The sequence below is a fragment of the Streptococcus marimammalium DSM 18627 genome, from assembly GCF_000380045.1.
Classification (GTDB): Bacteria; Bacillota; Bacilli; order Lactobacillales; family Streptococcaceae; genus Streptococcus; species Streptococcus marimammalium.
Map to the genome: position 1 here is coordinate 57,672 of NZ_KB904340.1, position 115,343 is coordinate 173,014.

A 115,343-nucleotide genomic window follows, 5' to 3' on the forward strand; every position below is an offset into this window, starting at 1 on the left:
TAATTACTCTGGTTACTTGTACTGATGCTGAGGCAACTTATCGTACCATTGTTTATGGTGAGCTAACAGAGGAAATAGCATTTGATAAGGCTGATAAATCAATTTTAAAAGCATTTGAAAAACAGTACAATCAAATCTCGTTATAAATTAAAGAGGGGTGCTTAGCATCCCTCTTTAAATTTATTTGCTAAAACTTCTTACCAATAGTATAATATTTTTAGAATTAAATAATGGGGGTATTATTATGCAATGTAAAAGAATTAAATCTTTTTTATACATTTTATCAATAATTTCTATAGTCATTTTTGCACCATCTGTTATGGCTGATGACACTACAAATGGTAGTGAAATAAACACAGAATCGCAAGTAGAATTATCTGATGGATTATCAGGTACTCAACAAAAAGTTTTTGATAATAATACCAATCAAGATGAAAAAGTTATAGAGAATATAGAAACTAAATCTCATAAGAATAACGACGAAGAAAGTGAAGAATCTTCCATTGTAATTAATGAAAATTCTATTTCAAATAATTCCACTCTTGATGAAATCCATTCTAATTCTGAAGTTATTGAAGAAAATTTTGATAACTCTGACAATCAAACAACAAAAGAACAAAATGAAGATTCTTATAAAAGAGATAGTGTTTTTAGAGCTAGCAATCAACCTCCTAAAATTAATGAAATGACAGATGTAACCATTGGTGCTAAAGGCTTAAGAATTCAGTACCAACCTCAAATACCAGTTAATACAGTAATTAAGTTTGCAGTTTGGTCTGATAACAAAGGTCAAGATGATTTGGTGTGGTACACTGCTAGAGATGGTGGTGTTTCTTATGTTGATTTTTCTAATCATCGTTCTTATGGCCTTTATCATATTCATACTTATTCTAATACAAATGGTGTGATAAAAGGTTTAAATGTAAGTACCATTACAATTGACTTTCCAAAAGTTGATGCTGTTATTGAATCAGTCAATGATCGTCAATATAAAATTAATGTATCAAATGTTTCACAACAACTGACAGAAATTATCATTCCTGTCTGGTCTAATCATAATGGCCAAGATGATTTGAAATGGTATAAGGCCTCTAAGTTATCACCTTCTACATACAGCCTTGTGGTTGATTTAGCCGATCATCAATTCATAACGGGACATTATAGCGTTCATTTATATGGATACAGTCAAGTGACAAAATCAATGATCGGTTTAAAAACAACTGATGGATTTGTTTTTCAACCTAAAACACTTTATAACGCGAAAATTAAAATCGAAAATTATGATAAGTACAAGCCTACTTTTGATGTTGTTATTGACTCCAGTGAGTCTATAAAAAACGTTAACCAAGTACGTATCGCTGTTTGGTCAGCAAATAAAGGTCAAGATGATTTGAAATGGTACAAAACTACAAAACTTTCTGATACAAAATACCAAGTCATAGTACCAATCAAAAATCATAATTTTGATTTGGGTCACTATAATGTTCATATTTACGCAAAAAGTCAACTGGAACAAAATCGTTTGATTGGTATTGCTGATGCAAAGGGTTTTAATACTGGAGTTATTTCACTTTCTAATCCAATCGTTGCTATAAAAAATCATAAACCTAATCAGGCATCTCTTGATGTTTTGATTACTACACCAGAAAATTCTTATGATGTGACGATAATTAAAGTAGCAGCTTGGTCTGAAAAAAAACAAGAAAATATTCATTGGTATGTTTTAAAACCAACTAGTTCAAAAAAAGTTACCATCTCAGTGAATGGCAAATTCCATCATAATGTAGTTGGTGATTATACGGTCCATACTTATTTGACATTAAGTAACGGTAAAGTAATTGGTTACGATTTAGGAAAACATTATTTTGAAAAAGGAACTAATCCAAGTAAGGCAAGAGTAAACTATTTTGGCACTGGTGTTCATCAACTCAAAGTGGATAATCTTTATTCTGATGGTGATGTTGTTTATGCTGTTTGGTCCGAAAAAAATGGCCAGGATGATTTAAAATGGTACAAAGCCTCTAAAGAAAATCTTCAAGCTCAGGGCATGTTTAATGTTGTTAATCATACTAATGCTGGTACTTATCATATCCATGTTTATCAAAAACAAAATGGTAAAATGTATTTTGTCACCACCACCACAAAAACTGTTAAACATACAAACTACAATAATATGCCTCATTATTTGCAATGGGATTCTAGATGGAGTGGTAGAAACTATGGTAGTCAAACTTTTGGTGTAACAGGTTGTGTTCCTACGGCATTAAGTATGGTTTACACTGCTCTTAGTGGTAAGGATATCAAACCAACAAATGTTGGAGATTATCTTTATCATCACACAAACGAATTTAATCGTAAATTTGCAGGAACCTCAGCTTTAGGAATTTTACAAGCAAATAAGGCATATGGCTTTAAATCAACAGTTTTATCTTCACAAAAACAATTAGAAGATAACCTTAAAGTTGGCCACTATGTCCTTGCTGCGGTTCAAAATAATAAGTTTGTTAGCAATGGTTCACATGAAATAGTTCTAAAAGGTTATCAAAATGGCATGACTTATGTTACTGATCCTTGGAGCCGACAAAACACTGGTTGGTATCCGGTAACTAGATTGTTTGCTGAACGCAGTCATGCACCAGAAGATGTTCAAGGTGTGGGAGTTCCCTTCATTAAAATAACAGACTAAAAAGAGTCGGCTTCTAGCTGACTCCTTTTATTTTAAAAAAATAAATTAATATATAATTTAAAGATAGTCGTTTTAAAAAAGATTTTATTTTACTGTGTGAAAAGGCTAAAATTATGGTAAAATATCAAAAAAGGTTGTTTTAAACAACAAGAGAAAGGGAACCCATGAGCACAGTTGCTAGTATGTTAAATGATGTTGAAAAAATTATTGTCCTAGATTACGGTAGTCAGTATAATCAGTTGATTACACGTCGTATCCGTGAATTAGGTATTTTTTCTGAGTTGATGAGCCATAAGATTTCTGCAGAAGAAGTACGCGCTATTAATCCGATTGGAATTATTTTATCGGGTGGTCCAAACTCTGTTTATGAAGAAGATAGCTTTAAAATTGACCCAGAGATTTTAGAATTAGGGATTCCTGTTCTTGGGATTTGTTATGGGATGCAATTAATCACCCACACTTTAGGGGGTAAAGTAGTACCAGCTGGAACGGCAGGAAATCGTGAATATGGTCAATCACAATTAAACTTAACCCAAACGTCTCAATTATTTGAAAAGACGCCACAAGAACAAATCGTTCTTATGAGCCATGGTGATGCCGTTACTGAAATTCCTCAAGAGTTTGTTAAGACTGGGGAATCACTTGATTGTCCTTTTGCAGCTATTGAAAATACTGACAAACATCTTTATGGTATTCAGTTTCATCCAGAAGTACGACATTCTGTTTACGGCAATGACATACTTAAAAATTTTGCTGTAGAAATTTGTGGTGCCTCATGTAGTTGGTCTATGGATAACTTTATCGATCTTGAAATCCAAAAAATTCGTGAAAAAGTTGGAGATAAAAAAGTTCTTCTTGGTCTTTCTGGTGGAGTAGACTCGTCAGTTGTTGGTGTTCTTCTTCAAAAAGCGATTGGTGATCAATTGACCTCTATCTTTGTTGACCACGGCTTACTTCGTAAAGGCGAAGCAGAACAAGTCATGGAGATGCTTGGTGGCAAGTTTGGCCTTAACATCATTAAAGTGGATGCGCAAAAGCGTTTTCTTGATAAACTGGCTGGGGTTGATGATCCTGAAAGGAAACGTAAAATCATCGGTAATGAGTTTGTCTATGTTTTTGATGATGAGGCAAGTAAACTAAAAGATGTGAGTTTCCTTGCACAAGGAACTCTTTATACTGATATTATCGAGTCAGGAACAGAGACAGCACAAACCATCAAGTCTCACCACAATGTTGGTGGACTGCCTGAAGACATGCAATTTGAGTTGATTGAACCATTAAATACCCTCTTTAAAGATGAAGTACGTGCACTTGGAACGGCACTTGGTATGCCTGATGAGATTGTTTGGCGTCAGCCATTCCCAGGACCAGGCTTAGCCATTCGTGTCATTGGTGAAATCACAGAAGAACGCTTAAAAACTGTTCGTGAATCAGATGCTATCTTGCGTGAAGAAATAGCAGTAGCAGGGCTTGACCGTGACATCTGGCAATACTTCACCGTTAATACCGGTGTGCGTTCCGTTGGAGTTATGGGAGATGGTCGTACCTATGACTATACCATTGCCATTAGAGCCATCACATCAGTTGATGGGATGACCGCAGATTTTGCTAAAATACCATGGGACGTTCTTCAGAAAATCTCAGTACGTATCGTTAATGAAGTAGACCACGTTAACCGCATTGTCTATGATATTACTAGCAAACCACCAGCAACAGTAGAGTGGGAGTAACTAAAAAGAGGCTCTAAAGCGTTATAAATAGCCATTTTATGAGTATAGTACTTGCAAAATGCTTGCAGATTTTATTATTGTATGTAAAAACGCTAATCGGTATATAGACTGATTAGCGTTTTGCTTTTTGTTCATCAAAATCAGATATATCAATAATAATAAGCTGAAGGCAGTTACGAAGATACATCCAATTAAAACTACGCTGAAAAAACGATAGACTATATCTGTAATGGTGATAAAACCGATGATGAAATCTATGTTACCACCCACCTTTGCAGTAGAGAAAATGCCCACAAGGAATTTGAGCTTACCAAGAAACAGTTTGGCTCAAGAACCAAGACCTTAGCCCATCATTTAATTCAATCTTTCGTTCCGGAAGAAGTAAGTTTTGAAGAAGCTCATCAAGTTGGAATTGAACTTTGCGAAAAAATTTTAGAAGGAAAATATGAGTATGTATTAGCTACCCATATAGATAAAGACCATATTCACAATCACATCATATTTAATTCCATCGATGTGGATGAAGGGAAGGTTTATCATTCCTACTATTGCTCTTATATGAATATTCGAAATCAGAGCGACAAGCTTTGCAAGGAGCATAATTTATCTGTAATCGACCGGGAAACACAAAAGGAAATCAACGAGATTAAGCAAAGAAAATTTGTGAATTGGTATGATTGGAATGAAGATAAAAAAGGTAAAAGTTATAAATCCAGACTGCAATTTGATATGGATAGAGTGATTCAAAAAGCAATAAACTGGGAACATTTTCTTAGAATAATGGAACAATATGGATATGAAATTAAGTTTGGCAAGCATATTGCTTTCAAACAAAAAAATCAGCAAAGATTTACCAGAGCGAAAACCATAGGGGATAATTACACAGAAGAAAAAATCAAAGAAAGAATCCGAAATAAAGACAAAGAAATAGGAGAGCTGGTGGATAAAACAAAATATGGAAATCAGGATTGGGTAGTTCATACCAACATGCAAGTAGCATCTAAAATTCTATTAAAAATAAGAGATAAAGGTTTTAACTCCATGGAAGCATTGGAAAAAGGAATTCAAAAAATATCATTTCAAAAAAATCAATTGAAACGACAATTTGATAAACTTTCGTGGGAACAAAAGAGGATAAAAGAAGTAGTAAAGCATATTCAAATCTGTATCAGCAAAAGAGAACATTACGAGGGCTATCTTAAAAACCCAAATGATAAAATTTATATGATGATGAACCGAAAAGATGTAGAAGCCTCTCAGAAATCCTATGAGGAAATAGATATTTTTCTTAAGCAATTTCCGCATTTGAAAGATATTGTATTAGAAGGATTGAAGAAAAAATCAAGTAAAAATCTTTTCAGAAAATTAAATGAGCATTCCAAAGAATTACAGGTTAAACAAGAGGATATTGCTAAGAAATACAATTCGTTATTAGTACAATATGAGGAATTTAAACATCTGAAAGTTAATATGAATGAATATCTTGGTAGAGATAAAGTTGAAATGGGAAAAGAATCAATTATTAAAACTCTCAATAGAAAGGAGATTAAGGCTAAGGTTGAAACAAAAGAGACTGTAAGAAATAAGAGAAAAAGTTCAAAAGAAATCGATTTATAGAGTGTAATCATGTTTAATTATATTTTCAAACACTATAGCTTATGATATAATATATGATATATAAATGTAGTATAAAAATTTTTAAGGAGAAGATTGATATGGAGTTTTCTGAAATCATTAAGGATATTCGTTCGGAATTAAATTTATCACAAGAAGGATTAGCTAGAGAATTACATGTTGGATTCAGTTCAGTAAATAGATGGGAGAACAATAAATCAAAACCTAATCAAATTGCAAGACACGCTTTGATTGAATTTTGTAAAAAGAAGAAGTTAAGACAGGATTTAATCGATTTATTAGAATCAATTAATTAATAATAAAGGATGATATGTATGAAGAATGAGAAGCAAATAGAAAATGAGTTTATTAAGAGACTTGTAGATTTAAAATATGTCTATCGTGAAGATATTAGAGATAAGATTTCACTAGAAGAGAATTTCAGAAAACATTTTGAACGATTGAATCGTGTTAAACTAAGCGACTCTGAATTTACAAGGCTACGTGACAGCATAATAAATCCAGATGTTTTTGATACTGCAAAAAAATTAAGGGAAATAAATACATTTAAAAGAGATGATGATACACCTTTGCAGTATATGCTTGTCAATATTAAAGATTGGTGTAAGAACGAGTTTGAAGTTGTTAATCAATTACGAATTAATACAGAAAACAGCAATCAACGTTATGATGTTATGTTACTTATTAATGGTATTCCGGTAGTTCAAGTTGAATTAAAAACATTGCAAATCACTCCTAAAAAAGCTATGGAACAAATAGTAAACTACAAAAACGACCCGGGGAATGGATATACAAATTCATTGCTTTGTTTTATACAACTATTTATTGTAAGTAATGAAACCAATACTTATTATTTCGCCAATAATCGAAAAGAACATTTTTGTTTTAATGCAGAGGAAAGATTTTTACCTATCTATGAATTTGCAAATAAAGACAATAATAAAATAACAAATTTATATGAATTTACGGATTGTTTTTTATCTAAGTGTGAACTTGGTGAACTTATCAGTAGATATATGGTGCTTATAGTAAGCGAGCAAAAGTTATTAATCATGCGACCATATCAAATTTATGCAGTTAAAGCAATTATGGATTGTATTGAGCAAAATCGTGGTAATGGCTATATTTGGCATACGACCGGAAGCGGTAAAACCCTTACATCATTTAAAGCGTCAACACTTTTGAAGGATAATCCGGAGATTGAAAAGTGTTTATTTGTCGTGGATAGAAAAGATTTGGATAGACAGACTCGTATAGAATTTAATAAGTTTCAGGAAGGTTGTGTGGAAGAGAATACAAATACAGAAAGTTTGGTCAAACGTCTTGCATCGGATGATTATAAAGATAAAGTCATAGTCACCACAATACAGAAACTTGGACTTGCACTTGACGATGATAGTAGGCGAAATCAAGAGAAAAAAAGAAGAGGGGAGTTGACTTTTAAAGAAAGATTGGAAAGTCTGCAAGATAAACGCATGGCTATTATTTTTGATGAATGCCACCGTTCGCAGTTTGGTGATAATCACGAGGCGATAAAAACCTTCTTTCCTAAAGCACAACTTTTTGGATTTACAGGTACCCCGATTTTCGAAGAAAATTCATCTTACAGGCAAGTCGATGGAACCATAGGTTCTTATAGAACAACAAAGGATGTTTTTGAAAAAGAACTTCACTCATATACAATAACAAATGCCATTGATGACGGAAATGTTTTGCGTTTTCATATTGACTATTTCAAACCCGATGATGTTCAAATGGCTGCAAAAGCAGATTCAACAATAAGTAAAAAGAAAATTGCAGAAGCTATATTATCCAAGCATGATGCCGCAACTTATAATAGACGTTATAATGCTATTTTGGCAACAGCGAGTATTACTGAAGCAATAGAATATTACAATTTATTTAAAGAGTTGCAGAAAGAATATAAAAAGACGAATGAAATTTTTGTTCCTCTTAATATTGCTTGTGTTTTTTCACCGCCTGCTGATGGTAACAAGGATGTGAAACAACTTCAGGAGGATCTTGATCAAGAAAAGATAGATAATAAACAGGATCCGGATAAGAAAAAAAAGGCATTAAAACAAATAATTGATGATTATAATAATAAATATAAAACAACTCATGACATCAATAATTTTGATTTATACTATCAAGATGTGCAAAAGCGTATAAAAGATCATCAATATTCTAACGCTGATTACTCTCACGAAAATAAAATAGATATCATAATTGTGGTAGATATGCTTTTGACGGGATTTGATTCAAAGTATTTAAATACTTTATATGTGGATAAAAATTTGAAACAACACGGACTAATTCAAGCCTTTTCAAGAACAAACAGAGTCCTGAATCCCACAAAACCTTATGGCAATATTATTGATTTTAGAGGACATAAAAATGAGGTTGATGCAGCGATCAGACTGTTTTCGGGTAAAGAAAATAGTGAAAAAGTAAAAGAAATTTGGCTTGTAGATCCTGCTCCTACTATAATTAAAAAGTTGGAAAAAGCAGTAGATGAACTTGGAGATTTTATGAAAGCCCAAGGACTGGAATATAAACCTGAAGAAGTAAATAATCTTAAAGGCGACACGGCTCGTGCTATGTTTATTGATAAATTTAAGGAGATACAAAGGTTAAAAACACAGCTTAATCAATATACGGATATTAAAGAGGATCAGGCATCGGATATCAAGAATCTATTACCGGAAGATACAATGCGTGCATTTAAAGGGGTATATTTAGATATCGCAAGTAGATTAAAAGACAACCAAGGAAAAGATGCAAATAATATAGTTCCTGAAGTGGAACAGTTGGATTTTGAATTTGTTTTATTTTCATCTGCCATTATTGACTATGATTATATTATGGCTCTAATTTCTCAATATACACAATCGAATATCCCTAAAAAAGAGAAAATGACGAAGAAGGAATTGATAGCCCTTATTGCTTCAACCTCCAATTTAATGGATCAAAAGGAAGATATTGAAGAATATATAGAAGAACTTGACCAATTTATTAAAACTTCCGGAGAGAATAAAGGCTTGAGTGAAAAGGAGGTAATGGACGGTTATCAAAAATTCAAATCTGAAAAATCTTCTAAAAAGCTCATCTCCATATCTGAAAAATATGGTATTGAAGCAGATACTTTGCAATCTTTTGTTAAGGCAATCATGGATAGGATGATTTTTGATGGGGAAAAATTGATTGATTTATTGGAACCATTAAATCTTAGCTGGAGAGAAAGAACCGAAAAAGAGTTGCAGTTGATGGAGGACTTAATTCCTGTATTAAAGAAAATGGCAGATGGTCGAGAGATTGTGGGGTTAAAGGCGTATGAGTAAAAGAAAAATGCTGAAGATCAGATATAGATTCCCAAATTTTAATTTTGATTGGAAAAAAAAATATTTTAATGATATATTTGATTTTCATCAGACAAATACATTTTCAAGAAGTCAAATGAATGATAAAAGAGGATTTACAAGAAATATTCATTATGGAGATATTTTGACAAAATATGGAAATGTTTTAAGTGATTTCCAAGCAGTACCTTATATAAATCAAGAGATTAGTTTATTGAAATTTAAAGAAGAGAGTTACTTACAAAACGGAGATATTATTATTGCCGATACAGCTGAAGATTTAACTGTTGGAAAATCGATGGAAGTTCAAAATGTTGATGAAAAAATATTATCAGGATTACACACAATATTGTGTAGACCAAAATTTAGGTTTGCTCCTGAATTTTTGGGCTATTATCTAAATACATCAAGTTATCGCAGTAGTTTTATTCCTCTTGTTGTAGGAGTAAAAGTTTGTTCTATAAGTAAAACAAATATATCAAAAACATTAGTTATGTACCCGGATGATATTGATGAACAACAAAAAATTGCAGATTGTCTATCTTCTGTTGACAAGCTTATTTCTGCTGAAGAAAAAAAGTTATCATTTCTGAAAGATTATAAAAAAGGCTGGATGCAAAGGTTGTTTCCTAAAGAAGGAAAAACAGTTCCAGAGTTGAGGTTTCCTGAGTTTCGGGATTGTGGGGAGTGGGAAAAGTTGAAGATAAAGAGGATTTGTTATCCTCCCTATAGCGGTGGAACTCCAGTTACTTCTAAAAAAGAATATTATAATGGCACTATTCCATTTATTAGATCAGGTGAAATTGGTAGGTTAAAAACAGAATTGTTTTTAACCTCCAAGGGATTAGACAATTCTTCTGCTAAAATGATTGAAAAAGGAGATGTTTTAATGGCTCTTTATGGAGCAAATAGTGGTGATGTTGCAATATCGCCTATTAGAGGGGCTATTAACCAAGCAATTCTGTGTTTGAGGCATAAAAATAATAATGCTTTTTTATATCACTATCTTGCATTTAAGAAAAATTGGATAGTCAGAACATATATACAAGGAGGACAGGGGAACTTATCTGGAGAGATTGTAAAATCAATTGAACTTTGTTCTCCGCAAGAACCAAAAGAACAACAAAAAATTGCAAATTTTTTATCTGGGATAGATGAACTGATAATTAGACAAATAGATAAAATTGAAGCGTTAAAACAACATAAGCAAGCATTAATGCAAGGGTTGTTTCCTGCTGTTGAGGAGGTTTTGAAATGAGTATGAATATACCTAAAAGCTTCACAAAAAAAGAATTTCAAAAACTAACAAACAAAACTTTAGGAAATAAACCTCAGGGTAATAATCCATTTCAACAATATAAAAAAATAATTACGGATAATTACAAAAAAGATAGAGATTCTGGAAATTATATTTTGAAAGAAGGATTATCTAATGAAGCACTTGCAAATATTGATTTTATTTTTAAAAGAATTGGATATAAAGAATTTAATTCAATTAGAGAAGTTGCTGAATATTTTAAAAGATTATTGGAGGAAAAAAAATATATTGTTTTATTTGCTTATAACGGAACAGGTAAAACAAGACTTTCTGGTGAATTTAAATCTTTAGGACAGCAGTTGAATGAAGAAACAGGAGAAAAAACAGCAGATACACTTTACTACAATGCTTTTACAGAAGATTTGTTTTATTGGGATAATGATTTAGATTATGATACAGAGCGTGTATTAAAATTTAATAGGCATTCTCGTTTTTTCAATGGACTAAAAGATTTGGATATGGATAATAAAATTCGCCCATTTCTTCATCGATATGCGGATTTTGGCTTTGATATTGATTATGATGAGGCAAAGATTAGTTTTTATAGAGAAGAATTGGTTGAAGGAAGGATGCAACGTACAGACAATATTAAAATATCTCGAGGTGAAGAGAATATTTTTATTTGGTGTTTTTTCTTGGCAGTTGTTCAATTGGTAATAGACAAAGCGGAGGCATATGAATGGGTAAAATACATTTATGTAGATGACCCTATTTCTTCTTTGGATGATAATAATGTAATTGCTGTAGCAAGTCATTTAGCCTCACTTATGAGAGGAGACGACATAAAAGTTATTATTTCATCACATCATACACTTTTTTTCAATGTCTTATGTAACGAGATTAACAGAGCGCAACAAATATTTTTACAAAAAAGTACAGACAATGCTTCTTATATTTTGAAAGATACCACTAAGACACCTTTTTTTCATCATGTTGCATTATTGAAGGAATTAAAACAAGCATCGGATACAGGGATATTGTATACTTATCATTTTAATATTTTAAGGAATATATTAGAAAAAACCGCTTCATTTCATGGATATGCACATTTTTCTTCTTGTATTAGAAAAGGTGATGAAGAGAATGAACCTGTATACACAAGGGTTGTTAATCTTTTAAGTCATGGCAATTATTCTTTATTTGAGCCTAAGGAAATGGTAGAGGAAAATAAGCAATACTTTAGAGATATACTTAAAAATTTTTTAGAAGATTATAATTTTAACCAAAGATTATTTGAGGAAACTCAAAATGAGGAGGAAAAATAATGAGTAATTTACAACAAAAACAATTAGGAGATGCACTTTGGGGCATAGCAGATAAACTTCGCGGGGCTATGAATGCGGATGACTTTCGTGATTATATGTTGTCTTTCCTCTTTTTGAGATACCTTTCTGATAACTATGAAGATGCCGTAAAAAAAGAGCTTGGAAGAGATTACACGGATTGTGAAAAAGAAATTGAAAATGCATTGGCAGATGGAAATGTTGATAAAGTTATTGAGGAATTAAAAGAAAAGATTTCGAATTACTTTGAAGAACTACCTATAAATAAGTTACCGGTAAAACAAGGTGAAACGGATCATAAAATCATTAAGAATGCAAGGCAAATACTTGTTGATGAGTATCATAATTTGCTTGAAAGTGGCAAATTAACTCCGCTAAGTGTTTGGTATATGAATAATTTAGACCAGATAGCTATGTTTGAAAAACAGATGCGAAAAAAGGTGCATTTTGTTATTAAACCACAATATCTATGGAGAAATATTTATGAATTAGCAAGGACTCAAAACAAACAACTTTTAAAGACTTTGCAAAAAGGGTTTAAATTTATTGAGAATGAATCTTTTGACAGTACTTTTCATGGATTATTTTCGGAAGTGAATCTTGATTCGGATAAGTTAGGAAAAAGCTATCCATTACGAAACGAAATGCTTTGCTCTATTATTTCCGAAATTGCTGAAAAACTTGCCGAGTTTACTGATGATATAGATCTTTTAGGAAATGCTTATGAATACTTAATTGGTAAATTTGCAGCGGGTTCAGGTAAAAAAGCCGGAGAATTCTACACCCCTCAGCAGATTTCCAACATTCTTTCCAGAATTGTTATATTAGATCCTCAAAATCCCAAGTCGGGAAAGAGAAATAAGATTAATAATCTACTGGATTTTGCTTGCGGGTCCGGATCATTGCTTATTAATGTAAAAAAGCATCTTGAACCTAATAGCATAAGTCAAATATACGGGCAAGAGAAAAATATAACTACTTATAACCTTGCAAGGATGAACATGTTATTGCATGGTTTTAAGGATTCTGAATTTCAAATTTTTCATGGAGATTCATTGCTGAATGATTGGTCGCTTTTGAATGAAATGAATCCGGCTAAAAAATTGGAGTGTGATGCAGTGGTTGCAAATCCCCCATTTAGTTATAGATGGGAGACGAATGATACACTTGCCGAAGATTTTCGTTTTAAAAGTTACGGATTAGCCCCTAAGTCGGCAGCGGATTTTGCATTTTTATTACACGGATTTCATTTTTTGAGTAAGAATGGAACTATGGCAATCATCTTGCCTCATGGTGTGTTATTTCGCGGAGGTGCAGAGGAAAAAATCAGAACCAAACTTCTGAAAGACGGAAATATTGATGCGGTAATTGGATTACCAGCTAATTTATTTTTCTCAACAGGAATACCTGTATGCATTTTGATATTAAAAAAATGTAAAAAACCTGATGATGTGTTATTTATCAATGCGAGCGAATATTACGAAAAAGAAAAACGACAAAATGTTTTATTGCCGGAACACATAGATAAAATTGTTGAAACTTATCAATTTCGTAAGGAAGAAAAAAGATATTCTCGTCGTGTATCGTTGGAAGAAATTGAGAAAAATGGACACAACTTGAATATTTCACGATATATAAGTATAGCGCCAGAAGAAAAAATAATTGATATTAAAGAAGTATCAGAAGAACTTCAAAAAATAGAAGAAGAAATAAAAGCTGCAAAAGATAAACACAATGAGTTTTTGGATGAACTCGGTCTTACGAGATTGCCATAAGCTTTATGTCTGAACAAGAGGAGGATAATATGCCCGATTTAAAAGCGAAAGAATGCCGTATTTAATTGTTCTCAGTGGAGAAACTTTCAAAAGGTTATTGATAGAGCAATGATTGCTTGTGAGAACAGTGGACATGAAATAACATACGATTTTGCTGAGGTCAGTAAGATCGTGGAAGCTGGTTCTAAATGCAAATCCATTAAAGTCTATGAATTTACAAGACATGCTTGTTATTTGATTGTTCAAAACGATGATCCGAGAAAAGAAGCTGTTGCACTTGAACAAACTTATTTTACTATACAAACATATCATCAGGAAGTAGCAGATCATTTTAATTAGCTTGATGAAGACAGAAAACTTGTCGTTCGTGTTGATATTAAACAATCGAATCAGCTTTTGGTAGAAACAGCACACGATGCAGATATTATAATAATCGAATAATTTGCTATATTCCAGAATGCAGGATATATGGGATTGTATGGTGGATTAGATGTGGAAGATATACATGACAGAGAAGGCTTAACAGTGAGACAAAAGATTTTGGATTATATGGGAAGCACTGAACTTATTGCTAATCTATTCAGAATATCATAAACGGAAGATAGGTTGAGGAAAGATAAGATTGAAGAGCAGAAGCAGCAACAAAAGTTCACTATTCAGTAGGAAAAGAAGTGAGAAGTGCTATCGAAAAAATTGGTGGTACTATGACAGAAGATTTACCTGTGCCTGAAAAAAGCATTCAACAGATAGAAAAAGAACAGATGAAACGTTTAAAAGATAAATCTAAAAAAGGTAAATTGATGTTGGATGAATGATGTATGCTGTCAGAAATTCGCTATTACTGTGGTATCACTCTCGATACTGATATGATACTAAATAATTCAAAAAACACGAAAAATGGGTATAAAAACAGTTGAAAATAGAAACTAAAGAAATACTGATATAGAAAAACAGGAACAAATATGATATGGTAATTATTGAGTGGGAGTAGGTTCCGAGATTTTATAAGCCTTGATTTTACTGACTATTCTATGAGTACGAGTGGTTCATGATACTATTTTGATACTAAAAAATATGGCTAGCCACTGGGAATGTAGAATAGTGAAAGAAATCAGGAGGTCAATATGAACAATAGGATTAGGATGAAAAATATAACAATTAAAAAAGATATAATACCAATTTTAGACCAGGTTCTTAACTTATATAATGATGTATCATGGACAGCCTATACATCCGCTCCAGATCAATTAGAGAAGGCTTTGAAGAACTCTTTGAAGGTTTGGAGAGTGCTGGAGAAGTTGATCCTGAGATTGCTGTTATTGGATTTATAATCCTTTTGTTTAGTATTATTGGTCAGATTATTACGTTATGGTACACTGGAAAATTAAAAAAACAGTTTGCCCAAAATGAGACACCAAGCTCTGTTCTTCCAATCATCTTTTTAGTATTTTCTTTATTATCAGTTTATGGTAATCTAAGACCTGAATTCAACACTTTTGGTGTTTTACTTAATGGCTTTATTGCTTATTTATGGTTTGTTGTCATTAATATTATTAAAAATCTTAAGAATATGGAATAAAAAATGGCTAAGAAAGTAAAAGACTATTACGATATTGACTAATTAAAAATGATATCAAATAAGATAGTAGAGATAAGTAACGATTTTAATAGTGATAAATTTCTTGAACTCACAAGAAATAGTATTGAACAATTGGAATTTAATCAAAGACAGGACTTAATAGCAAAAGCCCTATTTGAGTCTATCAATTTAGGCTATGAAGAAACACTTTTGATTTTTTATCAAATGTTAGGAGATGAGTTAAAAGGAAATAGTGGTTCATTTTCTGAAGGTTGGTGGCTTTGGCCGATTGGTAAGTATGTGGAACTATATGGTGATAATTACTTAGAGGCTAGCCTAAACTTCAGCAAAGAATTAACCAAGAGATTTACGTCAGAGTATTGCATGAGACCACTAATAAAAAAATATCCGAAAGAAACGATGACAGTGTTGGAAGAGTGGAGTGTTGATGAAAACGAAAGGGTTAGGAGACTTTCCAGTGAATGTCTTCGCATCAGACTACCATGGGCGAAGAAGCTATATACTGCTTTAGATAACTTTGATCAGTATTTTAAAATCCTAATGAATTTAAAAGATGATAAAGACAAATACATTCAAAAAAGTGTTGCTAATAATCTCAATGACTTATATAAGGAAGATGAAGAAAAGTTTTATTTTATTATTAACGATTGGGAGAAGGGCGATATCAGTAAAGAATGTCAATGGGTTATTAAACATGGTTCACGTAATGTCAAGTGATGCGCGATTTTGATTGCTACTTTAAACTCATGTATTACATTAAGTTCATTAGCTAAATAAAGTACAATTGTAGTGAAAATAAAAAAGACTAAAACTTATAATCAAAAGTAGAGGTGAGTTAGTATGTTAGTACGTATAAAATATATTATCGTATTTTTAAGTGTTATTTTTCTTGGCTTAACTCAATCTACCACCTATGCTAATTCAGATAGTATTGACTATGAAAAGATAGATTTACAAATCCGTCAAGATGTTAAAAATTATCATATTCCCGCTATGGCAATTGTTGTAGTGGATAAAGAGCAGGTTTTATTTTCAAAGACATATGGAAATAATGTAACAATAGAGACTCCCTTTATTATAGGATCTATGAGTAAATCTTTCACAGCTCTTGCGATTATGCAACTTGTTGAAGCTGGGAAAATCAAGTTAGATAGTCCAATCTCTGAATACATTGATTGCTCAGAATGGTTTATTGAAGACAAAAATTCTAAAAATATTACTGTCAGAGATTTACTCAATCATACGAGTGGCATTACTCAATTTCAGAGATTTGGTGAACTGAAATCAACAAATTTCTATGGTCAACATGTCTATGCAAATACTAATTATGGTTTATTAGGTCTAATCATTGAAAATGTTAGTGGAATGACTTATGATGACTATATTAATGAGAATATCTTTTTACCACTTGGCATGAAAAATTCAGCTGCTAGTTTAGAAAAAAGCTATGAAAATGGCTTGATAAAAGGCTATAGAAATTATTTTGGTATTCCTATTGAAAGTCATGCAGAATACCCTAAAGAGATTTCAAAAGGAACTTGGACTAATGTGCCTGCTGGTTACTTATCAGCAAGTGCTTCTGATTTAGGTAAGTATCTACAGATGTATTTGCAAGGTGGTAATGATATCATTAGCCAATCGAGTATTGAAAGTATGTTTTATGATGGGGTTTCAGTCAATCAAGATGACTATTTTTACGCAATGGGTTGGCAGTATTCAGAAAAAATGTTTCAGGAGAAAATGATTTGGCATGCTGGTTTAGTCGAAAACTATATTTCTAGTATGTTTATTTTGCCAGAAGAAGATAAAGCAGTAGTAGTATTAGTTAACATGAATGATTATTTAGTAACAAATAACTTGATTCAGGATATCATAAATCCCTTATTGGGAGAAACTCGAGATGATTTTAAAGAAAATAGGTACTTAGTCTTTCACGGTTTAATTGATTTGTCTTGTTTGTTATTAAGTATGATTTCTTTCTATTCTTTGATAACAATTTCAAAATGGAAAACAAAGCAAAAAACATGGTTTTTATCTTTTATTGATACCGTTAGACACATTATTATCCCATTAGTTTTATTTGGAATTCCTATTTTTTTAGAAACACCTTCATGGGTAATATGGTCATTTGCAAGAGATTTGTGGCTTGTTTTGTACGTTAATGCAATAATTCTAGCTATTACAGGATTATACAAGTTGAAAATAATCTTCTTATCGAAACCAAAAGGACTCTAGTATAATCTAGATCTTTTTTGTCACCAATTCAACATAACAAAACTTTTAGGTATGGTATAATAAAGTTGAGAATAATCATAAGAGTAATAAAATTTTTTAGTGTTTTTCATCACTTATGTGAATGATTATCACTCTTGTAAAACAGTGATTAGACGGTTAAGAAGGAGTTAAAATGATTAAAAATAATGACATCCCACTCAAAACAAGGTTAAAAGAATTATTGATAGACTATCTAGTGATTGTTGGCTACCTCTTTTTGTTATTTCTAGTAGCGACCTTATTTTATCAACTGTTCTTTGGTGGCATACCTCTTTTTTCAGAAGTTACGTCACAACTAATAGCTACTTTGACGTCTGTTGTTCCAATTGTTTTGTTATTTTCTTACCTTGATTGGCGTGGTGGTAGTATTGGTAAGAAGAAGACAGGGTTAAGAATTCATTTCAAGAAGAAGCAGTTTCGTTTTGCTCTCATTAGAAATGTGATTAAATTTTTACCTTGGCAGTTGGGGCATATGGCTACCATTCACGGCATTTACCATGATTTTGATACCATTAGCCTTGTCTTACAAATTCTAAGCATCGGTCTTATGTTGGATATGTTTGCTATGGGGATTCTTCGAGAAGACAAACGACACTTTGCTGATTTTATTGCTGGTTCTCAGGTGCAAGCACCTCATCCTTCACAGTTAAATCGTGCTGTCATTGATTCTATGGATGTTAAGCAATAGTGAGGAGAGTTGATGATGATAGAAAATAGACCTGAGTTTAAAAGCATTAAATCATTTGACGAATTTGAAAAATATTATTGGTATCGTAAGGAACTGGCAGAAATTTGTAAGTCTCTCGACTTGGAACATCGTGGGACCAAGAAAGAGTTAAATCAGATTATCAAAGCTTACTTTGATGGGGATTTGATTAGAAAAACGAGCAAAAAAGTTCCCCAAAAACGAGCTGAAGAGATAAGTCTTGATACACCATTACTGAGTTGAGGATTTTCTTTTAATACCACATTTAGAGAGTATTTTTCTGATTTAACGGATGTTTCTCCTTTTAAATTCACGGCAGATATGGCAACAGCATGGCGTAAAGTCAAAAGAGAACAGGATTTTAACGTTACCATTGCTGATATGCTCAGCATTTACCGTGGAGAATCCGATTATGCTAAATACGACCATTCAACAAGTCAGTGGAATCTCTTTTTAAAGGATTTCCATGCAGATAACATCAGCCAAGAATACACCAATAAGCTAAAAGTGGCAGCTATTTTGTGGAATATTGTTAAGAACAGCAAAGGTGAGAAGAACTATCGTAGAGCAGTTGTCGAAGAAAATCGTGAGAAGATTATGCAATATTTGAAATGAAAATAACAAACAAAGTAGTTGAGAAAATCTTAACTGCTTTTTATTAATCTAATAGACAACTGTAAATAAGGTAGTATAAGTATCAGAAACGTTTATAATGTTTTTGATGAATGTTTTTCTGAAATCATGCTACTATTTGAAAGATTACCACTAAATGAGTTAGTTTCTGCTTAGTAAATTTATCTTTCAATGACAGAAAAATTAAATTTTCAAAATGAAATATATAGTTGACATATTGCAATTAATATATTACAATATATTTAGAGGTCATTCGTTATGAAAAATAATAAATTGAGAGTAGCTAGAGCAGAATGTAATTTATCTCAAGAAGAACTAGCAAAAATTGTTGGTGTTACTAGACAAACAATTGGATTAATTGAAAATCGAAATTACAATCCGACATTGCATTTATGTATTGCGATATGCAAAGCAACAAATAAAACCTTGAACGACTTATTTTGGGAGGAAGATGATGATGAAAAATAAACATTCAAATCATAGTAACAATTATCCAGTGATTGATGAAAGACTAAAAAAATCTATTGGTGATGTATCAACAATTATTGTAGTTGTCACAATTATTTATTTACTTGTTGAGGCTTTCTATAAATATGTGACAACAGCAAATATCTTAACAACAACTTGGGAAATAGCACTGCTTTTACTAATTGTTGCAATATTTTTAATTGGTATCAGATCAAATAAAGAAATGACTCTACCAACTAGTTTCTTAGGTAAGCAGCTTCCTAGTAGTCAATCAAATGAAGCAAAAAGAAATAGAATAAAAGCTTACTTCATTGAGTCAGTAATCACGAGTGCAGTAATTACTGGATTGACTTTCTTTTTTGAATTTATTGGAATAGAAGTGAAATTAAGTTTAAATGAATATATAGCTAGCTTTTTGGGGTTAATGATTGTTTACCTAATTTTGAGTTATCTTTTGGGTGAGCATAACATCAAAAAATACAATAAATATATGGAAAAATTTGAAAAATGAAATTTATTTTTTGGTATTCTCTAAATCCTAACTACCTGACAAAAAAACAATCAGTTTTTCAAAAACTATCAGCCTTTGTTGAAAAATATAAAGGTGTTGGTGGTCAACTATAATTTGCAACACTTCCACAAAATGTGGGGGTGTTTCTTTATTTTTTGTCTATATGTTGTGTTTTTAGTAAAAAATTTTTATTAAAAATAATAATGAGACTATCAAACCTTTCAAAGTATTATTTTTCTTGATTTTTAAAGGTTTTTAATAATTTTAGAATTCTCTTTGAAAAAAACTGATAAAGATAATTATAAGAATTCAGTCTTTAAAAACATTTAATTATACATCAATCTTTCGCAAAGGTTATAAAAATTGCGAAAATTGCTTGTCAGTTCTATTTTTTTTTGGTAGTATACATTTAAAGAAAGTGGGGCCAAAGAGAATTTTTAAGCCTAGCTTGTATTACTCGTGAAAAGAAGTGTTAAAGCTTCACAAAACAGTTGGATTTAGTCCGAGTTTGCTAGAACCAAAAACAGTTGCAAAATTTTTTCAAATGACCACTCATTTGAAGGGCTTTTTGTGTACCCAAAAACTCAAAATAGTTAAAACAGGAGAAATCGTATGGGTAAAAACTACTTTAGCAAATCACAGTCGCCAATCGACTGGGCAATCAATTGTCAAGAGATGCCAATGCGCTCTATCAATTGGAACAAGTTGCAAGATGATAAAGATCTTGAAGTTTGGAACAGAGTCACACAAAATTTTTGGTTACCAGAAAAGATTCCCGTTTCAAATGACTTAAACTCATGGACTGGTCTTTCAAAAGACTGGCAACAACTAATCACTAGAACCTTTACGGGTTTGACGCTTTTAGACACCATTCAAGCGACAGTAGGGGATATTGCTCAAATTCAACATTCTCAAACAGATCATGAACAGGCGATTTATACCAATTTTGCTTTTATGGTAGCTATTCATGCAAGATCTTACGGCACTATTTTCTCAACTTTATGTACGAGTGAGCAAATAGAAGAAGCACATGAATGGGTTGTTGCTACTGAGAGTCTACAGGCTCGAGCAAGAATTCTTATTCCATTTTATACTGGGTCTGACCCACTAAAATCCAAAGTAGCTGCCGCTATGATGCCAGGATTTTTACTCTATGGTGGTTTTTATCTACCGTTTTATCTATCAGCCAGAGGAAAACTACCTAATACGTCTGATATTATCCGTCTGATTTTACGTGATAAGGTCATTCATAACTATTATAGTGGTTACAAGTACCAACAAAAAGTGGCTAAATTACCTAAAGAAAAGCAAGAAGAAATGAAGCAATTTGTTTTTGACTTGCTTTATCAGTTAATCGATCTTGAAAAAGCCTATTTGTCTGAACTCTATGAAGGTTTTGATATCGCTGAAGAAGCCATTCGTTTTAGTGTTTATAATGCTGGTAAGTTTTTACAAAATCTTGGTTATGATTCGCCTTTTACTGATGAAGAAACTAGCATATCACCAGAAGTGTTTGCTCAACTATCGGCAAGAGCTGATGAAAATCATGATTTCTTCTCAGGGAATGGCTCATCTTATGTGATGGGTGTTAGCGAAGAAACACTTGATGAGGATTGGGAGTTTTAAAGGAGTTTAACATGTTAGTTGTTTATTTTTCTTCAAAATCCAATAATACGCATCGTTTCGTTGAAAAGCTTAACTGCAAGAGTTTACGCATCCCAGTTAAAAAGACTGATTTGTCTGTTTCTGAGGATTATATCTTGATTGTACCAACCTATGCTGGTGGTGGTAATGAAGTGAGGGGAGCTGTGCCAAAACAGGTCATTCATTTTTTAAATTCACCACAAAATAGAAAACATTGTCAAGCAGTTATTTCTTCAGGAAATACTAATTTCGGAGATACATTTGCGATAGCAGGCCCAATTATTTCACAAAAACTACAAGTTCCACTCTTACACCAGTTTGAGTTACTAGGAACACAAAGTGATGTTTTAAAAGTACAAAACATCTTAGATTCATATCAGTGAGAGGAAAATAATGAAAAACTCAGAAAAATATCTTTCTTTAAATGCTATGACACGTTTTAAAGATAAGAAAGGCAATTATCTTTTTTCAGCAGACAAAGAAGCTGTTTCTAATTATTTAGAAGAATATATCAAGCCAAACACTATGGCATTTAACTCATTATCAGAAAAAATTGATTACTTAATTGCTAATGATTATTACGACGAAGCTGTTTTAAATCTATATCGTCGTGAATTTGTTCTACAATTATTTGAAGAAGCCTACGAAAAAAAATTTACTTTTTTAAATTTTATGGGAGCTTTAAAGTTTTACAATGCTTACGCCTTAAAAACAGATGATGCTAAATACTTTTTAGAAAACTTTGAAGATCGTGTTGCTATGAATGCTCTTTTCTTAGCTAATGGTGATGAAACATTTGCTCTTTCATTACTTGATGATATTATTAGCAATAAATTTCAACCTGCCACACCAACATTTTTGAATGCTGGTAAAAAAAGACGTGGTGAATTTATTTCTTGCTACTTACTAAGAGTAGAAGACAACATGGAGTCTATTTCAAGAGGTATTAGCACCAGTCTACAACTATCAAAGCGTGGTGGTGGGGTAGCTCTTTGTTTAACTAATCTTCGTGAATTTGGAGCACCAATAAAAGGCATTAAAAATCAATCTACAGGTATTGTGCCTGTGATGAAATTATTAGAAGACTCTTTTTCTTATGCTAATCAACTAGGTCAAAGACAAGGAGCAGGGGCTGTGTATCTTAGTGCACATCATCCAGAAGTTTTAAAATTTTTAGACACTAAACGTGAAAATGCTGATGAAAAAATTCGTATCAAATCATTGTCGCTAGGTCTTGTTATACCAGATATCACCTTTCAGTTAGCCAAAGAAAATAAAGAAATGGCGCTCTTTTCACCGTATGATGTTGAGCGTGTCTATGGCAAAGCCATGTCAGATATTTCAATTACTGAAGAATACGAAGCTTTGGTGGCTAATGATGACATTACAAAAACCTACATTAGTGCCCGTAAGCTTTTTCAAATGATTGCTGAACTCCATTTTGAGTCTGGCTATCCTTATATTTTGTTTGAAGATACTGTCAATGAGAGAAATCCACACAAGAAAAAAGGGAGAATTGTTATGTCTAACCTTTGCTCAGAAATCGCTCAAGTTAGTACACAAAGCGAATTTAGTGAGGATTTGAGCTTCACTAAAATTGGCGAGGATATTTGCTGTAATCTAGGTTCTATTAATATTGCTAAAGCAATGGATGATGCAGAGCATTTTGAATCTTTAATCGAACATAGCATTCGCTCACTTGATAGCGTGTCTCGTTCTTCAGATTTAGACAGTGCGCCATCTATTAAAAAAGGCAATCAAAATAATCATGCTGTTGGTTTAGGTGCCATGAATCTTCACGGTTTTCTTGCAACCAACCACATCTATTACGATTCAAAAGAAGCAGTGGAATTCACCGATTTATTCTTTTATGCTATGGCTTTCTACGCTTTTAAAGCGTCTCAAAAACTTGCCAAAACTCATGGCGCTTTTGATGGTTTTAAGGATTCTTCTTTTGCTGATGGTTCATACTTTGAAAAATACACTAATGAAGACTTTGTGCCTCAAAGCGAGAAAATAAAAGCTCTTTTTGACAGTTACCACTTCCATCTACCAACTCAGAAAGAATGGCGACAATTGGTAGCAGACATTAAAGAAACCGGTATTGCAAATGCTCATTTGATGGCAGTTGCACCAACAGGTTCTATCAGTTATCTTTCATCTTGTACACCAAGTTTACAGCCTGTTGTTTCCCCAGTAGAAGTGAGAAAAGAAGGTAAAATTGGTCGTGTTTATGTGCCGTCTTATAAGATTGATAATGACAACTATGTTTACTATCAGAAAGGGGCTTATGAAGTTGGGCCAGAACCAATCATTAATATTGTAGCCGCAGCACAAAAACATGTTGATCAAGCAATCTCTTTAACCCTCTTTATGACTGATAAAGCGACAACACGTGACTTGAATAGAGCCTATATTCACGCCTTTAAGGAAAAATGTGCTTCCATTTATTATGTTCGTGTGAGACAAGACACCTTAGAAGGAAGTGAGCTCTATGATCAAGATGAGTTAATTGACAATCTTGGTGAGTCATATGCTGAATTATGTGAAGCATGTATGATTTAGAATTAATTTATTTCAAATTTAAAAAGTGGAAATTAAGATTATTTGACATTAAAATGTTTATCTATCTTTAAACTTATAAAAGAGGCAGTGAATTTTTTCTGTCTCTTTTGAATTTTATAATTCATATGTTTTTAAAAAATAGTTGAAAATTTGACTTATAAATATAAAATGATTTTTTCTTTATGATATAATAAACTTAATAAAAGGAGGATGTTTATGAAGAAACAAAGACATATCTTTAAAACAATTTTAAAAGTCTTAGGTTTTATTGTAGGCATAGTTATTTCAACTTTTGTTGGCTTAGTCTTATTTTTGACAATAACTGAGTTTAAGCCAAATAGGGTTACTATGATTCCTCTTGAAAAAACTGTTGAAAAAACAGTTCCTAAAAATAAGAAACTAACGATTGTCTCTTTTAATATAGGCTTTGCTGGCATGGGAAAAGAATCTGATTTCTTCATGGATGGTGGCAAACAAGTTTTTCCTAAGGATAAAGAACTTGTGAAAAAAAATTTAGAAGGCATATCAGAAATTCTTCAAACAATTGATGCCGATTTTTCACTTCTACAAGAGGTAGACATAGACTCTAGACGAAGTTACAATATTAATGAACAAAATTTTCTTAACGAGGCAGTTTTTAAAACCCCTAGTCTTTTTGCTACCAATTTCAAAGCAGCTTTTGTACCAGTACCATTTCCACCACTTGGTAAAATGCATTCTGGCCTCTTAACTAATAGTCGATATGATATTGGAGAAGCCAGCCGTGTTTCTTTGACAGTGCCTTTTAAATGGCCTATTCGGCTTGCAAATTTAAAAAGGTGCTTACTGATAACTCGTCTACCTATTGAAAACTCAGATAAAGAATTAGTACTTGTAAATCTACATTTAGAAGCTTATGATGATACAGGAGGACGGGAAACACAAACACGTGAACTGATTCAACTAATGAAAAAAGAGTATGAAAAAGGCAACTATGTAATTGCTGGTGGTGATTTTAATCAATCACTTTTTCCTCTTGATAAACTGCCTTTTGAATTATCAAAAGATATTTGGAAACCAAATGTTTTAGATGAATCAATTCTACCAGATGGATATCAATTATTAAAAGATGAAACTTTAACACCGTCGTGTCGTTCTCTACATAAAGTTTATAATGCATCAAGTGAAGACATGGTTTACTACATTATTGATGGCTTTATTGCCACTCCAAATATAGCTGTCAATCATGTTGAAACTTATCAACAAGATTTTGAGTATTCAGACCACAATCCCATTGTTGTGAATTTCGTTTTGAAGGATTAAAGGAAGTACTTAATGTCCCATATTGATAAGAATAGTATGGTATATTTTTTAATTATTATTTCTTGAAGAAGGATATTAGACATTCTTAGTTATTCAAAAACTGATATATTTTATTATCTAAAAGGGAGTTTTTATGATACCTGCTTATATTAAAATTCATGATCATATAAAAAAAGATATTGAAGAGGGCATCTGGAAAATAGGAAATCGTTTGCCTAGTGAACGTGATTTGGCAGACAATTTTGGTGTTAGTCGAATGACACTTCGTCAAGCTATTTCCCTTTTAGTTGAAGAAGGTGTTCTAGAAAGAAGAATTGGCAGTGGCACTTATGTTGCTAGCAAAAAAGTGCAAGAGAAAATGCGAGGAACAACCAGTTTTACTGAAATAGTGACTTCTCAGGGAAAAAAACCATCAAGCCAGCTTATTTCTTTTCAAAAAAAATTAGCCAGTGAAACAGAAAGACAGTATCTCAGGTTAAAAGCTGATGAAAATGTGATTAAGATGGAACGTATTCGTTTCGCAGATAATCTTCCTTTGGTTTTTGAGGTTGCTAGTATTCCAGAGCGCTTAATTTCATCATTTAATCGTACTGAAATTACTGAACATTTTTTTAAAACACTAACTGAAAATGGTTATCAGATTGGAAAAAGTCAACAAACTATCTATGCTAAGGTGGCCAATGAAAAAGTGTCAAAATTTTTGGGTATCAATAAGGGTCATGCTATTTTAGCACTGACACAAATTTCTTATTTTACTGATGGTACACCATTTGAATATGTTAGAAGTCAATATGTTGGTGATCGATTTGAATTTTACTTAGAAAATAAATAAAGTGACCAAATAAAGGATAATTAAATGACAGAAAATGAAATTATTAATTCTCGCTATCAAAAAGTGGCTATCGGTATTGCTCAAAGAATAGCTGAAGGAAAATTTAGTGTTGGAGAAAAAATAAAATCTCGTTCAACAATAGCAACTACTTTTAATGTGTCACCTGAGACTGCTAGAAAAGCAATCAACGTTTTAGTTGATTTAGATATCTTAGAAGTGAGACAGGGCAGTGGTGCAATTGTTGTTTCAAAAGAAAATGCGATAGCATATGTGAAACAGTTTAATATCCGTAATTCTTTAAAGTCACTTGGACATGATATACAAAGTCATCTTAAACTGCAAAAAAAAGAAATGGATAGACTATCTGGGCTTGTGCAAAATTTTTTAGATCAATCAAGTCTTATTAAAAAAGAATTCCCTTTTGAACCTTATGAGTTAACGATTGGGGAATTTTCTCATCAAGGTAAATCATTACAACAATTAAATATTTGGCAACAAACTGGAGCTACTGTGATTGCTATTAAAAAGCAGGGCAATTTTATTTTATCACCTGACCCTCTTACTATTTTAAATAAAGGTGATCAGATTTTTTTTGTAGGCAATGACTTGTCATCTTTTCGAATGCAACATTTTTTCAATAGTTAATAGATTATTTACTCTTTACAAGAAAACACCTATGTCATAGGTGTTTTTATTTGACATAACTGACCACATTGTTATAATATAGAATGGTCAGTTTATTAAAAAAGAATGAAAGAGGGATTGAATGATCAAATTAGAGGTCAAAAATTTAACAAAAATATTTGGTAAAAAACAAAAGTTAGCTTTAAACATGATTAAAGATAATAAGTCAAAGAATGAAATTTTAGAAAAAACTGGTGCAACAGTAGGTGTTTATAATGCTAATTTCTCAGTTGAAGAAGGTGAAATATTCGTTATTATGGGATTATCTGGTAGTGGAAAATCTACCTTGATTCGTCTGCTGAATCGCTTAATTGAACCATCAAGTGGTGATATTTATATCAATGGTGCTGATATTTCTAAAATGAACAAAGAAGAATTAAGAGAGATTCGTCGGAATACTTTAAACATGGTTTTTCAAAGTTTTGCACTCTTACCACATAAAACAATTTTGGAAAATACAGAATTTGGATTAGAGTTAAGAGGAGTTCCAAAAGATGAAAGAGTGATGAAAGCAGAAAAAGCACTTAATAATTCTGGACTTCTTCCGTATAAAGATCAATACCCAGACCAATTATCAGGTGGGATGCAACAACGTGTTGGTTTGGCACGTGCTCTTGCTAATGATCCTGAAATTCTTCTAATGGACGAAGCATTTTCAGCTCTTGATCCTCTTATAAGAAAAGATATGCAAGATGAGTTATTAGAACTACAATCTCAAGTGCAAAAAACAATTATCTTCATCACTCACGATCTTAATGAAGCCCTTCGTATTGGTGATAGGATTGCACTTATGAAAGATGGAAAGATCATGCAGATTGGTACTGGTGAAGAAATACTAACGAATCCAGCCAATGATTTTGTGCGTGATTTTGTTGAAGATGTGGATCGTTCAAAAGTTCTAACAGCTCAAAATATCATGATAAAACCTGTAGCTTCAAACATCGACAGTGATGGTCCAAAAATGGCTTTAAATAGAATGAAAACTGAACACGTTAGTATGTTAATGGCAGTTAATAAAAAACGTCAGTTACTTGGTGTGATAACTGCTGACGGAGCTCTAGAAGCTAATCGAAAACAACTTAGTCTAAAAGATGTTTTAGACACAAAAGTCAGAAAAATAACTGCTGATACTCTAGTAACTGATATTCTACCACTGATTTATGATTCTTCTAGCCCCATTGCTGTAGTTGGAGATGCTAATCGCTTACTTGGTGTAGTTATTAAAGGTTCTGTCATTGAGTCATTAGCTAAAATTACTGAAGAATAAGGAGAAAAATGTGATTTTTTTACAAACTAAATTACCCGTCGCTGAGATGGTAGAAGATTTAACCGCTTGGACAACAAAAACTTTCTCAGGATTGTTTGATGTTATTCAATCAGGTGGTAGTAGTGCTATGGATTACATCACTTCCTACCTTACGTTTATTAATCCATTTGTTTTAATTACAATTATAACGGCCATAACCTACTTTCTTTCTAGAAAAAAATCTAAGAAAAGTTTTGGTCTAGCCTTATTTACTCTACTTGGTTTGCTTTTTATTTATAATCAAGGGTTATGGGGAGATTTAATTAATACCTTTACTTTAGTTTTAGTTGCCAGTGTGATCTCTGTTATTTTAGGAATTCCTTTAGGTATTTGGATGGCAAAAAGTGATCGTTTCCGCCAAATCATTAGTCCAATTCTTGACTTTATGCAAACTATGCCTGCCTTTGTTTACTTAATTCCTGCCGTAGCCTTTTTTGGGATTGGCATGGTTCCTGGTGTTTTTGCCTCAGTCATCTTTGCATTACCACCAACAGTTCGTTTTACCAATCTAGGTATTCGTGAGGTTTCTGGTGAACTATCTGAAGCAGCGGATTCATTTGGTAGTACATCACGTCAAAAATTATTTAAAGTAGAATTACCAATTGCAAAAGATACAATTGTTGCTGGTATAAGTCAAACTATCATGCTTGCGTTATCAATGGTTGTAACAGGATCGATGATTGGGTCTCCAGGACTTGGTCGTGGTGTTTTATCAGCGCTTCAAAAAGCTGATATAGGTTCTGGTTTTGTTAATGGATTAGCTCTCGTTATCTTAGCAATTTTGATTGACAGAATAAGCCAACTGGCTAATCATAAGTCGTCTTACAAACCAACCTCACCTATCATTAAAAAAATTGTTGTAGCTGTTGCTATTTTGTCAATGATTGGTGTTGGTGTTGCTAAAAATGTGGTGTCAAAAAATAAAAATACGAAGGAAACTATTCGTCTCTCTTATGTTCAATGGGATTCAGAAATTGCATCAACCAATGTTTTAGCAGAAGTTCTAAGAGAATATGGTTATAATGTAGAGTTAACACCACTTGATAATTCAGTGGTTTGGAAATCAGTAGCAGAAGGGACAACTGATGCATCAGTTAGTGCTTGGTTACCAGTCACTCATGCTGATTTATACGACACTTACAAAGATAGTCTTGAAGATTTAGGACCAAACTTAGAGGGTGTTAAATTGGGCTTAGTAGTCCCTCAATATCTTTCTGCTAATAGCATTTTAGAACTATCCGATGAGGCTAAACAGACAATTACAGGAATTGAGCCAGGAGCTGGTATTATGGCTGGTGCTGATTCTGCCCTAGAGACTTATTCTAATCTTTCAGGATGGCAAGTTTCACCGTCATCAACAGGAGCTATGGTCACGGCTCTTGATAAAGCAATCTCTGCTAAAGAAGATATTATAGTTACAGGTTGGTCTCCACATTGGATGTTTGCTAAGTATGACTTGAAGTATCTTGAAGATCCAGAAGGTGTTTTTGGTGGATCAGAAAGCATTAAAACAATGGCTCGTCTTGGGCTAAAAGAAGATCATCCAGAAGCTTATCAGATTATTGATAACTTTGAATGGACATCTAAAGACATGGAAGCTGTTATGCTCGATATCCAAAACGGCGCTAGTGAAGAAGAGGCTGCCCAAAAATGGGTTAGTGAGAATAAAGAAACCATTGAAAAATGGAGTAAATAAGCTAATTAAACAAGAGTTTTTCAACTCTTGTTTTTCTTGTTTATAGATATTCATAAAAGTCTTTTACACGACTATTAAAAAAGATAGAAATTTGCTATAATATTCTTATGGAAATTGAAAAAACAAATCGAATGAACGCTTTATTTGAGTTCTATGCAGCACTTTTGACAGATAAGCAGATGAATTATATTGAGCTTTACTATGCTGATGATTATAGTTTAGCTGAAATTGCTGAAGAATATCAGGTCAGTCGCCAAGCTGTGTATGATAACATTAAACGTACTGAAAAGATTCTTGAAGATTATGAGAGAAAACTTCATATGTATTCTGACTATATTGTTCGTAGTCAGATTTTAGATGAGTTAATGATGAGATATTCAGATGATCGCTATTTAATTGAAAAGTTATCTTTTCTAATTAGTATTGATAATAATGACTAACCAAGAAAATAGGAGAAATAATAATGGCATTTGAGAGTTTAACAGAACGTTTACAAGGGGTTTTTAAGAATCTACGAGGTAAGAAAAAATTATCTGAAAAGGATGTTCAAGAAGTCACTAAAGAAATTAGATTGGCCCTTCTTGAAGCTGACGTTGCCTTACCAGTAGTTAAAGAATTTATAAAACGTGTTCGAACACGTGCTATCGGACATGAAGTGATTGACACTTTGAATCCTTCACAACAAATAGTTAAAATTGTTAATGATGAATTGACGACTGTTTTGGGTTCAGAAACATCTCATATTAAAAAAGCACCCAAAATTCCTACGATTATCATGATGGTTGGTCTTCAAGGGGCAGGTAAAACAACTTTTGCTGGTAAATTAGCTAATAAATTAATCAAAGAAGAAAAAGCTAGACCTTTAATGATTGCAGCCGATATTTATCGTCCTGCAGCTATTGATCAGTTAAAAACTCTTGGTCAACAAATCGGTGTTCCTGTTTTTGATATGGGTGTTGAGCACTCTGCAGTGGATATTGTGACTGAAGGACTCAACAAGGCTCGTGAAAATCGTAATGACTATGTCTTGATTGATACGGCAGGACGTCTTCAAATTGATGAAATTCTTATGAAAGAGCTTCGTGACATCAAGTCTCTGGCTAATCCAAATGAAATTTTGCTTGTTGTTGACAGCATGATTGGTCAAGAAGCTGCAAATGTTGCTCGTGAATTCAATGAGCAGCTTAATATTACTGGTGTTGTTTTAACAAAGATTGATGGTGACACTAGAGGTGGTGCAGCTCTTTCAGTTCGCCATATTACCGGGCAACCAATTAAATTTTCTGGTACTGGTGAAAAGATAACAGATATTGAAACCTTCCACCCAGATCGTATGGCTAGCCGTATTCTTGGTATGGGCGACCTTTTAACCCTGATTGAAAAAGCTAGTCAAGAGTATGATGAACAAAAATCAATGCAACTCGCTGAAAAGATGCGTGAAAACACCTTTGATTTTAACGATTTCATTGAACAATTAGACCAAGTTCAAAACATGGGGCCTATGGAAGACATTCTTAAAATGATTCCAGGAATGGCTGGAAATCCAGCACTAGCAAACCTCAAAATAGATGAAAGAGAGATTGCTAGAAAACGGGCTATCGTTTCATCAATGACCCCTCAAGAACGTGAAAATCCAGATTTGTTATCGCCAAGTCGTAGACGTCGTATTGCTAGCGGTTCTGGTAATTCCTTTATCGAAGTCAATAAATTTATTAAAGATTTTAATCAAGCTAAAGCTATGATGCAAGGCGCTATGTCTGGTGATATGAATAAAATGATGAAGCAAATGGGAATTGATCCTAGCAAAATGTCTAAAAACATGGATATGAGTGCTTTGTCTCAAGGAGCTATGCCAGGAATGCCAGATATGTCTGCCTTAGGTGGTAGTGATATGGATATGAGCCAACTATTTGGTGGAGGCTTTAAGGGAAAAATTGGTGAAATGGCGATGAAACACTCTATGAATAAAATGGCCAAGAAACTTAAAAAAGCAAAAAGAAAAAGAAAATAAGTTAATTAGTTTACATAAAATTATTTATGTAAACTTTTTTTTATTTTTAATACGAAAAAATTCTAAAAAATGTCTATTATGATGGACATTCCTTAAAATTTCCGTTATAATGGACATTTTTAAAAATGTCTGTTATAATGGACATTGTAAAGGAGATAAGAATGATATATATTGCAATTATAGGAGATATTATCTCTTCAAAATCAATCAAAGAACGTTCTCAAGCGCAAAAAAAGCTTATGAGATTAATAACAGACATCAATAAGAAATATGAAAAAGTTTTAAAATCACCATTTACTATAACAACAGGTGATGAATTCCAAGCTTTATTGTTACCAAATCATCATGTTTTTGAGATGATTGATTCTATTTCGGCAAATTTTTTACCCTATCATATTCGCTTTGGTATTGGTGTAGGAGAAATATTAACTGATATCAATGAAAAACAAAGTATCGGTTCAGATGGTCCAGCATACTGGTATGCAAGACAAGCCATCGACTATATTCATGATAACAATGACTACGGCACAAATTTTATTGCCGTTTGTGTAGAAGAAGAAGCACTAGGCAGAACTATCAATAGTGTTATTGCTGCTGCAGAGTTTATTAAATCAAAATGGACATCTACTCAAGAAGAAATTCTAACATCTCTTTTAGAGCAAAATAGTTATGATGAAAAATTTGAACATAAAAAAATAGCCCACCTTTTAGGACTCACACCAAGTGCTTTCAATAAACGTCTTAAAGCTAGTGGTCTTAAAATTTATTTGCGTCTAAAACGTCAAGCAATGAATACTATTTTACAGATGATAAGAGAAAAAGAGGCTAAAGGAGAAGAGTAATATGACAATGATTTCAAATTATTTATCAGCTTATCCGGTCATGACTTTAATGTTACTAGCACATGTCCTAGCCGATTTTCAATTTCAAAGTCAAGAAATGGCTGATCAAAAAGTGTTAAAAGGAGGTTACCTTTATAAACACTACCTAGGTATTTTTATACCAATGATTACTTTGATAATCCTTGCACCAGGTTTCATCGGTTATTATTTATTAGTTTGGCTAAGCCATGTTGTGATTGATTATGTCAAATGTTCTTTGGATAATGTTATCAAAAAAAATAATAGTGTCGTTCTGGCTTTTTTAGTTGATCAACTCTTACATATTATCTGTATTGTTTTACTATATTCTTTTTTTAAAACAAATCACGCGCCATTTTATCTTTTTGAAAACTATCAGTGGATCCAACTAGCCCTATTTTTAGCCTTGATAACCAAACCTATCAATATTGCTTTTAAAATTATCTTTCAAAGGTATCAAGTTAAAGAAACTGAAGAAAAAAGCATAAAAGGAGCAGGAGCGGTTATTGGTAATCTGGAACGTTTTGCGACAGCTTTATTTCTTATTATGGGGCAAATACCAGCCATCGGATTGATTTTTACCGCAAAATCGATTGCCCGCTATGATAAAATATCAAAAGATCAAGCTTTTGCAGAATACTATCTAATAGGTTCACTATTTAGTATTGTCACTGTTGTAGTTGCATTTTTAATGATTTATGGCTGGTAAAAGAGAGAAATGCTCAAGATTTAGAGGTTGGTTTGAGACTAGTTTTAAAAATAATGCTATAATAAATAAAATCATTTCAAAATGATAATAATCTCAGAAAAACTGAGATTTAATAGTCATAACAAAGAAAGAGAGAAACAAATGGATTTTAATAAACTAAAAAACAGTAGAGCAGTTACTGAAATTGAAAAAAGATATGATGACGCTAAAAAAATATTAAAAGACGATCAAAAAGTAGAATCGTTTTTAAAAGATCTTGAAAAAAAATTAAATAAAATTCCTGTTGCTGGGGATTCATTAGCTACAATACCAGTCATGGCATCACTGGTAAATAGTTACGCTAAAAAGAAATATACCGATGTTCCAACTGGAGTGATTGTGCTTATTGTCAGTGCCCTCATTTACTTTTTAACACCATTTGATATTGTTCCAGATAGTATTCCGTTTCTTGGTTTCTTGGATGATGCTTTTATTCTTTCAAAAGGATGGAAAATGGCACAATCTGACTTAAAAAACTATCAAAAATGGCGCAAAGAACAAAATAAAGATAATATCATAGACGTTGAAGAAGAAACAGTCTAGTGTCTTGAAAGGAAATTTTAATGGAGTTGATTGCCCTTCTTAGAGGTGTTATGCCAACGGGAAAAAATAAAATCCCCAAGATGTCCTATTTAGTAACAATTCTTGAAGAGGTCGGCTTTCATAAAGTACGTACTCATATCCAAAGTAGTAATGTGATTTTTCAAACAAAGCTATCTAAGAAAGCATCGGCTGACTTGATTCGAAAAACTATTAAAGAAAAAATCGGGGCAGATTTGCCAGTTATCGTTAAAACAGTTGCCGACTGTCAAAACGCTGTGCTGGGCAATCCTTTCTCCGAATCTTACGATAGAAGTCGTATTCACTTGGTTTTTACTAATGATAATTAGGAAGAAGGAGCGTTAGAAAAAATAAAAGTCATTGATTTTAATCAAGAAGAATTAGTGGTAGGAGAACACTGTTTTTATCTTTATCTTCCTAAAGATGCTACTAAAAAGAAATTAAATACTAATTTCTTGGAGAAACATCTAGGTATCATTGCAACAATGAGAAAAATAGGTGTTATTGAAAAATTATTATTAAAATGAAAGTCACTTTTAAATGAAGTGATTTTTATTTTAATAATAAGTCAAAATAGTTTACCATTTTCTTTAGAAGTGCTAAAATAAAGTTATAGTTATTTCGAATTCTAAATAAGTGAGGTAATAATATGATTGAATTAGGTATTTCATCTTTTGGAGAAACAACACCACTTGAAAAAACAGGTAAAGTAATTTCTCATGATGAACGTATTCGTAATATGGTTGAAGAAATGATTCTTGCTGATGAGGTAGGACTAGACCTTTATGCTATTGGTGAACACCACCGTGATGATTTCTCAATATCCGCACCAGAAATTTTACTTGCAGCTGTAGCATCAAAAACAAAAAATATTCGCTTGTCAAGTGCTGTAACTATTCTGTCTTCCATTGACCCTGTCAGAGTCTATCAACAATACGCTACTATTGATGCTCTCTCAAATGGAAGAGCAGAAATTATGGCTGGACGTGGGTCATTTATTGAATCATTCCCATTATTTGGTTATGACTTAAATGATTATGAAGAATTATTCAATGAAAAATTAGATATGCTTCTTCAAATTAGAGAAAATACTAATTTGAATTGGAAGGGTAAACACACACAAACGGTTAATAATAGACCTGTCTATCCTAGGTCTGTTCAAGATAAATTACCAATTCATGTGGCAACAGGTGGTAATTTCCACTCAACGCAACGTATTGCAAAAATGGGTTTGCCAATCGTTTATGCAATTATTGGTGGCAATCCACGTGGATTTGGTCAATTGATTAGACTTTATCGTGAAATTGGTCAAGCTCATGGTCATGATTTAAGTAAAATGACTGTAGCAGCACATTCATGGGGTTGGCTATCAGACGATAAAGAAAAAGCTGAAAAAGAATACTTTTATCCAACAAAACAATTAGTTGATAATATAAGTAAAGATAGACCTCATTGGACAGAGTTGACTTATGAAGCCTATCTTCAACAAATTGGTCCAAATGGTGCTATGTTTGTCGGTGATGCTGAAACAGTTGCAAATAAATTGATTCGTATGATTGAAGATTTAAAACTCGATCGTTTCATGCTTCACTTACCAGTTGGTTCAATGCCACACGAAGATGTCTTAAAAGCCATTAGAATTTTCGGAGAAGAAGTAGCACCAAAAGTAAGAGAATACTTTGCTAACAAAGAAAAAGAAGCAAATTAAACGAACCCTTTTGATGTATAAGAACTGAGAAATCAGTTCTTTTTTAATTTTTTTAAAAAAGTATTGACACTCACCTTAGGTAATAGTTTATACTAAATGTGTTAGGAGGATTTCTAAATGACCTATTTAGTTAAAAAAGTCAGTGAAATAAGTGGTGTATCAGTGCGCACCTTACATCACTATGATAAAATTGGTCTGTTATCACCACAAAAAAATGATAATGGTTATCGGTACTATACTAAAGAAGATTTGGCCACTCTTCAAACAATTTTATTTTATAAGTACCTTGGTTTTTCTTTAAAGCAAATCAAGGATTTGCTAACAAAAGATGATTCCCAACGACTTAATAAACTAAAGAATCAATTAGAGTTAATGAATCAAGAAAAATTCAAACTGCTAACACTTATTGAAACATTAGAAAAAACGATTTTAGCTGAGGAGGGAAAATTACAAATGACAGCAAAAGAACAATTCAAAGGATTTACTTATCAAGACAATCAAAAATATGAAAAGCAAACCAAAGAAAAATATGGTGAAAAAGTTGTTGAAGCAAGTAAGGAAAAACAAAAGGGCAACGAAAAGATAATGACAGACGCCTTTAATTTCGTGTTCACGCAATTTTCAAGTCAAATGAAAAAGGGTGAAGAAGTTTCTTCACTTGAAAATAAAAAACTGGCCGAAGAACTTTATCATCTTATTAATCAGTATGGGTTTGATTGTTCATTAGAGATTTTTGGAAAAATCGGTCTAAACTATGTTCAAGATGATGAATTTAGAAATAATATCGATCAATTTGGCGAAGGCACTGCAAAATACATTAGCGAAGTTATTCAAGCATATGTTAACGAACATTGATTGCAACCCTATTAGGAAAATATCCTATTCAAAAGTTTGTAAAGGAAATCTTATGGTTTCCTTTATTTTTATGGTTTAGATTTTCTCTTGTAACATCTTTCCGAAAAACTATAATTTTCTTGAAACATATATTAGGCTATGCTATACTATAACTAGAGAAAATTTAGAAAGAGACAAAATTTATGAGACGTGAACTACTACTAGAAAAAATTGATGCTTTAAAAAAAATCATGCCCTGGTATGTTTTAGATTATTACCAATCAAAATTATCAGTTCCTTATAGCTTTACAACACTTTATGAATATCTTAAGGAATATCGTCGTTTCTTTGAATGGTTATTGGATTCTGATATCTCAAAAGCTTCTAAAATGGCAGATATCCCTCTAAAAACACTCGAAACTTTGACCAAGAAAGATTTGGAGTCTTTTATTCGTTATCTGAGAGAAAGACCTCTTCTTAATGCTAATTCGACGCAAAACGGTGTCTCTCAGACCACTATCAATCGAACGCTCTCAGCTTTGTCTAGTTTATATAAATACTTGACTGAGGAAGTTGAAAATGACCAAGGAGAACCTTATTTTTACCGTAATGTGATGAAAAAAGTCTCAACCAAAAAGAAAAAAGAAACTTTAGCAGCTAGAGCCGAAAATATCAAAGGAAAACTTTTTTTAGGCGATGAAACTATGGAATTCCTAGAATATGTTGAAGTTGAATATCCTAATCAACTTTCTAATCGGGCTCTTTCTTCATTTAATAAAAACAAAGAAAGAGATCTTGCGATTTTGGCACTGCTTCTTGCTTCTGGTGTTCGCCTTTCAGAAGCAGTTAATCTTGATTTAAAAGATGTTAATCTCAAAATGATGGTCATTGAAGTTACAAGAAAAGGTGGTAAAAGGGATTCAGTCAACGTTGCTAATTTTGCCAAACCCTATTTAGAAAATTATCTTAATATCCGAAAACAACGTTACAAGGCAGAAAAAAATGACACAGCCTTCTTCTTGAGCCTGTATCGTGGTGTACCTAATCGTATTGATGCTTCAAGTATTGAAAAAATGGTTGCCAAGTATTCTGAGGATTTTAAAATCAGAGTCACTCCACATAAATTAAGACATACGCTTGCGACAAGACTCTATGATGCTACAAAATCGCAAGTTCTAGTCAGTCATCAATTAGGTCATGCCAATACACAAGTCACTGATCTTTATACTCATATTGTTAATGATGAACAAAAAAATGCATTAGATAAATTATGATTCTCTAATAAAGTCTGTTTTAATATTCAAAAGCCTGCATTGTTTCTACAACAATTGTCAGGCTTTTTTGATATCACATAAAATAAAATGTTATTGAGCAACAATCGTCTTAAAACCATTTTTCAAGTCAAGATTTTCAGTTTCAGTAAAGTATAACCAATTATTGTCATTTCCTTGATTTTGGTTGGTGTGCAGAACCATTGCTTGTCTGTCTTTGATGACAAAATAGTATAAATGCTTAACATTAGGATAACTTTGTTCATAATCACTATAGACAGCAACGAGATTATAAATATCAGGCTTATCACCAGTATCAGACCATTCCACATTGATTGGAGAGTCGTTTAATACTGGTGTCATACTATCGCTTTCTACAGAACTTATTTTTGGAGTTAGGTAACCATAGTAATTAAGAGGATTATCGGGGGTATAGCTAGTATAAACTTGATTCATTTCAAGCTGCCATTCACTGATAAAGGATTGTAATGCTTGCGCTTTTCCAGCAGTCCATAGATGATTTAGACTGGGTTCTTTTTCTATTTTATCATTGTCGGATTTTTCCACCTCTTTTGTTTCTGTTGATTTACTGTCATTTTTTTTGTCAGTAGTTTCAATGGTTGTTAGCTTATTATCTTTATTATTTGAATACTTACTATTTAATTGTATGCTACCCCAAATTAAAAAACTTAAAATCCCAAATAAAATTCCTACTCCAAATATAGCTAAATACTTATTTTTTTTCATATTGCCTCCCGAAAGTTTACATAAATAAACTTATGTAAACTATTTGAAATTATTTGTTTAAAATTACTTTAGTTCCTTTGTCAATAACACTAATAATAGCAATATTAATCTTTAAATCATCAAGAATTCGTTTAGTCATATAAAGCCCTAGTCCTGTTGCTTTTTGATATTTTCTGCCATTATAACCAGTAAAACCTTCTTCAAATAGTCTTGGGATGTCTTCTTTTAAAATACCAATGCCGGTGTCTTCAATGATAAGAGAATTTGCCATCTTAATAGTAATCTTACCACCTTTTTTGGTGTATTTAAGGGCATTATCTATCAGTTGTGTCACAGCGAAAGTTAACCATTTTCGATCACTTTTAATCTCCCAATCCCCAATAATTTCAATATCAATATCTTTATGTAAGAATAAAAGACGGTATTTTTTAACAATCTCAATCACTACTTCTTTTAGATGAATTCTTTCAAACCTAAAATCGGTTTGATGATGGTAAAATTTTAAATAATTAATAAGAGTGTCCACGTAGTTATCAAGACTTAACAATTGTCGATTGATGTCTTGGGGCTTTAGCTGATTGGTTTGTGTCATGAGAGAGATAGCTGACAAGGGTACTTTCATTTGATGTGACCACATTTTAATCAAGTTTTGAAGATCTTTCTCACGTTGACGATATTGTGATAGTATCTCAAATTGTTCTTTTTCTAGAGTGAAATAATGCTTTAAAAAGGCTTTTTCTAATGGACTATTAAGTAAGCTATCTTTTTCAAGAAGGATATTGGTGCTCAATTCTTTTCGTTTTTGATAGTAATTGCTAAATTGCCAAATACTGATTATGATGAGTAATGTACCGATAAATAGTAATGATGTGATGAAGTAGTCGATAGGTAAACGATAGAGAAAAAAAGTGATTAGAAAAGTCACCACTATTAACAAGTAAAGAGTAAACCAAACAAAATATTCTTTTAAAAAATCTTTTATCATTGGATTAAATACCCTACTCCTCTTACTGTATGAATGTGATTAAATCCGATTTGATTCACTTTTTTTCGTAATCTTGTCATATTGACACTTAGTGTATTGTGATCAATAAATTCTTCGTTTTCCCAAAGTTTTTCTAGCAAAACTTCTTTAGACACTACTTCCCCAGCTTTAGCAAGAAGCGTTATCATAATTTTCGTTTCAGTTCTTGATAGTTGAATATGCTGATCTTCTTTAAAGAAATCACCATCAGGTGTTAGATTAAAGTCATTATAACTGTAGTCTTTCTGACTAAATTGATAAGCACGTCTTAAAAGTGCCGTTAATTTAGCTTCTAAGATATTAAGAGAAAAAGGTTTAGCAATAAAATCATCAGCACCCATGTTCATTGCCATAATGGCACTCATATCATCATCGGCACTAGAGATGAAAACGATGGGTGTCGTTAATGTTTTACGGATTTCAGTCGTCCAATAAAAGCCATTAAAATAAGGTAGAGAAATATCCATCAAAATCAAGTCGGGTTGAAATTCCTTTATCTCTTGCAAGATAGCTCTAAAATTTTGAGAGGAGAAAACCAGGTAATCTTTTTTAAAGTAGTTGGAAAGAAGAGTAACAATTGTTTCATCATCTTCAACAATATAAAGTTTTTGTTTCTTATTCATACTTCTATTTTACCAAAAAAGTAGCGATTAGACGCTACTTTTTATCTTTCAATAATTTTATAATAGGTTCGACTTGTTAGTTTGTAAATAAGGAAATAGATAATAATAATGATAGTAATGGTGATAAATGAAACAACATTTACTAAATCATCACTTGTTACTCCAAAAAGGGTTAGCATTTGTTTTAACATTACTAAAGCAACAATGAAGTGAACGATTGCCATAGCAAGAGGCATAAAGAAGACAAAGATTGTTTGAGAGTTAATTGTTTTTTTAACAGCTTTTTGACTCATCCCTACTTCTTGTAGAATTTGATAGGATTTTTTATCTTCATGACCTTCTGTGTATTGCTTATAATAGATGATAAGTGCAGCACCTAAAAGAAAACTAAAGCCTAGAAGAAATCCAGTGAAAAGAAAGCCACCGGTTAAAATATAAGCATCATCTAAATGTTCTTTTTTAGTAACGATATCACCAATAGGTTGTCCTGAATCGTTTACTAATGAATTACCTAGATTATGATTTTTTAAAGTAGCCAACTCTTCTTCTGTTAAGTCGGTGAAAACAGAATAGTAGGTTGCGTTTAAAATTCCATTACTAGATGCTTCTTTATATTTTGTTTTAATCTCATTAAAAATATTATCATTACTTACTATTAACACCCCAGAATTATAAGTAGATACAGCTGGAGGAAATTTAACTGTCTTAAAATTTTTAATATTTTTAAAGTGCTGATCAAATAATGTAATTGTTTCAAATTGACTAGTTTCATCTCGAACAAAGAAAGCTGTTTCATTATCTTTTAGTTGAGGTAAATTATTACCTAAACTACGAAAATCTTCTTGTGTTACAAGATAAATGAAAGCTAATTGGTCAAGTTTTGGATTTCTTATATCTTCTTTAGTAATAGTCAAGTTTTTACCAGCAGGGACATTGATTCCAATTAGACTTGATAAAAATTTTGGTCCTTTAATTTTTTTGTTTAATTTTTTGACAACTGATTGTTCAAATAATGGTTGTGCTTCCTCTTTTGTTTCTGCAAAAAAAGTTAGATTAGTATTTTTAGGAAAACTTTCATCAGCTAATTTTTGTGTGTCTGTGTATAAAGAGAATGTTGTTGCAATAGTAACAAAAGCCATAATAGCAAGTAAAGTAATATTTGCTAATCCAATAGCGTTTTGTTTCATTCTAAAAATCATTTGAGAAACAGTGATGAAATGTTCAGGTTTGTAAAAATAATTCTTTTGACTTCTTTTTTTCTTAAGATACCAAGTTGTAAAACTAATATAGAAAAGATAAGTACCAACGATAACTAAAATAACAGCGATAAAAAATCGTTGAAGAACTGCAATTGCATTTAATTTATTTGAACTAAGAGATAAATAATAACCAACTCCAAGGAAAATTAAACTTAGAAAGGCGAAAACTATATTGCCTTTGGGTTCTTTTTCTCCTTTTTCTCTACTTTTAAACAAAGCTAGAGGTGAAGTTTTCTTGATAAACCATAAATTGAAGACTTCAAGAATTAAAAAGATACCAAAAAAGATAAGATTAGTGAAAATGAATGGTACCACAGTTATTTTAAAAGAGGTTAACTCAATATGTATTAAATTAATGAAGACTAAATGGAGAAAATTAGAAAAAACAACACTTAGAAAACTACCCAAAATAATCAAACTGATGTAAATAATGATTAATTCTATGCTAGCAATTATACTAATTTGTGATTTTTTCATTCCCAATATATGATACAAACCAAATTCTCGACTACGTTGTTTCATTAGAAAATTAAAACTATAAATTGCCATAATGATAGAAAATATAGTTAAAACAATTGCTGCTAACGATAAGGTCATTGTTCCATGCTTCATTGTCTTGGAAGTTGGACTCAACATGATTAGAAAATTGGAACAAACCAAAGTGTACAAGACTAAACTTGCAAGCATAAAAGGTAGAAAATTATTTAGTGATTTTTTAATGTTTTGAATCGCTAATTTGAGATAAAACATCCTACTCACCTCCTAATAGGGCAGCCATAGAAAGTGAAATTTCTTTACCAAATTCTGCTGTAGATTTATTTGCACGATACATTTGATGAAAAATACGACCATCTTTAATAAATAAAACTCGTTTGGCGTGACTTGCTGCATTCGCTGAATGAGTTACCATCAAAATCGTTTGTCCTTCATTATTGATAGTCTCAAATAAATTTAGAAGATCTTCGGAATTCTTATAGTCTAATGCAGCAGTAGGTTCATCCGCTAAAATTAGTTTTGGTTGTGTGATTAAACTTCTTGCGATAGCAACTCTTTGTTTTTGGCCTCCGGATATTTCAAAAGGACGTTTATTTAAAAGATTTTCAATTTTTAGTTTAGGAGCTATAACAGATAAGCGCTTTTCCATTTCATTATGTGGAACACGACTTAAAACAAGCGGTAAGAAAATGTTATCTCTGATAGTAAGGGTATCTAAAAGATGAAACTCTTGAAAAACAAATCCTAAGTGTTGCAAGCGAAATTCAGCTAATTGATTAGATTTTATAGTAGTAATGTCTTTATTATCCATAATAACGCTACCTTTGCTAGGTTTATCAAGTGTAGCAAGAATATTTAGAAGTGATGTTTTCCCAGAACCACTTTCTCCCATAATAGCAATAAACTCACCTTTTTCAACTTTAAAATCAATATCTTGTAATGCCTTGGTTTCTTCTTTAGAAAAGCGAGTACGGTAAACCTTCTCTAAATGATTGATTTCTAAAAACATAAGTTACTCCTTTACTGATTTGATAGGATATATTACAACTGATGGTTATTGATAATATATCATAATTTTTCTATTTGTACTATTATTATAATACATAAAGAAAAAAATGAACTTACATTTTTAATAATTAACCTTACATTTTTGTAAGGTTAATTATTAATGATTTTGTAATTCTGCTACTACTTTAATTTAAAATTTGATATAATAAATAAAAACACTTGAGGAAATTTCGATCATTTACTTAAAAATCCTATTCTCAAGAAATCAAAAAACTAGGCATTGTATGCCTAGTTTTTATTATTTATTAGCATTTATTTTTCTGCTAAAGAATCATTGATTGGATTTTGTCGACGAATTTTGCTTTTTTGATATCTTCAACCGTTTGCGTGCCAGCTAGTTTTATCACAATTTTTAATTTATGGTTAATGTGATCAACTACACTTTGTGCGCCTTGTGCACCACCTAAAGCCAATCCATATAGGATAGGACGACCAATGGCAACTATGTCAGCGCCATTTGCCAATGCTTTAAAAACGTGTCAGCCACGATGAACACCACTATCAAAAACAATTGGCACTCGCTGATTCACTTTAACCGCTATTACTTTTAACACATCAAATGATGTGTTTTAAACTGTAATAAAATTTTCTAAATCTAAGAGAGCTCTCTTTGCTATTTTTTCATAACGTTCTTTTTTATCTCTAATTCTTGGACCATTTAGTTCTTTAATAATTCCAAAATTGACATTCATGGGTTGAAAATGTTTACTTTCAGCATGAGTGACATAATAAGGTAAACTTCCGATAGCTGTAGTTTGAGGGAAAATGACAGCCTCTTCATTATTGAATAATTTAGCTGCATTAATACCAGCCACAAGGCCACTTGCTGCAGATTCAACATACCCTTCAACACCAGTCATTTGACCAGCAAAGAAAATATTTGGTTTTAATCGTGATCTAAAGGTTTCTTCTAGTAAATTAGGAGAGTCCATATATGAATTACGGTGCATGACTCCATATCTGACAAACTCAGCCTTTTCTAATCCAGGAATCATCGAAAAGACACGTTTTTGTTCTCCCCATTTTAGGTGTGTTTGAAAACCAACAATATTAAAAAGGCTTCCTGCTGCATTATCCTGTCTTAGTTGGACAACTGCGTAAGGGGTCTTATAGTCGCCATCTCGCTTTCCTTTGTAGTCTTTTGGATATTCTAGTCCAACAGGTTTCATTGGTCCATAGAGCATGGTTTTTACACCACGTTTAGCCATGACTTCAATTGGCATGCAACCTTCAAAGTATTTTTCTTTTTCAAAGGCATTAAGAGGTGCTTCTTCTGCTGTAATTAGAGCCTCATGAAAAGCTATAAATTCTTCTTTAGTCATTGGACAATTTAAATAAGCTGCTTCACCTTTGTCATAACGTGACTTTAAGTAGACTTTATCCATGTTTATGGTGTTTTTGTCAATAATTGGAGCAGCTGCATCGTAAAAGTAAAAACCTTCACCCCCATTTAAGCGATGTATCTCTTTAGCTAAAGCATCAGAGGTCAAAGGTCCAGTTGCAATCACAGTAATAGTATCATCTGGAATACTAGTTATTTCTTCCCTTATAACTTCAATAAGAGGGTGATTACTAATGAATTCAGTAACACTTTTTGAAAACTCTTCTCTATCTACTGCTAAAGCTCCACCTGCTGGTACTCTTGAGTTTTCTGCAGCTTTTAAAATAACGGAGTCTAAACGACGCATCTCTTCTTTTAATAGCCCAACCGCATTAGTTAAACTATCACCACGAAGAGAGTTAGAACAAACCAATTCAGCAAAAAAGTCAGTTTTATGTTGTGGTGTTGCTTTAACGCCTCTCATTTCAAATAGTTTAACTGGGATACCTCGCTTAGCAATTTGATAGGCAGCTTCACTTCCAGCTAAACCAGCACCAATAACATTAATATAAGATTGAGACATAACACTAATACCTCTTACTAGGTTTCCCTAGTTCAAATCTTTCTGTTTTAATACATCTATTATAGCAAAAATTTTTAATCAAACGATAATTCAAAAAAAGTTTACATAATTTATTTTATGCAAACTTGAATCGTTATTTAATTTTTTCTTCTTCGTAATCACAATTTTCACTACTACAAACAACTTGTTTACCACCACCCCTGATTTTCTTTTCAACCAAATAATCATCCGATTTAGGACAATTTCTGCCAATTGGTAAGTTCCACGAAGTAAATTCACATTCAGGGTAGCGGCTGCAACCATAGAAAATACGATTACGTTTTGTTTTTCTTTCAATGACTTGACCTTGATGGCAAATTGGACATATAACACCAATTTCTTTTGTAATAGCTTTTGTGTTACGGCAATCTGGAAAGTTACTACATGCATAAAATTTGCCGTATTTACCAAGCTTAATTACCATTTCATTTGCACAAACATCACAAAGAAAACCAGCAGGTTCATCTTTAATTTGAATTTTTTCAATTTCTTTTTCTGCTTTAACAAGTTCTTTTTCAAATGGTTTGTAAAAACTGTCAATCACCTTCTGCCATTGTTCTTCACCAACTTCAATTTGGTCAAGTTTTCTTTCCATTTCAGCAGTAAAAGTTACATCAACAATATCAGGGAAAAATTCGACAATTAAACTATTAACAATCTCACCAAGTTCAGTAGGCTCAAATCTTTTTGCAGAGAGTTTAACATAGTAACGTTTTTGAATAGTCTCTAAAGTAGGGGCATAGGTAGATGGTCTACCAACTCCATTTTCTTCTAAAGTTTTAATTAAAGTTGCTTCAGAAAATCTTGCCGGTGGTTGTGTAAAATGTTGTTCAGGGCTAACTGAAACTTTTTTAACGACTTCTTTTTCAGCCATTTCAGGTAGCATCTTATTTTTATCAGAATCATTGTAGACAGCTAAGTAGCCATCGAATTTAACTTGGCTACCATTAGCAACAAAGGTAACACCATTTTGTGAAAGTTTGACTTTTACGGTATCAAAGAGAGCTGGTTTCATTTGGCTAGCAACAAAACGATTCCAAATAAGTGTATAAAGTTTTAATTGGTCTTTGTCTAAATATTTTGCAATGCTTTCTGGTGTATGGGTGACACTTGATGGGCGAATTGCCTCATGGGCATCCTGGGCACTGCTAGCATTTTTTACTTTTTGATTGTGTTTTGAATAATGACTTCCATAGCGCTCAGTAATTAATTTTGCTGCTTCTACTTGTGCAATTGGACTGATACGTGTTGAATCAGTACGCATATAGGTAATTAGTCCTTGATGGCCAGCTGGACCTAAACTAAGCCCTTCGTAGAGTTGCTGAGCAACCATCATTGTTTTTCGTGTTCTAAAATTAATCTTGTTAGCTGCATCTTGTTGAAGTGAAGACGTTGTATAAGGCGTAGGAGCATTTCTTCTTCTCTCTTTTTTCTCAACTTTATCAACAACAAAGTCATTTCCTTTAAGTCGTTTTAAGACTTCTTTAACAGTTTTATTATCTTTAAGTTTTAATTTATCACCATCAAGACCATAAAAATTGGCTTGAAATTTTTTATTACCTTTTTTAAAGATACCCTCAATAGTCCAGTACTCTTCAGGAATAAATGTTTTTATTTGATTTTCACGATCAATAATAAGTTTTAATGCTATTGATTGAACACGTCCTGCTGATAATCCTTTTTTGACTTTTTTCCAAAGAATTGGAGAAATAGAATAACCAACAATACGGTCAAGAACCCTTCTTGCTTGTTGGGCATCAACTAAGTCCATATCAATTTTTTTAGGATCTAAAAAGGCATTTTTAACTGCTTCTTTGGTTACTTCATTGAAAACAACACGATTCTTATCATCTTCTTTTAAATCAAGAATATGAGCTAAATGCCATGAAATTGCTTCACCTTCACGGTCTGGGTCACTTGCTAGATAGACTTTTTTAGCATTTTTAGCTTCTTTTTTAAGAGAATTAATCAAGGGACCCTTACCACGAATGTTAATGTATTGTGGCTCATAGTTGTTATCAAAATCAACTGACATACTTGATTTTTTTAAATCGCGAATATGTCCGACACTGGCAACCACTTTATATTGACGTCCAAGATATTTTTCAATTGTTTTTGCTTTAGCTGGAGACTCAACTATAACTAAATTTTTTTTAGCATTAGTTTTTTTCTTTTTTGTTTTTATTGTTGTAGGCATACTAGACTTCCTTATTTTTTATCAGCAACTAGCATAATAAACCTTTTTTTTTCACCTGTCAATAAAAAAAGTCTTTCTATAGGAAAACAGCTTTTAATTTTGATACTCTAAAATAACATCTAAACCCGTAGTGATGCACTTTGCGCCCTCTTTTATTAGTCTATGACAACCTTCTGATTTACCATCCATTACGTTACCAGGTACAGCAAATATATCACGCCCTTCTTCCATTGCTCTTTCACAAGTAATTAAACTTCCAGAACGTAATTTTGCTTCAAAAACAATTACTCCTTGGCTGAGTCCTGCAATAATTCTATTTCGTTCTGGGAAATGATAACGTAAGGGTTGTGTTTTTGGTTCATATTCTGAAATAATCAAATGATTCTTAGTAAGATACTCTTGTAATAATTTATTTTCTTTTGGATAATAAACGTCTAAACCTGTCCCTATTACTGCAATTGTTTTTCCACCATTTTTTAAAATTGATAAATGGGCAGCCGTGTCAATCCCTTTAGCTAGTCCACTAACAATGACAAAACGATTACCAAGTTCTGAAATAATTTTACTAACAGTTCTAATGCCATTTTGACTAGCCATTCTAGCACCTACAACAGCAATTTTTGAATAAGAAAGTAGTTCAATATTTCCTTGATAAAATAATAAAACTGGAGGATTATTTATATTTTTTAAAGCTTCTGGATAATGATCATCAAGAATTGATAGTGTTGGAAATTGATAAAAACTTTTTTTCAATTCTTGATGGTTAATCGCTTTATAAGCTTGAATAAACTGACTAGCAATTTTAACACCAGAAATCACAGCAATTTTTTTTATTGATAATTTTTCGTTATGTTTTTTCTTATAGTCAATTAGATTTAATAACTGTCGGTTTGTTAAGCCGGCTTTTTTTAATTTAAAAAGTTCAAAATTATTCATATTCACCTCTTCTAACTGACTATTCGAAAAAAACCAGCCAAAAAGACTGATTCTTAAAATGAATTATTAAACATCGATTTAATAGGCTCAAAACTTTTACGATGGATAGGAGTTATTCCATGATTTTTTATAGCATCAAGATGTGTTTTAGTGCCATAGCCAGCATTGTTAACAAAATCATAAGCAGGATATTGAATGTGATAGTCACTCATTAGTTGATCTCTTGTTACCTTGGCAACAATTGAAGCAGCAGCAATTGATAGGCTTTTAGCATCTCCTTTAATAATCGCTTCTTGTGGAATATCACAATCAAGTGACATAGCATCAATTAGAAGAAAATCAGGAATAGTATCTAATTTTGAAACAGCATCAAGCATGGCTAACTTACTAGCTTGGTAAATATTGATGTCATCAATAACATTATTGTCAATAATACTAATTCCAATTGATAAAGCCTTATCCATAACCAACTGGTAAATAGCTTTATGCTTTTTTTTTGGAATTTTCTTACTATCATTTAATCCATCTATAATAGTGTTTATAGGTAAAATAACAGCTGCAGCAACAATAGGACCTGCTAAAGGGCCACGTCCTGCTTCATCAACACCGCAAACAAAAGAAAAACCCTTTTGATAGAGATTTCTTTCATAAGATAGCATTTGTTCAAGTCGTTTAAGCTCATCTTTTTCTTGCTTTATTTCTTTTCTTTTTTTCTGAATAAGATTTTGGACACCAATTCGCTTATCATCTGAAAATTTTTGAAATATTGGATCATCTATTTCATTGATAGGTGTTAAAAGAGACTTAATTTCTTTAATTGTTAACATCAATATCCTCAATTCTATCCAATGTATAAGTGCCTAATCGCCCATCTCTGACTTCTTGAACAAATAAACGATAAAATCTATCATAATCATCACGATAACCAAGTTTTATTGTCATTGTGATGATGATTTCAGGTGATTCATCTTTCAACGAAATTCCCTTAAAGCGTTCTTTCAAACGCTCAGGATAATGCGTTTTAAAAAAATCAAGTCCAAAAATAGTTACATCGTCCATTGGTAATAACGTATCTTTAATAGCACCAGTTAATGCTAATTTAAGTCCTATTAAATTATCTTCAAATTTTGGCCATAAAATACCTGGAGTATCTAAAATCTCTAACTCCTTATTTGATTTCAACCATTGTTGGCCTTTTGTGACACCGGGTTTATTGCCTACGACCGCTATTTTTTTTCCTGCCAAACGATTCATTAAAGTTGATTTACCAGCATTTGGTATCCCAACAATCATAGTTCTTAAAGTTTCTTTTTGAATGCCTCGTTCTTTTAAACGACTGATTTTATCTGCCATTAACTTTTTTGCTGCTTCAGTCACTTTTTTGACAGTTGCCTGTTCTTTAGAATTAATAGCTAAAGTTGTGATTCCTTGTTTTTCAAAAAAAGTTTGCCATTCTTTAGTTTTGTTAGGATCGGCTAAATCAGATTTATTTAAAATTAACAGTCTTGGTTTGCTACCAATAATTTTTGATAGCATTGGATTTTGGCTAGAAAAAGGTAGTCTTGCATCAACTAAAATTGTTACAAAATCGACAAATTTGATATTTTCTTGCACTTGTCTCCTTGCTTTTGACATATGGCCAGGAAACCATTGAATAATTGCCATAAAATATTTCCTTTCACTATGTTAAGACTTTTACTTATCTATTTTAACATACTTTAATTGCTCGCATAGTCTTTATTTTAAGTAATAAAGTTAAAGAAAAATCATTAGAAAATCTAATGATTTTTAAAATATTACTTAGTTGTGCTAAAACTATATAGTATATCAATCCAGTAGCTATCAACAAATTCTTTAGAACCCTCAATGCCAAAGAAATAAATAATACCATCATGTTCAAAAAGATTAACTGATAGAACCTCTCCAGTTTCGTAAGTAGCAACATTTTGATAGACTTTGTCTTGAAAATCATCGTAATGAAATAATTCTAGGTTTTTCAAATCCTCATCTTCTTGTAAATACTTTGCAATGTTATCTGCAGCTATTTCTGCAGTAAAGTTTTCCTTTTCTTTTTGGGTTAATTCTGAGGTATCAATAATATTTAGGGTGATAATATTTTTTCCAGTCAGATCAGAATACTGTATATCATCACCGTCTGGATTACTTATATCAGAAAAAGAAATAAAATCTTCAGGAATATTGTAATAACCAACACGCTCATCTCCAGCTTTTTGAGTTAATTTAAGAGTTTTTTTAGTAGCTTTTTCAGAGGTGTTTTCTTCCTTCTTAGAGAGAACTTCTTCAATTATATCGGATTCTTTGTTACTTGAGCAACCGAATAAACCAAAAAGACCAACAGCAACTAGGCTAGTTAATAAAATTTTTTTCATAAGCAATCCTTTCTTTGTTTTAAAAATAAGAGCTAAAAAATATTTACATACAATTAACTCCATTGTAGCGTAAAAAACCTTGTCTGGCAAGGTTTTTTATATCTTATAAAATTTGCTCAAATCTTAAGTGAACATTAATATGATCTTCATAGCCGTTTCTTTCAAGGTCACGTTGTAAACGATAAGCAATATAACGTTCAGCAATCTTAATGTATCCTGCTTCAATCAAGCGATTTTCAACTAGAGATTGTATCATATTGATGGTTGGGCGTTCTACTTGTGCTTCCTCTAAGTCTATCACGACTTTTTTAGTGACTTGAGCAAGTTTTTGTCTCAAATCTTCATCCAAAGCGTACACAGTTTGTGCAGCTTTTAAAATAGCTTGATAAATTTTATCTGGATCAAATTCAGTAACTTGCCCATTTCGTTTGATAATTTGCATAGAAACCTCTTTTCTATTCATAAGGAAAGGTATTTGTTATTAATATTATCTAGATCTTAAGTGGTTTTGTCAAGCTATATTGTTTATTTTTCAATAATAATTGATTTCATAATTCTAAGTAGAAAAATAAAATTTTTTAAATAAAAAGTAATTATATAATTATTTTTATACACTTCTCTCAAAATGACATTTATATCCTTGAGTGTTATCAAACCAATTTGGAACAGTTTTAGATAGAACAAATCCCACTTTCTCATAAAATGGAATTCCCATTTGATTATTTTCAACCACACTAACAGCTTGTTTCTTGATAGCATAATGTTCTTTTTGATAAGCAGTATAAACTCTTAAAAGCTCTTTACCTATACCTTTTTGTTTAAACTCAGGGTGAACATATAAAGCATAAATAAAACCAGTATCACTTTCACATCCACCACAAATACATCCTAATATCAAACCATCTTTTTCAGCAACCATATATCCATTAAAGGATTGATTTTTCGTTAATACTTCTTTATGAAGTCTTTCTTCATTATAAAATTCTTCAATCACACGTTGTATATAGGCTTTAGAGTATAATTTGTCATAAGTAATTTTCCAAGCTTCTATTAAAAGTTTTTTCATTTCTAAAACATCATTTGGTGTTGCAAATCTAACAACTAGCATAGGCATAATTCTCCTTAAATAGATATATTAAAATATAATATAAATTAGATGGTCGTTTAAAAAGCACTAAATTAGCTCAAATAAGAGTTCTTTTGTTGGATGAACCAACCCTTGTTCGTGTAAGCTCTTAGCAATTTGTACTGAGTTCCATGCAGCCCCTTTTAGGAGATTATCTGAAACCACCCACATATGAATACCATTTTCAATATCAAGATCACGACGAATACGACCAACAAATGTTTCAATTTTACCAATAGCATTAATAGCTTGTGGATAAATTTGTTCTGATGGATTATCTTCTAAAACAATACCAGGGAATTCAGAAATTGCCTTTTTAACGGCTTCAATATCTGCCACATTTTTTGTTTCAATATAAACTGACTCAGAATGTGCTGAAAGTACCGGAATACGAACACAAGTTGCTGATACTTTAATAGCATCGTCTTCCATGATTTTTTTGGTTTCTTTTGTCATTTTCATCTCTTCATAGGTATAATCATTATCAGTGAAAAGATCAATTTGTGGCAAGGCATTAAAAGCGATAGGGTAATGCTTTTTATCACCTCCAGAAGGTAAAATGGTAGCCTCTACTTCTTTAACAGGTATTTCTTCATTAAGAGCTTCCTTTAATTGTTTTTTTGTTTCTTCCATTGCTTGTGCTCCTGCACCTGAAACTGCTTGGTAGGTCGAAACGATAATACGCTCAAGTCCCCATTCTTGTCTAATAGGTTCTAAGGCCATCATCATTTGAATGGTCGAGCAGTTTGGACAAGCAATAATACCATGATGATCATTAAGGGCATGTGCATTAACCTCAGGAACAATTAAAGGGACATCTGGATGTTGACGATAATAAGAAGTGTTATCAATCACAACTGCCCCTGCTTTAACAGCGTAAGGAGCAAATTTTGCGGATGTTTTACCCCCGGCAGAGAAAAGGGCAATATCAACACCATCAAACGAGTTTTCAGTTGTCTCTTCAACAGAAATGGATTGCTCCTTAAATAAGAAGGTTTTACCAACAGAACGCTTTGACGCTAATAATCTTAAATTCTTGACAGGTAAACTTGATTTTTCCAGCATTTTAATCATTTGTTGTCCTACAGCACCTGTAGCACCAACAATTACAACATTGTAAGCCATATTATTCCTCTTTTATTTCATTTCATGATGTTATTCTTCTATCATACTATTTTTTTACGGTTTTGAATAGTTATAATGTCGTTTTTAAAGAAGAATGAAACTTTTTAGAATAAAAAGAATACCTCAAGTCTTCTTTAAATAATCTTAGTTGTTTTTTCTTTTTAGGAAATAAGCACCAAAACTGAAACTTAACTTCAATTTAATATGGAAGTTATGATGAACAAAGCTAAAGATATTTTTACTGGAACATTCAAAATGTCAATAAAACTGGAAAAATTTTCGATATTACCTATGATGATTAAATCTTTCTCTCAATTATTAAAATACTCAGCTTAGATTAGACTAAGCTGAGTATTGTTTAATAAAAAAATCCCTCTCCAAACGGAAAGGGATTAGGGCACTTTATCAGTGTGAAAAGACGGTTCACACATCTTTTCAAAGTCCGCTACTGCGTTAATGACTTCCCTGCGCAAAAATGGTTTCGAAAAACCATTATCGACTCATCGCATAAATTAATTATACCTTAAATGTCTTACTGTGTAAAGAAAGCTGTTTATAAAAGTGGTGCAATTAATTTTATTATAAAACCAGAAGCTCTTACAAAAATATTTTCACTATTTAAGGATTCAATTGTTATTTTCTTACTTTTGCTGAGTGTTTTTTGAAAATCATCTTCAATAGCACTAATACTTTTCGTTTGATACATGTAGGTGGCGCATTCAAAATGATGATAAAGGCTTCGATAATCCAGATTAATAGTTCCTACTACTGCTTTATTATCATCACTAACAAAGTTTTTAGCATGTACAAAACCTGGTGTAAACTGGTAAATTTTAACACCAGAATCAATCAAAGATGGAAAATAACGTTTGGCTAGGATATAGGGGATTTTTTTGTCTGGAATGCCTGGAACAATAATTTTGACATCAACGCCTCGTTCTGCAGCAAATTTTAAGGCATGTTCTAATTCACTGTCTAAAATGAGATAAGGTGTCATTATGTGAACATATTCATTGGCATTATTTAAAATATCAATATAAACATTTTCACCAACTTTCTCATTATCAAGTGGTGAATCTGCATAAGGAATAACATAGCCTTCATGGGAACTTTCATTAATTTTATTGGGTAATAAGTAATTCTTAACATTGTCAGTTTTATCATATGTAGCCCACATTTGTAAAAACATTAGAGTGTAAGAGCTGACAGCTTCTCCCTTCACCATTATTGCAGAATCTTTCCAGTAGCCATATTTATTAACAAGGTTGATATATTCATCAGCAAGGTTAACACCTCCATTAAAAGCCACTTGATTATCAATGACTAAAATTTTACGATGATCTCTATAATTATAGTAGGTTGATAAAAATGGAGACATTGGAGCAAATGAACGTGCCTTGATACCAATTTTTTCCAATCTATTTTTATAGTCAGGCGATAAGGTTGAGTATTCAATCATACCATCATACATGACCCTAACTTCAACACCTTCTTTGACTTTTTCTTCCAATATCGCTAAAATTTCACCCCACATAATCCCTTCATCGATGATAAAGTATTCCAAGAAGATAAAGTTTTTTGCCTTTCTCAACTCTTCTTTTAGGGCAATAAATTTTTTCATACCACTTGGAAAATAAGTGATGTCAGGATTTTTATAAATAGCATAGCCACCACGTCTGTTAAGGTATTTAGCTAGATTGTAGGTAATGAGGTGCTCTTTTTTTAGTTCAGCTAAAATATCTGATTTTTGATGGAAATAGGGAGAAACTTCTAAAATGGATTCTTTAATACGTTTTTTAAGTTCCCGATAACCCAAATCATTTTTTGTATAGATAAGAAACATGGCTCCAGGTATTGGAAAAGGAAAAATCACCAAAAGCCAAGTGATAATAGAAGTTGTGTCCATCTTGCTATTGACAAGAAAAATAACAGCTCCTGCAATGACAAGCGTTTCAATAATTTTTAAAGGGATACGAAAATCTTCTAATTTGAGAAAAAAGAAATTGATAAGAGCAATTTGTAAAAGAATGAGAGCAAGAAAGAGTGTGAAGCGACTAAAAACCCCTCTTAAAATACCTCTTTTACTTTTATCAAGTAATTTTACGACAGTATTTTTTTGATCTCTCATTATTTATCCCCTTCTTTTACTTTTACAACTTTAAAAATGTCTAAAATAAGCCTAGTGCAACACCATCATCAGTAACATCCATATTTAAAGCTGCCGGTTGTTTAGGTAAACCAGGCATAGTTAAAACATCACCAGTAAGGGCAACAATAAATCCCGCCCCAATTTTGGGAACTAATTCTCTAATAGTAATTTCAAAATCTGTTGGTGCACCAAGAAGACTTGGATTGTCAGAAAAACTATATTGTGTTTTAGCCATACAGATTGGTAAGTTATCCCAGCCATTTTGTTTTAGTTCATTTATCTGAGTTTTAGCCTTGGCTGAGAAAGTGACTGACTTGCCACCGTAAATATTAGTGACAATCTTAGTTACTTTTTCTTCAATAGTGTCAGAAATATCATAAAGGCCTTGATATTGACCAGGCTGTTTGTCAATTAAATTAACAACGGTATTGGCTAAAGCCACTCCTCCTTTTCCACCATCAGCCCATACTGTTGCTAACTCAACAGGGACATCAATCTTTTGGCAGAGGTTTTTTAATGTGTCAATTTCTTTTTCGGTATCTGACACAAAACGGTTAATGGCTACAGTTACAGGTACACCGAATTGACGCATATTATCAACATGGCGCTCTAAGTTAGCAAAACCTTGAGTAAGGGCTTCAATATTTTCTTTTTCTAAATTATTTTTTGCTACCCCTCCATGCATTTTCAAAGCACGAAGTGTTGCAACTATAACAATAGCATCTGGTGCTTTAGGTAGTTGTGGTACTTTGATATCTAGGAATTTTTCAGCTCCAAGATCGGCTCCAAATCCTGCTTCTGTTACAGTATAATCTGCTAAACGAAGTGCTGTTGAGGTTGCTAAAACAGAGTTACAACCATGTGCAATATTAGCAAAAGGACCACCATGAACAAAGGCTGGAGTACCATAGATGGTTTGAACAAGATTAGGCTTTAAAGCATCTTTTAGGATTAGGGTTAAGGCACCTTCTACTTTTAAATCACTAACAAAAACAGGTGTTTTATCCGATTTATAACCAATCACAATTCTACCTAATCTTGCTTTTAAATCCGAAAGATCTGTAGCTAAGCATAAAATTGCCATAATTTCACTTGCTACTGTAATATCAAAGCCGTCTTCTCTTGGAATCCCGTTAAATGGACTTCCAAGACCTACAATGACCTTTCTAAGCGCGCGATCGTTTAAATCAACAACACGTTTCCAAATAATACGACGTTGATCAATGCCAAGTTCATTACCTTGTTGCAAGTGGTTATCAATTAAAGAGGAAAGTGCATTGTTTGCTGTTGTTATAGCATGCATATCACCAGTAAAATGAAGATTGATATCTTCCATAGGAAGCACTTGCGCATAGCCACCTCCTGTTGCACCACCTTTGACACCCATGACTGGTCCCATTGATGGTTCCCGAAGAGCAATCATTGTTTTTTTACCAATTTGACTAAGAGCATCTGCTAGCCCAATGGTAACTGTAGATTTTCCTTCTCCTGCTGGAGTAGGGTTAATAGCTGTGACTAAAATAAGTTTTCCTAGTGGATTTGATTTAACAGCTTTAATTTTTTTAAATGATAATTTCGCCTTATAATTGCCATAAAGTTCAACATCATCAGGTGTAATATTAACTTTATTGATAATATCAGTAATTGGTTTTAAAGGGGTGCTTTGAGCGATTTGAATATCAGTTTGCATAGAAGTCTCCTCTTTTATTTTATAATATTAGTATACCAAAACCACTTAAAAAATACATGCTTTTGTTTTAAATATGCTGATAGACACCAAGTATTTTAAAATATGTTGAAAGGATAGTAACAAATCATTTACCTATTTGCTTTTTTTGTGTAAAATACTCATATGAGAATTTTAGTTACTTCTGGTGGAACCAGTGAAAAAATCGATAGTGTTCGTAGTATTACTAATCATTCAACGGGAACATTGGGAAAAATAATTACTGAGGAATTTTTAAGTAAAGGAGATAGTGTCACTTTAGTGACCACCAAATCTAGTGTCAAACCCAAGTTTCATCCCAGATTAGACATTGTTGAAATCTCTGATGTTGCAAACCTTATTAAAACTATTGAACCACTTGTTAAAACACATGATGTCATGATTCATAGTATGGCAGTTTCTGATTATACTCCTCTTTATATGGCTGATTTTGATACTGTTAAAAATACTAAACAATTAGATAGATTTTTAGAAAAAGTTAATTCTCAAACAAAAATCTCATCTAACTGTGACTATCAGGTTCTGTTTTTAAAAAAAACACCCAAAGTTATCAGCTTAATTAAACAATGGAATTCCTCTATTTGTTTGATAGGTTTCAAATTATTAGTTAATGTCTCAAAAGATGTATTAATTGAAACTGCAAAAAAAAGTTTGTTAATAAACCAAGCTGACTATATTTTAGCAAATGATTTAGACAACATCACCCCAGAAACTCATCATGCTTATCTAGTTTCAAAAACAAACATATATGAAGCTAATACTAAAAAAGAAATTTCTCAATTAATTTATGAAAGGGTGAAAAAAAATGTCTAGTTCTTTTTATCCAACAATTACTTTAGCTGTAACTGGTAGTATTTCAGCCTATAAGGCAGCTGATTTGATCAGTACACTTAAAAAACGTGGATATAATATTCAAGTGTTAATGACTGAAAAAGCCACTCATTTTATTACACCATTAACCTTACAGGTTTTGTCTGGTAATCAAGTTTATTTAGATATTATGGCTGAAGATGATCCAAGATATGTCAATCACATTGAATTAGCAAAACAAACAGATTTATTACTTATTGCACCTGCTAGTGCTAACACGATTGCAAAATTAGCCAATGGCTTGGCAGATAATATTATAACTGGGACTATACTTGCTCTTCCTTTAAATGTTCCAAAATTATTTGCCCCTGCAATGAACACTAAAATGTATGAGAACCCAGTTACTCAGAAGAATTTACTAACTTTAAAAGAGTTTAACTTCAAAGAAATCTCTCCTAAGTCATCACTTCTAGCTTGTGGTGATGTCGGAAAAGGTGCTTTAGCTGATTTAGATACTATTATTACAAAAATTGAGGAGTATTTTAATGAAAAATAAAAACAAGTCACAATTTACCGCCACAATTGCCATCTTTTTTGCAATTATGCTTATGATTCATTTATTGAGTTCTTTGATTTTTAATTGGTTTCCACTTCCGATTAAACCTACTCTTGTTCATATCCCAGTAATTATTGCCTCCATTATTTATGGTCCTAAAATTGGAAGTATATTAGGGGGATTAATGGGACTTATGAGTGTTATAACTAATACGTTAATCATACTACCAACAAGCTATTTATTTTCACCTTTTGTTCCAAATGGGAATTTTTCTTCTCTAGTAATAGCTATTTTACCAAGAATTTTAATTGGTGTTTTTCCTTATTTTATTTATAAAGTTATAAAAGGTAGAGTAGGTTTACTAGTTGCCGGTGGTATTGGTTCTCTAACAAATACAATTTTTGTTCTTACCGGTATTTTTATCTTATTTTCATCAATTTATGATGGAAATATTCAAAAATTACTAGCAACTGTTATTTCTAGTAATTCTATTGCTGAATTAATCATTGCTTCATTTATGACCAGTATCATTATACCTAGAATTGAAAAAATCTAAAATTTATCACGGGTAACCGTGATTTTTGTTTTTAAACATGTTATAATTAAAGCGTTTAAATACATAGAAAGAGGTAAAAACATGACTTATGATAAAAAATTTAAAAAATGGTTAAATGAACCAACTCTTCCAAAATATTTACAAAATGAATTACTTTCAATGGATGAAAAAACAAAAGAAGATGCTTTTTATACTAATCTAGAATTCGGTACAGCTGGGATGAGAGGTCTCATTGGTGCTGGAACTAATCGAATTAATATCTTTGTTGTCCGTCAAGCAACAAATGGACTTGCACAACTTATAGAAGAAAAAGGGTTAGAGGCTAAAAATCGTGGTGTTGCTATAGCATATGATTCTAGACATTTTTCTTATGAATTTGCAAAAGATGCAGCTAGTGTTTTAGCATATCATGGTATAAAATCTTACCTCTTTGAAAGCCTTCGTCCAACACCAGAATTGTCCTTTGCAGTTCGTCATTTGAATGCAGTTGCTGGTATAATGATTACAGCAAGTCACAATCCAGCACCATTTAATGGGTATAAAGTTTATGGCGAAGATGGAGGACAAATGCCACCAGCTGATGCTGATTCTTTAACAAATTATATTCGTGCTATTGATAATCCTTTTAAAATTGCTATAGCTGATTTTGAAGCTCAAAAAACAAATGGCTTAATTCAAATCATCGCTGAGGATATTGATAGTGAATACCTTAAAAAAGTAAAAACTGTTACCATTAATCAACAACTAATTGATAAATATGGAAAAGACATGAAAATTGTCTATACTCCTCTTCATGGTACAGGTGAAATGCTTGCTCGTCGTGCTTTAGCACAAGCTGGATTTGAATCTGTTGCAATTGTTGAGAGCCAAGCAACTGCTGATCCTGAATTTTCTACTGTCAAATCACCTAATCCTGAAAGCCAAGCTGCATTTGCTCATGCTGAAAAGCTTGGTGATGAAATTGGTGCAGATGTTTTGATTGCAACTGACCCTGATGCTGATCGCTTAGGTGTTGAAATTCGTTTGCCTGATGGCAGTTATCAAAATTTATCTGGTAATCAAATTGGTGCACTTATGGCTAAATATATTCTTGAGGCTCATAAGCAAGCAGGAACTTTACCTGATAATGCAGCTCTTGCTAAATCAATTGTATCAACTGAATTAGTAACTAAAATAGCAGAAAGCTACAATGCCACTATGTTCAATGTTTTAACTGGCTTTAAATTTATTGCTGAAAAAATTCAAGAATTTGAAGATTTTGGCAAATATACTTATATGTTTGGTTTTGAAGAGAGTTTTGGCTACCTTGTAAAACCATTTGTACGTGATAAAGATGCTATTCAAGCTGTTTTATTAATCGCTGAAATTGCTGCCTATTATCGTTCAAGAGGATTAACCCTTGCAGATGGTATTGCTGAAATTTATCAAGAATATGGTTACTTTTCAGAGAAAACTATTTCAATAGAACTTTCTGGTGTTGATGGTGCTAATCAAATTAAGGCAATTATGAATAAATTTCGTGAAAATACACCAACTACTTTTAATCAAATAGCGATATTAAAAATTGAAGACTTTAAAAAACAAACTGCTACCGATAGTGATGGCAATGTCACATCACTCTTAACACCTCAAAGTGATGTGTTAAAGTATACTCTTGCTGATGATTCTTGGTTTGCAATTAGACCTTCAGGTACTGAACCAAAAATAAAACTTTATATTTCTACTGTTGGAAATACGCTTGAGGATACTAAAGCAAAAATTGATGCAATTGAAGCTGAAATTAAATCATTTATTAGCTAATAAAAAGTAACTACTACTTTACTTCAATTCTAATTTATTCTTATTTTTCGCTTATATTGAATTACTAAAAAAATAGACTTGAATAATTATTCAAGTCTATTTTTAATTATATTTGAAAAATTTTACTAATTTAATAAGATAAAGATTCATTTGAACTTGTTTAGCATAATAACTGTTACCACCATTTCGATAAAGCTTACCATCACCATAAAACAATGAAACAATAGTGAAGTAATCATAAGTCTCTTTAGAATGATTTCCTAAACTAGGTGCAACAACATCCCTAGAGTATATTTTAGCTAATTCAATGGTATTAACACCACCATTTTTTGAAATGTATGAAATATAGGATTGGCCAAAATTATAGGCTTGAATAGCAGTCCAAACATCAACTTTTTCTTTTTTTGCGATTATTAAGTTTTCTGATAAAACAGCAACACCTTGTCTAATGCTTTCTTTATTATCTGTGATTGATCCAACTTTTCCTGTAGAGCTTTCACTGGATTGCATTACATCACCTTCACGACCTTTAGTTTCAGTGTAAATCATTGCCAAAATAAGATCTTCATTTGCAGGCGTATCATTTTCAGCTAAAACTTCTCTTACCATAGTTCGATAAAACAAAACAGTTTTAACATTACGATAAACGGTTATGGAATGGTAGCCAATAAAAAGACACAAAAGAATGATGACAATTCTTCTAATTTTTTTAATCATCTTTTATTTTATCTTTCTTTAAATCCTCATAAGATTAATCAAGCGACATTCCATTTTGAAGTTGAAATACTATAAAAGAATGAATTGCATTAAAGTCCTACCACATTCTTCTTATTTAGTATAAAGGGAAAGCATCAGTTAGTGCTTTAATTTCAGCCTTAACATCATTTAAAATTGTCAGATTATCATGATTTTCTAGAGCTTTAATCATGAGTTCTGCAATTTTAATACTTTCTTTTTCACCCATACCTCGACTAGTAATAGCTGGTGTTCCAACTCTAATACCAGATGTCTTAAATGGTGATAATGTTTCAAAAGGAATAGAATTTTTGTTGAGTGTAATATTAACTTCTTCTAGTACGTTTTGTGCTAATTTTCCGTTTTCAATCACCTTAGTGACATCAACTAGGAAGAGATGATTGTCAGTGCCACCTGAAATAACACGGAAATTCTCATTTTGTGCAAAAACATTAGCCATAGCTTTTGCATTTGCCACAACATTTTTAATGTAAATCTTAAATTCTGGATCAAGTGCCTCTTTAAAAGCGACTGCTTTTGCAGCAATGACATGTTCTAACGGGCCCCCTTGAAGACCAGGAAAAATGGCTGAGTTAATTTTCTTAGCGATAGCTTCATCATTAGTTAAAATCAAACCACCTCGAGGCCCTCTTAATGTTTTATGGGTTGTTGATGTAACAACATGAGCATAAGGCATTGGGTTAGGATGATATCCAGCAGCCACTAATCCTGCAATATGAGCCATATCAACAACTAGATAAGCATTAACACTATCAGCAATTGCTCGGAATTTTTCAAAATCTAAAATTCTGGAATAGGCAGAAGCACCAGCAACAATTAATTTTGGTTGATGTTCGATCGCTAACTTTTGCAATTCCTCATAGTCAATCATTTCAGTGTCAGGATTAAGTGAATAAGGAACAAAATTATAGGTTTTACCAGAAAAACTTACTGACGCACCATGAGTTAAATGCCCACCAGCAGCAAGATCCATTCCAAGAACAGTATCTCCAGGTTCAATTAAAGCCATATAAGCACCTGCATTGGCTTGGCTGCCAGAATGAGGTTGAACATTGGCAAATGATGCACCAAATAGTTCTTTTGCACGTTCAATAGCTAAATTTTCAATAACATCAACAACATCGGTACCACCGTAGTAACGCTTTTCAGGATAACCTTCTGCATATTTATTGGTTAAAATAGTGCCTTGTGCTGCCATGACTGCTTTTGAAACGACGTTTTCAGAAGCAATCAGTTCAATATTATTTTGCTGGCGCTCCTCTTCTTTGACAACGGCATCCCATATTTCTGGGTCGAAGGCTTTGTAATCTTCTTTATCAAAAATCATAACTTCTCCTTTTATTCAAATGTCATTTCAGGTAGACATGACAAAATATCTGATTGTGTAATAGTACCCTGACGTAAAATTTTTGCATTTTTACCAGATAAATCAAGAATTGTTGAATCACATCCTGTTAAAAAAGCATCATCTTTAATACCAGAGACCTTACCATTAAATGATACCATAATATTATCAAAATAAACACCACTTTTTTTACCAGAAATATTCGCAGATGGTCCAATCAATGGCCCATGCTTTTTTATAAGTTGAAGAGTTGTGGGATGTTTTGGAACTCTAAAACCAATGGTGTGCATTCCAGAATTAAGCCATTTTGGGACCTTTTCATTAGCTTGTAGAATAATAGTTAACGGACCCGGCAAAAAGCAATCGTATAAGTTTTTAAGATAGTCTGGTTGATTGGTTGAATAGCTAATCATTTCCTCATAAGAAGAAATATTAAGATTTAAAGCTTTGTCTAAGGGTCTTTGTTTGAGTTGATAGACTTTGTCTACAGCCGTTTTATCAAATGCTTTAGCAAATAATCCATAAACTGTTTCTGTTGGCAAAACAACAGCCCCGCCATTTTCTAGAATTTCAGACACACTAGCCATCTGTAATCACCACCATTCTATCAAGGTCAAAGGAATCCTTTAAAACGTGAATGACTTTGTTTGGAAAAAATACTTGAAATAGCTCTTTAACCAACTGAGCTTGCTTGTAACCAATCTCTAAGTAAATTTTACCATTTTGCTTTAGATAATTTTTACTTTCTTTAGCAATTTTTTCATAGATAGCTAAGCCATTATTATCAGCAAATAGGGCATTGTGGGGTTCATATAAAAAAACGTTTTTATCAACTTCATCACTATCATATCTTGCAATGTAAGGTGGATTAGAAACGATAATATCAAATTTTCCATCAATAGTTTCAAAAACATTTGAAAGATAAAAATTTATCTCAACATTATTTCGTTTTGTATTTTCCCTAGCTAAAGTAAGAGCTTCTTGAGAGATATCTGAAGCTGAAACAGACCAAGATGACTTCTTTTTAGCAAGTGCAATTGCAATTGCACCGCTTCCAGTTCCAATATCAAGAATTCTTAAATTATCTTTTGGATTATCTTTTAAAATTAAGTCCACCAATTCTTCAGTTTCGGGTCTTGGAATCAAAACGCGTTCATCAACTTGAAGACTTACCCCATAAAAGTCAACCGCACCTACAAGATATTGAGCAGGATAATGTTTTTTAAGTTGCTTAGTAATAGCAATTAATAAATCATAATCTTCTTTGGATATTGTTTGATTTTGTTTTAAAATAAAATCAAGCTTTGACCAATTCTTTTTGGATAAAAAAACGTATTCTAATGCTGCTTTTTCAGCACCTGTTACTTCAATTTCTTTTTCTAGTTGAGAAAAAACTTGAGCATAATTCATTAGTTGTTTAACTCTTCTAATTTCTTAGTTTGATCATATAAAATTAAGGCATCAACTACCTCATCGAGTTTTCCGGCTAAAATAGTATCTAGTTTTTGCAAAGTTAAACCAATACGATGGTCTGTCACACGGTTTTGAGGGAAATTATAGGTTCTAATACGTTCAGAACGATCACCCGTGCCTATGGTAGATTTGCGTTCAGCGTCTTGTTCGTCTTGAGCGATTTGAGCAAAGTGGTCTGCAACTCTTGCTCTAATGATTTTCATCGCTTTCTCTCTATTTTTTTGTTGGGTCCGTTCTTCTTGCATTTCAATTTTGATATTGGTTGGTAGATGGACAATACGAACGGCTGTTGCTACTTTATTAACGTTTTGCCCCCCAGCACCAGAAGCGTGGTAGATATCAATTCGTAAATCATTTGGATCGATTTCATATTCTACATCCTCTACTTCAGGCATAACGAGTACTGTTGCTGTCGAGGTGTGGACGCGTCCTTGGCTCTCTGTAACAGGAACACGTTGAACGCGGTGGGCACCACTTTCATATTTTAACTTGGAGTAGACGGATTGACCTGATACCATTGCAATCACTTCTTTTAAGCCACCGACACCGTTGGTGCTAGCCTCCATCACTTCAAATTGCCAACCTTGAGCTTCTGCATACTTTTGATACATGTTTAAAAGATCACCAGCAAATAAAGCAGCCTCATCACCACCAGCAGCGCCTCTAATTTCTAAAATAATATTTTTATCATCATTAGGATCTTTTGGTAAGAGAAGAATTTTAAGTTTTTCTTCAAACTCTTCTTTTTGAGCCTTAGATTCTTTTAATTCTTCTTTAGCCATTTCTTCAATATCTGTATCCCCACTAGACTCTTTAATCATTTCCTCAGCATCTGAAATAGCTTGTAGAATGTCCTTGTATTCTTTATAGGTAGCGACGGTTTCACGTAGACTGGCTTCTTCTTTTGATAGTTCCATAAAGCGTTTAGTATCACTAACGACATCAGGGTCGCTCAAAAGTTCACCTAGTTCTTCATAGCGGTTTTCAACCGATTCTAATTGATCATAAATGTTCATAAATGTTATTCCTTTTTAAAGTTCTGGGTTAAAATAGTGTTTTCGACAAACAGGGATATAGGTTTCATTGCCACCAATTTGGATTTGTTCTCCTTGATAGACGGGTTTTCCCTGAGCTGTTCTTAAAACCATAGTTGCCTTTTTACTACAATATTGACAAATGGTTTTAATTTCTTCAATTTTATCAGCCATCAATAGTAAATGTTGAGACCCTTCAAATAATTCATTTCGAAAATCATTTTTTAGACCAAATGCCATGACAGGAACATCTAGTTCATCAACAACTTTTGCTAAGTCGTAAACATTTCTTTTTGTAAGAAATTGGGCCTCATCAATTAGAACACAGTAAGGTTTAATGTCTAAGTCGGCAATATAAGAAAAAACATTCAAATCATCAGAAATGGGGATAGCATTTCTTTTCATCCCAATTCGACTAGAAACAACTCCCAACCCATCTCTTGTATCAAGAGCACTGGTCATAATGACAACTGGTTTTCCCTGTTCTTCATAGTTGTGTGCCACTTTTAAAATCTCGATGGACTTGCCAGAATTCATTGTACCGTATTTATAATATAGCTGAGCCAAAATATCTTTCTCCTATTTTTAATGTCCTTACTATTTTAACATAATTCTAGCAACTATTCATGTAAATCTTGTGACTTGAAGTAGAAATTTAATTCTTTTTGATTAGAGAAAATTAGAAAGAAAAAAACCGGTAAATAACGGCTTTTGTAATTACATCTTAACCTTTTTAACGGTGAGATCTTTCTCCCACTGATGATAAACTTCCATAAAACGCTCTTCTTCATCGTCTTTATAGCCTGTAAAGATAAGATTTTCAATGTTTTTATGGTTATAGAAAATTGCATCATCTAAATTAATACCTTCAGGGTAGACTACCCAACATAATCACTATATACATTTTCACCGACTATGTTAAATTCAGCACCTCTACCTATACACATTACCTTTTTAGTTGAATTATGTAAGAACCCAAGCGATAGAAATTCTTTTCATATTTAGCCTCTGTTTTGTATCAATTTCTTTTTAGAGAGTTTGCTTATATTATTGCCTTTATAACAACTAATTAAGAAAAAATTTTCCAAACATTTACATTGGAATAGGTTTCTTGAAATTTTCAGCATTAACCATAATTCTTACTTCAATATTCTTTAAATAATTCATTTAAGATAGTTTCTTTATTTTCAATAAATAGTTTTGTTATTTCATAAGCTGATGTTTGTTCATAAGAAATGGTATTAATACTACTTTCATCGAAATTAAAAATTCTAGCATCTGGAAACGCAAGTAATATTGGCGAGTGAGTCGCAATGATAAATTGAGAACCTTTTAAAATACTTTTTTTATTTTAATCATCAAGGTTAACATCCTTTGTGGAGAAATTCCTGCTTCAGATTCATCAATAATATACAATCCTTTTTTATTAAAAGAATCTTGAATTAATGTTAAAAATGCTTCCCCGTGTGATTTTGAGTGATTTTTTTTTGAACTTCATAAGAAGTATTCTTCTTCCATAGAAGCTATATTATAAAAACTTTATGCCCGTAAAAAATAGCCCCATTTTTTATTGATTGGAGTTTTTGCAAGTCTAATAGCATTATTTAGATTAGAGTGTGAATCATAGGTTGAAAATTGATAATTAAGACATCCTCCTTCTGGATTAAATCCATAAGCAATAGCAATAGCTTCAAGAAGGGTTGATTTACCACTACCATTTTCTCCTGAAAAAAATGAAATAGGATTATCAAATACTAATTTTTCAAAATTTTGGAAAGAAGAAATACTCCTGATGTAATTCTTTTTATCTATCTTACTCCAGTCAATTGTTAACTCATTAATTAATAATTCATTCATACAATGCCTCTATTATAATCTACTAATCTATGACCATAACTTTATATTATTTTTCATTTAATGTAAATTATCAAACTAATGGTGTAGACATTTTTTATTTAAATGAAGTTCACTTTTCATTTTAAATGATTTATGTTATTCTAAGAAAAATGAAAGGGGACTGTTATGCCGTTTGTAAAAATTGATTTATTTGAAGGACGTTCCGAACAGCAAAAAATAAGTTTGGCGCGTGAAGTTGCTGAGGTTGTCTCTAAACACACTAATGCACCAAAAGAAGCTATTCATGTCTTTATTAATGATATGGTTGAAGGAAGCTACTTTCCTCATGGTGAAATCAAACGAAAAGGTTGAGCAGTTGCTCAACCTTTTTAATTGTCATCTAATAAGTCGTTTTCTAATTTTTTAATAACGTCTTTTAATAATTCTTTATTGAGATTGTATTTAACATTATCATCAGTTTTATTAATTGTTAAGAGTTTAGAATTGATTAATTTTTGGATGTGAAAGGTCACCGCAGAACTCGTTATTCCAAGATTTTCTGCAATGGCTTTAATCTTAATGTTCGGTTTTGTTGAAGCAATAAGAATGTCATACCTAGTAACATCACTAATCACCTTTAATAAGGTTGTTAAATCATCGTTATCAAGTTGCTCTTTAGTATCTAATAACTCAGTGATTTTACTAGAAACTGTAATAAAACTTGGTAGATTAGTCAGTGAAGAATATTGGATAATACTTAAAACAATTAAATAAGGACTTAAAAAGAAAATTTTATAGGGTGAATCAAGTAACTTTGAAACAAATTCTTCTCCAATTGTCCCAACTTTGAGAAGTGTCTTTTCAATCTCAAATGTTTTAGCAAATTCTTCACGCTCTTTTTGGTACTTTTGATAAAAAGGCTGGTATATTGGTTGGAAGGTAAGGATAAGGTCACAAAGACCAGTCATAAACTCTTGAGGATGCTTAAAGGCTTGCAGCCAATACCATTTTTCATCGGCTTTTAAATCCGATGTTTCAATCATAGTGATGTAGTCGAAATCTTTTTCAGTTGTCTCTGAAAAATCATTACTAAGTAATAACGATAAAACATATTTAACTTCCTCTTTACTTAGATTTTTAAATAAAGCCACTACTTCTTTAATTGTTTTTGGATCTTTCTTTTGATTAAGAAGGTAAAAATACAAGGTTAATGTAATGGAACTATTATAAGGTACAGTAAGATAATATTGTTTCATTTCTTCATGATATTCAGAAAAAAAAGCTGTTAGCTGTTCAACATCTGATAGTGTCTCTGATAATAATTCTTTTTGCTTGCTTGTCATCTCTGCAAGATAATCTTCAAAAGGTGTTTTGAAAAAAAATGGTGCTATCAAAAATTCAAAAATCATGCTTTGATGATCGTTATGTTGTTTTGTTGTCATTACAAACTCCTTATTCTATAAATAGTATAAACGAGTAAAAGAATTGAGGCAACTAAAAATGTTACTAAAATCAGGTTAATTGGTAAAAAAATGACTAAGGCAGAAATCAAGAGTATGGCTGCAATTGTTCCTATTTGAAAATAAGAACCAATACCTGACATCAAACTAGCAATCTTATCTTCAGGGAGACTATTCATTAATTTTGCGGACATCTTAGGGTTAATGACAGCTGATAGTATCGCCATGATTAATATAAACATCATAAAGACATAACTATTGTGCCAAAGCAAACATAAAAAGATAATTGGTGGGAAAAAAGCAATGATGAAAATCATTTTTATTAGTGAGATATTTTTAAACACATTAGGTGCTAAAAAACTACCTATGATTGTCCCTAAAGTAAAAGAAAGAGGCAATGTCATAATGGTTGTTGGAACATTAATAATAACAAAATTAGGGTCTTGATTGATTAACAAGAGAACAACAACCCCTAATATGCTGAATAAACCATTAAAAATTGGTGCAATGACCATAGAAAATTTAACTTCAGGAATTTTATTCAGTTCTTGAAAGATTAAGAGGATATTTTCTTTCATGCTTTTAAAGATTGATTGATTTGGCTCATGAGTCGTAATTTCAATGGGTTTTTCCACTAATAGTCCTTGTAATTTTGTACGAATGCTATAGATAATAAGACCAGCCATAACAAAAGTTGCTGCATTTACAAAGGCTAACTGTTGAAAACTCATCCAAATAATCAAAAGTGCACCGGTTGGTTGCATCACTATAGACAAAGCAGAACCTGCCGCCTGTCTAAAACTAATGGCTGCTTCTCTATCATCATCTGAGACAATTCTTAGACTAAGTGGGGTAAATAAACCATTTTCATATTGCCCTGAAATATCTGAAAAAAGATTGATAAGAATAGCGATAATGACTATCCAAAGAGCAGGTTGAAAGCCCATTAAGAAACCCACTACTGAATATAAGCAAAATCTAAAAATCAAAGTGTACAAAATCGTATCCACTTTATTTTTGGTCTTATCAGCATATATCCCCATAACAAATCCTGTCACAATCGGCAAGGCTTCAGAAATACTGACAAGTGCTACTGCAATGTTTGTTTCAGGAATTAAGAGAACGTAGTTCATGAGAGCATAGTAATAAAGAATATCACCGAAATTTGAAATCATGTCCGAAAGAAAACTTAACATAAATAAGCGATTGCGAAAAACTTTTTTCATAAGCACTCCTTTAAAATTACATCAAAATATTAAACGATTGTTTAATTAAATAATATCATTTTAATTTTATCAAGACAATATTTATTTAAAATTAAACATCCACTTAATTAAAAGACCCCTAAGCCAATGCTTAAGCGTCTTTTAACTAAATAATTGTTGTTCTTTACCATCTGGAAGAGGCATTAATTTAACTAAAATAAAAGCTAGAATTAGCGTTGCCACTAAAAACCATGCCATCACTTCATAACTAAAGTGATCTAAAATAAAACCGATAATATTTTGAAAAGCGATAGATGATAAACTTAATACTGTTTGTGCTACTGCTAATGCCGTGATAACTATTTTTTTATCAACTAATGAGGAAATAATTTTAAGATTAACCATTATAAACAGCATGGAACCTGTATGTTTAGCTAACAAAGTGACAATAATTTTAGAAAAAATGCCAATGTTAAGCGCATAAACACTATACTGCAATCCAAATAATAGGATTGGTAAAAAAAGAAGCGTTTTGCTACTGTACTTATCCATGAAAGAATAAGAGAAAAAAATGAGAGGTGCTTCACAGATAACCGCAATAGCGACAATAGATGATGTAAGACCAACAGATAAGCCACTATTTTGTAAAAATGCAGGAACAAAGGTATGGCCAGACATCATAACACCAGAAATGAGAGCGGACACCAGGAAATAATAGATTAATGTTTTGTTCTTAAAAAGTTTCAACGGACTTACTTTTTTGGAGATGTCATTGTTCTTCTTTTTCTCAGAAATGGGTATGCCAGTAACACCAATAAAAGAAAGAACAATGCCAATAAGAAAAGCTATAAAAATTGCCTTTGGTGCAATATGATCATATAAAAAGCCTGCTAATTGTGCTCCTGTCGCAAAGCCAATTGTTCCCCAAATTCTAATACGTCCATAAGGAAACTGACCAGTTGCTGCGATATGTTCAAGGGCAGGACTATTACCATTTAAGGTGAGTAAAACCCAGCTATAACAAAGTGTAATCACCCAAATATTGTCTGCTAAAAGCATGCCTATGCCACCAAATATTGACAAGGAAAACAAGGTTAAAATCACTTTCTTGTTATTGTAGCGGTCATTAAGATAACCAATAATGGGTTGTCCCATCATTGATGACAAAAAGGACATAGAAACAACCATTGAAACTTGACTAGGTCTAAAGCCAATATTTAAAAGATAAACAGAGATTAAGGTTGAAAATAAGGACCAGGCCAAAAAATAAAAGTTATACATGAGAAAATAACTAAAGTATTGCTTTCGACGTTCTTTAAGCATTTTTACCACTACTCTCTAGTTGGATTTGTATTTTTGTTTTCTAGTTTACCATTTTTAAGAGTATTAATAAAGACAAAAAAAGCTAAGACTATTTTCTTAGCTTTTTATATTTTATACTAACTTACTATATTTTTAGTAGATTACTTTTGATCTACTTTATTATTTCGAAATAAAATTATGACTAACCAAATACTCATGAGCAACATCTTTTGCTGCTTTACCTTGTGATTTCACCTGATAATTCATCTCACTCATTTCTTCTTCTGTTATTTTTCCTGATAATTCTTCAAGTATGGCCTCAATTTCAGGATACTTTTTAAGAATTTCTTCTCGCATCAATGGTGCTCCCTGATAAGGAGGAAAGAGTTGCTTATCATCTTCTAAAAGAACAAGATCAAACTCTTTTATTTCACTATCAGTTGAGTAAGCATCCATTATTTGAATATCTCCTGATGTGATAGCTTGATAGCGAAGGGCGGGTTCCATAGTTTTAACATTTAAATTTAAACCATATAAGGATTGCAATCCTTTATTGCCATCTTCACGGTCATTAAATTCTAACGTGAATCCTGCAACCACTTCAGGACCAATTTTACTTAAATCAGAGATGGTTTTTAAATCATATTGATTGGCAAGTGCTCTTGTTACGGCGAGGGCATAGGTGTTTTGGAAGAGCATTGGTTTCAAATAAACTAATTTATCTTGTTTGTAAATGCTAGCTTTTGCTATTTCATAAACCTCTTGTGGATCATTAGAAACATCAATTGGCTTTGCTAGAAGACTTGATGTAACAGTACCAGTGTATTCTACATAAATATCAACATTGCGAGATTTTAAAGCTTCATATAAGAAGGTCGTTTTTCCAAAATTAGGTTTTAAGGTGACCTTGATATCTGAATTTTCTTCAATCAATTCCTTATACATATTGATAAGAATTTCTGGTTCAGGTCCTAATTTACCTGCAATAACAAGCTCTTTTTGATTTTGATTAGGCATCATGTGTAGTTGTGGTAGAAAACTAATTGTCAAGCCAACAATCATTGCCAAGAAAACTGCCATTATACGTTTTAATTTTGCTTTTTCTAAATAACCTAAAATAAGATTGAATAGAATTGCTAAAAAAGCTGAGGATAAAGCACCAATTACAATAAGACTCGTATTGTTTCTATCAATACCAAGAAGGATAAATGAACCCAAACCTCCAGCTCCAATAAGAGCTGCAAGAGTTGCTGTTCCAATAATCATAACGGCAGAAGTTCGAATGCCCGACATAATAACTGGCATGCTTAATGGAATTTCAAACTTCTTTAGTTTTTCCCAACGAGTCATACCAAAAGCTGTGGCTGCTTCTTTCAAGCTAGGATCAATACCTCTTAAGGCAGTAATTGTATTTTGCAATATTGGAAATAAAGAATAAATAATCAAGGTTGAGACAGCAGGAACTGTTCCAATCCCCATAAAGGGAATAAACAATCCTAAAAGAGCTAAAGAAGGTACAGTCTGAAAAATTCCAGCGATATGTAAGACAATCTCAGATATTTTTTTATTCTTTGCTAGTAGAATAGCTAAAGGAACGGCAATAAAAACAGAAATTAACAAAGCCAATAAAGAGATTTGTAAATGCTCCACTAAAGCATTTATCCAATCCGAGAATCTTTCATTAAAAGTTTCAAATAATGTCATTATATTCTTCCTCCTTTAAATAGACTCTCTACAAAATCATTTTCAGGAGAGTGGACTAACTCTTTTGGTGTTCCAATCTGTATAAGTTCACCATTATTTAAGACAGCGATACGATCACCCATGCGAAGTGCTTCATCAATATCATGAGTAACAAAAACAATAGTCATGCCAAATTCATCTTGAAGCGCTAACGTTAAATCTTGTAATTGCTTTCTAGAGATGGGATCAAGCGCACTAAAAGGTTCGTCCATTAACAGAACTTTGGGTTTTGTAATAATTGCTCTTAAAATACCAATTCGCTGTTGTTCACCACCAGAAAGTTCACTAGGGTAGCGGTTTAAATATTTATTTGACGACAATCCAACTTTATCTAAAAGTTGAACGGTTTTTTCAAGACGTTCCTTTTTTGACCAACCTTTCATTTCAGGGATGAGGGCAATATTCTCAGCAACCGTCATATTGGGGAAAAGGGCAATTTGTTGTAAGACATACCCCATTTGTAATCTTAATTCTCTTGGAATGAGTTCATTAATCAACTGTTTTTGGAAAACAATACTTCCTGCTGTTGGTTCAATCAAGCGATTAATCATTTTTAATAATGTTGTCTTACCACTACCACTTGGCCCGACAAGAACAAAAATTTCACCTTGTTCAATGGTAAATGATAAATTGTTGATGATGGTATTATCATCATAAGTTTTTATAATATTTTTAAATTCAATCATTTAAGATCCTTTCAATTGAAAATAGGATATTTTCATATTTTCTTATTTTCTTATATTATCATACACTGAAAAATACAACAATTATTTTGTACTAAAAAAATGATGGCAAAATACCATCATCTTTTATAGAACATATTTTTTAACTTAAAGACTAAAATCAAGAACTTTTCTTCCTTGAATAAGGCCTTTTTCCATTTGATCAAAAATGATTGGCGCATCATCTACTGGACATTTTTCAACCACTGGAACCACAAGTCCTTCAGCTCCAAATTGAAAAGCTTCTTCTAAATCTTTTCTGGTTCCAACAAGCGATCCAACTATCTTAATGCCATCTAAAACAGTTTTAACTATTGAAACATCCATCATTTCAGAAGGTAATCCAACAGCAACTACTGTGCCTCCTGCTCGAACACTATCTACTGCTTGATTAAAAGCAACTTTTGAAACAGCAGTCACAATTGCGGAATGGCAACCACCTGTTTTTTTCTGAATAAATTGAGCAACATCTTCAATTTCATTAGCATTAACAATTAAATCAGCTCCAACTTTTTTTGCTAATTCCAATTTGTCATTATTAATATCAATAGCAATAACATGAGCGTTAAATACTTTTTTAGCATACTGAATGGCTAAATTACCAAGTCCCCCAGCTCCATAGACAGCAATCCATTGACCAGGTGCAGCAGCACCTTCTTTAATAGCTTTGTAGGTTGTCACACCGGCACAGGTAATTGAACTTGCTTGGGCAGGATCTAAACCTTCTGGAACTTTTACAGCATAATCTGCAGTGACAACTGCAAATTCACTCATTCCACCATCAACACTATAGCCAGCATTTTTAACTGTTCGACAAAGTGTTTCTCTGCCAGTTGTACAATATTCACAATGACCACAACCTTCAAAAAACCAAGCAATTGAGACGCGATCTCCAATTTTTAATGATGAAACATCATCAGCAATAGCTGTTACTACACCAATGCCTTCATGTCCTAAAATACGACCTGGAACTTGACCAAAATCACCTTTAGCTACATGTAAATCAGTATGGCAGACGCCACAATACTCTACTTTAACTAAAGCTTCACCACTTTTTATTTCAGGAAGTTCATGTTCAATCACTTCAACTCCATTTGACAACTGATTAACAACAACTGCTTTCATTTTATTCTCCTTTTAAATTTTTTAATGCAGTGAAACCGCTTTCAATTATATTATACTTAATTTATTAAAGAAGTCAAAATATATTGTTATATTTTTAACAATTTTTTGTTAACTAGTTAATAAACATTTTATTTAGTTATTGCTTTTTTAACAAGAAGTGATTATCATAAAGATATGATAAAAAAAGTTAATCTATTAGCTGTTTATAACAGTAAAACTGAAAATCAAGATATTGAAAAATTCTTTGAGCAAATGACTAAATCTTTCAGTACCATTTGTCAGATTGATTTAATGGATTTAAGAAAGAATTCACTTGAAAAGAGAATTAGCAAAGGCAATTACGCAGGTCTTTTATCATTCATAAAACTTAATACTTCTCTTCCAACCCTTTTATTTAGTGAAAAACCAGATATTCACGAGACAATATATATTGCTAATGTATCACAAGCTTTTAGTGATATTTCTAATGTTCTTTTACTTAGTAATAGTCTTTATTTATTCCTAAATAGTCTTCAAGAAAATTTTTTAAACTATTTACCATTTAATTTTGCGTTTTACAATGAGAATAATCAATTAATTTATACAAATCATCGTCCAGACAATGAGTTTTCTATTGAGTCTATAACAAATGAAGAAATTGACAATTGGATTCTTACTGAATTAAGCAATTCATCCTCTAATTCTTTTTCGCTAACGATTCCAACTATGTCTTCTGATAAAATTTTAATCCATCATTATCAAACACTAAAGGATATAAATAATGAATATAAAGGGGTTAGTCAAAGTGTTCTTAATATAAAACCAATTCTTGAAAACTATCTTAATGAAACAGGGCAAGCGATTGTACCTTGGTCAGACGTCACATCTGGTGCATCCATTAAAAGTGATGATTTCGATATATGATAAAGGGGCTAATAAGTCTCTTTTTTCTTTTCAATTAAGATTTATCCCATTTTCACTTGACTTTGTACTATACTTACAATACAATAGCACTGAATAATTTGAAAGGAATTTCATAAATGATTATTTTTGATCACATCACAAAACGTTATGGTGATTTTGACGCATTGAGTGACCTCAACTTAACTATTAATGATGGTGAGATTTTTGGACTAATAGGACACAATGGGGCAGGTAAAACCACAACCATTAGCCTTTTAACCTCCATTATCGAACCAAGTTATGGCAAGATTATGGTTGATAATTTACCTCTTGATGAAAACCGTAATGACATAAAGAAAAAAATTGCCTATGTAGCAGACTCACCAGATATTTTTCTTAGTTTATCAGCTAATGAGTATTGGCATTTTATCGCAAAAATTTATGGTGTTCCTGATAATGTTACCGAGGAGAGGATTAACGAATTAACTAATCTTTTTGATATATCAGACAAGCAATATGAAACCATTGATAGTTTTTCTCATGGAATGCGACAAAAAGCTATGATTATCGGTGCCCTTATACCAAATCCTGATATTTGGATTTTAGATGAACCTTTAACTGGACTTGACCCACAAGCTTCTTTTGATTTGAAAGAAATGATGAGAAAGCATGCTAAAGAAGGTAATACTGTTCTTTTTTCTACACACGTTTTATCAGTGGCCGAACAACTGTGTGATCGTATCGGTATTCTCAGAAAAGGAAAGTTAATTTTTGTCGGAACCTTATCTGAATTAAAGAAAAATCATCCTGACAAGGATCTTGAAACCATTTATCTTGAACTTGCTGGTAAAAATGGCAAACAAGAGGCAGGTGATCTTAAATGAATTGGTCAAATATCTGGGAACTCATCAAAATTAATATTCTATACACCAATTCTCAAGCCGCTACTGCATTAAGAAACAAACAGAAAAAAAATCCACATAAAAGAATTTCTATTTATAAAAAAATGATGCAACAACAACTAGTAGGAATGCTCATTTTTACTTTTATTCTTCTCTATCTTTTTATTGGTATTGATTATAACATTCATACGGGTTTATTCTCTATTCAAGTTGCTGTTTTTTCACTAATTTCTATTATTCAGGCTTTTTCGACATTTTTTTCTGTTTTTTATGATAGTAAAGATAGTGACCTCTATTTACCTTTACCAATCAAATCACAAGAAATTTATCTCGCTAAATTATTATCATCTCAAGGCAATTCTTTAATGTTTTTAATGCCAATCTTCGCTTTATTTTGTATTGCATTTGAACAACGTCTAGGGCTTTTAATTGGTACACTTCTTGCCATCTTATTATTTTTTTTATTAATCCTACTGATTAATTCAATTGCTATTATCCTCATTAATGTTACTGGTAATATTCTCGTTCAAAGTCCTTACAAAAAATTCATTTCAACGACTATTATGATTGTTTCTACCATTATTTCACTAATAATGATCATTTTGATTCAAAATACGAGTGCCCAAATTAGCATAGAAAACAGTGCAATATTGTTTCCTAACATCCCTTATTTTAGGGGCTTTTATGATGTTGTTGCCAATCCATTTAGTTTTACTAGTGTGATAAATTTTTGGTTTGGTTTTGTATTCTTGTTAGGATTAATGGTTTATATAAAAAAAAATATCATTCCTAATTACATCAAGCAATTAAAAAATATTGATTTACAAAAAACTTCTAAAACTAAGAAAAGAAAATCAAAAAATATTTCAGATGTAAATATTTTATTACTAAAACACCATTTTTCAACTATTATCAATGGCACCTTAATTGTACAAAGTTTTTTGATGCCAATTCTTTTACCATTTTCTTTTTTAAGACCATTATTAAATTACGGAAATGGTCCTGATGGTTTAAACTTTAGTTTAAGTTATTTTGGGATTGCTTTTCTAATTGGTGTTTTTCTAGGTAACTTTATCTCATCTCCATCTAGTTTTATTGGGGTAGCGATGTCTTTGGAACGTGAAAACTTTAATTTTATTAAAACTTTGCCTCTAAGTTTCTCCCTCTTTCTTAAACAAAAGTTCCACTCACTGCTACTCTTACAACTTTCCATTCCATTGATTGTTTATTCTATTATCGCCTTTATTTTTTTACAGATTCCTGTTATGCTATATTTATTTTTCATTATAGGAGTTATATTATCTTCTTATCTAAATGGCGAATGGCTTTATCAAAGAGACTATAAATTGTTATCTCTCAATTGGCAAAATATTACACAATTATTTTCTAGAGGAAGAGGAAAATGGTTAACTATCGGAATGATTTTTGGAAATTTTATTCTTGGCGTAATACTAATTAGTGCCGAAGTTTATTTTAGTAGGGTTTATAATCCACTAACAATAAGTATTTTGAATATGATAGTTATCATTCCTTTGCTTTTGTTCTTACATTTGCGTATTAAGAAAAGATTTTGGAGCCAATTACCATAAAAAATAAGACTACTGATTTTTCAGTAGTCTTATTTTTTATTAAGCTAGAGCTCCCATTGGATCCCAAGGTGCTAATACTTTTGGTTCTGCTTCATAAGCAGCCAATTCTTCTTTGGTTAAGAGTTCTTTTCTAACAACGATTTGGTAAGTGTATTCATCCATCCAAGAATCACTTGCTACAAAATACCCTTTTTCACCAACTTTTTCACCCCAAGAATTTTCAATCTTCCATTTTAATGCTTGATTATTTTCATCCAAATCCACACCTGTTAAGACCATAGCATGTGTCATTAGGCTTTCACTATAATCAAGGCGTCCAGCCTTATCTTGAGTCAGAGAGATGTCCATGCTAGATGAGAAGTCATAAGTGTTTAAGGCCATAACACCATTTTTACGATCACTTGATTGACCAACATCACAACCAAACCAAACTGTTTCTCCAAGTTGCATTTGCTTGATGGCTAATTCTTTAAAACGGTCCATCTCAAGGTTTAAATATTTAACATTACGACTACCAACCACATTACCCAAGAGTTCAACTGTATATGATTTACCAAAAGGTTTATCGGAAGTTGGTGCATTGATAATTGAAACATAGTCAGACAGTTTTAAGCCTACATATTTGTCGTAAAAGGCTTGTGGTGTGATCTCTTTTTCAGTGACAAACTTATCGTTCTTATCACGATATGAGAAATTGAATTGACGTGGTGGCAAACCAAGATTCATCGCTAAGAAATTGAAAATTTCTTGAAGGTAAGTTTCTTTTTTAGTTTGAATATCTTCATCAGAAGATTTTGAAGCAACAAGATTTCTTAATTCTTGTGCATATTGACGTAATAATTTATTAAGGTAAGTGTTTAATTCACGACTAGCACTTGAAGAAATTGATTCTGGGTAAATATCTTTTGGTACTACACCATATTTTTCAAATAGAGAAACAACCATATCCCATTGACCACCATCTTGTTGTGGAGTATCTAAAAGGAATTTAACCTTTCTACTTCCTAATTCTTGGTCAGCTGTTGCAATAATTTGTTCTAAGAACCAATTGGATTTTTCATATTTATCCCAGAAAAATGTATGGGCTTGGGATAGTTCAAAATTTTCTAATTGATAATCATGAATTAATTTATGACGAAAAGTATTGAGAGCAGCAAACATCCAGCAACGACCAGAAGCTTTTTGGTTGGCAACAGGGTCTTTTGTCAAATCAATAGAGAAAGTAAAATTATTGTCAATTGCGCTTTGACGTGTTTCAAGTGATTTTAACAATCCATTGTGAGTTACGGCATTTTCAATAGCATGAAACTTAGCATTTTCTTCATAATGTTTAAATAATTTTTCAGTAAAATCGTTTGTAATATTTCTCATAAATTACTCCTTGTTCTTTTAAAAATAGTATAATATTAATTATTATATTATATTGGTCAAGATATGCAAGTAAAAACAAAAAATAATATTAAAATCCAAATTTAATTTGGATTTTAATATTATTGACCTTATTGATTGTCGATAGCCTGAGCAGCTGTTATAATTGCCAGTTTATAAATATCTTCATCGTTTGAACCTCTTGATAAGTCATTAACAGGCTTATTTAATCCTTGAAGGATTGGGCCTATAGCCTCAAACATTCCTAAACGCTCAGCAATTTTATATCCAATATTTCCGGATTGAAGATCTGGAAAGACAAAAACATTTGCATAGCCAGCAACACGGCTTCCAGGAGCTTTAATTTTTGCAGCAGCTGGCACATATGCCGCATCAAATTGTAATTCACCATCAATATTAAGATTTGGAGCAAGTTCTTTGGCTATTTGAGTAGCTTGAGTAACCTTATCAACTGCAGGAGATTTACCACTTCCTTTTGATGAAAAACTCAACATAGCAATGCGAGGTTCAATATCAAAGATTTTAGCAGTTTCTGCGGTATTAACAGCAATTTCTGCTAATTCATTTGCTGCTGGATCAATATTAATCGCACAATCAGCAAAAATTAATCTTTCATTTGTTGTTTCACGGTTCATAATGAAAACACCTGACGTTCTTGAAATCCCTGGTTTAGTCTTAATGATTTGAAGAGCGGGGCGAACAGTATCTGCTGTTGAATGAATAGCACCACTAACCATACCTTCAGCCAATCCCATTTGAACAAGCATAACACCAAAATAATTAACATCTTTTAAGATATCATCGGCTTGGTCTTCATTCACTTTTCCTTTACGTAATTCTAAGAATTCTTGTTTCATATATTCAAAGTGAACATAATCATTTGGATCGATGATAGTGATGTTTTTCATTGGGAAGCCCTGTTCAATCAAAAGTGCTTTGACTAATACTTCATCTCCAAGAATAATTGGTTCTAAGATTCCTTCAGCTTTCAAACGACCAGCCGCTTTAATTACACGCTCATCATTACCCTCTGGGAAAACAATTTTAAGATTTTTACCAGTGATTTTTTCTGTTAATGTGTCAAATAATGTTTTCATTATACCATCCTTGTTGATTTTTTAAATATAGAATAACGCTTTCGAAGTCATCTGTCAAGCCACTTGAAAAGGTCATCGTTTGATTAGTAAAAGGGTCTATAAACGATAAATAATGACAATGAAGGGCTTGTCTTTTAATTCCTTTTTTTAAAGAGCCACCATAAAGATCATCTCCTAATAAAGGATGATCTAAATATGAGAAATGGACTCTAATTTGATGAGTTCTTCCAGTATGAAGCTCAATATCAACCAACTTCACTGTACCGTACTGCTCAACCACTTTAAAACTTGTTCTGGCAGGTTTACCTGATTCATGAACACGTCTTGTAATGATACTATTAATATCTCGAGCAATGGGAGCAGTTATTTCACCAATCATTGGTAAGTCTTTTTCTCCATCAACCAATGCATAGTAACGTTTCTTTATAGACTTTTCTTGTAATTGTTTATCAAGTCTTGCGTGAGCATAACCATGTTTAGCAAATAGCATTAACCCACTAGTATCCCTATCAAGTCTAGTAACAATATGGACTTGTTTGTTATCGTATCCTTGTTCAATGATATAGTGTTTAACAAAATTAGCTATGGTGTTATCATGAATGGCACTTGGGATACTTGCATAACCAACTGGTTTATTAATGACCAAATAATGATCATCTTCATAAACAATATCAAGTGAAAATGGAACAGCTCTTAATTTTTCATATGCTTCTTCGCTAGGGATTTCAACAGTAACAATATCTCCTTTACTAAGATCATAAATAGCATTTTGTTCAATACCATTTACCCAGATATTACCACCTTTATATTTGATTTTAGCCAATAACCCTCTTGAAATATCATGTTCTTTTAGAAGACTTTTTACTTTATAGGATCGTTTTGCTTTAAATTCAAATTTCATGAATCATCTTCTCCGATAAAAGCATCTTTTACACGTTGCCAAAAACTTGTATGGCTTACAGTTTCAACAAAGTTTACTTTTTGATCAGCAATTTCAAACTCTATTTTGGCAACATTCTTATAAGAAAATGTACGATTATCAATTGATATAATATAGTTTCCTCTTCTTTTAGGAATAATTTCTATTTTATCTTTTTTGGGAACAACAATAGAACTACCCAGTGTTCGATAAATACGATTATTTAAGCTAGCTATTTCTGTTAATTGAAGAGCTTCAATAGTAGGATGTAAAACAGCTCCTCCTAAAGATTTATTATAAGCCGTACTTCCAGTCGGGGTAGATACAGAAAGCCCGTCACCTCTAAAGCGTTCTAGCTTAACATGGTTAATAATCACATCCGCCACCATGGTCTTTTCAACTCGTTTAATCGTACCTTCATTAAGTGCAAGAGCTGTGATAACTCTTTCATCTAGTAAGGTAATAGTTACTTTTAAAACAGGATAAGTTACCTTATTGCCAATATCAAGACGCAAACGTTCTAAGAGTGTGTCTACTTCAAAATCTTGATAATCAGTATAAAATCCTAAATGACCGGTATGAATGCCAACAAATCTTACTTTATCAAGTTCATTTTCATACATATGAAATGCTGATAAAAGCATGCCATCACCACCTATTGTAATAACAACGTCAGGATTTTTTTTACTTAAATAAAATTTAGGGTCATTGCGAAAAGCAGTGAATAGTTTTGAGGCAACACGCTTACTTTCGTATTTTCCATTAGCAATTATTGCTACTCTTATCTTATCTGTATAATTCATCTGTGTCATCACTATTTCCTACACCATCGTTTAATTTTCTAGTTTCTGAGTCAAATAAAAGCTGTGCTTCTCTAATATCATCTCTAATTTTACGCATTTCTTCATCTAACTGAAAAGCCATTTTTGCAGTAATTTCTAATCGATTTTTTATTTCCTCTGGAAATTCACCCTTATATTTGTAATTCAAAGAGTGTTCTATTGTAGCCCAAAAATTCATTGCTAAGGTTCTAATTTGAATTTCAGCTAAAATTTTTTTCTGTCCCAAAATTGTCTCAACAGGATATTCAATTATAACGTGATACGAACGATAACCACTTTCTTTTTTATTGTTAATATAATCACGTTCAACAACAATGTTCATGTCTTTTCTATTTCTTAATAACTCAAGGACTTCGTATATATCATCAACAAACTGTACCATAATTCTAAGTCCAGCTATATCTTGCATATCAGTTGCTATTTTTTCTTTACAAATTGATCGCACAACCATTTTTTCTTTAATACTCTCAACGGATTTAACACGTCCAGTAACAAACTCTATTGGAGAGTGTAATTTTTTTTTTCTAAATTGCTTTCTAACACCTCGTAACTTAATTTTAAGTTCTCCAACTGCTTGAATATAAGGATCTAAAAACTCTTCCCAATTTTCGACCATCAGAGCCACCTCTCTTGTAAAAATATTAATTTTTTTATAAAATTAATGTAACAACTTATTATACCATAAAAATAAGAGTTAAAGGATACTAGCATGAATCATTTAGAAATTGAATATAAAACATTACTAAGTAGTGAAGAATTTAAGGCACTCGATAAAAAATTTTCTCATGTTCCCATAGTAACACAAACTAATTATTATATTGATAACTCCAATTATGATATTAAAAAGCAAAAAATGTCTTTACGTATAAGGATTTATCCCACTTCAGCAGAAATGACTCTGAAGGTTCCACAAAAAGTTGGTAACTATGAGTATAACCTACCACTAACGTTAGACGAAGCAAACAAACAAATAAGACATCTGCAAATTCCCAATTCAAAAATTAAAAATATTTTAGTTAATGCAAAAATTGATTTATCAACAATTAAGGTATGGGGTTCTTTAACTACTAAACGACGTGAAACACAACTTGAAATTGGTTTATTAGCATTAGATCAAAATACCTATGAAGGAATAAGTGATTACGAATTAGAATTAGAAGTATCTGATGCAAAAAAAGGAAAATTAGATTTTGACACCTTTTTAAAACAACATTATATTCAGTTTAAATATGCAAAAAGTAAAGTTGCGAGAGTTTACCAATATTTAAACAAAATTTAATTTGGTACTTTTTTAAAAAAAAACTGAAATATTTAAGCTTTTTTGTTAAAATAGACTTATTAAGCAAAAGGAGTAAAACAATAATGACACAACGTTATGCTGACAAGCAACTAAAACTTTTTTCACTAACGTCTAATACTGAAATTGCTGAAAAAATTGCAGAGGCAGCTGGTATTCCTTTAGGTAAACTGTCATCAAAACAATTTTCAGATGGTGAAATAATGATTAATATTGAAGAAAGCGTTCGAGGGGATGATATTTTTATTATCCAATCAACTAGCTATCCAGTTAATGATCACCTATGGGAATTATTAATTATGGTTGATGCCTGCAAACGTGCTAGTGCACACTCTGTTAATGTTGTCATTCCTTATTTTGGTTATTCTAGACAAGACAGAATTGCAGCTGCTCGAGAACCAATAACTGCAAAGTTAGTTGCAAATATGCTTGTAAAAGCTGGAGTTGATCGTGTCCTAACATTAGATCTTCACGCTTCTCAAGTCCAAGGATTTTTTGATATTCCAGTGGATAATCTCTTTACCATTCCTTTATTTGCAAAAAATTATGTTGATAAAGGCTTAACAGGTGATGAAGTTGTTGTTGTAAGCCCTAAAAACTCTGGTATTAAACGTGCTCGTGGACTTGCCGAGATTTTAGATTCACCGTTAGCTATTATTGATTATACTATGGATGATAGTGAGCGTGAAGAGGGTTATATTATTGGAGATGTTTCAGGAAAAAAAGCCATTATAATTGATGATATTCTTAATACTGGAAAAACTTTCGCTGAAGCTGCAAAAATTCTTGAGCGTGGAGGTGTGACTAAAATTTATGCTGTTGCTAGCCATGGTTTATTTGCTGGTGGTGCAGCTGATATTTTAGAAGCGGCTCCAATTGAAGAAATTATAATTACAGATTCTGTTAGTTCAAACGTTCGCATCCCTAACAATGCACACTATATTTCAGCAAGTAAACTAATTGCTGATGCTATTATTCGTGTTCATGAAAAACAACCACTCAGTCCTTTATTTGCTTACCATGCTGAGAGTGAAGAAAGTTAATAATGACTTATTTTGATAACGCAGCTTCTACTTTTTTAACTGACTCAGTCATCAAAGAAATGACTAAAGTGATGACTATTAAAACTACTAATCCTTCTAGTATTCATAGTTATGGCAGAAAAAGTAATCAACTTTTAAGAAAAGCTAAAGAAAAAATTGCACATCTTTTGAAAGTTGAGTCTAAAAATCTTATTTTAACTTCAGGTGCAACTGAAAGTAATAATACTGCTATAAAAGGTTACGTTTTAGCAAATGAGAACAAAGGTAAGCATCTCATTACTACTAGTGTTGAACATCCTTCTGTTATTGAGGTCATGTCTTACTTGGAAAAAACTTTCAACTTTGAAGTAACCTATCTCTCTCCAATTGATGGAACAATTAGTGTTAAACAAGTTAAAGACGCCTTAAGAGACGATACTATTTTAGTTAGCATTATGCATACTAACAATGAAACTGGGCATCAATTTCCGATTAAGGCCATTGGAGAGTTATTGAAAAATCATCAAGCTGTTTTTCATGTTGATGCCGTTCAAGCAATTGGCAAAATTCCTTTATACCCTAAAGAACTGGGGATTGATCTCATGTCTATATCAGCCCATAAATTTCATGGTCCAACTGGTGTAGGAATTTTATATTCAAAACCATTACACATGGTTAAAATGCTTCATGGTGGTGAACAAGAAAATAAACAAAGAGCTGGAACTGAAAATCTTATAGGCCTTACTGGTATGGCTCAAGCATTAGAGGACAGTTTACTACATCACAAAGAAAATTATCATTATATTAAAACACTAAGAGAACTTTTTTTAAAACATTTAGAAGGTGTTTCGTATTATCTCAACAGTCCCATAGATGGCTTTGCTTATATTGTTAATATTGGTTTTCCAAACGTTAATAATTCTATTTTATTAACCCAGCTTGACTTAGAAGGTATTGCTGTCTCAACAGGTTCAGCTTGCACTGCTGGTAATATAAAACCAAGTCATGTCCTTGAAGCTTTTTATGGAAAAGAATCAAAAAAAATAGAAGAATCCATTAGAATCAGTTTTTCAAAATTGAATTCTCCAGATGAAATTATCCAACTAACAACAAAATTAAAGAAAATAATAGGTAAGAAAAATGGCATTTGAAAAAGAAATTTATTTAAAAGATAGCCAATATGGCTATAGAATTAGTCCTAATATTAAAAAATATACATTACATGATACCACATTTATTCAAAATAAGGTTGGTAATTATGAACTCAATCGTTTACTTGAGAAAGTTCCTAACTCAAAAGAAGGTTTTCCTCTTAAGATTACAATAAATTCTGAGTTAACTGGTTTTAAACTCACAATTACAGATAAATCAGGCTTTCGTCATGTCAATATTTTTAAATCAGATGATCATAAAATTCTACAAGAAAAATTTTATTTCTTAATGAATAGTCTTGTTGACAGAGAAATTTTTGAAAAATTTGAAATTTAAAATAATCGTACAGACTTTTAAAAGTTTAACTATAATTTTAATAGTAAAAAGCGTTTTGTGAAATACAAAATGCTTTTTTTTAATTATATTAGCTACATTTTTATTAGCAAAATTTAAAATTTCAAATTAACATTATTATCTATTCATTTGCTAAATATCATTTTCTTAGTAAACTTCATAAAATCAAAATAGTTTTCATCTATACATTATTTCATAATAATAATATTATTGAAATCTCTTACTGCTAGTATCTGGAAAAACTCTTTCTAAAAGGTGCTTCAACACTACAAAGTTATTTAAGAATAATATTCCTTAACTCAAATTTTCCAAGTATTTTTAGTAAATACCAACTTTTAAAATAATTTAAAATATAAGTATTATTTGTTGCATTTTTCACAATCATTTTTTACAATAGTCTTATTAAGAATGAAAGAGAGATTTACAATGGCTTCTGATAAAATGATACCAAATGCAACAGCAAAACGTTTATCACTATATTATCGTATTTTTAAGCGTTTCAACGCTGATAATATTAAAAAAGCAAATTCAAAACAAATTGCCGAAGCAATAGGCATTGACTCTGCAACTGTTAGAAGAGATTTTTCTTATTTTGGTGAACTTGGACGCCGTGGTTTTGGGTATGATGTACAAAAATTAATGAATTTTTTTGCTGACATTTTAAATGATAATGCTATTACCAATGTTCTTTTAGTTGGTGTTGGTAAGCTTGGTGGTGCCCTCTTAAATTATCGCTTCCATGAACGTAATAAGATGAAAATTACAATGGCATTTGATGTTAAAGAAAATAATTTAATAGGTACAACTACTCCTGATGGCATTCCAATTTATGATATTTCTGATATAAAAAAATATATCAAAAAAACTAATATTAAAACTGCAATTTTAACTGTTCCAAGTAATAAAGCTCAAGAGGTAGCTGAAATTCTTGTTGATGCTGGAATTAGAGGTATTTTAAGTTTTTCACCTGTCAATTTAACACTTCCAAAAAGTGTTGTCTCACAATATGTTGATTTAACAAGCGAGCTTCAGACGCTACTATACTTTATGAATCATAATGAAGAATAATCACAAACAGTAGATACTATCTACTGTTTTTATTTAGAAAAAAACTCCTTCTTCTCTAAAGCTGTAATAATTTGATTGACCTACGATAATGTGATCTAAGAAAATAATACCTAAATCTTCACAACTTCTTTTAATTTTGTTAGTAAATCGTTGATCATTTTCACTTGGGTAACAAGAATTAGAAGGATGATTATGCACAACAATTAATGAAGTTGCCATAGCCTTGCATGCATAGTGTAAAATTTCTCTTGGTTCTGCAATGGATCGTCTTACTGTTCCAATAAATATTGTTTTTTGTTCGATGATTCTATTTTGAGTATCAAGATAAATAGCTCTTAGTTCCTCTTGTTTTTTATCTCCTAACTCAAGCATCATTTGTTTTGCTAATTTTTCACTACTAAGCAACTGATCTGTTTTTTTAATTTCAGCCTCTTTAATTCTTGTTGCAAATTCAATCATGGCTTTTATTTCAATGGAACGAATATGTCCTATTCCAAAAATATTTTGGAGTTCTTGCAAAGAGAGCTGTTTAAAAGCACCAATTGTTTTTACTTTTATCAAAATAGAGTTTGCCATATTTAAAACAGACTCTTTTTTATTGCCTGTTCTTAAAATAATAGCAAGTAGTTCTTGGTTACTTAATTTTTCTGCTCCTTCTACTACTAAACGCTCTCTAGGTAGTAGGGCTTCTTTTTCAAAATTTATCTTATACATAAATCACCTCTATTTTTATATTCGTTTTTAATATAAAAAACCTTATTCAATTGAATAAGGTTTCATTGAGAATTTATGATATTTTATTCCATTATCATATTTTCTTTAGCTGCATCCTTTTTGATCTGTTTTTTAGAGACATTATCCTTAATAATTTGATAAAGACTAGCTGATAATGGTACAGATAGTAACATTCCTAGTACTCCATATAATGAGGCTCCTATAGCAATTGAAAGCAACACCCACATCGATGGTAAACCAATTGAGCCACCTACTACTCTTGGATAGATAATATTACCTTCAAATTGCTGTAAAATAACGACAAAGATGAGAAAGACAAGAGCTTGGGAAAGAGACTGTGTCATAATGAGAATAGCACCAATCGTTACACCTATGTAAGGTCCAACAACAGGGATAATGGCTGTAAAGGCAATGAGAATACCGATTGTTGGAGCATATGGTAAGCCAAGAAGCATCATACCAATAGCTGATAAACTACCAAGAATCATTGCTTCTAAAGTTTGGCTAACAAAAAAACTATAAAAACACTTGTTCAAAATATCTGTTACATAATGAATTTTTTCTTCATATTGCTCTAAATAAGTTGCAATTAGTAGATTAAATTGGTACTTAAGTTTTTCTTTATTCCCTAAAACATAAATAGAGAACACAAGACTAACAAAGACCGATAGTAAGGTTGAAGCAATTGAGGTCACTGAAGATAAGACACCAGTTAAGACTGATAGAAATTGTTCTAAAACTTGTTTACTGTACTGACTAATTAATTGACTAATTTCAGTTTCAGTACCAAATAATTTTAAAATTCTTGATAATAGTTCATTATTTTGTAAATCATTGATAATCTTTTGAACTTCTGAAGGATTAATAGAGAGTAAAGACTTTAAACTTTCAATCAAATCTGGCAAAACAATAGTAAAAATAAGTGTAGCAACAATAATAAATGTTGCATAAGCTAAAAGCATAGCAACTGTTTTTTGAACATTTTTAAAATTTTTGGGTGGGAAAATCATTGAAAATAATCTTTCATACGCAGTCATCACAATATTAATGACAAATGCCATTGCTGCCCCCATTAAAAAGGGCGTAGCGGCTTGAAAAAGTGTTCTTAAAATTCCTTCGCCAGTTGACCAATAAGTCATAATCCCATAACAAAGTGCAAAAGTCAAAATAACGTAGTAAAAATAAATTTTGTTTAACTTCATTTTTTCTCCTTAAATGATGAGTACTAAAAAGGAATATTTCTTAGAGACCAAGGACTTGTTCTTCAATGATTTTAAAAACTCCATTATCGTGATTACTTGGAGCAAGAAATCGAGCACTATCTTTAACAATTTGAGGTGCATTTCCCATAGCATATGAGTATTTAGCTAATTTTAGCATTTCAATATCATTATGAGCATCACCAAATGCCATTATTTCTTCTTCTTTAATGTTCCAATTAGCCATAAAATGCTTTAATCCCCAAGCTTTATGAATTCCAGTTGGTGTCACATCAACTGCACCGTAACCACTTGTTACAGCGCTTAGTGGTCCTGTAAAATTATGGTTAAACGATGTAATAATCTCATCTTCTTGATCAACAGGAATGGCCATATTAATTTTAAAAAAAGGTTCATCTGGAAGTTCTGAGAATGATCTTATCGTTTTTATCCGACTTAAAAACTTCTCAAGCTGTTCTTTTTCAATAGCTGATTTTGAAAAATCGAATTTTGCTCCTTCAAGTACATAAGAGGAATTGGCAGTGGAAATCATCACACGATAATCAAGTAATTTGTCATGGTAAAAATCTAAAAATTCTTTAACAAGGCTATCTGAAATTTCTTTACGAATAAAAGTTTTTCCATTTTCTAATAAATGTGATCCATTTTCAGCAACAAAACTTAAGTCATCGACTAAACCATTAAACATTAAAGAGAGGCGTTCCATATTATTTCCTGTTGCTACTAAGAATTTAATATCTCTTTCTTTTAGGGCACTTAACATTTTTTCAAAACGAGAACGATCATAACTACCTTTGTTATCTAACAAGGTACCATCCATATCACAAGCAATGAGTTTAACTGACATTTAATAATGACTTCCTTTCAAACTAATCATCAAAAGATGATTTTCTTTTACAATATTATACCATAATGACACAAAAATAGGTGATGCAAGAAAATGCATTACCTGTTCATTAATCACTATTACTAATCAATAAAACTTATAAATCAAGATAATTTTTACTTTCTGATGAAACAGTCTCGCGAACTTTTCGAGACCATTCTCCTTTAATGGAGGCATCAAACTGACTATTAATGAATTCCAATTGTTCTTTCGAATCAATACCAACATTTTTAATTTTGCTATCGAATTTTCCCTCACTCAATTTTAAAGAAATGAGTTTTTCACGAGAATAAAAAAATTTAATCAGTTGTTTTTCTAAATTTTTTTCAATAGTAATGTAATGTTCTACAGAATCACTAAAAAAGTTTTCAATGTCACTATATATGCTCATAAGTCACTAATCTCCATTTTACTCTGACAAGAAGGATTTTTTATCTGCGTATAATCTGTCTAATTCTTTTCTTATTTGATTTTTGCGATCTAGAAAATTTTCTTCTGCTAATCTAAAGTCTTTATTTAACTGTTTTTTCATCTGACTATAAATATCTTCTGAATGATTGAAATAACTATGAAATAGTTTATCAAGAGCCATTGTTTCTTCAATCGGATGCTCTATTTTTTGAGTTAAATGACGATAAACAATATCTTTTTTACCTTTAAACATCATTTCTAACTGATCTTTTTTATTTTTTAATTGATTTAGTTTATTTTCATAGTTCTTTTGTTTTTTAGCAAAGTCATCATTAATGTGTTTAAGCAAATTTTCCTGATTTTTGATTTCGTTCTCTAAGTCATGTTTGTCCATTTAGTAAAATCCTTTGCTAACTGTTCATCATGTGATATTTTTTCTTCGATACCGTTTTGAATGGATGTCTTTATATTCTCAATTACTTGATCAATGTCTTCTGATTTTTTTAATTTTTCATCAAAATGAGTTCTTGTTGTTTCAACAACTGATGAGTATGTCACTCCCCCTTCAGCATAAGCATCTCTGACTTCAAAAGGTGATAAGATAAAACCAAAAGGAACTTGTGACGTTTCATCCCATATTTTTTCAGCTTTAGAAACAGCTTGATTTCGAAAACCTTTAACCTCTTTAACTGCTTGATTGGTAATATTGGTTAAATTTTTTGCCAACAAACTTGCATTTTGACTATCTAAAAAAATCTCTTCATTTTTAGTATAACCATGGGCTGATAAGAGTCTTTTATAAATAGATAATGTAGAAACATCCACTAAAGCTTCACGATAATATATATTATCAGTAGCAACTTGACCTTTGCCATCAATTACTTGATTATTCTTATTAAATTGCCAAAGTTTTAAATTATGACTTTTTGATAAATCAGAACCATAATCAATGTAAACAGCGGTTTTAGTCATGTTGCCCGTAATGCCTCCGATAGCATCATTGTAATTTCTATAGTTAATAAACTGATAGGGGTGCAATCTCATATACTCTTTTTCTTCATCAGTTATCAAACTAGCAATATCCGGACCATTAAATCCAGTATTTAAATAGCCTTTTTTTAAAGCTACATAAAGACCTAAAGATTCACCTAGAGAGTGACCAGTGGTTGTGATAACAGAGTTTGGGTATTTTTCTTCAATCATGGTAGCAAAAGCTAGCGCAGAAAAAGCTTGGGAGGTAAGACCATTTGTAAAAGGTTCTGAAGAGGGAATAATGTTACCAGTATCTCCTAAGCCAATCGCAGTAATATCCGCCCACAAATCTCTAATATCACTACTATTGGTACCAGCATAGGCAATCACTATATGACTTAAATCAGGCTCACCATCAACAATAGGAGCCACTGCCATGGCTTGCATTCCATTAGTCGCATCAACAGGTGGTTCAATGACAATGAATTTATCTTCAGCCACTAAGCTACCTTTTATAATGGGTTCTTTGCCTTTTTCTTTAGTTGAATCTACATAATAAGCATCTTCTGAAATAGAATTATATTCTTTATCTGAAATCATATGTCCTTCTCTTACTTAATATATTTCAATTTTACTGGTAATTCTGACAAATTATTATCAACAGCTTTTCTTTTGAAATTTTCTGGTAAATAGTTTGAAGTTCTAATTTCGTTGTTATCACTATTTAGAGAAAAAGCCATATTGTATTTATTGTTGGCAGACAATACAACTCTCCAATAGCCAGTCATTGAATTTTTTTCAAATTGTATAATCTCAATTTCTTCTATATCATCACCGTTGGTTAAATCGTAGCGGTTAATAAAATACAAAGCGACACGTTCTTCTTGTTCTTTCATCCAAATACCATCTTCCTTTTTAGTGTCGTTTAGACTAAAAGCCATAAATACTCCTCCTATTATCACTAAGGGTATAAGGATAAAAAGTAATTTTTTTCTCAAATCAACTACCTCCTTTAATAGATAATAATTTTGTTGAAATTCATCAAGAAAACAAAATTATGTTCTTTTACAATATAATACCATAATGACACAAAATCATTTGAAATTTTTATTTAATTTATATATAGTTTTTCATCTTTCACCTTATATATTTTATTTTAAAAGGTAGTACTTTTAAATTATCGTCAACTTCTTTTTTTGTAAATTCTTTAGGCGATTAATTTGAAGCCCAAATCTCATCATTATAATCATCAAGTGTAAAATCAATATAATAATTATTATTAATGAAAAGAGTAATATACCAAGAGCCAGACAATGAATTATTTTCAAATTCAACCAATTCAATTTCTTCTATATCATCACCGTTGGTTAAATCGTAGCGATTAATAAAATACAAAGCAACTCGATCTTCTTGTTTTCTCATCCAAGCATCTTCTTCTTTTTTAGAGTCATTTAGACTAAAAGCTGTAAATATTCCACCGACTAAGATCATTGGTATAAGGATAAAAAGCAATTTCTTTTTCATAACAGATTCCAATTCTTATAGCAAATTAGTTTGATTAATCAACTCTGCAAGGATTTGATAGCCCTTGTCTGTTAGATGTAGTCCATCCTTTGTATAGGCAACTGTTAATTGTTCCTCATTATTTAAAAAGGCATCATGTGTTTTTAAAAGTGTCACCCGTTCAAATTGAAGTGTCAAGTTCTCATAAGCATTATTCAAACTTGCAATTGTCTGATTATCTCTCATACCAAATCTGCTTAAATCAAATTCTACTGTATTGACGGGAAGAATTTCCAATAAAACAATTGTCAAATATGAATACTTTTCTTTAATTTTTTTAATAATTTGTTTTATGTTTTCAACTGTTTTTTCTTTCGGTATTGAAAGCCCAATATCATTAGTACCAATTAAGATAAAGACTGTTTCTAGTTTGTCGCCAAAAACATGAGTATCTAAATAATCGAGTAAATTTTCTGAAGTATAGGCAGAAATTCCTCTATTAGCTATGACTTTAGATGTTTTAAAATAGGTTTCTAATTTGAAAAATTCGACAATGGAATCGCCAATAAAGATAACCTCTGGAAATCTTAAAGTACCTTTATTTTCAATTTGATAGGCTTGCCTTTTATCGTTTTGAATTTTAAAATAATACTTCATCATTTTTTCATTAGACATTCTTAGTTGACCCCTTTGATATTAAACAATTAACATTTTAATGCGATACTTAAGCTATTATACCATAAGATATCTCTATTTAAATAACTTTTTAAACTTGCAGAAATTTCTAAAAAAAGCTACTATGAAACTAAAAGAAACTAAAAGAAACTAAAACAAAGGAGCTTATATGAGTTTATATCTTGAATTAATTAATAAGCTTGACAACTTGAAAATACCTTATGAAATTGTTTCTCATGAACCAGCTTTAACCACAAAGCAAGCTGACTCTTTTATTGAAGGAATTGAGGGAGTTCGAACAAAAACACTCTTTTTGACCAATAAGAAAAAAACAGCCTTTTATTTAGTTGTTATGGATGATCAGAAACGTTTAAATTTAGACCATTTTAAAAAAATCATTAACGAAAATAGAATTAAATTGGCTTCTGAGCAACTCATTTTTAAAAAAATGTCATTAGAACCAGGGATTGTCTCTCCTTTTGGCTTATTGTTTAATCCTACTCATGATATTAAAGTTTATTTTGACCAAGAGATTCTCTCAGAAGAAAAAATGAGTTTTCATCCTAACACTAATGATAAAACAATTTTTATTGCAACAAACGATTTACTAGCTTTTATAAAACACTTAGACTACTTCATTCATGTTGTTGACTTATAAATGACTTCGTAATAAAAACAACCAAAATAATGGTTGTTTTTTAATTTATGAATCATTTTAATAAAAATTATTTTTTTTATCTTTGTACCATAAGAATAAAATTATAATAATTGATAATGAAGAGACCGTTAAGCCAGTTTTTAGGCCTTTTGGAGAATAATGCATTTCTATATCGTGTTTTCCTGAAGTGATTGGAAAAGATAAGAGACTGTTCCAGGCTTTTGTAGTTTTAACAACCTCTCCATCTACTGTAACGGTCCAATCAGCACTATAAGGAATACTTGTCATCATGACATCGCTATTATCAGTAATATCGACAAACCCCTTGATTGATGTATTAGTCCATTCGCTGACTGTCATACTTTGTTTTAATCTATCAGCAACTATTTTTTCAATTTCAATATTATTAGCTCTAACAAGACCAGCATTTTCAATATTAATCTCATCATCTGAAAAACGCATTTCAAGGACTGTTTCTTGTCCCTCAGTACCATGTGTCAGTTGCCAAAGTTGTTTTTGTGAATAAGATTTTTGATTAGTTAGCCATTTATTATTTAATAAAATTGACAAATTATCGCGTTTAGTCTCTAATCCTGATGGAGTTAGGAAATAATAAGTAAATGAACTTTTTGGAATAATTTTAAATCGGATAATACCCAATTGACTTTTATCAATTCGATTATAAACAGGTTGCCCGTTCGGGCCATCAACTTTCTCCATGTTTTCAATTTCAATGTCAGAAAAACTAAATTGTTCAAAGTAATTAGAATTAGTTCCTGCCATTGATTTCAAGATAATATTTTGGTTGGCAACAGGATTATTTAATCCAAATATAATACTTTGGGTAATCTTATTTGTTCCAAAAGCGACAGAGAAAACATTAGGATTTTCATAAACAAGATAACGATCATTTTCATCAATTTTATGATAGTAACTTGTTAAGTCAAATCGACTAGAATTCTTGTTGAAAAACATCTTTTCTGGATGCTCATCTGCTTCTTCTTGTGTGTGGTCTTTCACATCAATATAGTATCTTACACCAAATAAAGCATCAGTCAAAAGCGTTCCATTGGTGTATTGGGTTGAAGCATTGACACCTATATCGCCTAAGTAAGAAAACAAATCCATGGTTGAGCGCTCCAAGCTAGAACTAAAGCTGCTTAGTCCTGGATAAGAAACTAAACTTGGTGTTGTCCTCGAATAAGAGAAGGTTGTTCCAATACGGTAGAATCCTACATCACTTTTGTCTTGGATTTTATCTGTCACTTCTTTGACCGATAAGGTTGCATCTGTAAACTTATCTGCATCAGCATAATAAAGCGTATATTGGGACAGATAAGCATTGAGACCTAATTCAAAAATTGTTATTCCATAGATAAGGGTCCATAAAAATCGGCTTGGTCCATAAAAATAGAAAAGTAAAATAAGTAGCCATGTCAACAGAGTAAAGACTACTTGTGTCAGTAGAAACCCTTTAACTAATAAAAAGTATTCGGCTGGAATCATTAAAAAACTAATTATTATTAATAAACTACGCTGTAATAAGCTGTATTCTTTTTTTTGCCATATAAAATAGCTACTAATAATAGGAATAATTGTAAGTAAAAAAAGAATCACTCTTGAATTTTCGATCACAAACGTTGTGATTGTTTTAATTTGTTTAGGAGCAATATAAGTATAGGATTGTGTCAAAACATAAGTAACTGATGCCAAAATCAAAAATAAACTAAAGAAAAATTCTTTCTTATTTATTTTAAATGTTGTCGTAAGCACTTTGTGAGCTATTAAAATAATAAAAAATGAGAAAATCCATGAAAAACGATAAAAGAATCCAGCCGGATTTTGTCCCATGTGCCAAATTTTGCTAGTAAATTCGTTAACAAATGAAATAAAGAAGACAATAACTATGATGCCAGCACCAATTTTTTGATAAAGATGTTCTTTAACATGCCTGAAATAAAAGAATGAGCTAATGAAAGACAGTGCACCAACGTATATATTAGGAAGACTTGGTCCTTTTGACCAAGAATCATCATCAAAACCACCAATCATTACTTTTGATATTATATCAAGTGGATTAATCTGGAAATTCCAGCTAAATAACATGGCACCGCCAATTGCTCCTTTACTTTCTAATAAATTTAAGAAAATAGGGTATAAAAGGAAAAAGACACTTGTAATAGCAATGATAGAATAAAAGGCTGTTTTAAAGAGTGGTACAAAGAATGATAGTGCTTTATCTTTTAAAGTTCCATCTATAGAAAACTTAGGTAAAAGATAATAACATGCGTATAAAACAACAAATAGACAGATCATATAACCCATGTAAAATTGTAAAAACATGGTTAAAGCTAAAGTTAAAATATAGCCGAAAGGTTTTTTACCATCAAGTGTCTCTTCTAGAGTGAGAATAACTAGTGGTAGCATAAACATGGCATCATAAAATAACACATTCATCTGGTAAGACACTAACATCCCTGAAAGAGCATATGATAATGATAAAAGTGGAACTATAAAAGCTTTACTTGATAAACCCTTATAACGTTTAATGAGTAGATGACTAAAACTCAATGAAATAACACTGTATCTTAATAAAATGGTGAGAAATACTGCCCATTTAAACTGAGAAAGCGGTAATATGATATAAAAAATATTAAAAGGACTAATCAGATAATAACCTAAAATTCCAATCATTGGCCCACCAATCGATTTGGTAAAGGAATAAAAAAATCCAGACCAATCTCCAGTTAAAATAGTTTCTTTGAGAAAACCATAAAAACTAATATATTGTTGTCCAAAATCAACTGCCATCAAAGTTTTTTTACCAAAAGGAAAGATACCCATAAAAAACCAAACAATAAGCATGACAAAAATTGGTAGTAAGGCACTTGAAAGATAAGTGATTGCTTTCTTATGATTTTTAAGAAATGGTAAATGGTTTTGATATAATTTTTTGAGAAAACCCACTAAATGAGTTATTTGAGTCATTGATTAATCCTTCTTTACTTTTTCAATATTTGTGTCACTGATAATATAATGTGGTCTCTTTTTAACCTCATAGTAAATTTTACCGATATATTCCCCTAGAATACCTATTGAAATTAATTGAACACCACTAAATAAAATAATAGCTGCAATAGTTGTAAAATAGCCACTGACAGCTGTATCAGGATGTTGAATATATCTAATTAATTCAAATAAAAGATATAAAATGGCCAAAGCAATACTAAATAAACCAAATTGGATAGAGATCCTTAAAGGCTTATCATTAAAAGAAATAATTCCTTGGATAGCATAATTAAGAGACTTTCTAAACCCAAATTTACTTTTTCCCTCTTCTCTTACTTGATTTTGATAAGGAATAACTTTTTCTTTAAAACCAATCCATTCATAAAGTCCTTTATTGAAACGATTATATTCAGGAAGAGAAATAAATTTTTTATAGGCTCTTCTACTTAAAAGTCTTAATTCTGATTTACCGTCAGTTAAATGAACATCCATAAGACGGTTGGAGACCATGTAAAATAATTTTGCAAAAATACTACTAAAAGCTGATTCACCATGTCGATTTCTTTGTCCACTAACAATGTCATATCCTTCTTTATAGGCACTAACAAATGAAGGAATTAGACTAGGTGGATGCTGTAAATCGCCATCCATCACCATAGCTGCATCACCAGTTGCATTTTGAAAACCTGAAAGAATACCGCCTTCACGACCAAAATTTCGGCTAAAACGAATAAATTTCACTTTATCATCAGAATCAGCAATAGTTTTCATTAATGGAAAAGTTTTATCTGTGCTACCATCATCAATATAAATTAGCTCATAATCGGAAATTTCTTCATTTTGCATTTTTTTTAGTTGGTCAGAAATTGCTTTATGAGTCTTTTCTATCATTTTTTCTTCATTATAGTAGGTAATAATGATTGATAATTTCATATTTATCTCCAGATATTTAAATCTTTTAGTCATTCTTTTTTATTTATTAATCATTATTTTATCATATTTCTAAAGTATTTTCTATTCTCATAATAATTTATTCAGATAATAGTAACAATAAAAAATAGCCTAATTAAGGCTATTTTATTTACGATACATTTTAAATTGTAGGTATAAATCATTATAAATACCTAGCCATTTTTGTCCTAAATTGTCATAAACTTCTAAGTGAGAAATTGTTTCAGAGTTTGGGTAAAAAGATTGGTTGTTTCTAACTTCTTTATCTAAAAGTTCTTTAGCTTTTTGGTTAGGAGTAGCATAACCAATATAATCAGCATTTTGAGCAGCATTTTTTGGATCAAGCATAAAATTTATAAATGCATAAGCTGCAGCTTCATTTTTTACAGATGATGGGATAACAATATTATCAAACCAAATATTAGAGCCCTCACTTGGAACAACATAACGAAGATTTTCGTTAGCATCAAGCATTTCACTGGCTTCACCTGAAAAAGTAACCCCTATAGCAGCATCTTCTTGGATAAGATAACCTTTCATTTCATCACCAACAATAGCCTTGATATTTGGAGTCAATTCATTAAGTTTTTCAACTACTTGATTAAGTTTATTTTTGTCTTTAGTATTTAGACTGTATGAAAAAGTATTTAAACCAAAACCAATAACTTCTCGAGCACCATCAACAAGCATAATTTCATTTTTATATTCTTTACGCCATAAATCTTCCCAATGTTTAGGTTCTTTTTCAATCATATCAACGTTATAAACGATTCCAACTGTTCCCCAAAAATAAGGAATAGAATAGTCATTGTTAGGATCAAAACTTTTATTTAAAAATTCAAAACCAATATTCTCAAAGCCAGTTATTTTAGATTTATCAAGAGGAATGATTAGCTTTTCTTTTATCATTTTATCAATCATGTAATCACTAGGAACTGCTAAATCATAAGAAGTACCGCCTTGTTTAATTTTGGTATACATGGCTTCATTAGAGTCAAAGGTTTCATACTCAACTTTAATTCCAGTTTCTTTGGTAAATTTTTTTAATAAATCTGGATCAACATAATCACCCCAGTTATAAATCACTAGCTTATTATCATTTTGATTAGCACCAGATTCATGTTTCATGATAAGAGAAACTCCTAAGAGAATACCAATAATAGCTATGATACCAGTCAAAAAAACAGAAAGTTTACGCATGCTTTTCCTCCTTATCTTTTGAAATCATATAATACCCAATTACTAGTAAAATACTAAACAAAAAGACGATTGTAGAAAGAGCGTTTATTTCAAGGGAAATACCCCTTCGTGCTCTTGAATAAATTTCAACAGATAGGGTTGAAAAATTATTGCCAGTAACAAAAAATGTAACGGCAAAATCATCAAGAGAATAGGTAAAAGCCATAAAATAACCAGCAATAATTGCAGGTGTCAAATAGGGAAACATCACTTCTTTCATCATCTGAAATGGTGTAGCACCAAGGTCATAAGCAGCATTAACCATATCCTGATTCATTTCTTTCAACCTTGGTAAAATCATTAAAACAACTATTGGAATAGAAAAAGCAACATGGCTTAAAAGAACTGATGTCATGCTAAGACTAAAGCCAAGATAAGTAAATAAAATGAGAAAACTAGCACCAATCATAACATCAGGAGCCACTATTAATACGTTATTTAGTGATAAGAAAGTAGTTTGATGTTTGAGTCGTTTTTGATAAATCATTATAGCACCAAAAGTACCAATAATGGTTGCGATTAATGCACTTAAAAATGCTAGAAAGAACGTATCAGCTAAAATAATCATTAAACGCTTGTCAGAAAACATGGATGTATAATGGTCCAATGTAAATCCTTTAAAACCATTCATATCCCCTCCACTATTAAATGAAAAGATAATCAAATAAATAATTGGAAGATAAAGAATTAAAAAGGCAAAGGCTAAATAAAGATTTGCAAATTTTTTCATTTTTGTCTCTCCTTTGTCACCCACATTGTTGCCAACATTGCTAAAATAAGAACAACACCGATAGTTGAGCCCATCCCCCAATTATCAGTTGTTAGAAAATGTTGCTCAATTGCAGTACCAAGAGTTATGACGCGATTTCCACCGATAAGCCTTGTTAGCATAAATAAGCTAAGACTTGGAATAAAAACGGCTTGAATTCCACTTCTTACACCACTCATAGAAAGCGGGAAAACAACTTGTCTAAAAGTTAGTACACTACTTGCACCTAAATCTTTACTGGCATTGACAAGATTTGGGTCAATATCATCAAGAGCATTGAAAATTGGTAAAATCATGAAAGGCAATTCAATATAACTTGCAACAAAAATAAATGAAAAATCAGTAAATAAGATTTGTTGTGGACCAATACCAATGAAACTTAAAAAATTATTGATACCACCATGTTGACCAAAAATACCCATAAAGGCATAGGCTTTCAACAATAAGTTAATCCAGGTTGGTAAAACAATAAGCATTAGCCATAATTGCTTATGTTTTAGTTTTGTTAAAATATAGGCAGTTGGATAGCTGATTAAAAAAGTGATTAGAGTAATAATAGCTGCATAAAACAGTGAATTAAGACTCATTTTGAGGTAGGTAGTATTAGAGAAGAATGTTTGATAGTTTGATAAAGTAAATTGTCCTTCAGTATTAAAAAAAGATTGATAAACAATGAGCATAACAGGAGCAACGACAAACAGAATTATCCAAAGAAAGTATGGAACAGAGAAAAAACTAGAGGTTTTCTTCATTTTTTCCTCCTGTAATAGCCTTGATGAGGCCTTCATCATCGTCTTCAGCTTCAACATATTCTTCAATACGTGCATCAAATTCTTCTTCAGTTTCATTAAGTCGCATAATATGAATATCTTCAGGTGTGAAGTCTAAACCAATAATTTCGCCTTCAATTGCTTTTCTTGTAGAGTGAATCATCCACTCATTATCTAAGTCATCATAAGCAATAATTTCATAATGAACACCTCGAAAGAGTTGTGTATCTACTTTAACTTGTAGTTTACCATCTTCTGGTAACGTTATTTGTAAATCTTCTGGACGAATAACAACTTCAACTGGCTCATTAGGTTTCATACCACCATCAACAGCTTCAAAACGTTTACCGTTAAATTCAACCAAATAGTCTTCAACCATAGTGCCAGGAATAATATTAGACTCACCAATAAAGGTTGCAACAAAATGATTAATCGGTTCATCATAAATGTCAACTGGTGTTCCTGACTGAATAATTTCACCTTCATTTATAACAAAAATCCAATCGCTCATCGCAAGCGCTTCTTCTTGGTCATGTGTGACAAAAACAAAAGTGATTCCTAGACGTTGTTGTAACTCTCGCAATTCATACTGCATTTCAGTACGAAGTTTTAAATCGAGGGCTGATAAAGGCTCATCTAATAAAACCACTTTAGGTTCATTAATGATAGCTCTTGCAATAGCAACACGTTGTCTTTGACCGCCTGATAGTTTTTTAATAGAACGATTTTCAAATCCTTCCAAACGAACCATCTTTAAAGCTTCAATAACACGATTTTTAATTTCTTCTTTTTCCACTTTTTTAACTTTTAAAGGAAAGGCAACATTATCAAAAACTGACATATGAGGGAATAAAGCATAGTTTTGAAAAACTGTATGAACATCCCTTTTGTTTGTTGGAACATCATTAATACGTTCACCATCTAGATAAATATCACCACTGCTTGCATCTAGTAAACCTGCAATAATATTTAAAATAGTTGATTTACCACTACCTGATGCACCAAGAAGAGTATAAAATTTTCCTTCTTCAAGTTCAAAATTGATATTTTTTAAAACCTGTGTTTGGCTGTCTTCAAATATTTTACTAACATTTTTGAATTCTATAATTGAATGAGTCAATGGTCATAAATCCTCCATAATCGTTTCTTTTTCCCCGATAATTCGAACTTCGGGTTCTAGCGTAACACCTGAATTTTCTTTTACACGATTGATAACATAGTGTATTAAATCTTCGTAATCTTTTGCTGTTCCATTTAAAATATTAATCATAAAACCAGCATGTTTTTTACTAACTTCAACACCACCAATACGATGTCCTTTAAGTCCTGCTTCCATGATTAATTGGCCTGCGTAATAACCAGGTGGCCGTTTAAAAACAGAACCACATGATGGGTATTCTAAAGGTTGTTTTAGTTGGCGTAAATGGGTTAAACGTTTCATTTCATTATCAATTTGATTGAAATCACCTGGTGCTAAAGCAAACTTAGCAGAAACAACGATAAAACCATTTTCTTGAATTACTGAAGAACGATAACCAAAATTCAAGTCTGACGCCTGAATAGTTTTTTTCTCACCTTCTTTTGTTAAAACCTTAACAGATAGTAGAATGTGAGAAATTTCACCACCATAAGCACCAGCATTCATAAAAACAGCTCCACCAACACTTCCTGGAATACCACAAGCAAATTCAAAACCTGTTAAACTATGAAACTTAGCAATTTTCGTTGTTTCAATGAGATTTGCACCAGCTTCAGCCTCGATTACATAACCACTAACCGTTACAAGATTTAAACGGTCAAACATAATCACAAAACCACGAATGCCACCATCTCTGACAATGATATTGCTAGCATTTCCCAAGACTTGGTAAGGAATTGAATGTGTATTTGCGAAGCGAACAATTTTTTCTAGCTCTATTTGATTTCTTGGAAAAGCTAAATAATCAACTTCTCCACCAACTTTAGTATAGGTATAGTTTTTTAGAGGTTCGTCAAACCGAATATCAAAACCTATTAAAGTTTTAAGTATTTTTTCTTTCATAATAATCTCTTTTTCGTTTTTTTAATAACAAAAGTTATTAATTCTCATTATATCAAACTTTATTATCTTTTTCGATAGTGTCGTGAAGAGTTTAAATGTTTAAATCTCTAAGTTATCATTACCAGTAGTTAAAAAATGTCTAACTTGCGAGATAAAATAGAGTGAGCCGGTAATAACAAATAAATCATCTTCTTTTGCTGATTTTACTCTTTCTAACCAAGTGTGATAGTCTACTACTCTTTGATAACTAGATGGATAAGCATCAAGAGCAAGAGCGTTGTAAAATTTAAAACTAGTCACAGTAATATCTTCAAAAATAGATAGTTGTTTAAGCATACCATCAACAGGTTTCGTATCAATCACAGCAAACAAGATGTGAATTTTTCTATCTTTATAATGTTTTTTTAAAACAGACACTAAGGCTGATACACTTTCATTGTTATGAGCGCCATCAATCAAGATATTATTTTTTATTAATTCTGTTCTACCAGCCCATTTACTAATTGATAAACTTTTTTTAATGCTTTTTTCAGTGACATTAGGATAATAGTCTTTTAATAATAAAGAAGTTATAACAGCTAAACTAGCATTGCTAACCTGATGTTGACCATTCATTGCTAACGAAATATTGGCTAGAGTGTGATTTTTCCAAGAAAAGTCAAAGACATCACTGGTTCCAAAAGCTTTAAAGTCTTTGTTTAACTCGTAAACTGGACTGTTTGTTTCTTTAGCCTTATGATAAAAAACAGCTTTAACGTCTTCATGTTCAGAAGAAAAAATGAAAGGCACGTTTTCTTTTAACACACCGGCTTTATGTTGTGCAATTTCTTGATAAGTTTGACCTAAAATAGCCTGATGATCTAAACCTATAGATGTTGCAATAACTACCAAAGGGTTAAAAACATTGGTCGAGTCATGTAATCCCCCAAGTCCAGCTTCAATGATAGCAATATCAACCGGATTAATTTTGCCAAAATAAAGAAACATTAAAATGGTGATAACCTCAAATTCAGTTGCCTCTTCCAGTTCAGTTTCTTTAGGAAGTCGTTCAATAACAGGTTTTGCAATCGTGACAAGCTTTAGAAAATCTTCTTCTGAAATCATTTGGCCATTAATGCTAATACGTTCTCTAAAATGTTCTAGTGCAGGTGAGACAAAGGTTCCCACTTTGTAGCCAGCATCACTAAAAATATCTTTTAAATAATTAACGGTAGAGCCTTTACCATTTGTTCCAACAACATGAATACCTTTCACCAAATTTTGAGGATTTCCTAGTTCATTTAAGACCCATTGCATCCTTTTAATGCCTGGTTTAATGCCAAATCTAAGTCTTCCATGTATCCATGAAACGGCTTCATTATAATTCATTTTACTATCCTTGAATCTTTTATTGATATTTACAAAAATATGATTACGTAATCAGTCTTTTGATAAAAAAAGACTACTAAGGGTTTTGTAACTTAGTAATCTTGTTTACTGATGTAAGCAAAGCTTAATCATTTATTAGAATTTCTTACGTTTACGAGCTGCTTCTGATTTACGTTTACGCTTAACAGAAGGTTTTTCATAGAATTCACGTTTACGTGATTCTTGAAGAGTACCAGCTTTAGTAACAGAACGTTTGAAACGACGAAGAGCATCGTCAAGTGATTCATTCTTACGCACTACTGTTTTTGACATTATTTTCACTCCCCTCAATTTCAAAGTAACATTTTCACGTTCTTAGTCATTATACTTGAATTCCTTAGACCGGTCAAGCTTTTTACAGTAGTTTTTTACTTTTATGTTTAATTTTTTAATAACAAGTCAAATTATTTTCAAGAATTCCATAAAGAATGTGCTATAGCTTTAGAATGGCAACAATTTCATCACCGTCTCTCTCTTCAATTTCATAAAATCCATTTTTTTGATATAACTGACGAGCAACAGTGTTATTAACCTCATAGGATAACCAACAGAACTCTGCTTTTCCACATGGAAATTGACGAATTTCTTGCAATGCTAACTTTAAAGCTTTTTTACCATAACCCTTTCCTTGAACATTTTTATCAATCATTAACCGCCATAGATGATATTGTTTTTTAGCAATTTTTGGTGCAGTTTCCCAATAAGCATTATCATAACCAAACATTAAAAATCCGACAGGTTTGTCATTATCATAAATACCAAAAGTAAAAACCTCTCTTCTTTCTTCTTTAGCAATATATGCTTCTGCTAAGCTGAGAAGATTAGTGGCTACGAAATTTTTTTGATCATCACTAACTTCTAATGAAATAATGTCAAACATGTTGTGACTATCTACATTTTTAGGAAAACCATTTTTATACCTAATAACTTTCTTTTCTGGAAACTAATATTTTTTTAACTGTTCGTTTACTATCAATTAAATGGTTGATAAAACCCATCAATTAGTCATTGACAGGTTTTATTATTATTTAATCACTTTTTGTGTTTTAGCGTACTTAGCTTCTACAGCTTCTTTCTCAGCTTTCCACCAGTCTTCATTATCAGTATACCACTTAATAGTATCTTCTAACCCTTGACTAAAATTGGTAAATTCTGGTGTCCAGCCAAGTTCTTCACGTAATTTTGTTGAATCAATGGCATAACGTAAGTCGTGTCCTGCACGGTCAGTGACATGCTCATAGGCATCTTTAGGTTGTCCCATTTTTTCAAGAATTAATTCCAAGACTTCCTTATTATTTTTTTCACCATCAGCACCAATCAAGTAAGTTTCGCCGATACGACCTTTGGTTAAAATAGCCCAAACACCAGTTGAGTGGTCATTGGTGTGAATCCAATCACGAACATTTTTTCCTTCACCATATAATTTAGGTTTAATGCCACTTAAAATATTAGTGATTTGACGAGGAATAAATTTCTCAATGTGTTGGTATGGTCCATAGTTATTAGAGCAGTTTGAAATAGTTGCTTTAACACCAAAAGAACGAACCCAAGCCTTTACAATCAAATCTGATGCTGCTTTTGTTGATGAATAAGGTGAACTTGGATTGTAGTTGGTTTCAGCAGTGAATTTTTCACCTGGTCCATCACCATGCCCTGGTAAGTCTTCACGAAGTGGCAAATCGCCATAAACTTCATCTGTAGAAACATGATGGAAACGAATATCGTATTTGCGAGCTGCTTCAAGTAGAGTGTAAGTACCAATAAAGTTTGTATAAACAAATGGACTTGGGTCATTAAGTGAATTGTCATTGTGGCTTTCAGCCGCATAGTGAACAATAGCATCAGCTTTACTAGCTAACTTATCAACTAATTCAGCATCTGAAATATCTCCTACAACCAGTTCAACACGGTTTCCAAGAATCGATTTAATGTTGTTTTCATTTCCAGCATAAGTTAATTTATCTAAAACGGTAATGTGAACATCTGGGTGATTGTTATAAACATAGTGAACGAAGTTTGAGCCAATAAACCCTGCTCCTCCTGTCACAATGATATTTTTGAAATCTGACATGTTTTTAAATTCTCCTTAGTAATTTCAATACTATTGTAAATCTTCTTTTTTCAAAGGTTTAACATCTTTTAACATAGGATGATTTTTATCTGCCTCAGATACTTCTGCTTCTTCTAAATTCTCCCATGAAATAGCAAGATTAGGGTCAGCATAGTTGACAAAAGCATATTTTGGTTTTAATTCAAGTGCCCAATAATCATTGACTAAATAACTGTATGAAACAGTATCAGATAGAACTTGAAAACCATTAGCAACACCACGTGGAACAAAGATCCCTTTTGAAGCGTCTATAACTGTCTGATAAACATGACCAAACGTATCACCTTCTCTTAGATCAACCCATGTGCCTAAAACTTTACCATCATCTGCTACTGAAATGTATTTATCCCATGGTTCTGCATGTAAACCACGAAGAACATGTTTTCTTGAAAAAGAAACATTATTTTGTAATTTCCCAGCTTTGAAAAAACTTTCAGGAAAACCTAAAGGTAGCATTTTTTCCTTTTGAAAATTCTCTTTAAACCAACCTCTGTTATCACCATGAACAGGAATATCAAACTCAATAAGACCAGGAATACTGTCAATTTTACGGGCAGATAAGGTTTTACCAAAAAAATCTTCTGACATTAAGCTTCTCCAATCAAACGTAATAAATATTGCCCATACTCATTTTTCTTAAGGGCTTGAGCAAGATCACTAACCTGTTTTTTTGTTATATAACCCATTCGATAAGCAATTTCTTCTAAGTTGGCGACTTGAACATTTTGAAGCCTTTGTACGGTTTCAATATATTGGGCAGCTTCTAGAAGACTCTCATGAGTACCTGTATCTAACCAAGCAAAACCACGGCCCATAAGTTCTACAGATAAATCACCACGTTCTAGATAAGCCTTATTAACATCGGTAATTTCTAACTCGCCTCTTGCAGAAGGTTTAATACCCTTAGCAATTTCAACGACATCGTTATCATAAAAGTATAGACCAGTTACAGCATAATTTGATCTTGGTTTCTCTGGTTTTTCTTCAATAGAAATGGCATTCATATTGTCGTCAAATTCAACGACACCAAATCTTTCTGGATCTTTAACATGATAACCAAAAACAGTTGCACCAGTTTTTTTTGTTGCAGCTCTTTGAAGCATTTTTGTCAATCCAGCCCCATGATAAATATTGTCACCAAGAATAAGAGCAACACTATCATCCCCAATAAATTCTTCACCAATAATGAATGCTTGTGCTAGTCCATCTGGACTAGGTTGAACTGCATAAGATAATGAGATTCCAAACTCAGAGCCATCACCTAATAACTCTTCAAAACGAGGAAGGTCTACTGGAGTTGAAATAATGAGGATATCCTTTATTCCTGCCAACATCAAAGTTGATAGTGGATAATAAATCATTGGTTTGTCATAAATTGGCATGAGTTGTTTTGAAGCAGCTCTTGTTAGTGGATACAAACGTGTTCCTGACCCACCAGCTAAGATAATACCTTTCATAATAGACTCCTTTGTCGTTTATTCATTCTATATTCTACCATTATTTATTATTATTGTCATTAGTCTTCCATTTTTTGAATGTATTTTCCAATAGGATAATCTGTCAACTCTAGATCTAAAGACATGCCTAAAACTAATTGAAAAAGTTGATAAGCAATTAGGGGACCAGTTGTTAAACCAGATGATCCAAGACCACTTGCAGCAAAAACATTTGGAAGTTTAGGGACTGGACCAAAAAAAGGTAAGAAGTCGCTGGTGTAAGCTCTTGTTCCAACTCTTATAGCAGTTTTATTAGCTTCATTTAATACAACAAAATAATTTAAGGATTCTTTTTCGATAACATTAAGAATGCTGGGATTTTCTGTCAAATCATACCCCATTTCGTTTTCATGACTGGCCCCAACACTAACTTTACCATCAAAGAATGGAATAATATCAGTTTCACCTTCAGGCATTAAAACAGGATAGTGGGTAAACTTTTTTTTTGAAAAATAATAATCTTTTAGTTGTCCTTTTTGAGGTCTAACATCCACACGATAACCAAGAGGATTAAGGATTTCAGGAAGCCAAGCACCACAAGCTAAGATAATCTTGTCAAATACCATACCATCAATGATGTATTGATGATTATCTAATTTTTTCAAGTTTATTTTTTTTCGAATAATAGTCAGTTGACTAATTGATTGAAGTGTTTTAACCAGTTTTCCTCCATCAACTCTAGCACCGCCAGAAGCAAATAAGGTTTTTTCAAAGCCAGATAAGTAAGGGTATTCCTCCTTTAGGTCTTTATAAGACTTTAAGGCTATTTTTCCAATTAAAGGTGCTTCTTGCTTTCTAGTTTTAGCTAGTTCAAAAAGTTCTTCTAGTTTTTCTTCTTTTTTCTTAAATAAAAAGACTCCTGATTGTTGATAGAAGTCATTTTTAAGCCCATCATTTTCTAAGTCTTTTAGTAATTTCTGGTAAAAATCAGCTCCTAGACATGCCATTTTATACCAAGCTTTATTGCGTCTTTTAGAGAACCAAGGACTAATAATACCTGCAGCTGCCCTCGTTGCTTGCCCAACGCCATCGTCAAATAAAACAACGCTAATATCTTTTTCTTTAGCGAGATAATAGGCCGCTGTCGAGCCGACTATCCCACCACCAATAATGGCAATCTTCATAATAAAACTCCTATAAATGATAAAACGGATTAGTATTGGCTTGGCTTTTTATAAAATCTACATCCCAATTGTTTTCTCTTTTCCATCTTTCAAATTTTTCATGTAATTTTTTAACAAACAAAACTTCAATATGATGTCCCGGGTCAATGGCTAAAAGTCCATCTGTTAACATCTCTTGAGCAGTATGGTAATAGATATCACCTGTAATATAAACTTGAGCACCTTTAGTGATAGCTTCTTGATAAAAATTTTGAGCACTACCACCACAAATGGCAATTCGAGAAACTATTGGATTATCATTTTCATAGCTAACCAAACGAACACTATCTAAATTGAACACATGCGCAATATTCTTAGCTAACTCCTCAAAAGGAATTGGGGAAATATCTCCAATGCGACCAATACCAAATCCTTCTTTGGTTTCACTTAAATAGCTTGTTTCATTGATATCTAACAACTCACAAAACCAATCATTAAGGCCACCATCAACCACATCAATATTAGTATGACTAACATACACAGCAATGTCATGTTTGACTAGATCAAGATAAATATTATTTTTAGGATTAGTAATAAGATTGACTAGAGGTTTAAAAATAGGAGCATGCTTAACAATTAAAAGGTCAACATTTTTAGAAATTGCCTCTTTAACAGTCGCTTCTCTGACATCAAGTGCTATCATGACATTAGTAACATCCTTATCTAAACTACCAATTTGAAGACCAGAAATATCACCCTCAAGTGATAATTCTTGAGGGCAGAATTCTTCATAACGATCAATAATTGCTTTAGCTTTCATTTAGAATCTCCTTAATCATTTTTATCTTTCTTGAAAGTTGCTTTCTTTCACTTTGGTAATTTTCTGGAATTTGTTTCAAAGCAAATAATAATTTTTGTTGCTCTTTTTGCCATTTTTTTAAAAACACAGGTGATTTTTCAAGTAAAAGAAAGGGACCAAATTGCTTTTCTATTTGTGTGATGTTTGAGGTACCTTTTTTTGCTACAATAATTTCATAAATTTTATTATTCTCTTCAATAATCTTTTCATTAATAATTGTAAACTGATTTATAGTTAGCCAATTTCTAAGTTCCTCTTCACGGTTGTTGGGTTGTAATATTAAATGTGAAATAGATGAAAGTTTTTCTTTATCATTTTCTAAAATAGTTGAAATCAAACGTCCCCCCATCCCACAAATGGTAATATCTGACACACAATCAAAATCGTCTAAAGCTTTAAGCCCATCAGCCAATCTTACTGTGATCAATTTTTCTAGTTGATGTGCTTTAACATTTGATAAAGCAGACTGATATGGTCCCACAGCAACTTCTCCAGCAATAGCACCACTAATTTTTTTTTGTTTTAGAAGATAAATTGGTAAATAAGCATGGTCGCTCCCAACATCAAGAAGCTTGCTACCTAATGGTACCAAGCTTGCTACTTCTTTTAAACGTAGTGATAGATTAAGTTCTTCCATAAGTTTCCTTATAATATTTACAATAACTCTGAACAGGACAAATGTCACATTTAGGATTTTTAGCCAGACAATGGTAACGACCAAAGAAGATTAGACGATGATGAGTTACAATCCAATCTTTTTTAGGAATTTTTTTCATTAAATCTTGTTCAATCTCCACAACATCAGCTGTTGGTGAGGAAATATTTAACCTTTTAGCTATTCTTGCAACATGAGTGTCAACAGCAATAGCCGGTATTTTGTATATCTCTGCCAAAGTGACATTAGCAGTTTTTCGACCTACACCGGGTAAGCTTTCTAATTCTTTGTGCGTTTTTGGTAATTGACCATCAAACTTTTCTAGAATTAATTGTGCTGTTTTAATAATATTTTTTGCCTTTGTTTTATAAAGACCAATGTGCTTGATGTCATTTTCAACCTCACTAACCTCAGCACTCGCTAAATCTTCTATTTGAGGATAGCGTTGCCACAATTTTGGTGTCACTTTATTAACAGCCTTATCAGTTGTTTGAGCGGATAAAATAACAGCAACTAGTAACTGAAAAGGGGTATTATAGGTTAATTCACCATGAGCATTTGGAAAAAGGTCACCAATAATAGCTAGAACTTTTTTTAAGCGTTCTTTACCAATTCTCATCAATCACTCCATAAATTTAAAGCTGTCTTAAAATCATCTGAGATGACAACATTTTTAGGATCTGCTTCTTCTCTTTGTTTTCGTCTTTCTTCAACTTGACGCACTGTTGTTATACCTTCTCTACGCCAGTTTCTAAGAATTGCTTGAATATATTTCCAGTTAGTTTTACCATTAAACACAGCCTCCTTTAAGGCAGCAAGAATAATTTCTGGATCAGTGTTGTCATCATTAACTAATTTAGTTAAATCTTCCAGTTCAAAGGGACTAAGCAAACGACCAAGCTCTTGTTCAAAAGTCTCTACTAAAGGTTTAATAACGTTAATCGTATCATTTTCTTGAGGATTATCAGAAAAACTTTCGTGTTTTTGAAAGAGATCATCTAATTTTTTTAAAGCTGGTGTTGCATCAAAAATGATTTCACTGTCACCTGCTAATTCAATAGTTCTAATTTCCAATAATTCAGCTTTTTTTAAATTTGAAATAGATCTATTAACATCCGCAACTGTTCTACCTATCGCCTTAGCTATATGGCTTGGAGCTATTTCTTCAATTTTTGTTGTGTTTTGCAGATAGAAAAATTGCCAAACCAAGTAGTCATCAACATTTTCAAAAATGTGATAAAACTGGAATAATAAATCACTTGGTAAAACCAAAATTCCTGAATCGAAGGCTTTTGAAAAACTCATGATATCTCTATCCTTTACTGTTATTAACAAATAATGTTTTATAGTGATTAAAAATGCATCAAGACCTTGTAATCATAATCACCAATAGCTTCTCTTCCTTTTAAATCATCTAATTCGATTAAAAAGGCACAACCTGCAACAATACCACCCATTTTTTCAACAAGCTCAATAGTTGCTTTAACAGTACCACCTGTAGCAAGCAAATCATCAACAATCAATACTCTTTGCCCAGGTTTAATAGCATCAGCGTGCATGGTTAATGTATCAATACCGTATTCTTTTTCATAATCAGCTGAAATGACTTCGCGAGGTAATTTTCCAGGTTTACGAACTGGTGCAAAACCAATACCAAGTTCAAAAGCAACTGGACAACCAACAATGAAACCACGTGCTTCTGGACCAACAATCATATCAATTTTTTTATCAGTTGCATACTGAACTATATCGCGTATAGCATAGCTATATGCATTTCCGTCTGCCATTAGAGGACTAATGTCTCTAAATTCAATTCCTTCTTTAGGATAATCCTTAATTGTCGCAATGTAATTTTTTAAATTCATTTTTAATCTTTCTATGGCAACAGCCAAAATAGTTTATGTTATATTATATCATGAATTTTATAAATGGTAAATTTATCAATTTATAGAATGATTGCTTTCTCTTCTAAATTTTTCAAACATTCATTAAGGTAAATAGCATTATGTTCAGGATAAATTGGCTTAGTAAGCGCCACTGCTTCTAAACTCTTGTATGCTTGTGTATTCTTACCTCTGTATAGAGGATTAAGCCATAATTTATCAGGTTTATAACCTCTTTTTGTCATTTCATTCATGATAAGTTGATGGTATTGAAATAATTTATAAGGACTGTGATTAAAAACATAGTTGACTGTAGCATGTTTTTTTCCCCAACCAGAACCACGCAAGGCTGCACATTCTCTGTGTTGTCCTAAAAGCTGTTGTCTTGGTAATTTTTCAATCAAACATTCATGCCACAATCTCATCTTATTTTCCTTTCAAATAGTGATAGATTTCCTCTGGGGTTCCTAAGGCCATTAATGACTGAAATGCTACAGTTTTTTTCAATTTTTGATAAGTATTGCTTTCACTAATTTCACGTTTTTTGGCAGTTTTATTGACTGTCATTATCCCATCATTAATAATAACAAATTCAAGTTCTTCAAAAATTTGTATCATTTTAATTAGTAATATTTTAGGGATTGATAAGTAATCAGAAAGCATATCTAATTTATGACGAATGTCAAAACTATCAAATTGAAAAATCGTTTTGTAAAGATGGGTGAACTGTTGTCTTGTTCCGTAACCTGATAAATAGTAAGGCATTGAAATTGAGTTTTTAAAATAAATAGCATCAAAATCGCGATTAACAAATAAGTTTTTTAAAGTCTCCTCGTCCTCAGGAATATCTGAAATAAGAACAATTTTGCTTTCTTTATCCTCTTCAATCGTTGGAATATTTTCTGGAGCCAGGGCATTTTTAGCTCTGATATCAATCAACTGGACGCCATTTACCTTAGCATCAACCAGCATCAGTTGAATGGACGTATTACCATTCCATTTATTAACTGATAAAGTTGTTACCATCTCAATATTTTGTAACTGTTGAAATTCTTGAACCAAATGTCCAAAATTAAAAGCAACAACATCACATTCAACACCATCTTGAGTAATTCTCAATTTAAGATGATTTTTAGTTTCACCCATAGTTCTTGCAATTTTAACTGTGAAATTTCTTAGTAAGAAACAGGGTTTTTTATTACCCATACCAAAAGGAGCTAGCCTATCAAAGCTTTTTAACAGTGAAAAATCAATATCAGAGAGATTAAGAAAAGCATCAATTGAAAGATTATTTTTTTTAGTTCCTTCAAGATGATTGGCAATCATATCATCACGAACTGCTTTTGACAAAGTAGCTATCTGACAAGTTTCAATAGTCATCCCAGCAGCACCACTATGCCCTCCAAAAGCAACAAATAAATCACGATTTTTATTAAGAGCTTCAAAAAGATCGAAACTATCTGGACTTCTACCACTACCTTTTGCATAATCACCATCAATTGTTAGAACAATAACAGGCTGACTAATTTGTTCTAAAATACGACCAGCAACAATCCCTAAAACACCAGGATGCCATCCTTCTTTAGCCAAAATTTGAATTGGTTGTGTTTTATCAACCATAAGCATTGCTTCATCATAAATAGATTGAACCAAAGTTTTTCTTTCATCATTTTTAGCTTGAATCATTAATGCAATTTGGTGAGTTTCTTCTTCATCAAAGCCAGTTAGTAACTCAATTGCTGGACTTGGGTCATCTAATCTACCAAGAGCATTAAGTTGTGGGGCTAAAATAAAGCCAATTGTTTCTTCACTGATACCATCTTTTTCAACATTTGATAGGTTTAATAGATCTAATAAGCCTAAACGTTCAGTATCTTTTAGGACTTCTAATCCCATTTTAACAAGTGTTCTGTTTTCACCCGTCAAACTAACCATATCAGCAATGGTACCTATCGCTACTAAATCTAGTAATTCCGTAGGAATAGTTTCTAAAAGAGCACAGGCAAGTTTAAAAGCTACTCCACATCCTGCAAGATATTTAAAAGGATAATTCGCTCCATGATGCTCGGGATGAATAATGGCATAGGCATCTGGTAATTTAGCTGGCATACTATGGTGATCGGTAACGATAACGTCAACACCCATTTCATTAGCATAGTTAATTGCTTCATGACCTGAAACACCGTTATCAACAGTGACAATGAGATTAACCTTTTCTTGTTCAATATAATATTGATAAACACTTTTATTTGGTCCATATCCGTCGACAAATCGGTTTGGTAGATAGATAATACTTTCTGCGCCCAATGCTTCTAAGGTTTCTTTTAAAATAGAAGCGGCTGTCATACCATCAGCATCATAATCACCGTAAACGAGAATTTTTTCATTAATTTCAACAGCCCGTCGAATTCTATCAACTGCTTTTTTCATATCATTTAATAAGAAAGGGTCGTGTAATTGTGAGATATCAGTTGATAGAAAATCATCAAGTTGTTCTTTCGTTTGAATCCCTCTATGATAAAGAATTTGATCGGCAATCGTATCAATACCTTCTTTTTTAGGAAAATCACAATCATTAAAAAATTTTTTATTTTCAGGTAATAACCAATTATATTTTGGTGAAATCATTTGAAATTAAAAACCTTCCTTGCTAACATATCAGATAGTTTAGGGAACAAAACATAGCATTTATGAGCAATATTTAAAAGTAGAGGAAGATTGATATCACGCTTATTTTTCCCCATATATTTAATGATTTTTTGAGCAACATCATCAGCTTCTAAGGTGAATCTTTCTACCATTTTTAAATAACCACCTGATGGATCTGCTCTATCAAAGAAATTTGTTTTAATTGGACCAGGATTAACCGTTGTAACATAAACATTGTCTTTAGCTAGTTCTAAACGAAGAGCATTTGAAAAACCTATCACAGCAAATTTTGTTGCTG

At 31.9% G+C, this 115,343-nt stretch carries 113 protein-coding genes and 4 pseudogenes (2 of these 117 cut by a window edge); 50 read left to right on the plus strand and 67 right to left on the minus strand.

All coding sequences use genetic code 11. The features are described 5' to 3' along the window. The 36 genes and pseudogenes from A3I1_RS0101780 to xerS form a co-directional block, all read left to right on the plus strand. Positions 1-146, plus strand: the end of a protein-coding gene (locus A3I1_RS0101780) for a class A sortase (protein WP_018369608.1). Its footprint begins 595 nt before the window's first position; the window shows 146 of its 741 coding nt (coding positions 596-741); its start codon lies off the left edge, out of view; the stop codon is at positions 144-146. Between the two features lie 98 nt (positions 147-244). Then, positions 245-2,686 carry a GBS Bsp-like repeat-containing protein gene (locus A3I1_RS0101785; protein WP_018369609.1) on the plus strand — a complete coding sequence of 814 codons (2,442 nt, stop codon included), beginning with the start codon at positions 245-247 and terminating at the stop codon, positions 2,684-2,686. A 164-nt stretch (positions 2,687-2,850) separates the two neighbouring features. Further along, positions 2,851-4,416, plus strand: a complete 1,566-nt coding sequence (gene guaA, locus A3I1_RS0101790) for a glutamine-hydrolyzing GMP synthase (protein ID WP_018369610.1) — start codon at positions 2,851-2,853, stop codon at positions 4,414-4,416. Positions 4,417-4,668: 252 nt separating this feature from the next. Then, positions 4,669-6,033, plus strand: a complete 1,365-nt coding sequence (locus tag A3I1_RS08105; RefSeq protein WP_233275090.1) for a relaxase/mobilization nuclease domain-containing protein — start codon at positions 4,669-4,671, stop codon at positions 6,031-6,033. Between the two features lie 98 nt (positions 6,034-6,131). Beyond that, on the plus strand, positions 6,132-6,347 hold the full coding sequence (locus A3I1_RS0101800; RefSeq protein ID WP_018369612.1) for a helix-turn-helix domain-containing protein: 216 nt from the start codon (positions 6,132-6,134) through the stop codon (positions 6,345-6,347). An 18-nt stretch (positions 6,348-6,365) separates the two neighbouring features. Next, positions 6,366-9,392, plus strand: coding sequence for a type I restriction endonuclease subunit R (locus A3I1_RS0101805; RefSeq protein WP_018369613.1), 3,027 nt, complete (start codon positions 6,366-6,368; stop codon positions 9,390-9,392). Continuing rightward, positions 9,385-10,668 carry a restriction endonuclease subunit S gene (locus A3I1_RS0101810; RefSeq protein WP_018369614.1) on the plus strand — a complete coding sequence of 428 codons (1,284 nt, stop codon included), beginning with the start codon at positions 9,385-9,387 and terminating at the stop codon, positions 10,666-10,668. Before A3I1_RS0101805 ends, A3I1_RS0101810 begins: the two co-directional genes overlap by 8 nt. Continuing rightward, positions 10,665-11,993 carry an AAA family ATPase gene (locus A3I1_RS0101815; RefSeq protein ID WP_018369615.1) on the plus strand — a complete coding sequence of 443 codons (1,329 nt, stop codon included), beginning with the start codon at positions 10,665-10,667 and terminating at the stop codon, positions 11,991-11,993. The genes A3I1_RS0101810 and A3I1_RS0101815 overlap by 4 nt, the downstream gene beginning before the upstream one ends. Beyond that, the gene (locus A3I1_RS0101820) at positions 11,993-13,786 is read left to right on the plus strand and encodes a type I restriction-modification system subunit M (RefSeq protein WP_018369616.1); all 1,794 of its coding nucleotides are present in this window, start codon (positions 11,993-11,995) and stop codon (positions 13,784-13,786) included. The genes A3I1_RS0101815 and A3I1_RS0101820 overlap by 1 nt, the downstream gene beginning before the upstream one ends. Before the next feature lie 108 nt (positions 13,787-13,894). Further along, positions 13,895-14,125, plus strand: a complete 231-nt coding sequence (locus A3I1_RS08595) for a hypothetical protein (protein WP_026216730.1) — start codon at positions 13,895-13,897, stop codon at positions 14,123-14,125. A 332-nt stretch (positions 14,126-14,457) separates the two neighbouring features. Further along, positions 14,458-14,601 (plus strand): hypothetical protein, encoded by a 144-nt coding sequence (locus tag A3I1_RS08600; protein WP_233275088.1) that lies wholly within the window; start codon positions 14,458-14,460, stop codon positions 14,599-14,601. Between the two features lie 401 nt (positions 14,602-15,002). After that, complete coding sequence (locus tag A3I1_RS0101835; protein ID WP_018369617.1) at positions 15,003-15,365, plus strand: hypothetical protein; 363 nt, start codon at positions 15,003-15,005, stop codon at positions 15,363-15,365. Positions 15,366-15,413: 48 nt separating this feature from the next. Beyond that, entirely contained in the window at positions 15,414-16,103 is a 690-nt protein-coding gene (locus tag A3I1_RS08115; protein WP_018369618.1) for a DNA alkylation repair protein, read from the plus strand. 123 nt (positions 16,104-16,226) lie between these two features. Beyond that, positions 16,227-17,621, plus strand: coding sequence for a serine hydrolase domain-containing protein (locus tag A3I1_RS0101845; RefSeq protein WP_018369619.1), 1,395 nt, complete (start codon positions 16,227-16,229; stop codon positions 17,619-17,621). Positions 17,622-17,793: 172 nt separating this feature from the next. Beyond that, positions 17,794-18,348: an RDD family protein gene (locus A3I1_RS07760; RefSeq protein ID WP_018369620.1), complete on the plus strand. Its 555-nt coding sequence runs from the start codon at positions 17,794-17,796 to the stop codon at positions 18,346-18,348. 15 nt (positions 18,349-18,363) lie between these two features. Next, positions 18,364-18,981: pseudogene (locus A3I1_RS08120) on the plus strand (SAP domain-containing protein). A 276-nt stretch (positions 18,982-19,257) separates the two neighbouring features. Continuing rightward, the gene (locus tag A3I1_RS0101860; RefSeq protein WP_018369623.1) at positions 19,258-19,467 is read left to right on the plus strand and encodes a helix-turn-helix transcriptional regulator; all 210 of its coding nucleotides are present in this window, start codon (positions 19,258-19,260) and stop codon (positions 19,465-19,467) included. After that, positions 19,454-19,978, plus strand: a complete 525-nt coding sequence (locus A3I1_RS0101865; RefSeq protein WP_018369624.1) for a hypothetical protein — start codon at positions 19,454-19,456, stop codon at positions 19,976-19,978. The genes A3I1_RS0101860 and A3I1_RS0101865 overlap by 14 nt, the downstream gene beginning before the upstream one ends. 20 nt (positions 19,979-19,998) lie before the next feature. Beyond that, positions 19,999-20,091: pseudogene (locus tag A3I1_RS0101870) on the plus strand (type I deoxyribonuclease HsdR); the annotation flags it as partial. 499 nt (positions 20,092-20,590) lie between these two features. Beyond that, a complete protein-coding gene (nrdF, locus tag A3I1_RS0101875) occupies positions 20,591-21,604 on the plus strand; it encodes a class 1b ribonucleoside-diphosphate reductase subunit beta (RefSeq protein ID WP_018369626.1) in 1,014 nt (337 codons plus the stop codon). Between the two features lie 11 nt (positions 21,605-21,615). Then, positions 21,616-22,005 (plus strand): class Ib ribonucleoside-diphosphate reductase assembly flavoprotein NrdI, encoded by a 390-nt coding sequence (gene nrdI, locus A3I1_RS0101880; protein ID WP_018369627.1) that lies wholly within the window; start codon positions 21,616-21,618, stop codon positions 22,003-22,005. A 10-nt stretch (positions 22,006-22,015) separates the two neighbouring features. Beyond that, positions 22,016-24,187, plus strand: coding sequence for a class 1b ribonucleoside-diphosphate reductase subunit alpha (nrdE, locus tag A3I1_RS0101885; RefSeq protein WP_018369628.1), 2,172 nt, complete (start codon positions 22,016-22,018; stop codon positions 24,185-24,187). A gap of 216 nt (positions 24,188-24,403) precedes the next feature. Then, entirely contained in the window at positions 24,404-25,489 is a 1,086-nt protein-coding gene (locus tag A3I1_RS0101890) for an endonuclease/exonuclease/phosphatase family protein (protein ID WP_018369629.1), read from the plus strand. A 133-nt stretch (positions 25,490-25,622) separates the two neighbouring features. Further along, positions 25,623-26,321 carry a GntR family transcriptional regulator gene (locus tag A3I1_RS0101895; RefSeq protein ID WP_018369630.1) on the plus strand — a complete coding sequence of 233 codons (699 nt, stop codon included), beginning with the start codon at positions 25,623-25,625 and terminating at the stop codon, positions 26,319-26,321. A 24-nt stretch (positions 26,322-26,345) separates the two neighbouring features. Further along, the gene (locus A3I1_RS0101900; RefSeq protein WP_018369631.1) at positions 26,346-26,966 is read left to right on the plus strand and encodes a GntR family transcriptional regulator; all 621 of its coding nucleotides are present in this window, start codon (positions 26,346-26,348) and stop codon (positions 26,964-26,966) included. A 121-nt stretch (positions 26,967-27,087) separates the two neighbouring features. Next, complete coding sequence (locus A3I1_RS0101905; RefSeq protein ID WP_018369632.1) at positions 27,088-28,272, plus strand: quaternary amine ABC transporter ATP-binding protein; 1,185 nt, start codon at positions 27,088-27,090, stop codon at positions 28,270-28,272. A gap of 46 nt (positions 28,273-28,318) precedes the next feature. Further along, a complete protein-coding gene (locus tag A3I1_RS0101910) occupies positions 28,319-30,007 on the plus strand; it encodes an ABC transporter permease/substrate binding protein (protein ID WP_051069670.1) in 1,689 nt (562 codons plus the stop codon). Between the two features lie 107 nt (positions 30,008-30,114). Beyond that, positions 30,115-30,447, plus strand: coding sequence for a putative DNA-binding protein (locus A3I1_RS0101915; RefSeq protein WP_018369634.1), 333 nt, complete (start codon positions 30,115-30,117; stop codon positions 30,445-30,447). Between the two features lie 23 nt (positions 30,448-30,470). Continuing rightward, positions 30,471-32,018, plus strand: coding sequence for a signal recognition particle protein (gene ffh / locus A3I1_RS0101920; protein WP_018369635.1), 1,548 nt, complete (start codon positions 30,471-30,473; stop codon positions 32,016-32,018). A 161-nt stretch (positions 32,019-32,179) separates the two neighbouring features. Beyond that, positions 32,180-32,860, plus strand: coding sequence for a SatD family protein (locus A3I1_RS0101925; RefSeq protein WP_018369636.1), 681 nt, complete (start codon positions 32,180-32,182; stop codon positions 32,858-32,860). 1 nt (position 32,861) lies between these two features. Further along, complete coding sequence (locus A3I1_RS0101930; RefSeq protein WP_018369637.1) at positions 32,862-33,587, plus strand: DUF3307 domain-containing protein; 726 nt, start codon at positions 32,862-32,864, stop codon at positions 33,585-33,587. Positions 33,588-33,728: 141 nt separating this feature from the next. Then, a complete protein-coding gene (locus A3I1_RS0101935) occupies positions 33,729-34,169 on the plus strand; it encodes a YkvA family protein (RefSeq protein WP_018369638.1) in 441 nt (146 codons plus the stop codon). 20 nt (positions 34,170-34,189) lie between these two features. Continuing rightward, a pseudogene (locus tag A3I1_RS08125) lies at positions 34,190-34,714 on the plus strand (DUF1697 domain-containing protein). A 122-nt stretch (positions 34,715-34,836) separates the two neighbouring features. Further along, on the plus strand, positions 34,837-35,895 hold the full coding sequence (locus A3I1_RS0101945; RefSeq protein WP_018369641.1) for an LLM class flavin-dependent oxidoreductase: 1,059 nt from the start codon (positions 34,837-34,839) through the stop codon (positions 35,893-35,895). Positions 35,896-36,012: 117 nt separating this feature from the next. Beyond that, positions 36,013-36,750: a MerR family transcriptional regulator gene (locus A3I1_RS0101950; protein WP_018369642.1), complete on the plus strand. Its 738-nt coding sequence runs from the start codon at positions 36,013-36,015 to the stop codon at positions 36,748-36,750. 182 nt (positions 36,751-36,932) lie between these two features. Further along, positions 36,933-38,003 carry a tyrosine recombinase XerS gene (xerS, locus tag A3I1_RS0101955; RefSeq protein WP_018369643.1) on the plus strand — a complete coding sequence of 357 codons (1,071 nt, stop codon included), beginning with the start codon at positions 36,933-36,935 and terminating at the stop codon, positions 38,001-38,003. 90 nt (positions 38,004-38,093) lie between these two features. Here the strand turns inward: xerS and A3I1_RS07775 are convergent, their stop codons facing one another. The 17 genes and pseudogenes from A3I1_RS07775 to A3I1_RS0102045 form a co-directional block, all read right to left on the minus strand. Next, positions 38,094-38,747 carry a DUF4767 domain-containing protein gene (locus A3I1_RS07775; RefSeq protein ID WP_018369644.1) on the minus strand — a complete coding sequence of 218 codons (654 nt, stop codon included), beginning with the start codon at positions 38,745-38,747 and terminating at the stop codon, positions 38,094-38,096. 49 nt (positions 38,748-38,796) lie between these two features. Further along, positions 38,797-39,732 (minus strand): sensor histidine kinase, encoded by a 936-nt coding sequence (locus tag A3I1_RS0101965; protein ID WP_018369645.1) that lies wholly within the window; start codon positions 39,730-39,732, stop codon positions 38,797-38,799. Next, positions 39,729-40,394, minus strand: a complete 666-nt coding sequence (locus A3I1_RS0101970) for a response regulator transcription factor (RefSeq protein ID WP_018369646.1) — start codon at positions 40,392-40,394, stop codon at positions 39,729-39,731. Before A3I1_RS0101970 ends, A3I1_RS0101965 begins: the two co-directional genes overlap by 4 nt. Before the next feature lie 41 nt (positions 40,395-40,435). Continuing rightward, positions 40,436-42,403 carry an FtsX-like permease family protein gene (locus tag A3I1_RS0101975; RefSeq protein ID WP_018369647.1) on the minus strand — a complete coding sequence of 656 codons (1,968 nt, stop codon included), beginning with the start codon at positions 42,401-42,403 and terminating at the stop codon, positions 40,436-40,438. A 1-nt stretch (position 42,404) separates the two neighbouring features. Further along, positions 42,405-43,157 carry an ABC transporter ATP-binding protein gene (locus A3I1_RS0101980; RefSeq protein WP_018369648.1) on the minus strand — a complete coding sequence of 251 codons (753 nt, stop codon included), beginning with the start codon at positions 43,155-43,157 and terminating at the stop codon, positions 42,405-42,407. A gap of 322 nt (positions 43,158-43,479) precedes the next feature. After that, a pseudogene (locus A3I1_RS0101985) lies at positions 43,480-43,779 on the minus strand (alpha-hydroxy-acid oxidizing protein); the annotation flags it as partial. A gap of 6 nt (positions 43,780-43,785) precedes the next feature. After that, positions 43,786-45,120, minus strand: coding sequence for a methylenetetrahydrofolate--tRNA-(uracil(54)-C(5))-methyltransferase (FADH(2)-oxidizing) TrmFO (gene trmFO, locus A3I1_RS0101990; RefSeq protein ID WP_018369650.1), 1,335 nt, complete (start codon positions 45,118-45,120; stop codon positions 43,786-43,788). A 133-nt stretch (positions 45,121-45,253) separates the two neighbouring features. Beyond that, entirely contained in the window at positions 45,254-47,356 is a 2,103-nt protein-coding gene (gene topA / locus A3I1_RS0101995) for a type I DNA topoisomerase (protein WP_018369651.1), read from the minus strand. A gap of 93 nt (positions 47,357-47,449) precedes the next feature. Next, positions 47,450-48,292 (minus strand): DNA-processing protein DprA, encoded by an 843-nt coding sequence (gene dprA, locus A3I1_RS0102000; protein ID WP_018369652.1) that lies wholly within the window; start codon positions 48,290-48,292, stop codon positions 47,450-47,452. A gap of 53 nt (positions 48,293-48,345) precedes the next feature. After that, a complete protein-coding gene (locus A3I1_RS0102005) occupies positions 48,346-49,119 on the minus strand; it encodes a ribonuclease HII (protein WP_018369653.1) in 774 nt (257 codons plus the stop codon). Further along, positions 49,106-49,957 (minus strand): ribosome biogenesis GTPase YlqF, encoded by an 852-nt coding sequence (gene ylqF / locus A3I1_RS0102010; protein ID WP_018369654.1) that lies wholly within the window; start codon positions 49,955-49,957, stop codon positions 49,106-49,108. Before ylqF ends, A3I1_RS0102005 begins: the two co-directional genes overlap by 14 nt. Before the next feature lie 131 nt (positions 49,958-50,088). Then, positions 50,089-50,682: a hypothetical protein gene (locus A3I1_RS0102015; protein ID WP_018369655.1), complete on the minus strand. Its 594-nt coding sequence runs from the start codon at positions 50,680-50,682 to the stop codon at positions 50,089-50,091. A gap of 103 nt (positions 50,683-50,785) precedes the next feature. Then, positions 50,786-51,124, minus strand: a complete 339-nt coding sequence (locus A3I1_RS0102020) for an ATP cone domain-containing protein (RefSeq protein ID WP_018369656.1) — start codon at positions 51,122-51,124, stop codon at positions 50,786-50,788. A 165-nt stretch (positions 51,125-51,289) separates the two neighbouring features. After that, entirely contained in the window at positions 51,290-51,790 is a 501-nt protein-coding gene (locus tag A3I1_RS0102025; RefSeq protein ID WP_026216733.1) for a GNAT family N-acetyltransferase, read from the minus strand. A 66-nt stretch (positions 51,791-51,856) separates the two neighbouring features. Further along, positions 51,857-52,933, minus strand: coding sequence for an aspartate-semialdehyde dehydrogenase (locus tag A3I1_RS0102030; protein WP_018369658.1), 1,077 nt, complete (start codon positions 52,931-52,933; stop codon positions 51,857-51,859). 553 nt (positions 52,934-53,486) lie between these two features. Further along, on the minus strand, positions 53,487-55,061 hold the full coding sequence (gene cls, locus A3I1_RS0102040) for a cardiolipin synthase (RefSeq protein WP_018369660.1): 1,575 nt from the start codon (positions 55,059-55,061) through the stop codon (positions 53,487-53,489). A gap of 40 nt (positions 55,062-55,101) precedes the next feature. Continuing rightward, on the minus strand, positions 55,102-56,772 hold the full coding sequence (locus A3I1_RS0102045) for a formate--tetrahydrofolate ligase (protein WP_018369661.1): 1,671 nt from the start codon (positions 56,770-56,772) through the stop codon (positions 55,102-55,104). Between the two features lie 162 nt (positions 56,773-56,934). On the opposite strand from A3I1_RS0102045, the gene A3I1_RS0102050 reads away from it, so the two are divergent. From A3I1_RS0102050 to A3I1_RS0102065, 4 genes are all read left to right on the plus strand, one after another. Further along, positions 56,935-57,621 carry a phosphopantothenate--cysteine ligase gene (locus tag A3I1_RS0102050; RefSeq protein ID WP_018369662.1) on the plus strand — a complete coding sequence of 229 codons (687 nt, stop codon included), beginning with the start codon at positions 56,935-56,937 and terminating at the stop codon, positions 57,619-57,621. Further along, positions 57,614-58,174 carry a phosphopantothenoylcysteine decarboxylase gene (gene coaC / locus A3I1_RS0102055; protein ID WP_018369663.1) on the plus strand — a complete coding sequence of 187 codons (561 nt, stop codon included), beginning with the start codon at positions 57,614-57,616 and terminating at the stop codon, positions 58,172-58,174. Before A3I1_RS0102050 ends, coaC begins: the two co-directional genes overlap by 8 nt. Beyond that, positions 58,164-58,730, plus strand: a complete 567-nt coding sequence (locus A3I1_RS0102060; protein ID WP_018369664.1) for an ECF transporter S component — start codon at positions 58,164-58,166, stop codon at positions 58,728-58,730. The genes coaC and A3I1_RS0102060 overlap by 11 nt, the downstream gene beginning before the upstream one ends. An 81-nt stretch (positions 58,731-58,811) precedes the next feature. Further along, complete coding sequence (locus tag A3I1_RS0102065; RefSeq protein ID WP_018369665.1) at positions 58,812-60,530, plus strand: phospho-sugar mutase; 1,719 nt, start codon at positions 58,812-58,814, stop codon at positions 60,528-60,530. Between the two features lie 102 nt (positions 60,531-60,632). On the opposite strand, the gene A3I1_RS0102070 is transcribed toward A3I1_RS0102065, so the two are convergent. The 8 genes from A3I1_RS0102070 to A3I1_RS08610 form a co-directional block, all read right to left on the minus strand. After that, entirely contained in the window at positions 60,633-61,247 is a 615-nt protein-coding gene (locus A3I1_RS0102070; protein ID WP_018369666.1) for a lysozyme family protein, read from the minus strand. A 115-nt stretch (positions 61,248-61,362) separates the two neighbouring features. Then, complete coding sequence (glyA, locus tag A3I1_RS0102075; RefSeq protein ID WP_018369667.1) at positions 61,363-62,613, minus strand: serine hydroxymethyltransferase; 1,251 nt, start codon at positions 62,611-62,613, stop codon at positions 61,363-61,365. Positions 62,614-62,624: 11 nt separating this feature from the next. After that, positions 62,625-63,218, minus strand: coding sequence for an L-threonylcarbamoyladenylate synthase (locus A3I1_RS0102080; protein WP_018369668.1), 594 nt, complete (start codon positions 63,216-63,218; stop codon positions 62,625-62,627). Next, a complete protein-coding gene (prmC, locus tag A3I1_RS0102085) occupies positions 63,211-64,041 on the minus strand; it encodes a peptide chain release factor N(5)-glutamine methyltransferase (RefSeq protein WP_018369669.1) in 831 nt (276 codons plus the stop codon). The genes A3I1_RS0102080 and prmC overlap by 8 nt, the downstream gene beginning before the upstream one ends. Further along, the gene (gene prfA / locus A3I1_RS0102090; RefSeq protein WP_018369670.1) at positions 64,041-65,120 is read right to left on the minus strand and encodes a peptide chain release factor 1; all 1,080 of its coding nucleotides are present in this window, start codon (positions 65,118-65,120) and stop codon (positions 64,041-64,043) included. The genes prmC and prfA overlap by 1 nt, the downstream gene beginning before the upstream one ends. Before the next feature lie 15 nt (positions 65,121-65,135). Next, positions 65,136-65,705, minus strand: a complete 570-nt coding sequence (locus A3I1_RS0102095) for a thymidine kinase (protein WP_018369671.1) — start codon at positions 65,703-65,705, stop codon at positions 65,136-65,138. 150 nt (positions 65,706-65,855) lie between these two features. Beyond that, complete coding sequence (locus tag A3I1_RS08605; RefSeq protein ID WP_336884513.1) at positions 65,856-66,002, minus strand: DUF4176 domain-containing protein; 147 nt, start codon at positions 66,000-66,002, stop codon at positions 65,856-65,858. A gap of 675 nt (positions 66,003-66,677) precedes the next feature. Then, entirely contained in the window at positions 66,678-66,995 is a 318-nt protein-coding gene (locus A3I1_RS08610) for an AAA family ATPase (RefSeq protein WP_018369672.1), read from the minus strand. Between the two features lie 165 nt (positions 66,996-67,160). Here A3I1_RS08610 and A3I1_RS0102105 point away from each other — a divergent pair, with 165 nt between their 5' ends. Then, positions 67,161-67,346 carry a 4-oxalocrotonate tautomerase gene (locus A3I1_RS0102105; protein ID WP_018369673.1) on the plus strand — a complete coding sequence of 62 codons (186 nt, stop codon included), beginning with the start codon at positions 67,161-67,163 and terminating at the stop codon, positions 67,344-67,346. A 17-nt stretch (positions 67,347-67,363) separates the two neighbouring features. Here the strand turns inward: A3I1_RS0102105 and A3I1_RS0102110 are convergent, their stop codons facing one another. From A3I1_RS0102110 to adhP, 6 genes are all read right to left on the minus strand, one after another. Next, complete coding sequence (locus A3I1_RS0102110) at positions 67,364-68,416, minus strand: winged helix-turn-helix domain-containing protein (RefSeq protein WP_018369674.1); 1,053 nt, start codon at positions 68,414-68,416, stop codon at positions 67,364-67,366. Further along, complete coding sequence (locus A3I1_RS0102115; RefSeq protein ID WP_018369675.1) at positions 68,416-69,660, minus strand: MFS transporter; 1,245 nt, start codon at positions 69,658-69,660, stop codon at positions 68,416-68,418. The genes A3I1_RS0102110 and A3I1_RS0102115 overlap by 1 nt, the downstream gene beginning before the upstream one ends. Positions 69,661-69,801: 141 nt before the next feature. Beyond that, positions 69,802-70,962: an MFS transporter gene (locus A3I1_RS0102120; protein ID WP_018369676.1), complete on the minus strand. Its 1,161-nt coding sequence runs from the start codon at positions 70,960-70,962 to the stop codon at positions 69,802-69,804. A 159-nt stretch (positions 70,963-71,121) separates the two neighbouring features. After that, a complete protein-coding gene (locus tag A3I1_RS0102125) occupies positions 71,122-72,648 on the minus strand; it encodes an ABC transporter permease/substrate-binding protein (protein WP_419756765.1) in 1,527 nt (508 codons plus the stop codon). After that, positions 72,645-73,370 (minus strand): ABC transporter ATP-binding protein, encoded by a 726-nt coding sequence (locus A3I1_RS0102130; RefSeq protein ID WP_018369678.1) that lies wholly within the window; start codon positions 73,368-73,370, stop codon positions 72,645-72,647. The genes A3I1_RS0102125 and A3I1_RS0102130 overlap by 4 nt, the downstream gene beginning before the upstream one ends. A 144-nt stretch (positions 73,371-73,514) precedes the next feature. Then, a complete protein-coding gene (gene adhP / locus A3I1_RS0102135; RefSeq protein ID WP_018369679.1) occupies positions 73,515-74,531 on the minus strand; it encodes an alcohol dehydrogenase AdhP in 1,017 nt (338 codons plus the stop codon). A 174-nt stretch (positions 74,532-74,705) separates the two neighbouring features. On the opposite strand from adhP, the gene A3I1_RS08195 reads away from it, so the two are divergent. From A3I1_RS08195 to A3I1_RS0102150, 3 genes are all read left to right on the plus strand, one after another. Then, entirely contained in the window at positions 74,706-75,434 is a 729-nt protein-coding gene (locus tag A3I1_RS08195) for a hypothetical protein (RefSeq protein WP_018369680.1), read from the plus strand. A 116-nt stretch (positions 75,435-75,550) separates the two neighbouring features. Next, the gene (locus A3I1_RS0102145; protein WP_018369681.1) at positions 75,551-76,297 is read left to right on the plus strand and encodes an ABC transporter ATP-binding protein; all 747 of its coding nucleotides are present in this window, start codon (positions 75,551-75,553) and stop codon (positions 76,295-76,297) included. After that, on the plus strand, positions 76,294-77,904 hold the full coding sequence (locus tag A3I1_RS0102150) for a hypothetical protein (RefSeq protein WP_018369682.1): 1,611 nt from the start codon (positions 76,294-76,296) through the stop codon (positions 77,902-77,904). The genes A3I1_RS0102145 and A3I1_RS0102150 overlap by 4 nt, the downstream gene beginning before the upstream one ends. Before the next feature lie 39 nt (positions 77,905-77,943). On the opposite strand, the gene pepC is transcribed toward A3I1_RS0102150, so the two are convergent. From pepC to yjbM, 5 genes are all read right to left on the minus strand, one after another. Continuing rightward, positions 77,944-79,275 carry an aminopeptidase C gene (gene pepC / locus A3I1_RS0102155; RefSeq protein WP_018369683.1) on the minus strand — a complete coding sequence of 444 codons (1,332 nt, stop codon included), beginning with the start codon at positions 79,273-79,275 and terminating at the stop codon, positions 77,944-77,946. Between the two features lie 128 nt (positions 79,276-79,403). Beyond that, complete coding sequence (gene pta / locus A3I1_RS0102160) at positions 79,404-80,390, minus strand: phosphate acetyltransferase (RefSeq protein WP_018369684.1); 987 nt, start codon at positions 80,388-80,390, stop codon at positions 79,404-79,406. After that, the gene (locus A3I1_RS0102165) at positions 80,374-81,291 is read right to left on the minus strand and encodes an RluA family pseudouridine synthase (RefSeq protein ID WP_018369685.1); all 918 of its coding nucleotides are present in this window, start codon (positions 81,289-81,291) and stop codon (positions 80,374-80,376) included. Before A3I1_RS0102165 ends, pta begins: the two co-directional genes overlap by 17 nt. Beyond that, positions 81,288-82,121: an NAD kinase gene (locus A3I1_RS0102170; RefSeq protein ID WP_018369686.1), complete on the minus strand. Its 834-nt coding sequence runs from the start codon at positions 82,119-82,121 to the stop codon at positions 81,288-81,290. The genes A3I1_RS0102165 and A3I1_RS0102170 overlap by 4 nt, the downstream gene beginning before the upstream one ends. Next, positions 82,096-82,767: a GTP diphosphokinase gene (gene yjbM, locus A3I1_RS0102175; RefSeq protein ID WP_018369687.1), complete on the minus strand. Its 672-nt coding sequence runs from the start codon at positions 82,765-82,767 to the stop codon at positions 82,096-82,098. The genes A3I1_RS0102170 and yjbM overlap by 26 nt, the downstream gene beginning before the upstream one ends. A gap of 93 nt (positions 82,768-82,860) precedes the next feature. Here yjbM and A3I1_RS0102180 point away from each other — a divergent pair, with 93 nt between their 5' ends. The 5 genes from A3I1_RS0102180 to A3I1_RS0102200 all read left to right on the plus strand — a co-directional run bounded on the left by A3I1_RS0102180 (position 82,861) and on the right by A3I1_RS0102200 (position 87,044). Continuing rightward, entirely contained in the window at positions 82,861-83,430 is a 570-nt protein-coding gene (locus A3I1_RS0102180) for a CYTH domain-containing protein (RefSeq protein WP_018369688.1), read from the plus strand. Between the two features lie 83 nt (positions 83,431-83,513). Beyond that, on the plus strand, positions 83,514-84,491 hold the full coding sequence (locus A3I1_RS0102185; protein ID WP_018369689.1) for a ribose-phosphate diphosphokinase: 978 nt from the start codon (positions 83,514-83,516) through the stop codon (positions 84,489-84,491). A 2-nt stretch (positions 84,492-84,493) separates the two neighbouring features. Beyond that, positions 84,494-85,621, plus strand: a complete 1,128-nt coding sequence (locus tag A3I1_RS0102190; protein ID WP_018369690.1) for a cysteine desulfurase family protein — start codon at positions 84,494-84,496, stop codon at positions 85,619-85,621. Further along, complete coding sequence (locus A3I1_RS0102195; RefSeq protein ID WP_018369691.1) at positions 85,611-85,958, plus strand: DUF1831 domain-containing protein; 348 nt, start codon at positions 85,611-85,613, stop codon at positions 85,956-85,958. The genes A3I1_RS0102190 and A3I1_RS0102195 overlap by 11 nt, the downstream gene beginning before the upstream one ends. Before the next feature lie 444 nt (positions 85,959-86,402). Further along, positions 86,403-87,044: a redox-sensing transcriptional repressor Rex gene (locus A3I1_RS0102200; RefSeq protein WP_018369692.1), complete on the plus strand. Its 642-nt coding sequence runs from the start codon at positions 86,403-86,405 to the stop codon at positions 87,042-87,044. A gap of 33 nt (positions 87,045-87,077) precedes the next feature. On the opposite strand, the gene radC is transcribed toward A3I1_RS0102200, so the two are convergent. The 9 genes from radC to A3I1_RS0102245 form a co-directional block, all read right to left on the minus strand. Beyond that, positions 87,078-87,758, minus strand: a complete 681-nt coding sequence (gene radC / locus A3I1_RS0102205) for a RadC family protein (RefSeq protein ID WP_018369693.1) — start codon at positions 87,756-87,758, stop codon at positions 87,078-87,080. A gap of 83 nt (positions 87,759-87,841) precedes the next feature. Next, positions 87,842-88,981, minus strand: coding sequence for an AI-2E family transporter (locus A3I1_RS0102210; RefSeq protein ID WP_018369694.1), 1,140 nt, complete (start codon positions 88,979-88,981; stop codon positions 87,842-87,844). 40 nt (positions 88,982-89,021) lie between these two features. Then, positions 89,022-89,846: a Cof-type HAD-IIB family hydrolase gene (locus A3I1_RS0102215; RefSeq protein ID WP_018369695.1), complete on the minus strand. Its 825-nt coding sequence runs from the start codon at positions 89,844-89,846 to the stop codon at positions 89,022-89,024. A gap of 136 nt (positions 89,847-89,982) precedes the next feature. Continuing rightward, the gene (locus A3I1_RS0102220; RefSeq protein ID WP_018369696.1) at positions 89,983-90,276 is read right to left on the minus strand and encodes a hypothetical protein; all 294 of its coding nucleotides are present in this window, start codon (positions 90,274-90,276) and stop codon (positions 89,983-89,985) included. 18 nt (positions 90,277-90,294) lie between these two features. Then, entirely contained in the window at positions 90,295-90,690 is a 396-nt protein-coding gene (locus A3I1_RS0102225; protein WP_018369697.1) for a hypothetical protein, read from the minus strand. Beyond that, positions 90,672-91,868, minus strand: a complete 1,197-nt coding sequence (locus tag A3I1_RS0102230; RefSeq protein WP_018369698.1) for an alpha/beta hydrolase family protein — start codon at positions 91,866-91,868, stop codon at positions 90,672-90,674. The genes A3I1_RS0102225 and A3I1_RS0102230 overlap by 19 nt, the downstream gene beginning before the upstream one ends. Positions 91,869-91,879: 11 nt before the next feature. Next, a complete protein-coding gene (locus tag A3I1_RS0102235) occupies positions 91,880-92,209 on the minus strand; it encodes a hypothetical protein (RefSeq protein ID WP_018369699.1) in 330 nt (109 codons plus the stop codon). 274 nt (positions 92,210-92,483) lie between these two features. Then, positions 92,484-92,792 carry a hypothetical protein gene (locus tag A3I1_RS07790; RefSeq protein WP_018369700.1) on the minus strand — a complete coding sequence of 103 codons (309 nt, stop codon included), beginning with the start codon at positions 92,790-92,792 and terminating at the stop codon, positions 92,484-92,486. Positions 92,793-92,807: 15 nt separating this feature from the next. Next, on the minus strand, positions 92,808-93,446 hold the full coding sequence (locus A3I1_RS0102245) for a GDSL-type esterase/lipase family protein (protein ID WP_018369701.1): 639 nt from the start codon (positions 93,444-93,446) through the stop codon (positions 92,808-92,810). A 169-nt stretch (positions 93,447-93,615) separates the two neighbouring features. Here A3I1_RS0102245 and A3I1_RS0102250 point away from each other — a divergent pair, with 169 nt between their 5' ends. Beyond that, a complete protein-coding gene (locus A3I1_RS0102250) occupies positions 93,616-94,104 on the plus strand; it encodes a prolyl-tRNA synthetase associated domain-containing protein (RefSeq protein ID WP_018369702.1) in 489 nt (162 codons plus the stop codon). Between the two features lie 57 nt (positions 94,105-94,161). Here A3I1_RS0102250 and pgfM1 read toward each other — a convergent pair whose 3' ends face one another. From pgfM1 to A3I1_RS0102360, 22 genes are all read right to left on the minus strand, one after another. Then, on the minus strand, positions 94,162-97,092 hold the full coding sequence (gene pgfM1, locus A3I1_RS0102255) for a glycosyltransferase PgfM1 (RefSeq protein ID WP_018369703.1): 2,931 nt from the start codon (positions 97,090-97,092) through the stop codon (positions 94,162-94,164). A 3-nt stretch (positions 97,093-97,095) separates the two neighbouring features. Continuing rightward, a complete protein-coding gene (gene pgfS / locus A3I1_RS0102260) occupies positions 97,096-98,046 on the minus strand; it encodes a glycosyltransferase PgfS (protein WP_018369704.1) in 951 nt (316 codons plus the stop codon). Between the two features lie 144 nt (positions 98,047-98,190). Beyond that, a complete protein-coding gene (locus tag A3I1_RS0102265; protein ID WP_018369705.1) occupies positions 98,191-99,264 on the minus strand; it encodes an ABC transporter substrate-binding protein in 1,074 nt (357 codons plus the stop codon). Further along, positions 99,257-100,033, minus strand: coding sequence for an ABC transporter permease (locus A3I1_RS0102270; protein WP_018369706.1), 777 nt, complete (start codon positions 100,031-100,033; stop codon positions 99,257-99,259). The genes A3I1_RS0102265 and A3I1_RS0102270 overlap by 8 nt, the downstream gene beginning before the upstream one ends. Beyond that, on the minus strand, positions 100,030-100,824 hold the full coding sequence (locus tag A3I1_RS0102275) for an ABC transporter permease (RefSeq protein WP_018369707.1): 795 nt from the start codon (positions 100,822-100,824) through the stop codon (positions 100,030-100,032). Before A3I1_RS0102275 ends, A3I1_RS0102270 begins: the two co-directional genes overlap by 4 nt. Further along, positions 100,808-101,962, minus strand: coding sequence for an ABC transporter ATP-binding protein (locus A3I1_RS0102280; protein WP_018369708.1), 1,155 nt, complete (start codon positions 101,960-101,962; stop codon positions 100,808-100,810). The genes A3I1_RS0102275 and A3I1_RS0102280 overlap by 17 nt, the downstream gene beginning before the upstream one ends. A gap of 3 nt (positions 101,963-101,965) precedes the next feature. Further along, positions 101,966-102,883 (minus strand): UDP-N-acetylmuramate dehydrogenase, encoded by a 918-nt coding sequence (gene murB / locus A3I1_RS0102285; protein WP_018369709.1) that lies wholly within the window; start codon positions 102,881-102,883, stop codon positions 101,966-101,968. A gap of 99 nt (positions 102,884-102,982) precedes the next feature. Next, entirely contained in the window at positions 102,983-104,251 is a 1,269-nt protein-coding gene (locus tag A3I1_RS0102290) for a bifunctional folylpolyglutamate synthase/dihydrofolate synthase (protein ID WP_018369710.1), read from the minus strand. 135 nt (positions 104,252-104,386) lie between these two features. Further along, positions 104,387-104,563 (minus strand): 30S ribosomal protein S21, encoded by a 177-nt coding sequence (gene rpsU / locus A3I1_RS0102295; RefSeq protein WP_000048058.1) that lies wholly within the window; start codon positions 104,561-104,563, stop codon positions 104,387-104,389. Positions 104,564-104,723: 160 nt separating this feature from the next. Continuing rightward, positions 104,724-105,170 carry a GNAT family N-acetyltransferase gene (locus A3I1_RS0102300; RefSeq protein ID WP_018369711.1) on the minus strand — a complete coding sequence of 149 codons (447 nt, stop codon included), beginning with the start codon at positions 105,168-105,170 and terminating at the stop codon, positions 104,724-104,726. Between the two features lie 144 nt (positions 105,171-105,314). After that, positions 105,315-106,361 carry a dTDP-glucose 4,6-dehydratase gene (gene rfbB, locus A3I1_RS0102305; protein ID WP_018369712.1) on the minus strand — a complete coding sequence of 349 codons (1,047 nt, stop codon included), beginning with the start codon at positions 106,359-106,361 and terminating at the stop codon, positions 105,315-105,317. A 30-nt stretch (positions 106,362-106,391) separates the two neighbouring features. Then, the gene (locus A3I1_RS0102310) at positions 106,392-106,988 is read right to left on the minus strand and encodes a dTDP-4-dehydrorhamnose 3,5-epimerase family protein (protein WP_018369713.1); all 597 of its coding nucleotides are present in this window, start codon (positions 106,986-106,988) and stop codon (positions 106,392-106,394) included. Continuing rightward, positions 106,988-107,857: a glucose-1-phosphate thymidylyltransferase RfbA gene (rfbA, locus tag A3I1_RS0102315; RefSeq protein ID WP_018369714.1), complete on the minus strand. Its 870-nt coding sequence runs from the start codon at positions 107,855-107,857 to the stop codon at positions 106,988-106,990. Before rfbA ends, A3I1_RS0102310 begins: the two co-directional genes overlap by 1 nt. A gap of 59 nt (positions 107,858-107,916) precedes the next feature. Next, positions 107,917-109,020: an NAD(P)/FAD-dependent oxidoreductase gene (locus A3I1_RS0102320; RefSeq protein WP_018369715.1), complete on the minus strand. Its 1,104-nt coding sequence runs from the start codon at positions 109,018-109,020 to the stop codon at positions 107,917-107,919. Between the two features lie 10 nt (positions 109,021-109,030). Next, a complete protein-coding gene (locus tag A3I1_RS0102325) occupies positions 109,031-109,819 on the minus strand; it encodes a Nif3-like dinuclear metal center hexameric protein (protein ID WP_018369716.1) in 789 nt (262 codons plus the stop codon). Next, entirely contained in the window at positions 109,809-110,495 is a 687-nt protein-coding gene (locus A3I1_RS0102330) for a tRNA (adenine(22)-N(1))-methyltransferase (protein WP_018369717.1), read from the minus strand. The genes A3I1_RS0102325 and A3I1_RS0102330 overlap by 11 nt, the downstream gene beginning before the upstream one ends. Beyond that, positions 110,482-111,132: an endonuclease III gene (gene nth / locus A3I1_RS0102335; RefSeq protein WP_018369718.1), complete on the minus strand. Its 651-nt coding sequence runs from the start codon at positions 111,130-111,132 to the stop codon at positions 110,482-110,484. Before nth ends, A3I1_RS0102330 begins: the two co-directional genes overlap by 14 nt. After that, complete coding sequence (locus A3I1_RS0102340; protein WP_018369719.1) at positions 111,132-111,818, minus strand: DnaD domain-containing protein; 687 nt, start codon at positions 111,816-111,818, stop codon at positions 111,132-111,134. The genes nth and A3I1_RS0102340 overlap by 1 nt, the downstream gene beginning before the upstream one ends. 47 nt (positions 111,819-111,865) lie before the next feature. Further along, positions 111,866-112,378: an adenine phosphoribosyltransferase gene (locus A3I1_RS0102345; RefSeq protein WP_018369720.1), complete on the minus strand. Its 513-nt coding sequence runs from the start codon at positions 112,376-112,378 to the stop codon at positions 111,866-111,868. Between the two features lie 80 nt (positions 112,379-112,458). Then, on the minus strand, positions 112,459-112,821 hold the full coding sequence (locus A3I1_RS0102350; RefSeq protein WP_018369721.1) for a TIGR02328 family protein: 363 nt from the start codon (positions 112,819-112,821) through the stop codon (positions 112,459-112,461). 1 nt (position 112,822) lies between these two features. Further along, positions 112,823-115,024, minus strand: coding sequence for a single-stranded-DNA-specific exonuclease RecJ (gene recJ, locus A3I1_RS0102355; RefSeq protein WP_018369722.1), 2,202 nt, complete (start codon positions 115,022-115,024; stop codon positions 112,823-112,825). Further along, positions 115,021-115,343, minus strand: partial view of an SDR family NAD(P)-dependent oxidoreductase gene (locus tag A3I1_RS0102360; RefSeq protein WP_018369723.1) — the 3' end only. Its footprint extends 448 nt past the window's final position; the window shows 323 of its 771 coding nt (coding positions 449-771); its start codon lies beyond the right edge, outside the window; it ends in the stop codon at positions 115,021-115,023. Before A3I1_RS0102360 ends, recJ begins: the two co-directional genes overlap by 4 nt.

Excerpts from the sequence above, each read along its gene's own strand:
- ylqF (WP_018369654.1), bottom strand. The coding sequence starts at position 49,957 with ATGGCAATTATTCAATGGTTTCCTGGCCATATGTCAAAAGCAAGGAGA.
- A3I1_RS0102225 (WP_018369697.1), bottom strand. The coding sequence starts at position 90,690 with ATGGACAAACATGACTTAGAGAACGAAATCAAAAATCAGGAAAATTTG.
- A3I1_RS0101935 (WP_018369638.1), top strand. The coding sequence starts at position 33,729 with ATGGATTTTAATAAACTAAAAAACAGTAGAGCAGTTACTGAAATTGAA.
- A3I1_RS08610 (WP_018369672.1), bottom strand. The coding sequence starts at position 66,995 with ATGAATGAATTATTAATTAATGAGTTAACAATTGACTGGAGTAAGATA.
- A3I1_RS0102030 (WP_018369658.1), bottom strand. The coding sequence starts at position 52,933 with ATGGCTTACAATGTTGTAATTGTTGGTGCTACAGGTGCTGTAGGACAA.
- A3I1_RS0101810 (WP_018369614.1), top strand. The coding sequence starts at position 9,385 with ATGAGTAAAAGAAAAATGCTGAAGATCAGATATAGATTCCCAAATTTT.
- A3I1_RS0101865 (WP_018369624.1), top strand. The coding sequence starts at position 19,454 with ATGATGAAAAATAAACATTCAAATCATAGTAACAATTATCCAGTGATT.
- A3I1_RS0101800 (WP_018369612.1), top strand. The coding sequence starts at position 6,132 with ATGGAGTTTTCTGAAATCATTAAGGATATTCGTTCGGAATTAAATTTA.
- yjbM (WP_018369687.1), bottom strand. The coding sequence starts at position 82,767 with ATGGTCGAAAATTGGGAAGAGTTTTTAGATCCTTATATTCAAGCAGTT.
- A3I1_RS0102265 (WP_018369705.1), bottom strand. The coding sequence starts at position 99,264 with ATGCGTAAACTTTCTGTTTTTTTGACTGGTATCATAGCTATTATTGGT.
- coaC (WP_018369663.1), top strand. The coding sequence starts at position 57,614 with ATGTCTAGTTCTTTTTATCCAACAATTACTTTAGCTGTAACTGGTAGT.
- nrdF (WP_018369626.1), top strand. The coding sequence starts at position 20,591 with ATGGGTAAAAACTACTTTAGCAAATCACAGTCGCCAATCGACTGGGCA.
- A3I1_RS0102310 (WP_018369713.1), bottom strand. The coding sequence starts at position 106,988 with ATGTCAGAAGATTTTTTTGGTAAAACCTTATCTGCCCGTAAAATTGAC.
- pgfM1 (WP_018369703.1), bottom strand. The coding sequence starts at position 97,092 with ATGACTCAAATAACTCATTTAGTGGGTTTTCTCAAAAAATTATATCAA.
- ffh (WP_018369635.1), top strand. The coding sequence starts at position 30,471 with ATGGCATTTGAGAGTTTAACAGAACGTTTACAAGGGGTTTTTAAGAAT.
- A3I1_RS0102130 (WP_018369678.1), bottom strand. The coding sequence starts at position 73,370 with ATGATTGAATTTAAAAATATTATAAAAACTTATGATGATAATACCATC.
- A3I1_RS0101820 (WP_018369616.1), top strand. The coding sequence starts at position 11,993 with ATGAGTAATTTACAACAAAAACAATTAGGAGATGCACTTTGGGGCATA.
- A3I1_RS0102015 (WP_018369655.1), bottom strand. The coding sequence starts at position 50,682 with ATGAAAAAAATTTTATTAACTAGCCTAGTTGCTGTTGGTCTTTTTGGT.
- A3I1_RS0101785 (WP_018369609.1), top strand. The coding sequence starts at position 245 with ATGCAATGTAAAAGAATTAAATCTTTTTTATACATTTTATCAATAATT.
- A3I1_RS0102080 (WP_018369668.1), bottom strand. The coding sequence starts at position 63,218 with ATGGCTAGTGTGTCTGAAATTCTAGAAAATGGCGGGGCTGTTGTTTTG.
- topA (WP_018369651.1), bottom strand. The coding sequence starts at position 47,356 with ATGCCTACAACAATAAAAACAAAAAAGAAAAAAACTAATGCTAAAAAA.
- A3I1_RS0102345 (WP_018369720.1), bottom strand. The coding sequence starts at position 112,378 with ATGAATTTAAAAAATTACATTGCGACAATTAAGGATTATCCTAAAGAA.
- rpsU (WP_000048058.1), bottom strand. The coding sequence starts at position 104,563 with ATGTCAAAAACAGTAGTGCGTAAGAATGAATCACTTGACGATGCTCTT.
- A3I1_RS0102330 (WP_018369717.1), bottom strand. The coding sequence starts at position 110,495 with ATGGAAGAACTTAATCTATCACTACGTTTAAAAGAAGTAGCAAGCTTG.
- A3I1_RS0101950 (WP_018369642.1), top strand. The coding sequence starts at position 36,013 with ATGACCTATTTAGTTAAAAAAGTCAGTGAAATAAGTGGTGTATCAGTG.
- nrdI (WP_018369627.1), top strand. The coding sequence starts at position 21,616 with ATGTTAGTTGTTTATTTTTCTTCAAAATCCAATAATACGCATCGTTTC.
- adhP (WP_018369679.1), bottom strand. The coding sequence starts at position 74,531 with ATGAAAGCAGTTGTTGTTAATCAGTTGTCAAATGGAGTTGAAGTGATT.
- pta (WP_018369684.1), bottom strand. The coding sequence starts at position 80,390 with ATGAAAACATTATTTGACACATTAACAGAAAAAATCACTGGTAAAAAT.
- A3I1_RS0102245 (WP_018369701.1), bottom strand. The coding sequence starts at position 93,446 with ATGTCTAATGAAAAAATGATGAAGTATTATTTTAAAATTCAAAACGAT.
- A3I1_RS0102215 (WP_018369695.1), bottom strand. The coding sequence starts at position 89,846 with ATGTCAGTTAAACTCATTGCTTGTGATATGGATGGTACCTTGTTAGAT.
- A3I1_RS0102105 (WP_018369673.1), top strand. The coding sequence starts at position 67,161 with ATGCCGTTTGTAAAAATTGATTTATTTGAAGGACGTTCCGAACAGCAA.
- A3I1_RS0101845 (WP_018369619.1), top strand. The coding sequence starts at position 16,227 with ATGTTAGTACGTATAAAATATATTATCGTATTTTTAAGTGTTATTTTT.
- dprA (WP_018369652.1), bottom strand. The coding sequence starts at position 48,292 with ATGAATAATTTTGAACTTTTTAAATTAAAAAAAGCCGGCTTAACAAAC.
- A3I1_RS0102185 (WP_018369689.1), top strand. The coding sequence starts at position 83,514 with ATGACACAACGTTATGCTGACAAGCAACTAAAACTTTTTTCACTAACG.
- A3I1_RS0101975 (WP_018369647.1), bottom strand. The coding sequence starts at position 42,403 with ATGTTTTATCTCAAATTAGCGATTCAAAACATTAAAAAATCACTAAAT.
- A3I1_RS0102320 (WP_018369715.1), bottom strand. The coding sequence starts at position 109,020 with ATGAAGATTGCCATTATTGGTGGTGGGATAGTCGGCTCGACAGCGGCC.
- A3I1_RS0101965 (WP_018369645.1), bottom strand. The coding sequence starts at position 39,732 with ATGATAAAAGATTTTTTAAAAGAATATTTTGTTTGGTTTACTCTTTAC.
- radC (WP_018369693.1), bottom strand. The coding sequence starts at position 87,758 with ATGTATAAGATAAATTTTGAAAAAGAAGCCCTACTACCTAGAGAGCGT.
- A3I1_RS0102290 (WP_018369710.1), bottom strand. The coding sequence starts at position 104,251 with ATGAATTATAATGAAGCCGTTTCATGGATACATGGAAGACTTAGATTT.
- A3I1_RS0101945 (WP_018369641.1), top strand. The coding sequence starts at position 34,837 with ATGATTGAATTAGGTATTTCATCTTTTGGAGAAACAACACCACTTGAA.
- A3I1_RS0102145 (WP_018369681.1), top strand. The coding sequence starts at position 75,551 with ATGATTATTTTTGATCACATCACAAAACGTTATGGTGATTTTGACGCA.
- A3I1_RS0102300 (WP_018369711.1), bottom strand. The coding sequence starts at position 105,170 with ATGTTTGACATTATTTCATTAGAAGTTAGTGATGATCAAAAAAATTTC.
- A3I1_RS0102005 (WP_018369653.1), bottom strand. The coding sequence starts at position 49,119 with ATGTTAACAATTAAAGAAATTAAGTCTCTTTTAACACCTATCAATGAA.
- A3I1_RS0102165 (WP_018369685.1), bottom strand. The coding sequence starts at position 81,291 with ATGAAATTTGAATTTAAAGCAAAACGATCCTATAAAGTAAAAAGTCTT.
- A3I1_RS0102195 (WP_018369691.1), top strand. The coding sequence starts at position 85,611 with ATGGCATTTGAAAAAGAAATTTATTTAAAAGATAGCCAATATGGCTAT.
- A3I1_RS0102350 (WP_018369721.1), bottom strand. The coding sequence starts at position 112,821 with ATGAGATTGTGGCATGAATGTTTGATTGAAAAATTACCAAGACAACAG.
- A3I1_RS0102190 (WP_018369690.1), top strand. The coding sequence starts at position 84,494 with ATGACTTATTTTGATAACGCAGCTTCTACTTTTTTAACTGACTCAGTC.
- A3I1_RS0101930 (WP_018369637.1), top strand. The coding sequence starts at position 32,862 with ATGACAATGATTTCAAATTATTTATCAGCTTATCCGGTCATGACTTTA.
- pepC (WP_018369683.1), bottom strand. The coding sequence starts at position 79,275 with ATGAGAAATATTACAAACGATTTTACTGAAAAATTATTTAAACATTAT.
- A3I1_RS0101915 (WP_018369634.1), top strand. The coding sequence starts at position 30,115 with ATGGAAATTGAAAAAACAAATCGAATGAACGCTTTATTTGAGTTCTAT.
- A3I1_RS08595 (WP_026216730.1), top strand. The coding sequence starts at position 13,895 with ATGATTGCTTGTGAGAACAGTGGACATGAAATAACATACGATTTTGCT.
- A3I1_RS0102065 (WP_018369665.1), top strand. The coding sequence starts at position 58,812 with ATGACTTATGATAAAAAATTTAAAAAATGGTTAAATGAACCAACTCTT.
- xerS (WP_018369643.1), top strand. The coding sequence starts at position 36,933 with ATGAGACGTGAACTACTACTAGAAAAAATTGATGCTTTAAAAAAAATC.
- trmFO (WP_018369650.1), bottom strand. The coding sequence starts at position 45,120 with ATGTCTCAATCTTATATTAATGTTATTGGTGCTGGTTTAGCTGGAAGT.
- nth (WP_018369718.1), bottom strand. The coding sequence starts at position 111,132 with ATGAGAATTGGTAAAGAACGCTTAAAAAAAGTTCTAGCTATTATTGGT.
- A3I1_RS0102180 (WP_018369688.1), top strand. The coding sequence starts at position 82,861 with ATGAATCATTTAGAAATTGAATATAAAACATTACTAAGTAGTGAAGAA.
- nrdE (WP_018369628.1), top strand. The coding sequence starts at position 22,016 with ATGAAAAACTCAGAAAAATATCTTTCTTTAAATGCTATGACACGTTTT.
- A3I1_RS0102270 (WP_018369706.1), bottom strand. The coding sequence starts at position 100,033 with ATGAAAAAATTTGCAAATCTTTATTTAGCCTTTGCCTTTTTAATTCTT.
- A3I1_RS0102235 (WP_018369699.1), bottom strand. The coding sequence starts at position 92,209 with ATGGCTTTTAGTCTAAACGACACTAAAAAGGAAGATGGTATTTGGATG.
- A3I1_RS0102200 (WP_018369692.1), top strand. The coding sequence starts at position 86,403 with ATGGCTTCTGATAAAATGATACCAAATGCAACAGCAAAACGTTTATCA.
- A3I1_RS0101910 (WP_051069670.1), top strand. The coding sequence starts at position 28,319 with ATGGTAGAAGATTTAACCGCTTGGACAACAAAAACTTTCTCAGGATTG.
- A3I1_RS0102070 (WP_018369666.1), bottom strand. The coding sequence starts at position 61,247 with ATGATTAAAAAAATTAGAAGAATTGTCATCATTCTTTTGTGTCTTTTT.
- A3I1_RS0102210 (WP_018369694.1), bottom strand. The coding sequence starts at position 88,981 with ATGAAGTTAAACAAAATTTATTTTTACTACGTTATTTTGACTTTTGCA.
- A3I1_RS0101890 (WP_018369629.1), top strand. The coding sequence starts at position 24,404 with ATGAAGAAACAAAGACATATCTTTAAAACAATTTTAAAAGTCTTAGGT.
- A3I1_RS0102060 (WP_018369664.1), top strand. The coding sequence starts at position 58,164 with ATGAAAAATAAAAACAAGTCACAATTTACCGCCACAATTGCCATCTTT.
- A3I1_RS0102050 (WP_018369662.1), top strand. The coding sequence starts at position 56,935 with ATGAGAATTTTAGTTACTTCTGGTGGAACCAGTGAAAAAATCGATAGT.
- A3I1_RS0102020 (WP_018369656.1), bottom strand. The coding sequence starts at position 51,124 with ATGCAAATTATCAAACGAAATGGGCAAGTTACTGAATTTGATCCAGAT.
- A3I1_RS0101805 (WP_018369613.1), top strand. The coding sequence starts at position 6,366 with ATGAAGAATGAGAAGCAAATAGAAAATGAGTTTATTAAGAGACTTGTA.
- A3I1_RS0101905 (WP_018369632.1), top strand. The coding sequence starts at position 27,088 with ATGATCAAATTAGAGGTCAAAAATTTAACAAAAATATTTGGTAAAAAA.
- A3I1_RS08195 (WP_018369680.1), top strand. The coding sequence starts at position 74,706 with ATGATAAAAAAAGTTAATCTATTAGCTGTTTATAACAGTAAAACTGAA.
- guaA (WP_018369610.1), top strand. The coding sequence starts at position 2,851 with ATGAGCACAGTTGCTAGTATGTTAAATGATGTTGAAAAAATTATTGTC.
- A3I1_RS0102110 (WP_018369674.1), bottom strand. The coding sequence starts at position 68,416 with ATGACAACAAAACAACATAACGATCATCAAAGCATGATTTTTGAATTT.
- A3I1_RS08115 (WP_018369618.1), top strand. The coding sequence starts at position 15,414 with ATGATATCAAATAAGATAGTAGAGATAAGTAACGATTTTAATAGTGAT.
- A3I1_RS0102170 (WP_018369686.1), bottom strand. The coding sequence starts at position 82,121 with ATGACACAGATGAATTATACAGATAAGATAAGAGTAGCAATAATTGCT.
- A3I1_RS0101900 (WP_018369631.1), top strand. The coding sequence starts at position 26,346 with ATGACAGAAAATGAAATTATTAATTCTCGCTATCAAAAAGTGGCTATC.
- A3I1_RS07790 (WP_018369700.1), bottom strand. The coding sequence starts at position 92,792 with ATGAAAAAGAAATTGCTTTTTATCCTTATACCAATGATCTTAGTCGGT.
- prfA (WP_018369670.1), bottom strand. The coding sequence starts at position 65,120 with ATGAACATTTATGATCAATTAGAATCGGTTGAAAACCGCTATGAAGAA.
- rfbB (WP_018369712.1), bottom strand. The coding sequence starts at position 106,361 with ATGTCAGATTTCAAAAATATCATTGTGACAGGAGGAGCAGGGTTTATT.
- recJ (WP_018369722.1), bottom strand. The coding sequence starts at position 115,024 with ATGATTTCACCAAAATATAATTGGTTATTACCTGAAAATAAAAAATTT.
- A3I1_RS07775 (WP_018369644.1), bottom strand. The coding sequence starts at position 38,747 with ATGAAAAAAAATAAGTATTTAGCTATATTTGGAGTAGGAATTTTATTT.
- cls (WP_018369660.1), bottom strand. The coding sequence starts at position 55,061 with ATGAGAGATCAAAAAAATACTGTCGTAAAATTACTTGATAAAAGTAAA.
- A3I1_RS0101895 (WP_018369630.1), top strand. The coding sequence starts at position 25,623 with ATGATACCTGCTTATATTAAAATTCATGATCATATAAAAAAAGATATT.
- A3I1_RS0102115 (WP_018369675.1), bottom strand. The coding sequence starts at position 69,660 with ATGAAAAAAGTTTTTCGCAATCGCTTATTTATGTTAAGTTTTCTTTCG.
- A3I1_RS0102025 (WP_026216733.1), bottom strand. The coding sequence starts at position 51,790 with ATGCTAGTTGTTAGATTTGCAACACCAAATGATGTTTTAGAAATGAAA.
- A3I1_RS0102220 (WP_018369696.1), bottom strand. The coding sequence starts at position 90,276 with ATGAGCATATATAGTGACATTGAAAACTTTTTTAGTGATTCTGTAGAA.
- prmC (WP_018369669.1), bottom strand. The coding sequence starts at position 64,041 with ATGAATTATGCTCAAGTTTTTTCTCAACTAGAAAAAGAAATTGAAGTA.
- murB (WP_018369709.1), bottom strand. The coding sequence starts at position 102,883 with ATGAAAGAAAAAATACTTAAAACTTTAATAGGTTTTGATATTCGGTTT.
- A3I1_RS07760 (WP_018369620.1), top strand. The coding sequence starts at position 17,794 with ATGATTAAAAATAATGACATCCCACTCAAAACAAGGTTAAAAGAATTA.
- A3I1_RS0102120 (WP_018369676.1), bottom strand. The coding sequence starts at position 70,962 with ATGCTTAAAGAACGTCGAAAGCAATACTTTAGTTATTTTCTCATGTAT.
- glyA (WP_018369667.1), bottom strand. The coding sequence starts at position 62,613 with ATGATTTTTGATAAAGAAGATTACAAAGCCTTCGACCCAGAAATATGG.
- A3I1_RS0102325 (WP_018369716.1), bottom strand. The coding sequence starts at position 109,819 with ATGAAAGCTAAAGCAATTATTGATCGTTATGAAGAATTCTGCCCTCAA.
- A3I1_RS0101925 (WP_018369636.1), top strand. The coding sequence starts at position 32,180 with ATGATATATATTGCAATTATAGGAGATATTATCTCTTCAAAATCAATC.
- A3I1_RS0101815 (WP_018369615.1), top strand. The coding sequence starts at position 10,665 with ATGAGTATGAATATACCTAAAAGCTTCACAAAAAAAGAATTTCAAAAA.
- A3I1_RS0101860 (WP_018369623.1), top strand. The coding sequence starts at position 19,258 with ATGAAAAATAATAAATTGAGAGTAGCTAGAGCAGAATGTAATTTATCT.
- pgfS (WP_018369704.1), bottom strand. The coding sequence starts at position 98,046 with ATGAAATTATCAATCATTATTACCTACTATAATGAAGAAAAAATGATA.
- A3I1_RS0102250 (WP_018369702.1), top strand. The coding sequence starts at position 93,616 with ATGAGTTTATATCTTGAATTAATTAATAAGCTTGACAACTTGAAAATA.
- A3I1_RS0102230 (WP_018369698.1), bottom strand. The coding sequence starts at position 91,868 with ATGATTTCAGATAAAGAATATAATTCTATTTCAGAAGATGCTTATTAT.
- A3I1_RS0102045 (WP_018369661.1), bottom strand. The coding sequence starts at position 56,772 with ATGCAAACTGATATTCAAATCGCTCAAAGCACCCCTTTAAAACCAATT.
- rfbA (WP_018369714.1), bottom strand. The coding sequence starts at position 107,857 with ATGAAAGGTATTATCTTAGCTGGTGGGTCAGGAACACGTTTGTATCCA.
- A3I1_RS0101980 (WP_018369648.1), bottom strand. The coding sequence starts at position 43,157 with ATGTTTTTAGAAATCAATCATTTAGAGAAGGTTTACCGTACTCGCTTT.
- A3I1_RS0101970 (WP_018369646.1), bottom strand. The coding sequence starts at position 40,394 with ATGAATAAGAAACAAAAACTTTATATTGTTGAAGATGATGAAACAATT.
- A3I1_RS0101835 (WP_018369617.1), top strand. The coding sequence starts at position 15,003 with ATGGACAGCCTATACATCCGCTCCAGATCAATTAGAGAAGGCTTTGAA.
- A3I1_RS0102150 (WP_018369682.1), top strand. The coding sequence starts at position 76,294 with ATGAATTGGTCAAATATCTGGGAACTCATCAAAATTAATATTCTATAC.
- A3I1_RS0102340 (WP_018369719.1), bottom strand. The coding sequence starts at position 111,818 with ATGAGTTTTTCAAAAGCCTTCGATTCAGGAATTTTGGTTTTACCAAGT.
- A3I1_RS0102275 (WP_018369707.1), bottom strand. The coding sequence starts at position 100,824 with ATGAAGAAAACCTCTAGTTTTTTCTCTGTTCCATACTTTCTTTGGATA.